General features: G+C 68.6%; 112 protein-coding genes (2 of these 112 cut by a window edge). 17 read left to right on the top strand and 95 right to left on the bottom strand.

The annotated features are described in order from the left end of the window. Both nagA and ITJ57_RS06610 read left to right on the top strand, forming a co-directional pair. Positions 1-907 carry the 3' portion of an N-acetylglucosamine-6-phosphate deacetylase gene (gene nagA, locus ITJ57_RS06615; RefSeq protein ID WP_194669363.1) on the top strand. 248 nt of this gene lie to the left of the window's left edge, so 907 of the gene's 1,155 nt are visible here — the last part of the coding sequence; its start codon lies off the left edge, out of view; the stop codon is at positions 905-907. Then, on the top strand, positions 904-2,265 hold the full coding sequence (locus tag ITJ57_RS06610) for an FAD-binding oxidoreductase (RefSeq protein WP_194669362.1): 1,362 nt from the start codon (positions 904-906) through the stop codon (positions 2,263-2,265). Before nagA ends, ITJ57_RS06610 begins: the two co-directional genes overlap by 4 nt. A gap of 169 nt (positions 2,266-2,434) precedes the next feature. Here ITJ57_RS06610 and ITJ57_RS06605 read toward each other — a convergent pair whose 3' ends face one another. The 6 genes from ITJ57_RS06605 to ITJ57_RS06580 form a co-directional block, all read right to left on the bottom strand. Then, positions 2,435-3,589: a mannitol-1-phosphate 5-dehydrogenase gene (locus ITJ57_RS06605; RefSeq protein ID WP_194669361.1), complete on the bottom strand. Its 1,155-nt coding sequence runs from the start codon at positions 3,587-3,589 to the stop codon at positions 2,435-2,437. Further along, positions 3,589-4,023, bottom strand: coding sequence for a PTS sugar transporter subunit IIA (locus ITJ57_RS06600; protein WP_056007920.1), 435 nt, complete (start codon positions 4,021-4,023; stop codon positions 3,589-3,591). The genes ITJ57_RS06605 and ITJ57_RS06600 overlap by 1 nt, the downstream gene beginning before the upstream one ends. A gap of 117 nt (positions 4,024-4,140) precedes the next feature. Beyond that, the gene (locus tag ITJ57_RS06595) at positions 4,141-5,727 is read right to left on the bottom strand and encodes a PTS mannitol transporter subunit IICB (RefSeq protein ID WP_194669360.1); all 1,587 of its coding nucleotides are present in this window, start codon (positions 5,725-5,727) and stop codon (positions 4,141-4,143) included. Further along, positions 5,724-7,403: a phosphoenolpyruvate--protein phosphotransferase gene (gene ptsP, locus ITJ57_RS06590; RefSeq protein ID WP_194670327.1), complete on the bottom strand. Its 1,680-nt coding sequence runs from the start codon at positions 7,401-7,403 to the stop codon at positions 5,724-5,726. Before ptsP ends, ITJ57_RS06595 begins: the two co-directional genes overlap by 4 nt. Before the next feature lie 4 nt (positions 7,404-7,407). Next, positions 7,408-7,683: an HPr family phosphocarrier protein gene (locus tag ITJ57_RS06585; RefSeq protein ID WP_194669359.1), complete on the bottom strand. Its 276-nt coding sequence runs from the start codon at positions 7,681-7,683 to the stop codon at positions 7,408-7,410. Between the two features lie 4 nt (positions 7,684-7,687). Continuing rightward, on the bottom strand, positions 7,688-8,011 hold the full coding sequence (locus tag ITJ57_RS06580) for a PTS sugar transporter subunit IIB (RefSeq protein WP_194669358.1): 324 nt from the start codon (positions 8,009-8,011) through the stop codon (positions 7,688-7,690). 188 nt (positions 8,012-8,199) lie between these two features. Between ITJ57_RS06580 and ITJ57_RS06575 the strand changes: the two genes are divergently transcribed. Next, entirely contained in the window at positions 8,200-10,122 is a 1,923-nt protein-coding gene (locus tag ITJ57_RS06575) for a transcription antiterminator (RefSeq protein WP_370582233.1), read from the top strand. Positions 10,123-10,181: 59 nt separating this feature from the next. Here the strand turns inward: ITJ57_RS06575 and ITJ57_RS06570 are convergent, their stop codons facing one another. Further along, a complete protein-coding gene (locus ITJ57_RS06570) occupies positions 10,182-10,754 on the bottom strand; it encodes a helix-turn-helix domain-containing protein (protein ID WP_228506524.1) in 573 nt (190 codons plus the stop codon). A 66-nt stretch (positions 10,755-10,820) separates the two neighbouring features. Here ITJ57_RS06570 and ITJ57_RS06565 point away from each other — a divergent pair, with 66 nt between their 5' ends. Both ITJ57_RS06565 and ITJ57_RS06560 read left to right on the top strand, forming a co-directional pair. After that, positions 10,821-11,510 carry an AzlC family ABC transporter permease gene (locus ITJ57_RS06565; RefSeq protein WP_194669357.1) on the top strand — a complete coding sequence of 230 codons (690 nt, stop codon included), beginning with the start codon at positions 10,821-10,823 and terminating at the stop codon, positions 11,508-11,510. Then, on the top strand, positions 11,507-11,830 hold the full coding sequence (locus ITJ57_RS06560) for an AzlD domain-containing protein (RefSeq protein ID WP_194669356.1): 324 nt from the start codon (positions 11,507-11,509) through the stop codon (positions 11,828-11,830). Before ITJ57_RS06565 ends, ITJ57_RS06560 begins: the two co-directional genes overlap by 4 nt. Positions 11,831-11,968: 138 nt before the next feature. Here ITJ57_RS06560 and ITJ57_RS06555 read toward each other — a convergent pair whose 3' ends face one another. Further along, positions 11,969-12,748 carry a glucosamine-6-phosphate deaminase gene (locus tag ITJ57_RS06555; RefSeq protein WP_194669355.1) on the bottom strand — a complete coding sequence of 260 codons (780 nt, stop codon included), beginning with the start codon at positions 12,746-12,748 and terminating at the stop codon, positions 11,969-11,971. Continuing rightward, positions 12,741-13,652, bottom strand: coding sequence for an ROK family protein (locus ITJ57_RS06550; protein ID WP_194669354.1), 912 nt, complete (start codon positions 13,650-13,652; stop codon positions 12,741-12,743). Before ITJ57_RS06550 ends, ITJ57_RS06555 begins: the two co-directional genes overlap by 8 nt. 254 nt (positions 13,653-13,906) lie before the next feature. Here ITJ57_RS06550 and ITJ57_RS06545 point away from each other — a divergent pair, with 254 nt between their 5' ends. Next, positions 13,907-14,320 (top strand): hypothetical protein, encoded by a 414-nt coding sequence (locus ITJ57_RS06545; RefSeq protein ID WP_056778657.1) that lies wholly within the window; start codon positions 13,907-13,909, stop codon positions 14,318-14,320. A gap of 56 nt (positions 14,321-14,376) precedes the next feature. Here the strand turns inward: ITJ57_RS06545 and ITJ57_RS06540 are convergent, their stop codons facing one another. The 5 genes from ITJ57_RS06540 to ITJ57_RS06520 all read right to left on the bottom strand — a co-directional run bounded on the left by ITJ57_RS06540 (position 14,377) and on the right by ITJ57_RS06520 (position 22,017). Further along, positions 14,377-17,403, bottom strand: a complete 3,027-nt coding sequence (locus tag ITJ57_RS06540) for a glycoside hydrolase family 38 C-terminal domain-containing protein (RefSeq protein WP_194669353.1) — start codon at positions 17,401-17,403, stop codon at positions 14,377-14,379. A 48-nt stretch (positions 17,404-17,451) separates the two neighbouring features. Continuing rightward, positions 17,452-18,369 (bottom strand): carbohydrate ABC transporter permease, encoded by a 918-nt coding sequence (locus ITJ57_RS06535; protein ID WP_194669352.1) that lies wholly within the window; start codon positions 18,367-18,369, stop codon positions 17,452-17,454. After that, positions 18,366-19,259, bottom strand: a complete 894-nt coding sequence (locus ITJ57_RS06530) for a carbohydrate ABC transporter permease (RefSeq protein ID WP_370582360.1) — start codon at positions 19,257-19,259, stop codon at positions 18,366-18,368. The genes ITJ57_RS06535 and ITJ57_RS06530 overlap by 4 nt, the downstream gene beginning before the upstream one ends. A 56-nt stretch (positions 19,260-19,315) precedes the next feature. Beyond that, positions 19,316-20,653, bottom strand: a complete 1,338-nt coding sequence (locus ITJ57_RS06525; RefSeq protein ID WP_194669350.1) for an ABC transporter substrate-binding protein — start codon at positions 20,651-20,653, stop codon at positions 19,316-19,318. Positions 20,654-20,802: 149 nt separating this feature from the next. Continuing rightward, positions 20,803-22,017, bottom strand: coding sequence for an NADP-dependent isocitrate dehydrogenase (locus tag ITJ57_RS06520; RefSeq protein ID WP_194669349.1), 1,215 nt, complete (start codon positions 22,015-22,017; stop codon positions 20,803-20,805). A 286-nt stretch (positions 22,018-22,303) separates the two neighbouring features. Here ITJ57_RS06520 and ITJ57_RS06515 point away from each other — a divergent pair, with 286 nt between their 5' ends. Further along, positions 22,304-22,756: a GNAT family N-acetyltransferase gene (locus ITJ57_RS06515; RefSeq protein WP_194669348.1), complete on the top strand. Its 453-nt coding sequence runs from the start codon at positions 22,304-22,306 to the stop codon at positions 22,754-22,756. 3 nt (positions 22,757-22,759) lie between these two features. Beyond that, positions 22,760-23,080 carry an MGMT family protein gene (locus ITJ57_RS06510; RefSeq protein ID WP_370582231.1) on the top strand — a complete coding sequence of 107 codons (321 nt, stop codon included), beginning with the start codon at positions 22,760-22,762 and terminating at the stop codon, positions 23,078-23,080. 16 nt (positions 23,081-23,096) lie between these two features. On the opposite strand, the gene ITJ57_RS06505 is transcribed toward ITJ57_RS06510, so the two are convergent. The 12 genes from ITJ57_RS06505 to sucC form a co-directional block, all read right to left on the bottom strand. Next, positions 23,097-24,875, bottom strand: a complete 1,779-nt coding sequence (locus tag ITJ57_RS06505; RefSeq protein WP_194669347.1) for a histidine kinase — start codon at positions 24,873-24,875, stop codon at positions 23,097-23,099. Beyond that, positions 24,868-25,545 (bottom strand): response regulator transcription factor, encoded by a 678-nt coding sequence (locus ITJ57_RS06500; RefSeq protein WP_194669346.1) that lies wholly within the window; start codon positions 25,543-25,545, stop codon positions 24,868-24,870. Before ITJ57_RS06500 ends, ITJ57_RS06505 begins: the two co-directional genes overlap by 8 nt. 93 nt (positions 25,546-25,638) lie before the next feature. Beyond that, the gene (locus ITJ57_RS06495) at positions 25,639-27,459 is read right to left on the bottom strand and encodes an ABC transporter ATP-binding protein (protein ID WP_194669345.1); all 1,821 of its coding nucleotides are present in this window, start codon (positions 27,457-27,459) and stop codon (positions 25,639-25,641) included. After that, on the bottom strand, positions 27,456-29,288 hold the full coding sequence (locus tag ITJ57_RS06490; RefSeq protein WP_194669344.1) for an ABC transporter ATP-binding protein: 1,833 nt from the start codon (positions 29,286-29,288) through the stop codon (positions 27,456-27,458). The genes ITJ57_RS06495 and ITJ57_RS06490 overlap by 4 nt, the downstream gene beginning before the upstream one ends. 153 nt (positions 29,289-29,441) lie before the next feature. Continuing rightward, entirely contained in the window at positions 29,442-29,570 is a 129-nt protein-coding gene (locus ITJ57_RS19615; RefSeq protein WP_255515309.1) for a hypothetical protein, read from the bottom strand. Positions 29,571-29,749: 179 nt separating this feature from the next. After that, positions 29,750-30,064 carry a hypothetical protein gene (locus tag ITJ57_RS06485; protein ID WP_194669343.1) on the bottom strand — a complete coding sequence of 105 codons (315 nt, stop codon included), beginning with the start codon at positions 30,062-30,064 and terminating at the stop codon, positions 29,750-29,752. 88 nt (positions 30,065-30,152) lie between these two features. Then, positions 30,153-31,364 (bottom strand): dimethylargininase, encoded by a 1,212-nt coding sequence (gene ddaH, locus ITJ57_RS19670; protein ID WP_194669342.1) that lies wholly within the window; start codon positions 31,362-31,364, stop codon positions 30,153-30,155. Positions 31,365-31,472: 108 nt separating this feature from the next. Beyond that, the gene (gene purH, locus ITJ57_RS06475) at positions 31,473-33,077 is read right to left on the bottom strand and encodes a bifunctional phosphoribosylaminoimidazolecarboxamide formyltransferase/IMP cyclohydrolase (protein WP_194669341.1); all 1,605 of its coding nucleotides are present in this window, start codon (positions 33,075-33,077) and stop codon (positions 31,473-31,475) included. Then, complete coding sequence (gene purN / locus ITJ57_RS06470; protein WP_194669340.1) at positions 33,074-33,700, bottom strand: phosphoribosylglycinamide formyltransferase; 627 nt, start codon at positions 33,698-33,700, stop codon at positions 33,074-33,076. Before purN ends, purH begins: the two co-directional genes overlap by 4 nt. A gap of 9 nt (positions 33,701-33,709) precedes the next feature. After that, the gene (locus ITJ57_RS06465; RefSeq protein WP_194669339.1) at positions 33,710-34,987 is read right to left on the bottom strand and encodes a DUF6350 family protein; all 1,278 of its coding nucleotides are present in this window, start codon (positions 34,985-34,987) and stop codon (positions 33,710-33,712) included. A 126-nt stretch (positions 34,988-35,113) separates the two neighbouring features. After that, on the bottom strand, positions 35,114-36,004 hold the full coding sequence (sucD, locus tag ITJ57_RS06460; RefSeq protein WP_056007994.1) for a succinate--CoA ligase subunit alpha: 891 nt from the start codon (positions 36,002-36,004) through the stop codon (positions 35,114-35,116). A gap of 14 nt (positions 36,005-36,018) precedes the next feature. Next, positions 36,019-37,182, bottom strand: coding sequence for an ADP-forming succinate--CoA ligase subunit beta (gene sucC / locus ITJ57_RS06455; RefSeq protein WP_194669338.1), 1,164 nt, complete (start codon positions 37,180-37,182; stop codon positions 36,019-36,021). A gap of 160 nt (positions 37,183-37,342) precedes the next feature. Here sucC and ITJ57_RS06450 point away from each other — a divergent pair, with 160 nt between their 5' ends. Both ITJ57_RS06450 and ITJ57_RS06445 read left to right on the top strand, forming a co-directional pair. Beyond that, positions 37,343-38,143, top strand: a complete 801-nt coding sequence (locus ITJ57_RS06450; protein WP_194669337.1) for an oxygenase MpaB family protein — start codon at positions 37,343-37,345, stop codon at positions 38,141-38,143. A gap of 95 nt (positions 38,144-38,238) precedes the next feature. Beyond that, positions 38,239-39,816 carry a hypothetical protein gene (locus tag ITJ57_RS06445; RefSeq protein ID WP_194669336.1) on the top strand — a complete coding sequence of 526 codons (1,578 nt, stop codon included), beginning with the start codon at positions 38,239-38,241 and terminating at the stop codon, positions 39,814-39,816. Here the strand turns inward: ITJ57_RS06445 and ITJ57_RS06440 are convergent. The 3 genes from ITJ57_RS06440 to ITJ57_RS06430 form a co-directional block, all read right to left on the bottom strand. Further along, on the bottom strand, positions 39,743-40,747 hold the full coding sequence (locus ITJ57_RS06440; protein WP_194669335.1) for an SseB family protein: 1,005 nt from the start codon (positions 40,745-40,747) through the stop codon (positions 39,743-39,745). The genes ITJ57_RS06445 and ITJ57_RS06440 overlap by 74 nt on opposite strands. A gap of 73 nt (positions 40,748-40,820) precedes the next feature. Next, entirely contained in the window at positions 40,821-43,289 is a 2,469-nt protein-coding gene (locus ITJ57_RS06435) for an ATP-dependent helicase (protein ID WP_194669334.1), read from the bottom strand. A 55-nt stretch (positions 43,290-43,344) separates the two neighbouring features. After that, on the bottom strand, positions 43,345-44,382 hold the full coding sequence (locus ITJ57_RS06430; RefSeq protein ID WP_194670324.1) for a glycerophosphodiester phosphodiesterase family protein: 1,038 nt from the start codon (positions 44,380-44,382) through the stop codon (positions 43,345-43,347). Positions 44,383-44,576: 194 nt separating this feature from the next. Here ITJ57_RS06430 and ITJ57_RS06425 point away from each other — a divergent pair, with 194 nt between their 5' ends. After that, positions 44,577-45,434 (top strand): Bax inhibitor-1/YccA family protein, encoded by an 858-nt coding sequence (locus ITJ57_RS06425; RefSeq protein ID WP_194669333.1) that lies wholly within the window; start codon positions 44,577-44,579, stop codon positions 45,432-45,434. Between the two features lie 130 nt (positions 45,435-45,564). Here ITJ57_RS06425 and guaA read toward each other — a convergent pair whose 3' ends face one another. The 8 genes from guaA to guaB form a co-directional block, all read right to left on the bottom strand. Then, positions 45,565-47,166, bottom strand: coding sequence for a glutamine-hydrolyzing GMP synthase (gene guaA, locus ITJ57_RS06420; RefSeq protein ID WP_194669332.1), 1,602 nt, complete (start codon positions 47,164-47,166; stop codon positions 45,565-45,567). Beyond that, positions 47,163-47,606 carry a DUF3817 domain-containing protein gene (locus ITJ57_RS06415; protein WP_194669331.1) on the bottom strand — a complete coding sequence of 148 codons (444 nt, stop codon included), beginning with the start codon at positions 47,604-47,606 and terminating at the stop codon, positions 47,163-47,165. The genes guaA and ITJ57_RS06415 overlap by 4 nt, the downstream gene beginning before the upstream one ends. 38 nt (positions 47,607-47,644) lie before the next feature. Continuing rightward, positions 47,645-48,421: an SURF1 family protein gene (locus ITJ57_RS06410; protein WP_194669330.1), complete on the bottom strand. Its 777-nt coding sequence runs from the start codon at positions 48,419-48,421 to the stop codon at positions 47,645-47,647. Positions 48,422-48,485: 64 nt separating this feature from the next. Beyond that, a complete protein-coding gene (locus ITJ57_RS06405; protein WP_194669329.1) occupies positions 48,486-49,871 on the bottom strand; it encodes a cation:proton antiporter in 1,386 nt (461 codons plus the stop codon). Between the two features lie 2 nt (positions 49,872-49,873). Then, complete coding sequence (locus ITJ57_RS06400) at positions 49,874-50,401, bottom strand: cation:proton antiporter regulatory subunit (protein ID WP_056008027.1); 528 nt, start codon at positions 50,399-50,401, stop codon at positions 49,874-49,876. Positions 50,402-50,510: 109 nt separating this feature from the next. Then, entirely contained in the window at positions 50,511-52,244 is a 1,734-nt protein-coding gene (locus ITJ57_RS06395) for a glycerol-3-phosphate dehydrogenase/oxidase (RefSeq protein ID WP_194669328.1), read from the bottom strand. A gap of 139 nt (positions 52,245-52,383) precedes the next feature. After that, complete coding sequence (locus ITJ57_RS06390; protein WP_194670323.1) at positions 52,384-53,502, bottom strand: GuaB3 family IMP dehydrogenase-related protein; 1,119 nt, start codon at positions 53,500-53,502, stop codon at positions 52,384-52,386. Positions 53,503-53,587: 85 nt separating this feature from the next. Then, positions 53,588-55,090: an IMP dehydrogenase gene (guaB, locus tag ITJ57_RS06385; protein WP_194669327.1), complete on the bottom strand. Its 1,503-nt coding sequence runs from the start codon at positions 55,088-55,090 to the stop codon at positions 53,588-53,590. A gap of 315 nt (positions 55,091-55,405) precedes the next feature. On the opposite strand from guaB, the gene ITJ57_RS06380 reads away from it, so the two are divergent. From ITJ57_RS06380 to ITJ57_RS06360, 5 genes are all read left to right on the top strand, one after another. Next, positions 55,406-56,623 (top strand): branched-chain amino acid ABC transporter permease, encoded by a 1,218-nt coding sequence (locus tag ITJ57_RS06380; protein WP_194670322.1) that lies wholly within the window; start codon positions 55,406-55,408, stop codon positions 56,621-56,623. Between the two features lie 10 nt (positions 56,624-56,633). Continuing rightward, positions 56,634-57,614, top strand: a complete 981-nt coding sequence (locus ITJ57_RS06375) for a branched-chain amino acid ABC transporter permease (RefSeq protein ID WP_056008035.1) — start codon at positions 56,634-56,636, stop codon at positions 57,612-57,614. After that, positions 57,604-58,575, top strand: a complete 972-nt coding sequence (locus tag ITJ57_RS06370) for an ABC transporter ATP-binding protein (RefSeq protein WP_194669326.1) — start codon at positions 57,604-57,606, stop codon at positions 58,573-58,575. The genes ITJ57_RS06375 and ITJ57_RS06370 overlap by 11 nt, the downstream gene beginning before the upstream one ends. Beyond that, on the top strand, positions 58,572-59,348 hold the full coding sequence (locus tag ITJ57_RS06365; protein ID WP_194669325.1) for an ABC transporter ATP-binding protein: 777 nt from the start codon (positions 58,572-58,574) through the stop codon (positions 59,346-59,348). Before ITJ57_RS06370 ends, ITJ57_RS06365 begins: the two co-directional genes overlap by 4 nt. 482 nt (positions 59,349-59,830) lie before the next feature. Further along, complete coding sequence (locus tag ITJ57_RS06360; RefSeq protein WP_194669324.1) at positions 59,831-60,775, top strand: hypothetical protein; 945 nt, start codon at positions 59,831-59,833, stop codon at positions 60,773-60,775. Positions 60,776-61,079: 304 nt separating this feature from the next. Here ITJ57_RS06360 and ITJ57_RS06355 read toward each other — a convergent pair whose 3' ends face one another. The 3 genes from ITJ57_RS06355 to groES form a co-directional block, all read right to left on the bottom strand. After that, positions 61,080-62,360 (bottom strand): ABC transporter substrate-binding protein, encoded by a 1,281-nt coding sequence (locus tag ITJ57_RS06355; protein ID WP_194669323.1) that lies wholly within the window; start codon positions 62,358-62,360, stop codon positions 61,080-61,082. A gap of 187 nt (positions 62,361-62,547) precedes the next feature. After that, positions 62,548-63,453: an EamA family transporter RarD gene (gene rarD, locus ITJ57_RS06350; protein WP_228506855.1), complete on the bottom strand. Its 906-nt coding sequence runs from the start codon at positions 63,451-63,453 to the stop codon at positions 62,548-62,550. Positions 63,454-63,674: 221 nt separating this feature from the next. Continuing rightward, the gene (gene groES / locus ITJ57_RS06345; protein WP_056008047.1) at positions 63,675-63,971 is read right to left on the bottom strand and encodes a co-chaperone GroES; all 297 of its coding nucleotides are present in this window, start codon (positions 63,969-63,971) and stop codon (positions 63,675-63,677) included. 158 nt (positions 63,972-64,129) lie between these two features. Between groES and ITJ57_RS06340 the strand changes: the two genes are divergently transcribed. Next, positions 64,130-65,323 carry a class I SAM-dependent methyltransferase gene (locus ITJ57_RS06340; RefSeq protein WP_194669321.1) on the top strand — a complete coding sequence of 398 codons (1,194 nt, stop codon included), beginning with the start codon at positions 64,130-64,132 and terminating at the stop codon, positions 65,321-65,323. 44 nt (positions 65,324-65,367) lie between these two features. On the opposite strand, the gene ITJ57_RS06335 is transcribed toward ITJ57_RS06340, so the two are convergent. From ITJ57_RS06335 to ITJ57_RS06065, 55 genes are all read right to left on the bottom strand, one after another. After that, entirely contained in the window at positions 65,368-66,060 is a 693-nt protein-coding gene (locus ITJ57_RS06335) for a DUF4190 domain-containing protein (protein WP_194669320.1), read from the bottom strand. A 112-nt stretch (positions 66,061-66,172) separates the two neighbouring features. Further along, entirely contained in the window at positions 66,173-67,231 is a 1,059-nt protein-coding gene (tsaD, locus tag ITJ57_RS06330; RefSeq protein ID WP_194669319.1) for a tRNA (adenosine(37)-N6)-threonylcarbamoyltransferase complex transferase subunit TsaD, read from the bottom strand. Continuing rightward, positions 67,228-67,764 (bottom strand): ribosomal protein S18-alanine N-acetyltransferase, encoded by a 537-nt coding sequence (rimI, locus tag ITJ57_RS06325; RefSeq protein ID WP_194669318.1) that lies wholly within the window; start codon positions 67,762-67,764, stop codon positions 67,228-67,230. The genes tsaD and rimI overlap by 4 nt, the downstream gene beginning before the upstream one ends. Further along, a complete protein-coding gene (tsaB, locus tag ITJ57_RS06320) occupies positions 67,761-68,390 on the bottom strand; it encodes a tRNA (adenosine(37)-N6)-threonylcarbamoyltransferase complex dimerization subunit type 1 TsaB (RefSeq protein WP_194669317.1) in 630 nt (209 codons plus the stop codon). Before tsaB ends, rimI begins: the two co-directional genes overlap by 4 nt. Before the next feature lie 10 nt (positions 68,391-68,400). Then, positions 68,401-68,901 carry a tRNA (adenosine(37)-N6)-threonylcarbamoyltransferase complex ATPase subunit type 1 TsaE gene (tsaE, locus tag ITJ57_RS06315; RefSeq protein ID WP_194669316.1) on the bottom strand — a complete coding sequence of 167 codons (501 nt, stop codon included), beginning with the start codon at positions 68,899-68,901 and terminating at the stop codon, positions 68,401-68,403. Further along, complete coding sequence (gene alr, locus ITJ57_RS06310) at positions 68,898-70,052, bottom strand: alanine racemase (RefSeq protein WP_194669315.1); 1,155 nt, start codon at positions 70,050-70,052, stop codon at positions 68,898-68,900. Before alr ends, tsaE begins: the two co-directional genes overlap by 4 nt. Beyond that, on the bottom strand, positions 70,052-70,408 hold the full coding sequence (locus tag ITJ57_RS06305) for a holo-ACP synthase (protein ID WP_194669314.1): 357 nt from the start codon (positions 70,406-70,408) through the stop codon (positions 70,052-70,054). The genes alr and ITJ57_RS06305 overlap by 1 nt, the downstream gene beginning before the upstream one ends. 75 nt (positions 70,409-70,483) lie before the next feature. After that, positions 70,484-72,331 carry a glutamine--fructose-6-phosphate transaminase (isomerizing) gene (glmS, locus tag ITJ57_RS06300; protein ID WP_194669313.1) on the bottom strand — a complete coding sequence of 616 codons (1,848 nt, stop codon included), beginning with the start codon at positions 72,329-72,331 and terminating at the stop codon, positions 70,484-70,486. An 81-nt stretch (positions 72,332-72,412) separates the two neighbouring features. After that, a complete protein-coding gene (coaA, locus tag ITJ57_RS06295) occupies positions 72,413-73,363 on the bottom strand; it encodes a type I pantothenate kinase (RefSeq protein WP_056008070.1) in 951 nt (316 codons plus the stop codon). A gap of 47 nt (positions 73,364-73,410) precedes the next feature. Next, positions 73,411-74,772, bottom strand: a complete 1,362-nt coding sequence (gene glmM, locus ITJ57_RS06290; protein ID WP_194669312.1) for a phosphoglucosamine mutase — start codon at positions 74,770-74,772, stop codon at positions 73,411-73,413. 25 nt (positions 74,773-74,797) lie between these two features. Further along, positions 74,798-75,283 (bottom strand): 30S ribosomal protein S9, encoded by a 486-nt coding sequence (rpsI, locus tag ITJ57_RS06285; protein ID WP_056008076.1) that lies wholly within the window; start codon positions 75,281-75,283, stop codon positions 74,798-74,800. A gap of 28 nt (positions 75,284-75,311) precedes the next feature. Then, complete coding sequence (rplM, locus tag ITJ57_RS06280; protein ID WP_056008079.1) at positions 75,312-75,758, bottom strand: 50S ribosomal protein L13; 447 nt, start codon at positions 75,756-75,758, stop codon at positions 75,312-75,314. Between the two features lie 174 nt (positions 75,759-75,932). Continuing rightward, positions 75,933-76,877, bottom strand: coding sequence for a tRNA pseudouridine(38-40) synthase TruA (gene truA, locus ITJ57_RS06275; protein WP_370582229.1), 945 nt, complete (start codon positions 76,875-76,877; stop codon positions 75,933-75,935). Next, the gene (locus tag ITJ57_RS06270) at positions 76,867-77,880 is read right to left on the bottom strand and encodes a GNAT family N-acetyltransferase (protein WP_194669311.1); all 1,014 of its coding nucleotides are present in this window, start codon (positions 77,878-77,880) and stop codon (positions 76,867-76,869) included. Before ITJ57_RS06270 ends, truA begins: the two co-directional genes overlap by 11 nt. A gap of 95 nt (positions 77,881-77,975) precedes the next feature. Beyond that, the gene (rplQ, locus tag ITJ57_RS06265; RefSeq protein ID WP_056778745.1) at positions 77,976-78,533 is read right to left on the bottom strand and encodes a 50S ribosomal protein L17; all 558 of its coding nucleotides are present in this window, start codon (positions 78,531-78,533) and stop codon (positions 77,976-77,978) included. Between the two features lie 44 nt (positions 78,534-78,577). Then, positions 78,578-79,570: a DNA-directed RNA polymerase subunit alpha gene (locus tag ITJ57_RS06260; protein WP_056008091.1), complete on the bottom strand. Its 993-nt coding sequence runs from the start codon at positions 79,568-79,570 to the stop codon at positions 78,578-78,580. A 157-nt stretch (positions 79,571-79,727) separates the two neighbouring features. Further along, a complete protein-coding gene (gene rpsK / locus ITJ57_RS06255; protein ID WP_056008094.1) occupies positions 79,728-80,126 on the bottom strand; it encodes a 30S ribosomal protein S11 in 399 nt (132 codons plus the stop codon). Positions 80,127-80,167: 41 nt separating this feature from the next. Further along, on the bottom strand, positions 80,168-80,542 hold the full coding sequence (gene rpsM, locus ITJ57_RS06250; protein WP_056008097.1) for a 30S ribosomal protein S13: 375 nt from the start codon (positions 80,540-80,542) through the stop codon (positions 80,168-80,170). Between the two features lie 161 nt (positions 80,543-80,703). Beyond that, a complete protein-coding gene (gene rpmJ, locus ITJ57_RS06245) occupies positions 80,704-80,817 on the bottom strand; it encodes a 50S ribosomal protein L36 (protein WP_021759549.1) in 114 nt (37 codons plus the stop codon). A gap of 81 nt (positions 80,818-80,898) precedes the next feature. Then, entirely contained in the window at positions 80,899-81,120 is a 222-nt protein-coding gene (gene infA / locus ITJ57_RS06240; RefSeq protein WP_017885304.1) for a translation initiation factor IF-1, read from the bottom strand. A 152-nt stretch (positions 81,121-81,272) separates the two neighbouring features. Beyond that, positions 81,273-82,157 (bottom strand): aminotransferase class IV, encoded by an 885-nt coding sequence (locus tag ITJ57_RS06235; protein ID WP_194669310.1) that lies wholly within the window; start codon positions 82,155-82,157, stop codon positions 81,273-81,275. A 48-nt stretch (positions 82,158-82,205) separates the two neighbouring features. After that, on the bottom strand, positions 82,206-83,045 hold the full coding sequence (gene map / locus ITJ57_RS06230) for a type I methionyl aminopeptidase (protein WP_194669309.1): 840 nt from the start codon (positions 83,043-83,045) through the stop codon (positions 82,206-82,208). A 20-nt stretch (positions 83,046-83,065) separates the two neighbouring features. Then, the gene (locus ITJ57_RS06225; protein WP_194669308.1) at positions 83,066-83,674 is read right to left on the bottom strand and encodes an adenylate kinase; all 609 of its coding nucleotides are present in this window, start codon (positions 83,672-83,674) and stop codon (positions 83,066-83,068) included. Beyond that, positions 83,671-84,999: a preprotein translocase subunit SecY gene (gene secY / locus ITJ57_RS06220; protein WP_056008105.1), complete on the bottom strand. Its 1,329-nt coding sequence runs from the start codon at positions 84,997-84,999 to the stop codon at positions 83,671-83,673. The genes ITJ57_RS06225 and secY overlap by 4 nt, the downstream gene beginning before the upstream one ends. A gap of 93 nt (positions 85,000-85,092) precedes the next feature. Continuing rightward, positions 85,093-85,689, bottom strand: a complete 597-nt coding sequence (rplO, locus tag ITJ57_RS06215; RefSeq protein ID WP_228506518.1) for a 50S ribosomal protein L15 — start codon at positions 85,687-85,689, stop codon at positions 85,093-85,095. Continuing rightward, on the bottom strand, positions 85,689-85,871 hold the full coding sequence (rpmD, locus tag ITJ57_RS06210; protein WP_079001710.1) for a 50S ribosomal protein L30: 183 nt from the start codon (positions 85,869-85,871) through the stop codon (positions 85,689-85,691). Before rpmD ends, rplO begins: the two co-directional genes overlap by 1 nt. Continuing rightward, a complete protein-coding gene (rpsE, locus tag ITJ57_RS06205; RefSeq protein WP_056008107.1) occupies positions 85,871-86,581 on the bottom strand; it encodes a 30S ribosomal protein S5 in 711 nt (236 codons plus the stop codon). Before rpsE ends, rpmD begins: the two co-directional genes overlap by 1 nt. After that, positions 86,578-86,937, bottom strand: a complete 360-nt coding sequence (rplR, locus tag ITJ57_RS06200; RefSeq protein WP_056008110.1) for a 50S ribosomal protein L18 — start codon at positions 86,935-86,937, stop codon at positions 86,578-86,580. The genes rpsE and rplR overlap by 4 nt, the downstream gene beginning before the upstream one ends. A gap of 2 nt (positions 86,938-86,939) precedes the next feature. Then, positions 86,940-87,476 carry a 50S ribosomal protein L6 gene (rplF, locus tag ITJ57_RS06195; RefSeq protein ID WP_194669307.1) on the bottom strand — a complete coding sequence of 179 codons (537 nt, stop codon included), beginning with the start codon at positions 87,474-87,476 and terminating at the stop codon, positions 86,940-86,942. Positions 87,477-87,482: 6 nt separating this feature from the next. Next, the gene (rpsH, locus tag ITJ57_RS06190) at positions 87,483-87,881 is read right to left on the bottom strand and encodes a 30S ribosomal protein S8 (RefSeq protein ID WP_056008118.1); all 399 of its coding nucleotides are present in this window, start codon (positions 87,879-87,881) and stop codon (positions 87,483-87,485) included. A 145-nt stretch (positions 87,882-88,026) separates the two neighbouring features. Continuing rightward, positions 88,027-88,611 carry a 50S ribosomal protein L5 gene (gene rplE / locus ITJ57_RS06185; RefSeq protein ID WP_056008119.1) on the bottom strand — a complete coding sequence of 195 codons (585 nt, stop codon included), beginning with the start codon at positions 88,609-88,611 and terminating at the stop codon, positions 88,027-88,029. Then, positions 88,611-88,970 (bottom strand): 50S ribosomal protein L24, encoded by a 360-nt coding sequence (rplX, locus tag ITJ57_RS06180; protein ID WP_056008121.1) that lies wholly within the window; start codon positions 88,968-88,970, stop codon positions 88,611-88,613. Before rplX ends, rplE begins: the two co-directional genes overlap by 1 nt. Positions 88,971-88,973: 3 nt before the next feature. Beyond that, the gene (rplN, locus tag ITJ57_RS06175; protein ID WP_056008123.1) at positions 88,974-89,342 is read right to left on the bottom strand and encodes a 50S ribosomal protein L14; all 369 of its coding nucleotides are present in this window, start codon (positions 89,340-89,342) and stop codon (positions 88,974-88,976) included. Positions 89,343-89,373: 31 nt separating this feature from the next. Then, positions 89,374-89,694 (bottom strand): 30S ribosomal protein S17, encoded by a 321-nt coding sequence (gene rpsQ / locus ITJ57_RS06170; protein WP_056008125.1) that lies wholly within the window; start codon positions 89,692-89,694, stop codon positions 89,374-89,376. 2 nt (positions 89,695-89,696) lie between these two features. Beyond that, positions 89,697-90,032 carry a 50S ribosomal protein L29 gene (gene rpmC, locus ITJ57_RS06165; RefSeq protein ID WP_056008128.1) on the bottom strand — a complete coding sequence of 112 codons (336 nt, stop codon included), beginning with the start codon at positions 90,030-90,032 and terminating at the stop codon, positions 89,697-89,699. Next, positions 90,032-90,451: a 50S ribosomal protein L16 gene (rplP, locus tag ITJ57_RS06160; protein WP_056008131.1), complete on the bottom strand. Its 420-nt coding sequence runs from the start codon at positions 90,449-90,451 to the stop codon at positions 90,032-90,034. Before rplP ends, rpmC begins: the two co-directional genes overlap by 1 nt. A 2-nt stretch (positions 90,452-90,453) precedes the next feature. Continuing rightward, the gene (gene rpsC / locus ITJ57_RS06155) at positions 90,454-91,242 is read right to left on the bottom strand and encodes a 30S ribosomal protein S3 (protein WP_056008134.1); all 789 of its coding nucleotides are present in this window, start codon (positions 91,240-91,242) and stop codon (positions 90,454-90,456) included. Continuing rightward, positions 91,242-91,634: a 50S ribosomal protein L22 gene (rplV, locus tag ITJ57_RS06150; RefSeq protein WP_056008137.1), complete on the bottom strand. Its 393-nt coding sequence runs from the start codon at positions 91,632-91,634 to the stop codon at positions 91,242-91,244. Before rplV ends, rpsC begins: the two co-directional genes overlap by 1 nt. A 26-nt stretch (positions 91,635-91,660) precedes the next feature. Continuing rightward, positions 91,661-91,942: a 30S ribosomal protein S19 gene (gene rpsS / locus ITJ57_RS06145; protein ID WP_064296700.1), complete on the bottom strand. Its 282-nt coding sequence runs from the start codon at positions 91,940-91,942 to the stop codon at positions 91,661-91,663. Between the two features lie 12 nt (positions 91,943-91,954). After that, a complete protein-coding gene (rplB, locus tag ITJ57_RS06140) occupies positions 91,955-92,794 on the bottom strand; it encodes a 50S ribosomal protein L2 (protein ID WP_056008143.1) in 840 nt (279 codons plus the stop codon). Between the two features lie 28 nt (positions 92,795-92,822). Beyond that, positions 92,823-93,122, bottom strand: coding sequence for a 50S ribosomal protein L23 (rplW, locus tag ITJ57_RS06135; RefSeq protein WP_056008147.1), 300 nt, complete (start codon positions 93,120-93,122; stop codon positions 92,823-92,825). Further along, entirely contained in the window at positions 93,119-93,784 is a 666-nt protein-coding gene (gene rplD / locus ITJ57_RS06130) for a 50S ribosomal protein L4 (RefSeq protein WP_194669306.1), read from the bottom strand. The genes rplW and rplD overlap by 4 nt, the downstream gene beginning before the upstream one ends. Before the next feature lie 4 nt (positions 93,785-93,788). Then, entirely contained in the window at positions 93,789-94,442 is a 654-nt protein-coding gene (gene rplC, locus ITJ57_RS06125; protein WP_056008154.1) for a 50S ribosomal protein L3, read from the bottom strand. A gap of 24 nt (positions 94,443-94,466) precedes the next feature. Next, positions 94,467-94,775, bottom strand: a complete 309-nt coding sequence (rpsJ, locus tag ITJ57_RS06120; protein ID WP_005050520.1) for a 30S ribosomal protein S10 — start codon at positions 94,773-94,775, stop codon at positions 94,467-94,469. 469 nt (positions 94,776-95,244) lie between these two features. Then, complete coding sequence (locus ITJ57_RS06115) at positions 95,245-97,011, bottom strand: DUF4012 domain-containing protein (protein ID WP_194669305.1); 1,767 nt, start codon at positions 97,009-97,011, stop codon at positions 95,245-95,247. Between the two features lie 228 nt (positions 97,012-97,239). Beyond that, complete coding sequence (tuf, locus tag ITJ57_RS06110) at positions 97,240-98,430, bottom strand: elongation factor Tu (RefSeq protein ID WP_056008160.1); 1,191 nt, start codon at positions 98,428-98,430, stop codon at positions 97,240-97,242. 141 nt (positions 98,431-98,571) lie between these two features. Beyond that, the gene (gene fusA, locus ITJ57_RS06105) at positions 98,572-100,686 is read right to left on the bottom strand and encodes an elongation factor G (protein ID WP_194669304.1); all 2,115 of its coding nucleotides are present in this window, start codon (positions 100,684-100,686) and stop codon (positions 98,572-98,574) included. A gap of 87 nt (positions 100,687-100,773) precedes the next feature. Further along, positions 100,774-101,244, bottom strand: a complete 471-nt coding sequence (gene rpsG, locus ITJ57_RS06100) for a 30S ribosomal protein S7 (protein ID WP_056008166.1) — start codon at positions 101,242-101,244, stop codon at positions 100,774-100,776. After that, the gene (gene rpsL, locus ITJ57_RS06095; RefSeq protein WP_056008169.1) at positions 101,244-101,618 is read right to left on the bottom strand and encodes a 30S ribosomal protein S12; all 375 of its coding nucleotides are present in this window, start codon (positions 101,616-101,618) and stop codon (positions 101,244-101,246) included. The genes rpsG and rpsL overlap by 1 nt, the downstream gene beginning before the upstream one ends. Before the next feature lie 346 nt (positions 101,619-101,964). Next, positions 101,965-103,443 (bottom strand): DUF4878 domain-containing protein, encoded by a 1,479-nt coding sequence (locus tag ITJ57_RS06090; protein ID WP_194669303.1) that lies wholly within the window; start codon positions 103,441-103,443, stop codon positions 101,965-101,967. A gap of 120 nt (positions 103,444-103,563) precedes the next feature. Next, positions 103,564-104,205 carry a spermidine/putrescine ABC transporter substrate-binding protein gene (locus ITJ57_RS06085; RefSeq protein ID WP_194669302.1) on the bottom strand — a complete coding sequence of 214 codons (642 nt, stop codon included), beginning with the start codon at positions 104,203-104,205 and terminating at the stop codon, positions 103,564-103,566. Between the two features lie 37 nt (positions 104,206-104,242). Continuing rightward, a complete protein-coding gene (locus ITJ57_RS19750; protein ID WP_194669301.1) occupies positions 104,243-106,684 on the bottom strand; it encodes a transglutaminase-like domain-containing protein in 2,442 nt (813 codons plus the stop codon). Beyond that, positions 106,681-108,054 (bottom strand): DUF58 domain-containing protein, encoded by a 1,374-nt coding sequence (locus ITJ57_RS06075; RefSeq protein ID WP_194669300.1) that lies wholly within the window; start codon positions 108,052-108,054, stop codon positions 106,681-106,683. Before ITJ57_RS06075 ends, ITJ57_RS19750 begins: the two co-directional genes overlap by 4 nt. Further along, positions 108,051-109,019, bottom strand: a complete 969-nt coding sequence (locus ITJ57_RS06070; RefSeq protein WP_056008184.1) for a MoxR family ATPase — start codon at positions 109,017-109,019, stop codon at positions 108,051-108,053. Before ITJ57_RS06070 ends, ITJ57_RS06075 begins: the two co-directional genes overlap by 4 nt. 51 nt (positions 109,020-109,070) lie before the next feature. Next, a protein-coding gene (locus tag ITJ57_RS06065; protein ID WP_194669299.1) for an Ig-like domain-containing protein crosses the window boundary here: on the bottom strand, positions 109,071-113,508 show its 3' portion. The gene runs 845 nt beyond the window's last position; 4,438 of the gene's 5,283 nt are visible here — the last part of the coding sequence; its start codon lies off the right edge, out of view; its stop codon occupies positions 109,071-109,073.

Here is a 113,508-nt window from a genome sequence, read left to right as displayed (position 1 = left end):
GCGTGCCCTCGCCGTCCACCGCGCGCACGGCACGACCCGGTCGCTCATCAGCCTGGTGTCCAACCCGGTCGACGCGCTCGTCGCGAGTCTCGACGGGATCGCGGACCTCGTCGCCGAGGACCCCCTCGTGCTCGGCTCCCACCTCGAGGGGCCGTTCCTGTCGCCGGCCAAGAAGGGCGCGCACGACCCCACCGCGCTCATCGACCCCAGCCCCGCGATCGTCGAACGGCTCATCGATGCGAGCCGCGGCACCCTGCGCCAGATCACGATCGCGCCGGAACTGCCGAACGCGCTCGAGGCGATCCAGGTCCTCGTCGAGGCTGGGGTCGTCGTCGCGGTCGGCCACACCGACGCCGACGAGGCGCTGACGAAGACGGCGTTCGACCTCGGTGCACGTCTCGTCACCCACGTGTTCAACGCGATGAACGGGATCCACCACCGCGCGCCTGGGCCGATCATCGCCTCCTTCGCCGACGAGCGGGTGACGGTCGAACTCATCCTCGACGGTGAACACGTGCACCCGGACGTGGCGAAGCTCGCGTTCGAGCAGGCTCCTGGGCGCGTCGCCCTCATCACCGATGCGATGGCGGCGGCCGGGTCCTCAGACGGCCGCTACCTCCTCGGCGCACTCGAGGTCCAGGTGACGGACGGCCTCGCGAGGCTCGTCGAGGGCGACTCGATCGCCGGCTCCACCCTCACCCTCGACCGCGCGCTCCGCCTGGCGATCGGCAGCGGGATCCCCGCACCGGTGGCCGTCGGAGCCCTCACCAGCACCCCCGCCCGCGTCCTCGGCCTCGGCGAGCGCTTCGGACGCCTGGCCGTGGGATACGCCGCGGACGCGGTCCTCCTCGACCACCGCTGGTCGGTCCAGGCGGTCTGGGCCGACGGAACCGCCCTGCAGCGATGACCGCGCCGAACGTCCTCGACGCCCTTCGCGACGCCCTCGGTGACGCGGTGTCGACGACGGATGTCGACCTCGCGGCGGCACGGACGGACAAGTCCGGGCACGTGTCGGACGCGGCGCCCATCGCCGTGGTGTCCGCCCGTTCCATCGAGGACGTCCAGACCGTGATGCGGATCGCGACGGCGACCGGGACACCGGTCGTGACACGGGGCGCGGGCACGGGACTCGCCGGCGGCGCACTCGGCGGAGCGGGCGAGATCGTGCTGTCGACCCTCGGGATGACGCGGATCCACGAGATCAACGAACCCGATCTGCTCGCCGTGGTCGACCCCGGCGTGATCAACGGCGACTTCAACGACCTCCTGCTCACTCGTGGGCTCTGGTTCGCCCCTGACCCCGCGAGCCGGGCGATCTCGACCGTGGGCGGCAACATCGCCACCGGTGCCGGCGGCCTCCTGTGTGCGAAGTACGGGGTGACCCGGGACGCCGTCCTGGCGCTGAAGGTCGTCTTGGCCGACGGTCGCCTCATCAGCGTCGGTCACCGGAGCATCAAGGGCGTCACCGGGCTCGACCTCACGAGCCTCATGGTCGGATCCGAGGGCGTCCTCGGCGTCATCGTCGAGGCGACCGTCCGTATCAGGCGGATCACCCCCGGCACCGTCGCGACGATCGCCGGGTACTTCCCTGACGTCGTCACCGCCGCCGGTGCCACCGCGGCCGTCACCGCGGCGGGCATCCAGCCGTCCATCATGGAACTGCTCGACCCCGTCGCACTCGTCGCCGTCCACCGGTACCTGCGGCTCCCGACACCGAGCAGCGGCGAAGCGCACGTGGTCATCCAGACCGACGGGCCGAGCGCCGAGCTCGAAGCAGCGGCCGTCCTCGAGGTGTTGCGGGCTGCCGGCGGCCGCGCCGAGATGTCGACAGACCACGCGACCGGTGAGCACCTGCTCGCGGTCCGCCGCGCCCTGCACCCCTCGCTCGAGTGGTTCGGCACCCCGCTCATCGAAGACGTCTCCGTGCCCCGCAGCCAGTTGGCGGCGATGTTCGCCGAGATCGGCCACATCGAGCGTCGCTACGGCATCACCATCCCGACGGTCGCGCACGCCGGCGACGGCAACCTCCACCCGAACTTCGTCTTCGAGGGCACCGAGGTACCGGACCACATCTGGCAAGCGGCCGAGGAACTGTTCACCGCCGCGCTCCGTCTCGGCGGGACGCTGACGGGCGAACACGGGATCGGGCTGCTCAAGAAACGGTGGCTCGGCGACGAGCTCGGCGCCGACCAGCTCGGACTCCAGCACGGGATCAAGCAGCTGTTCGACCCCCAGAACCTGCTGAACCCCGGCAAGGTGTTCTGAGGCAGGGCCCCTTCGACAGGCTCAGGAACCGCCCTTCGACAAGCTCAGGGACCGGGCGGCCTTCGGGATCGCCCTTCGACAGGCTCAGGGACCACGACAGGCTCAGGGACCATGACAGGCTCAGGGTCCGGAGATGCCCGGTCCCTGAGCCTGTCGAAGGGTTGTCCAGCTAGGAGAGCGTCGCCTGCCGAGCGGTGACCTGCGCGAGCACCGCCGGAGCGAGCGGGTGCTCGGGCGCGAGCCCCGTGATCTCCTCGACGAACGTCTCCGCCGCCAGGTCGTGCAACTTGGCCTGCAGCTCGACGCTCTGCTCGTCGTCGCTCACGTCGAACTCCAGTGCTGCTCCGATGGCGGCGACGAGGGCGTCGTGGCCCATGCCGCGCTCCGCCAGCTCGGCGGCAGGTCCGATGAACCGTTCCGTCCGGCTCAGCTTGCGCAGCGGCTGGCGACCGACGCGCTCGACGGTGTCGGGCAGGTGCACGTTGGCGAACCGACGCAGGATCGTCTCGCGGTACTCGCGCTGCGCGTCGACGTCGAGGCCGTGCTTCGCCACCAGCAGGGCGGAGGTCTCCTCGAGCACCGCACCGACAGCCGCCGCGATGGACGGTTCGGCGAGCGCCTCGGCGATCGTCCCGATACCGGCGCGAGCACCGAAGTAGGCGACGGAGGCGTGACCGGTGTTCACCGTGAACAGCTTGCGCTCGATGTACGGGGCGAGCTCGTCGACGAAGTGCGCGCCGGGGATCGACGGGAGGGAACCGTTGAAGGCGGGCGTCTCGATGGCCCACTCGTAGAAGGTCTCGACGGTGACGTCGATGCCCTGCCCGGCGGGCTGGCCCGGGACGATGCGGTCGACGGCCGTGTTCGCGAACACGGCGCGGCCCGCCAGCGACTCCCAGGCGGTGTCGCCGACGGCCTGCCGAACCTCTGCGGCGAGCAGGTCGGTCGCGTTGATGGCGTTCTCGCAGGCCATGACGGCCAGCGGTGCCGCGTCGGCCGGACGAGCGGCGATGCCGCGTGCGATGACCGGCGCGACGAACCGGAGGATGGTCGGTCCGACGGCGGTGGTCACCACGTCGGCGGCAGCGATCTCGGCGACGAGCGCCGCCTCGTCGGTCGCGCTGTTGATGGCGCGGAACCCGGTGACGACCGTGTCCTTCGCGCCGTCGCCCACCTCGTGGACCGTGTAGCTGTCGGCCGCAGCGATGGCTCCGATGAGCTCCGCGTTGACGTCCGCGAAGACCACCTCGTAGCCGCCCTCGTGGAGGAGGAGGCCGACGAACCCGCGTCCGATGTTGCCGGCGCCGAAGTGGACGGCCCGCATCACTCGTTGACCTCGCTCAGGAGTGCGTAGAGCTCCTCCGCGGTCTCAGCGGCGAGCAGCTTGGCGACCTCGTCGTCCTCGGAGAAGATGATGGCGATCTTGGAGAGGATCTCCATGTGGCCGCCGTCCTTGCCGGCGATGCCGACGACGAAGCGCACCTCCTCGCCGTCCCAGTCGATGGGGGTCTCGTAGCGGGTGAAGGACAGGGCGGAATCGCGGACCGCCTCCTTCGCGTCGTTCGTGCCGTGCGGGATCGCGAGGAGGTTGCCCATGTAGGTCGACACCGACTGCTCACGCGCGAGCATGGCCTCGAAGTACTCGTCGGTGACCGCTCCCGCCGCCTCGAGGGCGTCGGCCGCGCGTCGGATGGCCTCCTCCTGCGTCACCGTCCCGGTGACGATGGTGATGCGGTCCTGGGTCAGTACCTGCGACATGGCTTCCTCTGCATTCCTCGTGGAGGGCTCCGCCTGAGCGGCAGGGAGCCCGGTGAAGGGTGGTGGGTGTGGCCCGGGGTGCACGCCCTTCGCGCGCACCCCGGGATCGTTCCGTTGCTAGTGTGCTCCCTCTCCGCGGAGCAACTCCACCACCTCGTCGTACTTCGGGGAGTTCATGAAGTTGTCCACCGACATGTGGACGGCGCTCGGCGTCTTCTCCTTCGCGCGGTCCGTGAGCTCCCGCTGCGTGATCACGAGGTCCACGTCGTCGGCGAGGTTCGCGATCGCCTTGTTCGTGACGGTGATCTCGTCGATGCCGGCCTTCTTGATCTTGTTGCGGAGCACCGAGGCACCCATCGCGCTGGAGCCCATACCGGCGTCGCAGGCGAACACGATGTTGCGGATCGGACCACGCTCGAGGGTGGTGACGACGCCCTCGTCGACGACGTCGGCACCGGCTGCGGCGCTCCCGGCCGAGAGGTTGCCGAGCACGCTCGACTTCTTGCCCTTCGCGGCCTCGGTGGCTGCGACGGCGGCCGAGAGGTCACCGGCGTTCTCGTTCTCCAGGTCCCGCTTGCGGCTCGCCCGGAGGATGATCGCGGAGATCGCGAAGGACACGGCTGCCGCGACGATGACCGAGAGGATCACGCCGACGTAGCTGTCGGGGGCCGTCTGGATGAGCACGGCGATGATGCTGCCCGGCGAGGCCGGCGCGCGCAGACCCGTGTTGAAGGCGACGTTCGTCGCCACACCGGCCATACCGCCACCGATCGCCGCGAAGACGAGCATCGGCTTCATGAGCACGTACGGGAAGTAGATCTCGTGGATGCCGCCGAAGAACTGGATGATGACCGCACCGGGGGCCGAGGCCTTCGCCAGGCCGATGCCGAAGAAGCAGAAGGCGAGCAGGATGCCGAGGCCCGGGCCGGGGTTCGACTCGAGGAGGAACAGCACGGACTTGCCGCTGTCCTCGGCCTGCTGGACACCGAGCGGCGTCAGCACACCGTGGTTGATGGCGTTGTTGAGGAAGAGGATCTTGCCGGGCTCGATGAAGATGCTCGCGATCGGGAGGAGCGAGTTGGCGACGAGCCAGTCGACGACACCCTCGAGGAAGTTGCTCAAGGCGGTGACGACCGGGGCGATGCCGTAGAAGCCGCCGATGGCGAGCAACGCACCGAGGATGCCGGCGGAGAAGTTGTTCACGAGCATCTCGAAGCCGGCCTTGATCTTGCCGTCCCACAGGCGGTCCGCCTGCTTCATGAGCCAGGCGGCGAGCGGGCCCATGATCATCGCGCCGATGAACATCGGGATCGCGCTGCCGACGATGACACCCATCGTCGCGATGGTGGCGACGACGCCGCCGCGCTCACCGTAGATCATCCGGCCACCGGTGTTCGCGATGAGCAACGGGAGCAGGTAGGTGATCATCGGGCCGACGAGGCCGACGTACTGCGTGAAGGTGGTGCCGTCGTCCGTCTGCGCGAGCTGGGTGGCCGCACCCTGCCAGCCGATGACGTCGGCGTCGCCGAAGCCGCCGAGCACGCCGTTCGGGAGCCAGCCGGTGGCGATGAAGAACGCGGTGATGAGGCCCCAGGCGATGAAGGCCGCGATGTTCGGCATGACCATGCCGGAGAGGAAGGTGCCGAATCGCTGGACGCCGACTCGTGCACCTCCCGGCTTCTTGGGAGTAGACGTCGTTGTCATGATGATGTTGCCTCTTTCATTTCGGGAGTGGTCGCTGCGGTGGCCGCTGCCCTGGCCTCGGCGGCGCCGTCGGTGGCCAGTGCTGCTGCTGCGATGCGTCGGGCGTCGTCGAGCGTGTACTGCTGGAGGGAGTGCCGGACGTCGGCGAGGGCCGACGGCGACATGGACAGGGTGGTCGCGCCGAGTCCGACGAGGACGACGGCGAGGAGCGGGTCGGCTGCTGCTTCACCACAGATGCCGACGGGCTTGCCGTGATGCCGGCCGGCTTCGCCGACGAGCTGCACGAGGCGGAGGACCGCCGGGTGCCACGGGTCCTGGAACGCACCGACGGAGCCGAGCAGGCGGTCCGCGGCGAGGGTGTACTGCGTGAGGTCGTTCGTCCCGATCGACGCGAACCCGGCGTGCGCGAGGACGCGGTCGGCGAGGAGCGCGCTCGACGGCACCTCCACCATGACGCCCGGCGTCTTGAGGCCGTACTCGGCGGCGATCGCCATGAAGTACTTCGTCTCCTCGACGGTCGACACCATCGGCGCCATGACCCAGAGGTCGGCGTCGGTCGCCGCGTCCGCCTGGGCGAGTGCGGTGAGCTGCTCGCGGAGGATGTCCTCGCTCGCCCGGAGTGCGCGGAGTCCGCGGAGCCCGAGCGCCGGGTTGTCCTCGTGCGCGTCGTTCAGGAACGCCAGCGGCTTGTCGGCGCCTGCGTCGAGCACCCGGACGACGACCTTCTTGCCGGGGAAGGCTCGCAGCAGCTTCTCGTAGTGCGCACGCTGCTGCTCGACGGTCGGCGCGAGCGCCTGGTCGAGGAACAGGAACTCGGTCCGGAAGAGGCCGACGCCCTCGGCTCCGAGCTCTGCTGCCGCGTCGGCGTGTTCGGCCGACCCGAGGTTCGCGAGGAGCGGCACGGCAGTGCCGTCGGCGAGCGCGCCGGGGATGGCCGGGGCGTCGACCAGGGCGAGCCGGTCGGCGATGCGCTGCTCCGTCTCGGCCACCAGTTCGGGCGTGGGGTCGACGGTGACCGCGCCGGTCGCCGCGTCGACGACGAGCGTCGTGCCGTCGGTGAGGTCGGCGGCACCGACGACACCGACGATCGCGACGATCGACTTCTCGCGGGCGAGGATCGCCGTGTGCGAGGTGGGGCCTCCGTCGCTCGTGACGAGTCCGAGCACCAGGTCGAGGTCGAGCAGGGCGGTGTCGGCGGGCGCGAGGTCGCGGGCGACGAGGATGAACGGGTGACCGGGCGAGGGGACGCCGGGTGCCGGGACCCCCATGAGGTCGGCGACGACTCGCTGCGACACGTCGTCGAGGTCGGCGGCGCGTTCGCCGAGGTACCCGCCCATCGCGGCGAGCTGGTCGCGGAACGACGCGAACGCGGCGTAGACGGCCCATTCGGCGGTCTTGCCGTCGGCGAGGCGGGTGGCGATCTCCTCGGCCAACGTCGGGTCCTCGGCCATCATGGCCTGCGCTTCGAGCACGTCGCGTGCGGCACCACCGGCGGCTGCACCGCGGGCTTCGAGCTCGCGCGCGACGGCGGCGAGGGAGGTGTTCGCCCGCTCGGTCTCGGTCGCGAGGTCGAGGGTGCTGGCGACGTCCGCCGGCGCCGGGAGTGGATCGGCCATCCGTGCGATCGGGCCGACGGCGACCCCCTGGCCGATGCCGATGCCCTGGAGCGCGCCCATCGGACTACTGCTCGTCATGGTCGGTCACGAGGAGCTCGGAGAGGGTGTCGAGGGTGCCCTCGGCTGCTGCGCCTTCTCCCTCGACGGACAGGGTCACGTAGTCGCCGTGTTCGACGGCAAGGGCGATGACCCCGAGGATGCTCGCCGCGTTGACGGCCTTGCCGCTGCCCTTGGCGATGGTCACCGGGGCCCCGGCGTCCTTCGCAGCCTGCGTGAACAGCTTCGCGGGCCTCGCGTGCAGGCCGTGCGACGAGCCGATGCGGACGGTTCGAGTTGCCATGGGGTTACCTCCTGGTTGGTGACTGGATCGAGAGGACGAGTTCGAGGGCTCTGGCGCCGCCTTCGACGCCGAAGACGTCGCCGGGGAGGACGGCCACGGCGGTGCCGAGTGGCTCGGCCACAGCGCGGAGCGCGGGCTCGTGATCGGCGAGGTGGGCTCCGACGAGCAGCACGTCGACACCGTCGAGGGTGAGCGTGCCGGAGAGCACCTGGGATTCGGCGCCGGCATCGACCGAGACGTCGAGAGCCTGATCGGCTGCGGCGCGTCGGAGGCGTTGCGCCATGAACGTGCTCGACGCACCCGCGCCGCAAATCACCAGGATCTTCATCGAACCTTCTCCAGAACCGCCGATTGCCTACCGAACCATCATTCCGCCGGGCGGGTCGCCGTTCCACCAGAAGCTCTTCCGGCGGTGCGGAAAGGTCGTCGAACGCGCGGAAGCGCATCGGATGATGGTTGACTCGGTGAAGCGGTTCGCCCGGACCGCGCGAGGACCGTCCGCCGGAGAGGGGCATCGTGGCACGCGAGAAACACGACCGCATGCTCGGCTACCTCGCAGGCCGCGACGGATGGACGACGGCGACCGAGGTCGCCGAGGTCCTCGGTGTCACCCCGCGCAGCGTGCGCAGCTATGTGACGGCGGTCAACACCCGCACCGCACCGCACGACGTCGTCGAGTCGGGCCCGAACGGCTACCGGCTGAACGCGGACGGGTACGCCGTGTACCGCCGGCGAGCGGCGTCGGCGTTCGAGTCCGAGACACCGCGGGACCGGCTGTACGGTCTCGTCCGCCTCCTCATCAGCGCGCCATCCGGCATCGACGTGCACGAGACGGCACAGCGCCTGCACGTCAGCGAGTCGACCGTCGAGGGTGATCTCGGTCGCGTCCGCGCCATGTTGGCCGACACCGCACTCACGCTCGACCGTTCGGGGTCGACCGTCACCATGGCGGGCGGCGAGACCGAGCGTCGCCGACTGCTCAGCCGCATGTTCCGCGACGAGACCGACCGCGGCATCGTCGAGCTCGAAGCGCTCCAGCGGGCCTTTGCGCCGAACGAGTTCAGCCCGTTCAAGGGCGAGCTCCTCGACGCGCTGACCGCCCGCGGGTACTACGTCAACGAGTACGGGATCGCGAACGTCCTCCTGCACATCGCGATCGCGATCGACCGCGTCACGAAGGACCGCCCGGCGGAGCCGACGGACCACGCACCACGGACCCCGGAGGTCGAAGCGGTCGCCGAAGACCTGGCGCGGCTCGTCGACACCCACTTCCACGTCGTGCTCGGTGAAGCCGACCTCGTCTACCTGAGCTACCTGCTGGTCACGCGCGTGGTCACCCCCGGGAGCGGCGCGTCCGCCGAAGTCCTCGTCGACGACTACGTCGACCAGGCCGACCTCGCGGCGGTCCGTCAGGCCGTCGACCGCGCCGGACGCGAGTACCTCGTCGACCTCTCCGACGAGGACTTCATCGTGCGGCTCACCCTGCACGTGCAGAACCTCATCCGTCGGGCGCAGGACCAGTCCTACTCGCGGAACCCGCTCACGCGGTCGATCAAGACCTCGTATCCGATGATCTACGAGCTCGCGGTCTTCATCGCCAGCCAGCTGCAGCGCCACGGCTCCATCGTGATCAACGACGACGAGATCGCGTACATCGCGATGCACGTCGGCGCCCAGCTCGAACAGACGGCTCGCAAGGAGGCGCTGCTCGGCTGCACCATCGTCTCAGCCGGCTACTACGACATGCACGAGGTGCTCCGCCGACGCGTCGAGTCGCAGCTCGGGGACGTCCTCGACGTCCGATCCGTGATCACCCGCACCGACGTCGACTGGTCGGCCATCGACAGCGACCTCGTGCTCACGACCATCGAGCCGCCGGCGCCTGCCGACGGCATCGTCGTCATCCAGCCCTTCCTCACCGCAGCCGACGTGGAACGCGTCCGCGGCGCGGTCAGCCGGGTGCGCCGCTCCTCGCGGTTGTCGGAGATCAGCGACGAACTGCTGCAGTACTTCCACCCGGACCTCTTCCTCCGCAACGCGCACGCGGCCGACGAGGAGGCGATGATCCGACTCCTCGGCGAACGCATGATCGACCGCGGGATCATCGACGAGAGCTACCTCACGGCGGCGATCGAGCGGGAGCGCATGTCGTCGACCGCGTTCACCGACACCCTGGCGGTGCCGCACGCGATGACGATGACGGCCCATTCGACGGCCATCGCGATCGCCGTGAACGAGACCCCGATGGAGTGGGGTGGGGCGCGCGTGAGCGTCGTCGCGCTCGTCGCGTTCAGCGAATCGGGTCGCGCCGCGTTCCAGACCGTCTTCGATCAGTTCGTCGAGGTCTTCTCCGAACGGTCGAGCGTCGCCCGCATCATCCGGCGCTCCGACGACTTCGCGGGCTTCATCGACGAGCTCGTGCACGTCATCGACGCCTGAGCGCCCACGGAGCCGTCCCGCTCACCGAGCCGCCGCGGTCACCGAGCCTGTCGAGGCGCTCAGACGTGTTCGGTCACGACCACGGCGGTCGTGCCCGGCTCGAGCGCCTCGAAGCAGTGCGGCACGTCGCCTGCGTGGGAGAGGTAGTCCCCTGGCCCGAGTTCGACCTCCTCACCGACGGGACCGATCGACGCCCGGCCGGTGCTGATCACCCAGTGCTCGATGACACCGGGCGAGTGCGGCTCGGACAGCCGCGGCGCCCCCGGTTCGACGACGATGCGGTAGATGTCCCGCCGCGCGTTCGGCGGACAGGCCGACAGCACTGTCGCGACGTAGTTCGCTCCGGACGCGGCGAGCGTCGGCCCCTCCCCCGCGCGGATCACCTGGACGGGCCGTCGCACCGGCTCGACGAGGCGCGCGAAGGGGACGTCGAGGGTGACGCTGAGCGACCAGAGGGTCTCGAGGCTGGGATTGCCGAGTCCCGCCTCCAGCTGGGACAGGGTCGACTTCGCGATCCCTGCGCGACGGGCGACCTCGGCGAGGGAGAGACCGGCGCGCTGCCGTTCGCGGGTCAGTGCCGCTGCGACCGCGGCGTGCGGTGCTCCGTCGTCCGGTTGCTCCATCTGGATCATGCGTTCACTCCAATAGGCCGTGCGTTCGATTTGACGAACGATGGACGGACGTTCAATATAGTGTACGTGCGTTCGATATGGAGTCTGCTCGGTCGGAGGACCACCCGTGCCATCGTGCTCGTGTGCGTGGCCGACGGACTCGTCGGCATCTCCTACGGCGCGGTCGCCGTCCACTCCGGCCTGCAGCCCTGGGTGGTGCTGGCACTCGCCCTGCTCGTCCTCGCCGGCGCCTCGGAGATCCTGTTCGTCGGCGTCGTGGCGGCCGGAGGCAGTCCGCTGACGGCCGCCCTGGCCGGCCTGCTCGTCAACGCACGACACCTCCCCTTCGGTCTCGCGATCCACGAGGTCGTCGGGACGGGCTGGCGCCGGATCCTCGGGACACACCTGCTGAACGACGAGTCCGTCGTCTTCGCCCTCGACCAGGACACGCTCGACCGCAAGCGCGCCGCCTTCTGGGCCTGCGGTCTCGGCATCCTGCTCTGCTGGCCCGCCGGGGCGGCGCTCGGGGCGTTCGCCGGTTCGGTCATCGAGGACACGGACGCGTTCGGGCTCGACGCGATGTTCCCGGCGGTCCTCCTGGCGCTCATCTTCCCCGCACTCCGCGAGCGCCGCACGAGGCGAGCCGCACTCGTCGGAGCCGTCGTCGCCGTCGCGGCGACCCCGTTCCTCCCGGCGGGCGTCCCCGTCCTGCTGTCCCTGGTCGGCCTGCTCCTCGGGTTCGGCCGCCGACGACAGACGAAGCAGGTCGCCTCGTGAACGAGTCCCTCATCGTCCTGGCCGGGGTCGTCATCCTCGCCGCGGGGACCTACGCGTTCCGTCTGGCCGGACCACTCCTCCGCACCCGCGCCGAGGTCTCGGAACGCGTCGAGACCCTCCTCGCCGATGCCGCAATCGTCCTCCTCGCCGCCGTGCTGGCGACCACCGCACTCACGCAGGACCAGCAGTTCGCCGGCATCGCGAGACTCTCGGGCGTGCTCGTCGCCGGCGTCCTCGCGTGGCGGGAGGCGCCGTTCGTCGTGATCGTGTTGGCCGCGGCCGTCAGCACCGCGCTCCTGCGCCTGGCCGGCGTCGCCTGATCCGGCCCCGGACCCACGCTCCGGTCCCTCAGCCGCCGACCGGTCCCTGAGCTGCCGACCGGTCCCTGAGCTGCCGGCCGGTCCCTCAGCCGCCCAACGGTCCCTGAGCCTGTCGAAGGGCCGCCTCGGGTACCGCGGTCAGATCCCCTGCCAGGCCGGCTTGTTCGCGTAGGCGTAGCGGTAGTAGTCCGCGTGCTGGAGCTCGGACGCCGCCGCCTCGTCGACGACGACGGTGGCGCGCGGGTGCAACTGCACGGCGGAACCGGGCAGGCTCGCGGACAGCGGCCCCTCGAGCGCGGCGGCGATGGCGGCCGCCTTCCCCGCGCCGAACGCCAGGAGCACGAGATGCCTCGCGCGCAGGATGGTGCCGAGCCCCTGCGTGATGCAGTGCATCGGGACGTCGTCGATCGAGTCGAAGAACCGCGCGTTGTCGCGACGGGTCTGCTCGGTGAGCGTCTTCACCCGGGTCAGGGAGGCGAACGACGAGCCGGGCTCGTTGAACCCGATGTGGCCGTCGGTGCCGATGCCGAGGATCTGCAGGTCGACGCCACCGGCGGCTTCGATCGCCGCTTCGTAGTCGACGCCGGCATGCTGGATGGTCTCCGTCGCACCGTTCGGCACGTGGATGCGCTCCGGCACGAGTCCGAGCGGCTCCACGACCTCGCGGGTGATGACGGCGCGGTACGACTCGGGGTGCCCGGCCGGCAGCCCGACGTACTCGTCGAGGGCGAAGCCGCGCACCTGCGACAGATCGAGTCCGCGCGTCCGCTCGGCGAGCGCCGCGTAGACGGGTACCGGCGTGGATCCCGTCGCCAGCCCGAGGACGGCGTCGGGCCGCCCCGAGATCAGCGCGACGACCGCCGCCGCGACGAGGTCCCCTGCGGCTGCTGCATCCTTCACGATCACGACTTCAGCCATGCGATGACGCTCCTCTTCCCACGAGTGCCGCGCCGACCGCCGCGACGGGTGACCCCGTCGGCACGAAGCGCACTCGCTGTTCCAGGTGGAGTGATTCGACGAACCGGGACCCGACGGCGGATTCGGCCAGGGCCTCTCGGATGACGGCAAGCAGGCGCCCGCCGAGAGCGGTGAGTCCCCCACCGAGGACGATGTCGTCGGCGTCGACGGTGAGGGTCAGGATGCGGACGGCCGCCGCGGCGCCGTGGCCGAGACGCGCCCGGAGGGCGATGGCGCGCGGGTCTCCGGCGTCGGCGCGGTCGAACATCTCGAGCACGGGGAGCGCGGCGCTCCCACCCCACGCGGTGGCGACGGCGCCGCCGGCGGCCATCGTCTCGATGCAGCCGCGCTGGCCGCATCCGCAGCGATCACCGAGGGGGTCGACCGACAGGTGCCCCACTTCGCCGGCGACGCCACTCGACCCCTGCCACAGGCGACCGTCGGTGATGATCCCGGCTGCGACACCTGTTCCGAGGTTCAGGTAGGCCATGGTGCCTGAGCCGTCGAGCAGCTGCCAGGCGCCGAGCGCGGCCGCCTTGACGTCGTTCTCCACCGCGACCGGCACGGCGAGGTGCCGATGGAGGATCGCGCCGAGCTCGAGCTCCTCGACGTCGAGGTTGACGGCATGGGCGACGACACCGGTGCCGGGCACCACCAGACCGGGGATGCCGACGCCGATCGAGGTGAAGGTGTCGATCGGGCGGTCGACCGCGAGGGCGAGTGCGCGGACCGCCTCGAGAGCCGTCTCCACCACGGCCTGCGCGCCCCGCCCGGTCGGGCGTCGGAGACGGTGCAGCAGCGCGCCGTCGTCGGTGACGACGACGGCGTCGGTCTTCGTACCGCCGATGTCGAGTCCCACCCTCACGCGGGTCGTCCGCAGAGATCGTCGTGACTCGTGTGCATGGCGTGATTCCTTCGATCCCGGGTGCAAGCTGCTCCCACCGGTTTGTTTGCCAAGCTTACAAATATTCGCGGCGCAAGTCCATGCCGCAGCCCGCTGGCCGATGCGATGCCGCCCGATCCCCGACAGGTGTCGGCCTCCAGCGGTACCCTGGAGACCGACTCGCAGCGCGCGGGCGGCCCGGTGACGGGTACCGAACACGGGGGACCCACACCACCATGAAGAAGAACGCAGCAGCATTCCTCGGCGCGATCGCCGTCGCAGGCCTGCTCCTCACCGGCTGCGCCGGTGGCGCCCAGAGCAAGGCCGACGCCTGCAAGGTGATCGAATCCGAGGTGACCGACTCCGCAGCCAAGCTCCAGTCCGGCCTCAGCTCGCTCTCCTCCGACCCCGAGGGCGCCGTGACGCAGCTCGACGACTTCGCCGACACCTTCGAAGCGGCCGCCGGCAAGGTCACGAACAAGGAGGTCAAGGACTCGGCGGACGCCTCCGTCGACGCCCTCCAGGCCTTCATCGAACAGGCGAGGACCGCCGTCAGCGACCCGGCGACCGCCGACCAGGCCGCCCTGACCGACTCCCTCTCGAAGCTCCAGTCCGAGTTCACGGACCTCGGTACGACCTGCAGCCTCTGAGTCCTCGGCGTCACGGAACGGGCCCCGGATCACCTGATCCGGGGCCCGTTCCGGGCTCAGTGCGCCCGGGCGACCCGCAGCGTGAGGATCTCGAACGGGCGCAGGCGCAGCTGCACGGAACCGTCCGGGGCGAGTCGAGGCTGTTCGCCGTGCTCACGCTCGAGGAGGTCCGTCCGTCGGACCGACCGGACCGGGAACCCGAACGACACCCGACCGGTCGAGCGGCCGCCGGTGGCCTCGTAGAGTCGGACGACCAGATCGCCTGAGCGGTCCTCCGCGAGCTTGACGGCCTCGACGACGATGCCGGGTCGGTCGACGACGACGATCGGATCCACCGCCGCGCCCTGGACCGGCCGGAGCGGCAGGTTGATCCGGTACCCCTCGGCCGCGGCGTCGAGGATCCCGGTACCGACCGTGAGGGTCGACCGCAGGACGTGCTCCCCCTGGTCCGCCGTCGGGTCCGGGAACCGGGGCGCCCGCAGCAACGACTGCCGGACGAGCGTCGTCGTGCCGCCACCCTCGCGCGTCGTGCGGGTGACGTCGTGTCCGTAGGTGGAGTCGTTCGCCACCGCCAGGCCGTACCCGGGCTCCCCGACGTGCACCCACCGGTGCGCCGCCGTCTCGAAGCGGGCAGCATCCCAGGAGGTGTTCACCGCCGTCGGACGGTCGACGTGGCCGAACTGGATCTCGGAGCTCGCGACGTCGGCCCGGACGTCCAGCGGGAAGGCGAGTTTCAGCAGCTTCTGGCGTTCGTGCCAGTCGACGGCCGTCAGGATGTCGACGGTAGGACGCCCCGCATCGAGCGCGATCGTCTGGGTGACCGAGGAGGACCCGAAGCTCCGTCGGACGAGGACCGCGACGCGACCAGGCGTCTCGAGCGCGACCTCGACGGCGTCGGCCCGGTCCAGCACGGTCCAGTGCGTCCTATCCGCGAGGTCCACGTCCCAGGCGTCCCACTGGTTCGGGGTGTCGCGGAAGAGCTGCAGCTCCGCGGCAGCGGCACCGGGCGCGACGACCTCCCGGTCCGCCGCGAGGTCGAGGACCGAGGTGACGCGCCCGTCCGGGTCGACCGTGACGCGGACGAGGCCGTTGTCGAGCACGAAGCCACCGTCGGCGCGCGCGGACAGGACGGCTCGGCCGGTCGTGGTCGTGGCCGCGACACCGAGCGCCGGTACGCCGTCGACGACGAACGGTGACGCGTTCGCGAACCCCACCGGTCCGCCATCGCCCGGCGCGGTGAGCGCACGGAGTGACTCGTCGACGAGCGCGGCCAGACGCTCGGCCACGGCGCGATAGTTCGCCTCCGCGACCTGGTGGACCCAGGCGATCGACGAACCCGGCAGGATGTCGTGGAACTGCTGGAGGAGGACCGTGTGCCACGCCTCGTCGAGGGTGTCGTAGGGGTACTCGACACCGGTCCTGATCGCCGCCGTCGCCGCCCAGAGCTCCGCCTCGCGGAGCAGGTGCTCGCTCCGGCGGTTGCCCCGTTTCGTCCTGGCCTGCGAGGTGTAGGTCCCCCGGTGGAACTCCAGGTAGAGCTCCCCCGACCACACCGGCGGCGAGGGGTAGTCGGCCCGGGCCGCTGCGAAGAACGCACTCGGCGTGCCGATCTCGACCGTGGGCGACCCTTCGAGTGACCTGGTCCTCACGGCGGCAGCGAGCATCTCGCGCGTCGGTCCTCCACCACCGTCGCCGTGACCGAACGGGAGCAGCGAGACGTTCGACTCGCCCTTCTCCTGGAACTGCCGCTGCGCCCGGTGGAGGTCGCTCGCCGCGAGCGCCGAGTTGTACGTGTCCGCCGGCGGGAAGTGGGTGAAGACCCGGGTGCCATCGATCCCCTCCCAAAGAAAGGTGTGATGCGGGAAGCGGTTCGTCTCGTTCCAGGAGACCTTCTGCGTCAGGAAGTGCGTGGCGCCGGCTGCGGCGACGATCTGCGGCATCGCCGCGGAGTACCCGAAGGAGTCCGGCAGCCACACCTCCGTCAGGTCCAGCCCGAACTCCTCCAGGAAGAACCCCTTCCCGGCTACGAACTGGCGGGCCATCGCCTCCCCTCCCGGGAGGTTGGTGTCCGACTCCACCCACATGCCGCCCACGGGGACGAAGCGTCCCTCCGCGACCCGCGACCGGATGCGCTCGAAGAGCTCCGGGTAGTGGTCGCGCATCCAGGCGAACTGCTGGGCGGAGGAGCAGGCGAACACGAAGTCCGGATCGTGGTCCATGAGGTCCAGGACGTTCGAGAAGGTGCGCGCGCACTTCCGGATCGTCTCGCGCACGGGCCACAACCAGGCCGAGTCGATGTGGGCGTGACCGACGGCGATGATGCGGTGCGCGCTCGCGGAGGCGGGAGCGGCGAGCAGCGGCGCGAGCACGTCGCGGCCGAGCTGCGCGGTCCCGGCGACGTCGTCGGGGTCGACCTCCTGCACGGCCCTGCCGAGACCACGCAGGAGCTCGGCCCGCCGAGGCAGCTCCGGACCCAGTTCGCGTCGGAGGCCGTCGAGCGTCCAGAAATCCTGCAGCAGCTCCCAGACCGTGACGTCGAGCTGGACGACGTCCACACGGTTGAGGCGGTAGATCGGCTCCGTGCCGGCGGTCGCGGGATCGCCGAGCGGAGTGGGCGCGAAGTCCCACACTCCGGCGACGTCCGGGTTCGAGGCCGCCTCCACCCAGACGTCGACGACGCCGCCCGCACCGACGTGCACCGGGACGTGCGTGTTCAGGGGTTCGAGCGCCTTCACGATCCGTCCGCTCGGGTCGTACACGAGACCCTCCGCCTGGAATCCGGGTTGAGCGACGGAGAACCCGAGGTCGATCAGGAGCTCGATGCGCGTCCCCGGCTCGTCCCACCCGGTGGGCACCGTCCCCGTGACGTGGAACCAGGTGGTCCCCCACGGTCTCCCCCAGGCGTCGCCGACGGCGAACGGCCGGTGGTCCTCGGCGACGGCGGTCTCGAACGGGACGGGTTCACCCGGGACCTCCCAGGCCGTCACGCCGAGTGGCTCCGACCTCCGGAGGAGCGCCGGGGTGAGCCGCTCCCGCATGAAGCGGGCGATCCGGGCTTCGATGAGCGCGTCGTCATGGTGCATGGTGGAGCCCTTCGTTCGAGACGGTGGTACCGGTTCGGACGCCGACGACTACTTCACGGAGCCCTCCGTGAGCCCGCCCCGCCAGAACCGCTGGAGCACGATCATCGCGATCGCGAGCGGGATGATCGACAGCAGTGCACCACCGGTGGTGAGCTCGTAGAACTCCGGGAGGCGGTCGACCTGGCTCCGCCAGTTGTTGAGCCCCAGCGTGATCGGATACAGGGAGCTGTCCGACAGCATCACGAGCGGCAGGAAGTAGTTGTTCCAGATGCCGACCAGTTGGAACAGGAAGACGGTCACGAGCGCCGGTGTCAGGATCTTCAAGCCGACCGTGTGGAAGATGCGCAACTCGCTCGCGCCGTCGATCCGAGCCGCCTCGATGAGCGAGTCGTCGATCGTCGCGTCGGCGTAGATCCGACAGAGGAACAGACCGAACGGCGAGACGAGCGACGGGAGCAGTACCGCCCAGTACGTGTTCGCGAGCCCCAGCTGGCTGAAGAGCAGGAAGAGCGGCAGCGCCGTCGCGGTACCGGGGACGAGCACCCCGCCGAGGATGGTGCCGAACACGAGGTTCCGACCCCGGAACCGGTACTTCGCGAGGGCATAGCCACCGGCTGCTGCGAGGTAGGTCGCGACGAGCGCGCCGACACCCGCGTAGAGCACCGAGTTCCCGAACCACCAAACGAAGATGCCGCCGTCGTAGGTGAGCACCTCATGCAGGTTCGACCAGAGGGAGAACTCCGAACCGAGGAGGAACCCGTTGCTCCCGAAGAGGTCCTCGGTGCTCTTCGTGGCCGCGACGACGACCCAGTACACCGGCACGAGGAAGTACACGGCGACCACGACGAGGACACCCGTCACGATGACGCGCGAGGCCCGGGAGCCGCCTGGGCGTCCGTGCCGGTCGGTCAGCCGCTGCGACCGCTTCGCGGCGGTCGCGGTCGTGATGCTCCTGGTCGCGGTCATGACGCCCTCCTCGAGGTCAGTCGGAGGAAGGCGAACGAGAGCGCGAACGCGACCACGGCGATCAGCACGGCCTGCGCGGCCGCCACGTTGTAGTCGTTGTAGGCGAACGCGGTCGTGTACGCGCTGAGGTTCGGCGTGTACTCGTTGTCGATCGCCGGGGAGACGGTCTGCAGCACCTGCGGCTCGGCGAAGAGCTGCAGTGTCCCGATGATCGAGAACACCGTCGTGAGGATGAGCGCCGGTCGGATGAGCGGCAGCTGGATGCTCATCGCGACACGGAACGGTCCGGCGCCGTCGACCTTCGCCGCTTCGTACACCTCACCGGGGATGGCCTGCAGTTGGGCGACGATGATCATCATGTTGTAGCCGGTGTAGGTCCACGTCACGATGTTGGCGATGGACCAGAGCACGGTGCCGGCGCCGAGGAAGTCGAGTTCGATCCCCATCGCACCGGCGATGTCGATGATCGGGCTGAGTCCTGGGACGTAGAGGAACGACCATAGGATCGTCGCGATCACGCCGGGGATGCCGTAGGGCAGGAAGTACACGGCCCGGAAGAACCCCGGCCACTTCGCGGAGGCGGACTCGAGCAGGAGCGCCAGCAGGGTACACAGGGCGATCATGACCGTCACCTGCACCACACCGAAGAGGAGCATCCGGCCGATCGAGGCGATGAAGTTGCCGTTCTCCAAGGCTTGGACGTAATTGGAGAACCAGGCGAACTCGGTGGTGACCCCCTCCTCACCGAAGACGCCCTTCCGCGAGACTCGGAGGAAGCTGCTGCCGATCGCGACGATGATCGGCAGGATGAAGGTGAGGACGAAGAGCGCCAGGAACGGTCCGAGGAGGACCCACGGGGCCGCGACCGAGGTCCGGCGCCGGCGCTGCACTGCCGGGCGCGTCGGCTCGCCCGCCGCACCACGGTCAGGGCGTTCCGTGACGGCGGTCACGACGCCGCCTCGATGCGAAGCCCTTTGTTGCGGAACGCGGTGATGACGTCGCGCTGCCCCTGGACCACCGCGTCCACGAGGGTGCCGCCCGAGGCCTTGGCCCGGAACCCGTCGGCGAGGATGTTGAAGGTCTGCTGCGTCAGCGGCCACCACTGCCATTCGTTGTTCTGTTCCCTCGCCGCCGGCACGAAGACCTCCTCGTTGTAGTTCTGGCCGCCGAAGAACTCGCTCGGCTGCTGTCGGCCGGCACCGATGTAGGCGTCGTTCGGTGACCAGCCGATGCCGGAGTGCTCGATCATGGCGTCGATGCCGGCTTCGCTTGTCGTCATCCACACGGCGAACTCGAGCGCCTCCCGCGGGTGGGCGCTGTTCGCCAGGACGGCGGCCGTGGACCCACCCTGGAAGGTCGAGCCGTAGCCACCGCTCCCCCACCGTGGCAACGGCGCGACCCGCCACTTGCCCTCGGCCCCGGAGACACCCTGCAGGAGGGCGTCACCCCAGCTGGCGCCGGCGAGCGACGCGATCGAGTCCTTCGCCGCAGCGGCGAACCAGGCCGGTGAGAACTGGCTGTAGGAGGTGGTCATGACGCCCTCGTCGATGGCCCGGTCGAAGAATCGCGCCGTCTCCAGGGTCGCGTCGTCCGTCATGTCGACGATCCATCGGTCGCCGTCGACGCGGAACCAGGACGCGCCGGCCTGGGTCGCCATGGCCGCGAACCACGAGGCGTCGTCGAGGGCGAAGCAGTCCAGGTACATGCCGGCCTCGCGCACCGCCCCCGCCACCTGGAACCAGTCGTCCCAGGTGGTCGGCGGCTTCGCGCCCACCCGGTCGAGCAGGTCCGGGCGGTAGTACAACGCCATGGGACCGGAGTCCTGCGGGATCCCGTAGACCCCGTCGACGTAGGAGACCTGGTTCCAGAGGGTCTCGTTGTACCGCGACGCGACCTCGTCGGCGCCGTAACGCCGGAGGTCGACCAACCCGTTCACGAGGAGGAACTCGGGGAGCGTCCGCATCTCGACCTGCGCCAGGTCCGGACCGCCACCCGCGGCGAGCGCCGAATAGAGCTTCTGATACCCGCCGTCGTTGCCTCCAGGGATCCACACGGCCTCGACCTGAACGTTCGGGTGGTCGGCGTTCCAGACGTCCGCGACCTTCTGGAGGTCCTTCAACCAGGCCCAGTAGGTGAGCGTGATCCGTTCCCCAGCGGCGGCCGGGGCGATCGTCGGACCGGTGTTCGGCGACACCGTCCCCGGGGTGGAACAGCCCGCCAGGAGAGCGGTCGCACCACCCGCTGCAGCCCAGGCGAGCAACTGTCTTCTCGTCATCGGTGACATCGATGGTCCTCACTTCGTCGTCGAGGTGGTCCATCGACGCTAACACGACCGTCAGGACCGGCGTCGAGACCCGAACGACGGACGGGGCCCGGGAGCGTGTGCTCCCGGACCCCGTCCGCGTGGTGCTGGTGTCGGTCAGGCCGACGTCATCAGGCCAGGCGCGCCTTCAGGTTCGCCGAGATCGTCTCGAGGAACTCCTCGGTCGTCTGGTAGGCCTGCTCGGGCCCGACGAGGAGCGCGAGGTCCTTCGTCATGGCGCCGGACTCCACCGTCTTGATGACGACGTCCTCGAGGGTCGCCGAGAACTCGATGAGCTCCTGGTTGTCGTCGAGCACGCCGCGGTGCTGCAGGCCACGGGTCCACGCGAAGATCGACGCGATCGGGTTCGTGGACGTGGGCTTGCCCTGCTGGTGCTGACGGTAGTGACGCGTGACGGTGCCGTGCGCCGCCTCGGCCTCGACGATCTTGCCGTCCGGGGTGGCGAGCACGCTCGTCATGAGGCCGAGCGAACCGAAGCCCTGGGCGACGGTGTCGGACTGGACGTCGCCGTCGTAGTTCTTGCACGCCCAGACGTAGCCGCCCTCCCACTTCATGGCCGAAGCGACCATGTCGTCGATGAGGCGGTGCTCGTAGGTGATGCCCGCAGCTTCGAACTGCTCCTTGAACTCGGCGTCGAAGATCTCCTGGAAGATGTCCTTGAACCGGCCGTCGTAGGCCTTCAGGATCGTGTTCTTCGTCGAGAGGTACACCGGGTAGTTGCGGTTGAGGCCGTAGTTGAGGCTCGCCCGTGCGAAGTCGCGGATGGAGGCGTCGAGGTTGTACTGCACCTGGGCGATGCCGTCGCCCGGCGACTGGAAGACCTCGAACTTCTGCGGCTCCGAGCCGTCGTCGGGCGTGAACTCGACCGTGAGCTTGCCCTCACCCTTGAAGAGGAAGTCGGTCGCACGGTACTGGTCGCCGAACGCGTGACGGCCGATGATGATCGGCTTGTTCCAGCCCGGGACGAGCCGCGGGATGTTCGAGATGATGATCGGCTCGCGGAAGATGACGCCGCCGAGGATGTTGCGGATGGTCCCGTTCGGGCTCCGCCACATCTTCTTCAGGCCGAACTCCTCGACCCGCGCCTCATCAGGCGTGATCGTGGCGCACTTGACGCCGACGCCGTGCTTCTGGATGGCGTGTGCGGCGTCGATCGTGATCTGGTCGTCTGTCTCGTCACGCTTCTCGATGCCGAGGTCGTAGTACTCGAGGTTCACATCGAGGTAGGGGTGGATGAGCGAGTCCTTGATGAACTGCCAGATGATGCGAGTCATCTCATCGCCGTCGAGTTCGACGACGGTGCCTTCGACCTTGATCTTCGACACTGGTTGTCCTTTCTGATGCCGCCCTGAGCCGAGCGGCCTACGGAGGTGCGCACGCGGTGGAGTGCTCCGCATGGCATGGAGGAGACCGCATCCGAAAGGTGGGACGGCACGGCCAGCACCTAGCTTACAAGACGCGCCAGGTCTCTTGACATCGAGACAGTTCCCGATCACGGACCAGTGCGACCCACGCCGTCGACTGGGGATCCGCCGTGGGTGTGCACGCCCGGGCGCGTGTCGACACCCGGGCGGACTATCCGCGGTGGGCCGGACAGGTTAGCCTGAGTGCATGGCTGAGCTGCGTCTGGAAGAACTGTCCGCATCGACGATCGTGGCGGTCAACGCGCTCACCATGAAACCCGGGCAGGAGCAGTTCATCGCCCCGGTGTCCTACGCGGTCGCGGCCGCGGTCGTGAACCCCGCCACTTCGTGGCAGCGCGTCATCCTCGACGTCGACGAGGTCGTCGGCTTCATCTCCGCCAACTTCGACCACGAGTCGACGCAGGAGGAGTTCCGCTCCGCCCTGTGGCGTATCAACGTCGACGCCGACGACCAGGGCCGCGGCGTCGGCCGGTTCGCGGTCGCCTCACTCATCGAGGAGGCCAAGAAGCGCGACTTCGACCACGTGAACGTCATCTACGAGCCCGGCGACCTCGGCCCTGAGGCGTTCTTCCTCCGGGTGGGCTTCTCCCCCGTCGGTGAGACGCAGTACGGCGAGACCATCGGCAGCATCAGCCTCTGACCCGTGAGCGGGCAGCCGGCGATCGACACCGCTGAAGCCTTCGCCGAGGCCGTGTTGGCGGTGGTCGCCGACATCCCGGAGGGGTGTGCCCTCAGCTACGGGCAGGTCGCCGCGATCATCGGATCGAGGTCGGCCCGCGGGGTCGGGCGGGTGATGGCCCAGTACGGGCATGCCGTGCCCTGGTGGCGTGTCGTCCGCTCAGGAGGCCTGCCGCCGACCGGCCACGAGGAACGCGCTCTCGAGCACTACGAGGCCGAGGGCACGCCGATCGTCCGGATGAGTGGTGGGCGGTACCGGCTCGGCCGGGAGGCCCTCCTCCACTGACGCCTGCGGTTCGGGTTCAGACGGGCAGGTCGATCGTGACGACCGTCCCGCCGCCGCGGGGGCTCTCGATCCGCATCGTCCCGCCGACGGCGTCGACCCGGTCCGCGAGGCCGCGCAGTCCGCTCCCGCTCGCCGGGTCGGCACCGCCGACACCGTCGTCCGCCACGACCACCCGCAGCCGGCCGTCCGCGTCGCCGACGACGGTCACCTCGCAGCCTGTGGCCTCCGAGTACTTCGTGACGTTGGCGAGGCACTCCGACACGACGTAGTACACGGTGGACTCGATGAGCTGCGTCGGACGCTCGGCGAGCTCGACGTTCACGCGGGTGACGACGGTGCAACGACGACCGAGTTCGGCGATCGCCGGCCCGAGACCACCATCGGCGAGGAGCGCCGGATGGAGCCCGCGCGCGAGCTCGCGGAGCTCCTTGATCGCGCTCGCGAGCTGCTCGATGGTCGTCTCGAGTCCTTCGGCGAGCGCGAGCTGCCCGTCGGCTCGCGCCGCATCGCTCGCCATCCGGAGCCGGAGGGCGACCGAGAACAGCTGCTGCTGCGAACCGTCGTGCAGGTCGCGCTCGGCACGACGGCGCGCCTCGTCCGCCGCCTGGACGATGCGCAACCGCGAACGGTTCACCTCGCGCAAGGAGTGGCGCAGCTCTCCGGTGAGGCGTTCGTTGTCGATCATGATGCGCAACGACGCCGACACCGAACGCAGCAGCTGCGGGTTGTCGAGGAGCGCGGCATCGTGCTCGATGTACACGAGCGGGGCGTCCGCGTCACCGACGCTCGACATCGCCCGTCCGCGAGCGTCGCGACCCGTCGTCCGCTGCGACCCCGGCCACACGAGACGGGCCGAACGGTCTCCGAGGACGGTCTTCACGGAGCTGTCCCAGCGGTCGTGGCCGGTCTCGCTCAGCCCGCCGGTCTGCACGAGGTCGACGGCCCTGGCGCGGATCGCCCGCATGCGGACGAGCCCGGTCGCATAGGCCGCCGGTACGAGCACCACGGAGAAGGCGTTGAGGTCCTCGACGGCGAGCCTGAGCTCCTGCGGCCACCCGCCCAGGCGGGCGAGGGACCACCCCACGCCGATGACGAGCCACAGGACGAAGGCCACCGGCATGATGAACGCGACCTGCCGCGCCGCCCCGCTGCTGCGCGCCCAACGGAGCAGCACCACGCCGGCGACGACCACGGCGAAGAGCCCCATCACGGCGGCGTGTACCTGGCCGAGCACGGCGGAGAGCTGGCCGTTCGCCAGCACCGCGTAGGAACTGGGCTCGTGCTGTGCGTCGAGCGGGTACCGACGGGTCAGCACCAGGGTCGCGATCGCGTACGTGACGAGGTACACCGACGCCGTGATGACGAGCCGGCGGTCGAAGCCACGTCGGAGGCGCCCCGCGGGGAAGGCCAGCGCCAGCCAGACCAGGGCGACCCCGGGGAGGACGGAGATCGACATGAGGAGCGGCCAGAGCCAGCCCGCCTCGACCCCGTACGCCCACATGTAGGCCGTCTCCGCAACGGTGTACCCGACGATCACCCACCCGGGAACCGGGGTCGGAGCCAGCCACCAGATCAGGCCGGCAGCGGTCAGCGCCGCGAGGTGACCGACGAGCCAGGGCAGCCCGTTGCCGTCCGCGATGCCCGGCTGGACCACGCCGAACACCACCGAGCAGACGCAGAGCAGCGCCGCCGCGACCAGGATGACGAGGCGCAGTGGCCACGGCAGCCGGCCGCGGCCGACGGGTGCCGGGATCGGGAGCGAGGTCGCCCGTCCGCGTGGGCGACCGTCAGCCATCCGTGTGTTCCAGCCAGCGCACGACCGCGAGCACGCGGCGGTGGTCCGCCGGCGAGTCCTCGAGTCCGAGCTTGGCCAGAATGCGGCTGATATGCGCCTCGACGGTCTTCAGGCTGACGACGAGCGCCTTCGCGATACCGGAGTTCGACCGACCCTCGGCCATGAGGGTGAGGACCTCCCGTTCACGCTCGGTGAGGTGGTCGAGCCCGTCGGAACGGGTCCGTTCGGCGACGAGGAGGGAGACGACCTCCGGATCGACGACCGACTCTCCGGCCGCGACCCGTTCCACGGCGTCGACGAGGGTCCCCGAGTCGGCGACGCGGTCCTTGAGGAGGTAGCCGGTGCCGCCGCCCGAGCCGAGCGCACGGACCGCGTAGGAGGGGACGGCGTAGGTGCTGAGGAGCAGCACCCCGGCACGGAACCCCGTGGCGCGGAGTTGTTCGAGGGCAACGATCCCCTCGTCGGTGTGGGTGGGCGGCATGCGGATGTCGAGGACGACGGCGTCGAGCTGCAGCCCGTCGTCGATGCGGTCGACCAGCTCGACCGCGGAACCGAAGGACCCCACGACGTCGTGACCGCCGGCCCGCAGGATCTGGACGACGCCCTCGCGGAGCAGCACGGCGTCGTCGGCGACGGCGACGCGCAGCGAACGCGGTTCCTCACTGGTCATCCGCTCATTGTGGCAGGTCGAGCGGTCGAGGTGTAGTGCCCGGCGTCCGTCCGTCACCGGGAGGACACCGGGCACCACACCCCCGCGCAACCGTCAGCCGAGCGAGGAACGCCAGGCCGCGTGCATCGCGGCGAAGCGGCCGGTCCCGCCGATGAGGTCGGCCGGCGCACCGTCCTCGACGATCCGCCCATACTCCATCACGAGCACCCGGTCGGCGATCGCGACGGTCGAGAGGCGGTGAGCGATGATGATCGCCGTCCGGTCGGCGAGCAGCGTCTGCAGCGCCTCCTGCACGAGTCGCTCGCTCGGGATGTCGAGCGACGCCGTCGCCTCGTCGAGGATGAGCACGGCCGGATCCGCGAGGAACGCCCGCGCGAAGGACAACAGCTGCCGCTGCCCGGCCGACACGCGTCCGCCACGCTTGTTCACGTCGGTGTCGTAGCCGTCGGGCAGCGCCTCGATGAAGGTGTCGGCGCCGACGGCCCTGGCCGCTGCCCGGATCTCCTCGAAGCTCGCGTCGGGCTTGCCGAGGGCGATGTTCTCCGCCACGGAGCCGGAGAACAGGTACGCCTCCTGCGTGACCATGACGATGGCGCGGCGGAGGTCCTTCGGATGCAGCTCGCGCAGGTCCACGCCGTCGAGGCGGACGGAGCCCTCGGACGGGTCGTAGAACCGGCTCACCAGTTTCGCGAGCGTCGACTTGCCGGCACCCGTGGTCCCGACGAGGGCGATGGTCTGCCCGGCCGGGATCTCGAGGTCGAAGCTCGGCAGGATGACGCGGTCCGACGCGTACGCGAACGTCACGTCGTCGAAGGTGATCCGCCCCTTCGAGGTCCAGAGGTCGACGGGCGCGACCGGGTCGGGCACGCTCGGACGTTCCTCGAGGACGCCGGAGATCTTCTCGAGCGCCGCCGCGGCCGACTGGTAGGAGTTGTAGAACATCGCCATCTCCTCCATCGGGTCGAAGAACCGACGGGTGTACAGCAGCGCCGCGAGCAGGGCTCCGATCGCCAGCTGGCCGTCGGCGACGCGGAACCCACCCACGAGCAGGACGACCGCGACGGAGAGGTTTCCGATGAACACCAGTCCGGGGTCGAACACCCCGAACAGTTGGATGACCCGGGCGTTGACCGTGCGGTAGTGCTCCACGGTCGCGCCGAAGGTCTGCTCGTTGCGCCGTTCCTTGCGGAACGCCTTCACGGCACGGATGCCCGTCATCGCCTCCACGAAGAAGACGATGAGCTTCGCGGACGCCACCCGCGACTCACGGAACAGCTTCTGCGATCGGATCTGGAACCAGCGGGTGAGCACCGTCAGCGGGATGAGCGCGCCGAGGAGCACCAGTCCGCTGACCCAGTCGACGAGCACGAGTGCCACGGCCGTGAAGCCCATGTAGAGCACGCCGGACACCAGCTGGTTGATACCCGAGTCGAGGAGCTCACGGATGGAGTCGAGGTCGCTCGTCTGCCGCGAGATGATTCGCCCGGAGGTGTAGTTCTCGTGGAAGTCGAGACTCAACCGCTGCGTCTGCAGGAACACCCGTTTGCGGAGGTCGATGAGGATCGTCTGACTGATCCGCGCCGCGAGCACGGTGTACCAGGAGATGAGCGTCGCGCCGACGGCCCCCGTGAGCAGGTACGCGCCGACGACGAGGAAGGCCGGCATCCAGTCGGCGCGCTCGAGGATCGCGGGGAGCGCCCGGTCGATGCCGAGCGCGATCAACGCCGGGCCGGCCACCTGCGCGGCCGTCGAGACGATGACGATCGTCATAGCCGCGACCACGCGCCACCGCAGCGGTGCCAGCAGGGAGCCGAGCAGGCGCAGCGAGCGGCGTCTGATCTGTGCGGACTCGGCACGGGTCAGGTCGTCGCGTTCCTCGCCCCGCACCCCGTGCACCGTCTGTTCCTGGCTCACAGGTTCACCTCCTGTCGGATCGTCTCGCGTTCGTCTGCTTCGAGACTCGAGATCACATAGCGGTAATGGTCGTTCTCCCGGAGGAGGTCGCTGTGGCGGCCGACGGCGGTGATGCGGCCGTCCTGGAGGAGGGCGACGCGGTCGGCGAGCATGACGGTGCTCGGACGGTGAGCGACGATGAGCGCCGTCGTCGACGCGAGGACCCGCCGCAGGGCGGCCTCCACGAGCGCCTCGGTGTCGACGTCGAGCGCCGACAGCGGGTCGTCGAGCACGAGGACGGCCGGGCGGGCCGCGACCGCGCGCGCCAGCGCCAGCCGCTGACGCTGGCCGCCCGAGAGGCTGAGCCCCTCCTCCCCCACAGTCGTCTCGACGCCGTCCGGCAGCTCGTCGACGAAGCCCGCCTGCGCGATGTCGAGTGCCTCACGGAGCACCCGCTCGGCTTCGGGCGAATCGAGGTCCAGGTCGTCACGCCCGAGCAGCACGTTCTCCTTGACGCTCGCCGAGAAGAGTGTCGCGTCCTCGAACGCCATCGCGATGTGGCGACGCAGTTCCTCACGGGTGAGCGCACGAATGTCGATGCCGTCGAGCAGGATGCGACCACCGGTCACGTCGTACAGCCGCGTGGTCAGGGCGGTGATGGTCGACTTGCCCGAGCCGGTCAGCCCGACGAGGGCCATGGTCTCCCCCGGTTCCAGGCGCAACCGGACACCGTCGACGACGTCACGCTCACGCGCTGGTGCGTCCTCGTACCGGAAGTGCACGTCCTCGAACACGAGCTCGCCCACGGGGTCGGCGAGGTGCTCGGGATGCTCCGGGTCGGTGATCGTGTTGACCGAGTCCAGCACGTCGAAGTACCGGTCCGTCGCCGACCGCGTGTCGAAGGTCATGGCCAGCAGGAAGCCGACCGACTCGATCGGGAACCGCAGGATCGTCGCCGTCGCGAAGAAGGCGAACAGCTGACCGACGGTCAGTTCGCCGATGGACGCCAGCCAGACCCCCGCCAACAGGCAGAGCGCGAACGCGATGTCCGGCAGCAGTACGAGCCAGAACCAGATGCCGGCGATCGCCTTCGCCTTCTCGATCTCCGTCCCACGCAGGTCCTCCGCACGAGAGGTGAACCGCTGCAACGCGTGCTTCCCTCGCCCGAACGCCTTGAGCACGCGGATCCCGTGCACGGACTCCTCGACCGCGGTCGCGAGGTCGCCCGCCTGGTCCTGGCTGCGCCTCGCGATCACCGAGTAGCGCCCTTCGAAGGTGAACCCGAAGATCCACACTGGGATCGCCAGGGCGATGAAGATGAGGCCGAGGAGCCAATTCCAGGTGAACAGGATGACCGCTCCGACGATGATGGTCACGCCGTTCACGATGAGCAGCACGAAGCCGAACGAGATCCAACGACGGATGAGCCCGAGGTCGCTGACCGCACGCGAGAGCAGCTGCCCGCTCTGCCAGCGGTCGTGGAAGGTGACCGGCAGGTCCTGCAGCTTCGCGAAGAGTGCGTTCCGCATGCGGGCCTCGACGTGCGTGCCGGGGGTCAGGACGAACCAGCGGCGGAGGGCGATCATGACCGCCTCGAGGACACCGAGCGCGAGGACCACGATGACCGCCGGCCAGATCTGCGACGAGTCACCGCTCGAGAGCGGACCGTCGACGAGTGCCTGCAGCACGAGCGGGATGGCGAGCGCGACGAGGCCTGCCACGAGCGCGGCGACCATGCCGAGCACGATCCGCGGCATGGCGGTCTTCGCATAGGGGTAGATGCGCATGAGGGCACGGAAGGTGCTCTGACGCGGTTGGACGGGACGGCGGTCGTCGCCGGGCGGAGTCATTGCGGGAAGTCCTTGCGAGAGAGTCGGCGACGTCGGTCACCGACGGAACAGTGGTGGTGGAGCTGCCGGACGGCGAGGTCGCTCTGCGGGATCGCAGCATCCGGTGACGGGTCCGAGCGGAATCGGACGGATGGGGTGGCGGAATGCCTGGTGCTAGTGCGGTGCGACGGCGTCCGTCACGGCTGGCCCGGAGGCTGCCCGGGCGACGGCGGCTCGGCGGCTCGAGGCGGAACGGGCACGGTCGACCGTCAGCGCTGCAGCGTCCTGGTTCGAGAGCGTCATGGCATCCTCCTCATCCTGTGGGGCGAGAGCCGCGGGCCGGGTGCACAGGTCGCACTCGAACGCGGGCGGCACCGATCACGAGGAACGAAGGTCGGCGCAGCAGACCAGACTATGGGAGGACGAAGCCGGACTGCAAGGGATCCATGCGGTTGCACGCATGGGGTCGGTCGATACCGCCGTCAGGACGCCGGCTCGTCGACGATGCCGACGAAGGCCCCGATGCCGTCGATCTCGCGACGACGCGATCCCTCGGGGACCGGCGGCAGTTCGTCGGCCCCGTGCCAGGAACAGGTCACCATCGAGAACTCCGGCCACCACTTCTTCGGGCGGAGCGTTTCGCTCGTGCCGCAGATCGTGCACCGCAGCTCGACCCAGACCGGCCGCTTGCCCGTCCGGTTGGCACGGGACTGCACGTACCACGCGGGGGGATCGGCTTCGAATGCGGCGAGCTGCTCCGCAGACCAGAACGGCGGGATCCCGTGGTGCCTGGCCATCTCCAGCGGGATGTCCAGACGCTGCGCGACGGCCCTCCGACTCAGATCCCGTCCACCGCGCGCTCCAGCCTCCTGTTCCACGATCGGCTCAGCTGACCCGCACTGACAGGCAGGTGACGCAGCCCTCGAGCTTCTCGAACTCGCTGATGTCGACCTGCACCACGGTGTAGCCGCGGTCCTCGAGCAACGCGGCCGTCTTCGGCGCGGCTGCCGAGATCAGCACCGTGTCGTCGGCGAGCTCGACGACCGCGACGCCCTCGCGCTCGGGGACGACCAGGTGTCGGCCGAAGAAGGACGGGTCGTCGACGAGGTCGGGGTGGACGAGGACGGTGCCGTCTGGCAGCGCGGTGACCGTCGACTTCAGGTGCAGTGCCTTCGTGACGGGGACGGCGACGACGTCGAATCCACGCGGAGCGAGGATGTTCCGCAGCTGGCGCACACCCTCGGCGTTCGTGCGGCCGCTGCGGCCGACGTACACGGTGGTGCCCACCTGGAGGACGTCGCCGCCCTCGAGGGTGCCGTCGCCCTCGATGCGGTGGATGCGGAGACCGAGTTCACGCGCGGTGGTTTCGGCGGCGACGATCTCCGGACGACGGCTCTCGGCGCCGGGACGGGTCACGACGGCGATGTCGTCGACGACGACGACGGTGTCCTCGATGAAGACGGAATCGGCGAGCTGGTCTGCCCAGGACACCTCGGTGGTGTCCCAACCCGCGGCGTCGAGCGCGGCGACGTAGGCGTCCCACTGCTGGTCGGCGAGCTCGGTGTCGATCGCGGCGCGTTCCTGGTGCGTGACGAGCCCCTCGGCGAGGTTGGAGGCGGGCATGCGGACGAGCGCGATGCGTCGGCCTTCGTCGAGCACGGCGTCCTGCGTGCGGATGACCGTCCGGTAGACCGGGTATCCGATGAACGCCGCGGACAGGGCGATGACGACGACGAAGACGAGGTTGAGGCTGATCAGCGTGGCGACGATACTGCCGAGCACGGTGCTGTTGACCGGCTGGCCCGTCGTCGCGACCTGCACGATGAGACCGAGGAGCGCGCCGATGACGGCGAGCGCCGCACCTCCGAGGAGGGCCAGGAGCCGGAACCGGTACAGGCCGACGACGCCGACGATGAGGAGCAGCACGAAGGTGATGATCGTGCTCTCGAAGAAGTACGGACTCGCCTGGGCGAAGATCGTCCCGGCGAACTGGTAGCCGACGAAGGTGACGAACATGACCCCCAGGAAGCCGACGACGATGGTCGCGACGGCGGCGGCAGCGGATGCGATGAGTTTGCGGCTCCAGGTGGCAGTCATCCGACAACCGTAGCGGAACGACGCAGCGGCGCCTGGCCACGAGGGCCCGACGCCGCTGGGAGATCACCAGGAGCTCGCTCGGATTCCGCCGAGGAGCAGCCGCTGGACCTAGTGGAAGAAGTGCCGCTCCCCCGTGAAGTACATGGTCACACCGGCGGCCTGCGCCGCGGCGATGACCTCCTCGTCACGGACGGAACCGCCGGGCTGGACGACCGCACGCACGCCGGCGTCGAGCAGGACCTGCAGACCGTCGGCGAAGGGGAAGAAGGCGTCCGACGCGGCGACGGAACCGACTGCGCGGTCGCCCGCCCGGCTCACGGCGAGGTGGCAGGAGTCGACACGGTTGACCTGACCCATGCCGACGCCGACGCTCGCGCTGCCCTTGGCGAGCAGGATGCCGTTCGACTTCACCGAGCGACACGCCTTCCAGGCGAAGATGAGGTCGAGCAGGGTGTCGTCGTCCGCGGGTTCACCCGTGACGAGCGTCCAGCCCTTGGCGGTGTCCTGGGGGTCGTCGGCGAAGCGGTCGGCGTCCTGGTACAGCAGGCCGCCGGAGATCTGGCGGACCTCGCGCGCTTCACGCACGAACCCCTCGGGCAGCTGGAGCAGACGCAGGTTCTTCTTCGTCTTCAACACTTCGAGTGCGGCGTCCTCGAACCCGGGGGCGACGAGCACCTCGGTGAAGATCTCCTTCACCGTCTCGGCCATGCCGAGGGTGACCACGCGGTTGGCCGCGATGACCCCGCCGAATGCGGACACCGGGTCGCACTCGTGCGCGCGACGGTGCGCGGATGCGATCGGGTCGGGCGCCTTCGGGTTCGCGAAGGCGATCCCGCACGGGTTCGCGTGCTTGATGATGGCGACGGCCGGATTGGCGAAGTCGTACGCGGCACGGACCGCAGCGTCGGCGTCGACGTAGTTGTTGTACGACATCTCCTTGCCGTGCAGCTGTGTGGCCTGGGCGATGCCTGCTCCGCCGGGACGGACGTAGAGCGCCGCGGCCTGGTGCGAGTTCTCGCCGTAGCGGAGCACCGCCTCGCGACGACCGGTGACGGCCAGGGTGGCGGGGAACGCATCGCCCTCGGCCGCGGTGCTCGCGAACCAGGCGGAGACGGCAGCGTCGTAGGAGGCGGTGTGCTCGAAGGCTTCAGCGGCGAGGGAGCGTCGCTGCGCCAGCGTCGTCCCGCCGGCGCCGACCGCGTCGACGATCTGTCCGTACCGTTCGGGCGAGACCACGATGGCGACGTTGGCGTGGTTCTTCGCGGACGCGCGCACCATCGCCGGTCCGCCGATGTCGATCTGCTCGACGACGTCGTCGCCGACCGCGCCGCTCGCGACGGTCTCGACGAAGGGGTACAGATTCACGACGACGAGCTGGAACGCCTCGATACCGAGTTCGGCCAGCTGGGCCTCGTGGGATTCGAGTCGCAGGTCGGCGAGCAGGCCGGCGTGCACGGAGGGGTGAAGGGTCTTGACCCGACCGTCGAGCGACTCCGGGAACCCGGTCACCTCCGAGACGTCGGTCACCTCGTGACCCGCACCCCGGATGGTGGCGGCCGTCGACCCGGTCGAGACGATCTCGACCCCGGCGGCGGCGAGCGCACCCGCGAGCTCGAGGAGACCGGTCTTGTCGCTCACGGAGACGAGCGCACGACGCACGGGGACGACGTCGCGTTCTCGGTAGAGGCTGTGGTCGTGACTGGGACCGCTCATGACTGGGGTGCTCCTTCTGCTGGCGGGCGGGACGCCGTGGAGAGCGCCTCGAGGTCGATGGTTCCGGTGGCGAGGTCGCGGACGGCCTGGACGAGCAGTCGCCGCTCGACGGGCTTGATGCGCTCGTGCAGGCGGTGCTCGGTGTCGTCCGACAGGATCGGCACGCGCTCCTGGGAGATGATAGGCCCCGCGTCGACACCGTTGTCGACGACGATGATCGACGCACCCGTCTCCGTGGCACCGGCGGCGAGCGCGTCGCGGACGCCGTGGGCGCCGGGGAACTCCGGCAGGTACGCGGGGTGGGTGTTGATGATGCGTGGCGAGAGGGCGTCGACGACGACCGGCGGGAGCAGGCGCATGAGCCCGCTGAGCACGAGGACGTCGGGACTCCAGACGCGGATCTGCTCGAGGAGCGCTGCTCCCCACTCCGCCCGGGTGTCGAACGACGAGTACGGGACGGTGAACGAGGGGATGCCGAACTCCTCGGCGTGGGCCAGGCCGTCCGCCTCGCGATCGGCACCGACGGCGACGACCCTGGCGGGGAAGTCCGCGTCGCGTGAAGCTTCGAGGAGGGCGCGGAGATTGGATCCGCCACCGGAGATCAGCACGACGAGTGACAGCACCAGAGCATCCTATCGGTCGCGGGCGTTCCGGACGCTCGGGCGGACCTGCAGCTCCGGGAGGTGATCCTCCTCGGCCAGATGCGTCGGACCGGCGGCCATGCCGATCACCGCAGCGATCCCGACGGTCAGCGTAGTCCACAGGCCGGTGGCCCACCCGTTCGGGCCGACCTCCACGAGGCGCCCCGGGCCTGCGGCGCCCGCCGAGATCGCGGCGAGGACGCCGACGACGACCCCCGCCGTGACGCCGATGCCGAGGCCGACGACGGCCAGTCGTGCGAGACCGTCCCGCCCGTCGAGGTCGACGAGCAACCGGCGACGCAGGACGACCGCCGCCGCGAACCCGATGACGACCGGGATGACGAGCACCGCGAAGCCGAACGGGCTCTCCCCCGTCGGGATGGCGCCGAGCACCGGGACGGCCGGCATGCTGCCCACGAGCGTGCCGATCGGGGACACGGCCGTCCCGCTGCCGATGGCGAACCCGCCGCCGGTGATCCAGCTCATCGCCCAGATGACGAGGTTCGGAAGGTACAGCAGCTCGGCACCGGTCACGATCGCCCCGCCCAGGACGCCGTACTGCGCGCTCTCGTGCAGGGAGATGATGGCGCCGTAGCCTGCGGCGATGAGAACGGCCGTCAGGACGGCTGCCACCGCGAGGAGCCCGGTCGCGGCGAGCGCCCCGCCGCGGAGCGAGGTGACGATCATCGGCCACGCGCCGGCTGGCAGTCGATCACGGGTGGCGCGGAGGCCGTCGAGGATCGGATCGGCCGCGTCCTGCTCGCGGAACCGGACCCACAGGGCAGCGACGACGACGCCGAGCGCGAACCGGGAGGTCGGGGCGAGCGTGCCCTGGACGATCGACGGTCGGACAGCCGGGTGCAGGGCGGAGATGGTCACGAGGCACGCGAGCATGGCGAACACGAGCACGGACACGACGACCGCGCCCTGCCACCAGGTGCTGCGGGCGGCGCGCGTCCCCGTGCGCACCCCGAACAGGACCGTGCCGACCGTGAAGGCGAGCGGTGCGAGCGAGACGAGGAAGGGCTCCATCCCGAGTGGCAGGCCGAGCTGCGTGACGAGCTCCGTGTCGAGGGTGATGCGCATGCTCGACCCGTTGCCGAGCGTCCAGATGTCGACCGCCCCTCGCCACAGCGCGGCCGGATCGACCTCGAGCTGGAAGTACAGCGCCCACAGGGCGAGCAGGGGGACGAGTGCGACACCGATGCCGATGGCCACGGCGAGCGTGGCATCGAGGGCGGCGAGGAGGGCGACGGTCAGACGTTTCATGCGCCTCCGACCCTACCCGGCGCGGTGCACCCCGAACGTCAGGCACACGGTGGGCGACCCCCGGAACGCCACGACGCGACGCCCGGATCGGGCGCCGCGTCGTGGGTGCTGGTGGTGTGTGCGTCGCTACAGCGAGGCGATGATCTCGCGCATGAGGTCGGCGGTCTCGCTCGGCGTCTTGCCGACCTTGACCCCGGCGGCCTCGAGGGCCTCCTTCTTCGCCTGCGCGGTGCCTGCGGAGCCCGAGACGATGGCACCGGCGTGGCCCATGGTCTTGCCCTCGGGGGCGGTGAAGCCCGCGACGTAGCCGACGACCGGCTTGGTGACGTTCGCCTTGATGAAGTCGGCCGCGCGCTCCTCGGCGTCGCCGCCGATCTCACCGATCATGACGATCGCCTTGGTCTCGGGGTCGGCCTCGAACGCGGCGAGCGCGTCGATGTGCGTCGTCCCGATGATCGGGTCGCCGCCGATGCCGATCGCGGTCGAGAAGCCGATCTCGCGCAGCTCGTACATCATCTGGTAGGTCAGGGTGCCCGACTTCGACACGAGGCCGATGGGTCCCTTGCCCGCGATGTTCGCCGGCGTGATGCCGACGAGCGACTCGCCCGGCGTGATGATGCCGGGGCAGTTCGGGCCGATGATGCGGGTCTTCGAGCCCTTGGACTGGGCGTAGGCCCAGAACTCGGCGGAGTCGCCGACCGGGACGCCCTCGGTGATGATGACGAGCAGCGGGATCTCGGCGTCGATGGCCTCGATGACCGCGTCCTTGGTGAACGCCGGCGGCACGAAGGCGATCGACACGTCGGCACCGGTCTCGGCGATGGCCTCGGCCACCGTGCCGAACACGGGCAGCTCGACGCCGCCGTCGTGGGTGACGGTCGTGCCGGCCTTGCGGGCGTTGACGCCACCGACGACCTGGGTGCCGGCCTTCAGCATGAGCGCTGTGTGCTTGGTGCCCTCACCGCCGGTGATGCCCTGGACGATGACCTTGGAGTCCTTGTTGAGGAAGATTGACATGCGTGTGCGATCCCTTACTTCGAAGCCAGCTCGGCGGCCTTGTCGGCGCCTTCGTCCATGGTTGCGGCGAGCGTGATGAGCGGGTGGGCGGCTGCGCGGAGGATCTCGCGGCCTTCCTCGACCTTGTTGCCGTCGAGGCGCACCACGAGCGGCTTGGTCGCGGTGTCGCCGAGGATCTCGAGCGCCTTCACGATGCCGTTCGCGACCGCGTCGCACGCGGTGATGCCACCGAACACGTTCACGAACACGCTCTTGACTTGCGCGTCACCCAGGATGACGTCGAGGCCGGCGGCCATGACCTCGGCCGATGCTCCACCGCCGATGTCGAGGAAGTTGGCCGGCTTGACGCCGCCGTGCTGCTCGCCCGCGTACGCGACGACGTCGAGCGTGGACATCACGAGGCCTGCGCCGTTACCGATGATGCCGACCTCACCGTCGAGCTTGACGTAGTTGAGGTCGTTCTCCTTCGCCTTGAGCTCCAGGGGGTCCTCGGCGGCCGTGTCCTCGAGGGCGGCGTGGTTCGGGTGACGGAACGCGGCGTTCTCGTCGAGCGACACCTTGCCGTCGAGGGCGACGATGCGGCCCTCCTCCGTGAGGACGAGCGGGTTGACCTCGACGAGCGTCGCGTCCTCACCCTTGTAGACGTCGTACAGCTTCACGAACACGTCGGAGACCTGGTCGACGAGCTCCTCGGGGAAGTTCGCGGCCTGCGCGATCGCGACCGCGGCCGCCTTGTCGACGCCCGTCAGCGGGTCGACCTCGATGCGCGCGAGCGCCTCGGGCTTCTCGACTGCGAGCTGCTCGATCTCCATGCCGCCTTCGACGCTCGTGAGCGACAGGTAGGAGCGGTTGGCGCGGTCCAGCAGCACGGAGAAGTAGAACTCCTGCGCGATCCGCGCACCTGCTGCGACCATGACGCGCTTGACGACGTGGCCCTTGATGTCGAGACCGAGGATGGCCTTGGCCGCCTCGTACGCCTCGTCGGGGGTCTTCGCGACCTTGACGCCGCCGGCCTTGCCGCGGCCTCCGACCTTCACCTGCGCCTTGACGACGACGACGCCGCCGAGACGCTCGGCAGCCGCCCGCACCTCGTCCGGGGTGTCGGCGATGATGCCGGCGAGGACCGGAACCTCGTACTGCTCGAACAGGTCTCGTGCCTGATACTCGTAAAGATCCACGTGTCATTCCCATCCGCGCTTCGCGCGTTCTGCTGTGATTGTCGTGGCGATTTTCGGCCGCGCGTTATCTCGGCGGCGAGAGAAAAAGGGCCAGTGACGACTCTACCCCCAGCGCTCGTCCGCAGCCGGACGTTCACCGTGAACGACTAGGGTCGGTTCCATGACCGGGATGGCGGACCTGGCGCGCGAGGGCATCCTCGTCGCCGGTGCGGGCCGTGCCATCCTGTTGCAGATCGCCGATCCGGCCGTCGCAGCCGGGGTCGCGCGGCACAGCGACTTCGACGCGCGTCCCCTCGACCGGCTGCACGCGACACTCACCTTCGTCTACGCACTCGCGCTCGGGACCCCCGAGGAACAGCGCCTCGTCGCACGTCGGGTGAACCGGGCACATGCGCCGGTCCGGTCGTCGGCAGACGACCCTGCACCCGCCTACTCGGCCTTCGACGCGGACGCGCAACTCTGGGTGGCCGCCACCCTGTACGACACCGCGGTCCAGGTGTACGAGCTCGTCTTCGGCCCACTCGACGACGGATCCCGCGAGCGATTGCATCGCGAATACGCGATCGTCGGGACGAGCCTGCAACTCCCCGCCGAGCGGTGGCCGGCCACCCGCGCGGCCTTCGACGACTACTTCCAGGCACGGCTCGCGGACCTCCACGTGACCCCCGAGGCCCGTGCCGTGTCCGTCCAGCTCCTGACCGCTCGCGCGGCACCTCCCCTCGTCCGGGCGCTGCTCCCGCTCGTCCGCCTCGTCACGGCCGGGCTCCTGCCGCCCGCGCTCCGAACCGCCTACGGCTTCCGCTGGACCCCGGTCCAACAGCGCCGCTTCGGCCGGCGGCTGCAGGTCGCCAGGCTCGTCTGGCCCCGCTTGCCGAGGTGGGCCAGGGCGGCTCCCTCGACCTGGTACCTGCGGACCATGCGAGCGCGCGAACAGGCCGAACCAGCCGTCTCCTCCCGCTGACGCAGACCGCTCCACAGGGCGCCTCCGAACGCGTCGCCTCCACATCCGGCGCCCGGTCGACGCCGCTGGGCACGGCAGTTTCCCACCATGGGCACATGACAACTCCTGCCCTCCTCCTCCGCACCCGTCTGCCCCGCAGACCCCGCACCCGACTCCTGCTGGCCGTCCCGATCCTCCTCACCATGCTGCTGGCGATCGTGTTCGGCGGCGCGACCCAGGCCTCGGCCCTCGCCGCGACCGGCGCCGCCTACGGCCACCGAGCGGCCTCGGACGGCCGCTGGCTCGGATCCTGGGCGTTCGACGACGGTACGGTCGGGTTCTGCATCAACCTCGACCTCCCGATCCCCCCTGGCCACAGCTACGAATACGTCGACGGCGACTCGCTCGGCTGGTTCAAGCCCGAGGACGCCGCTCGCCTCGCCTACCTGTCCCGGCACTGGGGGGCGAGCCAGAACGCCGACGAGGCCGCTGCCGGCCAGCTCGCCACCTGGATGATCACCGGCCTGAACGGCTACACGCCGGCGCAGATCGCCTCGCGGGCCGGCGCGAGCGCTGAGTACGTGCTGGCGCTCGCGCACCGGATGCTGGCGGAGGCCGACGGCCCGGGCGGCGCGAGTCGCGGAGCGAGCGCCGAGCTGTACCTCGACCGTGGTGAAGACGGCTTCGACGTGGTCCGTTCCGAGCTGGCCGTCGACTTCGTCTCGTCCGGGACGACCACCCTGCCACCGGGGACCCACACCGGGACGATCACGCTCGACGGTGCCACCTTCGAGGACGGCACCTCGGTCAAGGCCGTCGGGAACGGTGAAGGCCACCGGATCGTTCCGAGCACCGACTCCGCGGTCGTCACCTTCTCGGCGACCGTGGCCTACGGCGAGCTGCCCTACGGCGGCGGCATGACCATCGCCCGCAGCGCCGACCACGTGCAGAGCGTCCTCGTCGCGCGTCCCATCACCGTGACCGCCGAGGCGAGCGCGGACCGCGAGCGCACCACGCCCCTGCCGTTCCAGCCGGTCGTCGTCACGACCACGTCGCACGCCACCGCCGCACCCGGAACCGAGATCGTCGACCACCTGTCGGTCGGGATCGCGACGGACGCCGGACTCTCCTCGGAGTGGGGCGTCTTCGGTCCGGAGGGCGGACCGTACGCGCCCATCCCGGTGACCGTCCGGAGCCAGCTGCTCGGCCCGTTCGGCGAGCGGCCGGTCGAAGCACCCGAGGCGCCACTCGGCGCTCCCCTCGTCTGTGAAGTGGAGACCGTCGCCGACGCGGGTCCCGGCGACTACACGACGCCATCGTGCATCGTCCCCGAGGACGGCTATTACGTCTGGGTCGAGCGCATCGAACCGACCGACACGGCCCCGGAGCAGGGTGGCGCCATGATCCGTCCCTGGAGGTCGGCGTTCGGGGTCGCCGCCGAGACCACCCGGGTCGTCTCACCGCCCGTCCCGGAGATCACCGAGCACCGTCTCGCCGAAACCGGCACCGACGACCGGTCGCTCATCCTCGCCGCGACGGTGGCCACGCTGGCCCTCGCCCTCGGCGGCGGGCTCGTCGCACTCCGGCGGCGTTCGACGCCGAGCCGGACCGCCGGCGACGTCAGCGGACGTCGAGGAGCGGTGCGAGCTGAGCGCGGTCGACGTCCAGCCACGGTGCAGCCGGGTTCACGATGATCCCGGTGATGCCCTCGTCGCTGCGGAGCGCTGCTGCGAGTTCCGCAGCCGTGACGGGGTACGCGTCGTCGCCTCGTCCGAGTGCCGCGATCTCGATCGGAGCGGTGAAGACCTCGAGGAGCCGGCGGTCGCCGAGTCGGGTCTCGGCGATGCCGATCGTCTTGCGGTTGCCGTCCTCGTCGACCTCCGCTCGTCCGGCGACGAAGCCGCCGTGCGTGGCGAGCGCCGCGACCAGTCGCTGGAGGGCGTCGGCGTCGCGGGGCTGGGCGAGTGCCTGCTTCGCCGGGTCGTTGTTGCGGCCGTCCCCGAACAGGCGCACGATGAGTGTCTTCGGGACGACGGCGCTCGCCTTGCCGTCGGCCGGGTTCAGGACGATCCCGGCGTACCCTTCGCCGGACGCCTGACGCAGCGCCCACACCGCGTCCACCGCGACCCCGGTCACGGGCCCCTCGGCCGTCCGCGTCTTCTCGAGCTCACGAGGCGAGGTGAAGGCGAGGAGGTACACGGCGCCCTCGGCGTCGCGGTGGACGCCGAGCGGGACGCGACCGGCGGCCTTGTCCTCCTCCGAGACGCCGTCGAGACTCGTCGAGAGCAGCAGCTTGCCCTGGATGCTCTGCCGCAGCACGTGCATCATGGCCCGCTCGTCGCCGCCCTCCGCCAAGGCGGTGAGCGCCTGGGCCAGGTCCACGTTCGTGTCCGGTTCGCCGGCTGGGGGCGTCGGTGCCGGGGCCGCGGCCGGCGGGGCGGGCACCGACACGGGGGCCTCCGGGGTCCGAGCGGCCGAGTTGACCGTCGTCACCGAGATCGAGACGTGCGGAACGGCTTCCGGGGCCTCGGCTTCGGGAGCCGCCTCGCCCTCAGGAGCCGAGGTCTCGGCTTCCGCAGCTGCGGATCGGGCATCGGACGCGTTGCGCTTGGAGAACAGACCCATGATGAATGAGCCTAGATGCTCCATCCGGCCCGGGGAACCCGTGAGGAGCGCTGGGCGAGCGCCAACGCCCGGCTCAGTCCACCTTCTCGATGGGGGCGATCTTGATCAGCAGCTTCTTCGCTCCGGCCGACTCGAACTGCACGTGGGCGATGCGCTTGGCGCCCTCCCCCGTGACCGCGTTCACGCGTCCCACGCCGAAGTCCGCGTGGGAGATGCGGTCGCCGGGGACGAGTTCGAGGTCGCCGTTGTCGCGGACCTTCGCCGTGATGCGGTTCGCCCAGGCCGTCTCCGGCTTGCTCGAACCGCCGGAGAACCGCGTGTCGCCGGCGGACGCCCCCTCGGGCAGAGAGCGGACCGACCAGCGGTCGCTCGACGGGGCGCGGCGCGCGTTGAGCGCCCGCGACTGCGTTCCGCCGCGGCCGTTGACGTTTCCTGGTGACTGCCGCCACTCGATGAGGTCGGCCGGGATCTCCTGCAGGTAGCGACTGGGCATCGCGACGGCGGTCTCGCCGTATTGGGCCCTGGTCATCGCGAGCGACAAGTACAGACGTTTCCTGGCGCGGGTGATGCCGACGTAGAACAGACGACGCTCCTCCGCCGGGCCGCCTGGTTCACTGGCCGACATCCGGTGCGGGAGCAGATCCTCCTCGATGCCGGTGAGGAAGACCGCGTCGTACTCCAGCCCCTTCGCCGTGTGGAGCGTCATGAGGGAGACGCTGCCGGTCGCGTCGTCGAGGTCGTCGGCAGCGGCGACGAGCGAGACCTCGGTGAGGAAGTCCACGATGCCGCCGTCCGGGTTGTTCTTCGCGAACTCCTTCGTGACCGCGACGAGCTCGTCGACGTTCTCGGCACGTGCCTCGTCCTGTGGGTCCCGGCTGTTGCGCAGGGAGTCGAGGTAACCGCTCTTCGTCATGAGCAGCGACAGGACGTCGCCGACGGCGGTCGCCGATGCGGTGGGGCGGTCGGCGGCCGCAGCCTCGTCGAGCGCGACCTGTGCCTCGTCGAGCAGCGCGGACAACTGCAGGATCGCGCTCGTGACCTTCGGGCCGAGCCCGAGTGCGTCGGCGCGCCGCATCGCCTCGCGGAAGGTGACGCCGTTGTTCTCGGCGAAGCTCGCGAGCGCCGTCTCCGTCGCCGGCCCGATGCCGCGCTTCGGGGTGTTGAGGATGCGCCGCAACGCCATGATGTCGGCGGGGTTCGCGACGGACACGAGGTACGCCAGTGCGTCCTTGATCTCCGCGCGTTCGTAGAACTTGGTGCCACCCATGATCCGGTAGGGCAATGCCGCCCGGATGAAGATCTCCTCGAGCGCACGGGTCTGCGCGTTGGTGCGGTAGAAGACCGCGATGTCGCTGTAGGCCGTGCCGCCGTTCCGCAGCTTCTCGATCTCGTCGGCGATGAACTGCGCCTCGTCGTGCCCGGAGTAGCCGGTGAACCCGACGATCTTCTCGCCGTCGCCCACGGCCGTCCACAGCTTCTTGTCCTTGCGGTCGAAGTTGTTGGAGATGACCGCGTTCGCCGCCGAGAGGATGTTCTGGGTGGAACGGTAGTTCTGCTCGAGGAGGACGACCTTCGCTCCAGGGAAGTCCCGCTCGAACTCGGTGATGTTCCGGATGTCCGCGCCACGGAACGCGTAGATCGACTGGTCGGAGTCACCGACGACCGTGAGTGAGGCGCCGTCCGCCTGCGCGATGGCCAGGTGGTCTGAGCCGGCGGCGGGTGCGCGGGTGAGCTCGCGGATGAGGGAGTACTGGGCGTGGTTCGTGTCCTGGTACTCGTCGACGAGGATGTGCCGGAACCGCTGCTGGTACTGGGCGGCGACGTGCGGGAACGCCCGGAACAGGAACACGGTCTGGCTGATGAGGTCGTCGAAGTCGAAAGCGTTCGCGTCGGCGAGCGCCCGGGTGTACTTGCGGAAGATCTGGAGGAACACGAGCTCCTGCGGATCGTTCGTGTTGATGGTGCGCGAGTACGACTCGACGTCGGAGAGCTCGTTCTTCAGCTTCGAGATCTTGGCCGAGGTGTTCGACGGCGTGAACCCGTAGGCGTCGGCCTCCAGCTCCTTGATGATGCGCTTCAGCAGGGCGCGCTGGTCGCCGCTGTCGTAGATCGTGAAGTTCTTCGTGAACCCGAAGTGCTCCGCCTCCCGACGGAGGATGCGGACGCAGGCGGAGTGGAAGGTCGAGATCCACATCCCCTGGGCAGCCTGGCCGACGAGCGCCTCGACGCGCTCACGCATCTCGGCAGCGGCCTTGTTCGTGAAGGTGATGGCGAGGATCTGGCTGGGCCAGGCCTCACGCTGTTCCAGCAGCAGCGCGATCCGCCGCGTGAGCACGCTCGTCTTCCCGGAGCCGGCACCCGCGACGATGAGCAGCGCCTGCCCCCGGTACTCGACGGCGATCCGCTGCTGCGGGTTGAGGCCGTCGAGGAGACGGCTCCCCGCGGCGTGCTCGTCGGAGGGCGTCCCGGGGATGGACGCTGTGGGCCAGTCGACGATCACCGGTTGGACGGCGTCGGCGTTCGAAGAAGGAGTGCTCGCCATATCGCCTGCAAGTCTAGGCGCTGCCTCCGACATCGGCCCGACCCGGACCGGGGCGTCAGCGCTCCCGCTGAGCGAGGAAGGCCGAGCGGGCGGCCGCACCGAGGTCGGCGTGGTCGACGAAGACCCCGTCGACGCCCGTCGAGAGCACCAGGGCGAACTCCGCCCGCCAGTCACCGAACGCGGCGGGGTCCTCCCCTGAGCGGAACGGCGGCGCGAGGAAGCGGTTCTCCGGTCGGAGCGTCCAGGTGTAGACGCTGAGGCCGGCCGCGTGCGCGCGCTGCACGAGATCGGTCGGGCCGGGGCCGTCGACCGCGTCCAGATCGATCAGCAGCGCCTTGTCGACGCTGATGGCGTCGACCTCGCCCGCAATCGTCGCGAGCCCGGCGTCGGTCATGGCGTCGGCGTACGTGGGAGCGGCCTCCCCCAGTCGCGCCACCAGATCGCTCGGCCTGCCGGACCGTTCGAGGAGGTAGACGAACTCCGCTCGCACGTCACGCCGCTGCAGGGCCGTGAGCACGGACTGCTCGAACGACTCGACGATGAGCGGCTCGGCGGCGGCGTCGGCACCGAAACCGGTCGTGGCGAGGGCGTCGGCGAGCAACCGGTCGAGCGGGAGCCCGACGGACGCGAAATGGGTCGCGTGCTTCACCTCCGCGACGATCCCGAGTGGGCGGGCGTGCTCTCGGGCGGCGTCGCGGACGATGGCGACGAGATCGCTGAACCGGAGGAGGGGCGACGTCCCGTCGTGGTCGGCACTGGTCGGGCGCAGGGCGGGGATGCGCTCCCGGGCGGTCAACGTCGACAGCTCGGCCCAGGTGAAGTCCTCGGTGAACCACCCGGTCAGCTGATCGCCGTCAATGGTCTTCGTGGTCCGCCGATCGGCGAAGTCCGGCCTCGAGGCGATGTCCGTCGTCCCCGAGATCTCGTTCTCATGACGCACCACGAGCACGCCGTCCCTCGAGGCGACCAGGTCGGGTTCGACGGCATCGGCGCCGAGGGCGAAGGCGAGTCGGTAGGACGCTTCGGTGTGCTCAGGACGGTACCCGGGTGCTCCCCGGTGTCCGATCACGAGCGGGCTGGGCGAGGAGTCGATGCGCACGCGATCAGCCTAGGACGAGGACCGGGCACCCTGGTCGGGTGTCGGCTGTCAGCTGGCGGCGAACATCCGCCGCCGTCCGGACCTTTCCAGGCGCGACCCGGCTGATTCAAAGGGAACTCGGATACTCTGGGTGCCAGCAGCGCCGCTTGGCGCGACACAGCCTCCACGACTGAGAGTAGGAATCAGCCATGGCCCTCGACAATCCCGCGTTCTCGAAGAACCCGGCATTCGCGAAGCAGGGAGGCGGGACGCTGCAGGCAGCTCAAGCAGCGAACCCCTCGCTGACCGCCGAACAGCTCCAGAAGATGTACGAACAGCCCACCGCACCGGCGGGCGTCGGCACCGCCGACCGCATGACGATCGAGAACACGCTCGTCAAGACCCTCGGTTCGTTCGCCGTGCTCGTGGTCTTCGCCGTCGTCTCCTGGATGTGGACGACCTCGCTCCTGCAGTCGGGCAGCGGCTTCGCCCTCCCGATGATCATCGGCATGATCGGCGGGCTCGGCCTCGGTCTCGTCAACTCCTTCAAGAAGGAGCCGGTGCCGGCGCTCATCCTCGGCTACGCCGTGTTCCAGGGCCTCTTCGTCGGCGGTATCTCCCGCGTCTTCGAAGCCAACCCGGCATGGTCCGGCGTCGTCGTGCAGGCGGTCCTCGCGACCCTCGCCGTCGTCGGTGTGACCCTCGCCCTGTTCGCCAGCGGCAAGGTCCGTGCTTCGAAGAAGCTCACGAAGGTGTTCCTTGTCGCCATCATCGGCTACGGAGTCTTCCAGCTCCTCAACCTGGTGCTGATGTTCACCGGCGTCCTCAACAACCCCTTCGGGCTGTACGGCGCGACGATCTTCGGCATCCCGCTCGGGATCGTCATCGGCATCTTCGCGGTGCTGATGGGTGCGTACTCGCTCGTGCTCGACTTCGACTTCATCCAGCGGGGTGTGCAGAACCGCGCCCCGGCGAAGTACGGCTGGACCGGTGCCTTCGGCATCATGGTCACGGTCATCTGGATCTACGTCGAGATCCTGCGTCTGCTCGCCATCTCGCGCAACTAGCAGCCCGGCTCCACCGAAGGCCCGTCCCATCCGTGGGGCGGGCCTTCGTCGTGCCGCCGGGTCGCCGGGGCGGACAGACGACGGAAGGCCGCCCCGAGACGGGACGGCCTTCCGGTGGATCAGGGAGTGATCACTCCCACTCGATGGTCCCCGGCGGCTTCGACGTGACGTCCAGCACGACGCGGTTCACGTCCTTCACCTCGTTCGTGATGCGGTTGCTGATGCGCGCGAGGACGTCGTACGGCAGGCGCGTCCAGTCGGCGGTCATCGCGTCCTCGGAGGACACCGGGCGCAGGACGATGGGGTGGCCGTACGTGCGACCGTCGCCTTGGACGCCCACTGACCGGACGTCTGCGAGGAGGACGACCGGGCACTGCCAGATCTCCTGGTCGAGGCCGGCCGCGGTGAGTTCCTCGCGGGCGATCGCGTCGGCGTCGCGGAGGAGGTCGAGGCGCTCGGCCGTGACCTCACCGACGATGCGGATGCCGAGCCCCGGGCCGGGGAACGGCTGGCGACCGACGATCGCCTCGGGCAGTCCCAGCTCGCGGCCGATCGCGCGCACCTCGTCCTTGAACAGGGTCCGGAGGGGCTCGACGAGCTCGAACTGCAGGTCTTCCGGCAGGCCGCCGACGTTGTGGTGGCTCTTGATGTTGGCCGTTCCCGACCCGCCGCCGGACTCGACCACGTCCGGATACAGCGTGCCCTGCACGAGGAAGCGGATGGGCTCCCCTTCGTCCTGGGCCTCCCTGACGAGGTCGATCTCCGCCTGCTCGAAGGAACGGATGAACTCGCGACCGATGATCTTGCGCTTCTGCTCCGGGTCGCTGACCCCGGCGAGCGCCGACAAGAACTGCTCGCGGGCGTCGACCGTGACCAGTCGGACGCCGGTGGAGGCGACGAAGTCCTCTTCGACCTGGCGGCGCTCGTCCTTCCGGAGGAGGCCGTGGTCGACGAAGATGCAGACGAGCTGGTCGCCGACGGCCTCGTGCACGAGCGCCGCCGCGACCGCGGAGTCGACACCGCCGGACAGCCCGCAGATGACCTTGGCGTCGCCGACCTGCGCACGGATGCGCTCGACCTGCTCGGCGATCACATTGCCGCTGTTCCAGTCGGCGGGGATGCCGGCCGCGCGGTGCAGGAAGTTCTCGAGCACCTGCTGCCCGTACGCCGAGTGCTTGACCTCCGGGTGCCACTGCACGCCGTAGAGCCCGCGCTCGGCGTTGGCGAACGCGGCGACCGGGGTCGAGGCGGTCGAAGCGAGGACCTCGAAGCCCTCCGGCGCCTTCGAGACGGAGTCGCCGTGACTCATCCACACGTTCTGCTCGGTCGGGACGCCGTGCAGCAGGGTGCCGGGGACGTCCACGACGCTCGTCGCGTCGGTGGCACCGTACTCGCGAAGACCGGTGTGAGCGACCTCGCCACCGAGCTGCTTGGCCATGACCTGGAAGCCGTAGCAGATGCCGAAGGTGGGGACACCGAGCTCGAGGATGCCCTCGTCGAGCGACGGAGCGCCCGGCTCGTAGACGCTCGACGGGCCACCGGACAGCACGATGCCGACGGGGTTCTTGGCGGCGACCTCGGCGGCGCTGACGGTGTGCGGCACGATCTCGGAGTACACACCGGCCTCGCGGACGCGGCGGGCGATCAATTGGGCGTACTGCGCGCCGAAGTCGACGACCAGGACTGGTCGGGCGGCGGTCTGCTCCGCGGCGGCGGGGGTCGGTTCACTCACTGCATGGACTCCACGGGTTCGGCGGCCGCCGCTGCTTCGCGACCGGAGAGGTAGGCCTTCACTTCCCGCGGGATGCGGCTCTCGAAGAAGAAGGACAGGAACGGGATGATGCCGCCGAGCGCGAGCCAGAGCAGACGCAGGACGTTCCACCGCATGAGGCTCCAGAGCCGGAACGCGGCGAACAGGTACACGACGTAGAACCAGCCGTGGATGATGAGGATGCCCGTGCTCAGGTTGACCGCGGTGGCGGTTCCCGACGGGACGAAGGCGAGGAACCCGTAGGCACCGCCGAGCTCGAGCTCGAGGCCGAACGCGTACTTCATGAGCATCTCGGCGCAGAGCGACAGCAGCAGTACGCCGGTGATCGGCGCGGCCACCTGGTAGAACTTCAGCGCGCCTCGGATCGCGGGAAACGTCGACGGTTTCGGCTGGAGGGGCATGCCCTCCATCTTACCCGCGGCCATCGAGGCTCCGGACATCACGCGGTGGGCTGCGACGCCTGTTCCTCCGCGTCCTCGAGCTCCTCGATCTCGCGCTCCCAGGCGTCCTTCGCGAGGCGATACCAGAGGAAGACGGCGAAGCAGGCGAACACGACCCATTCGGCCGCGTAGAAGATGTTCAGCCAGTTGAGCTGGATCTCCTGGCTGGGTGCCGGCGACGAGATGGTCTCGAGTCCGTCGGCGGCGTCGTCGTCGACCAGGAACGCGGTGAACACCCGCAGGCCGTCCGCATCGGACCACCGGTTCAGCAGGGCTGCGACCGACATGTTGTCGAGGTCCGTCGGTGCCGCGTCCGACGCGGGCTCCTCCGGCCCTTCCGGCGGGTTCAACCGTCCCTCGAGTTCGACGGTTCCGCTCGGAGCGTCGGCGTTGAGGGCGTCCGCGACCCGGTCGGCGACCTGTCGGTCCTCCGTCCAGCCGACCGCCACCGCGAGGCCCGCCGCATCCGGCCGATCCGTGGCAAGGTGCCCGGTGACCCAGTAGCCGAGCACGCCGTCGTTGACCCGGTCGCCCACGACGAGGTAGTCCCCTGGCACCCAGGTGCCCGTCACGCTGATGCGTTGTCCGGCATCGACCTCCCGGATCCCGACGCCGGGCTCGAGGACGTCCGCGAGCGGCCGGACCGACTCGGTCTCGGACGGGACGACCTGCCCGGACTCGATGGCTCGGGCCAGCTGCCACTGGCCAAGGGCCGCGAACGCGCCGGCGACGGCGAGGCAGAGGACGAGGACGCCGATCCACCGAGGACGCAGCATGACGGAGCGGAGCGTCGGACGAGCCGGACCGTGGTCGTTCTGGGCTGGTGCCGACGGGACGGGGCTAGTAATCGGGCTCTCGCTTTCGTGCTGGTGGTTCCTGGTCGTTCATCGCCTGTTCGACGAGTCGGTCGATGGCCGCCTGATCGGGGTCGGGCGCGGTGCCCTCCGAGTCGTCGGCCGTCCCGGCGACGAGGGCGATCGCCTCGTCCTCCGTGCGGTCGGGGCGGTCGGGGTGGTCGACGCGCTTCGGCTTGTGACGACGCGGCCTGAGGATGAACGCGCCGATCTGCTCGGAGCGGCCGGCCACGATGGGACCCATCACCGCCATGATCAGCACGTAGAGCCCGGCGAAGGGCTGGATGAGGGGATTCAACCCGGCGCTCAGGGACAGGGTCGCGAGGATGAGCGCGAACTCCCCTCGGTTCTGGAGGATCACCGCCGCGTTGATGCCCGCCTGTGGTCCGAGGCCGTTCAGCCAGGCGACGAACTGCCCGGCGATCACGTTGAGTACCACCGTCATCAGGACGGCGAGCAGCACCGGGACGAGGACGCTGCCGAACTTCGTCGCGTCGAGGGCGAGACCGAAGTTCAGGAAGAAGAAGGCGCCGAAGACGTCGCGGAGCGGGATCGCGATCTGCTCGATCTTGTTGCGGAAGCGGGTCGCGCCGAGCACCAGACCGATGAGGAAGGCGCCGATCGCGTCGGTGACCCCGAGGATCTCCCCGATGCCGCCGAACGCCACCGCGAGGCCGAAGAAGAGGACGGTGAAGAGCTCGTCGTCCTTGGTGCGGAACAAGCGCGAGACGAAGCGACCGCCGAACCTGGCGATCGTGAACATCACGAGGATGAACGTGAACGCGATCGCGAGCTTGCCGATGACCGGCCAGACCTCCGTCTCGCCGCTCAGGACCACGCCGACGATCGCCAGGTAGATCGCGATGAAGATGTCCTCGACGACGGTGACGCCGAGGATCATCGGCGTCTCGTCGTTCGTCAGCCGTTTGAGCTCGATGAGGAGTTTGGTGACGATGGCGCTCGAGCTGGTGGCGGTGATCCCGGCGATGATGAGCGCTTCACGGGTCCCCCACCCCACGAGGAAGCCGAAGACGAGGCCAGCGGCCATGTTGACGAGGATGTACGACCCGCCGGACACGATCAGCTTCCCCGCGTTGCCGAAGAACTCGTCCTGGTCGAACTCCAGGCCGAGGTTGAACAGCAGCAGGACCAGCCCGAACACCGCGATGAGTTCGATCTGCGCGCTCGCGAAGTCCAAGGGGAACCAGCCCGTGTACGGACTCGCCAGGAGCCCGACGAGCATGTAGACGGGGATTGACGGGAGCCCGATGAGCTTGCCGAGACGGCCGAGGATGTAGGCGATGACGAACAGGACGCCGAGGATGAGCAGATCCTGGCCGAGGTGGGGGTTGTCGGTCGCGGCGTGCAGCATCCCTACCCTCCGGGCGGGGCGTCGACGGCGACCTTCTTGACGGCGCCGGAACGGAAGTAGGCGAAGGCCTTGGCGACCTTCTCCGGGCTACCCGCCACGACGAGCGTGTCGCCCGGGAACACCCGGAAGTCGGCAGCGGGGGCCGGGTTCGCGGAATCGCCTCGGACGACGGCCACGACCGTGAGGCCGACCATGCCTTTCTCGGCGGGGTTGCCGAGCGGCTGCCCGGCGATGTGGTCTTCGTAGTCGACCGTGAACCAGTCGATGCTGAGCCCGGGGATCTGGTCGAGTGCGCTCAGCGACTCGGTGATCTGCGTGCCGCCCAGGAGCTCGGCGAGGGTGTGCGCCTCATCTTCGTTGAGCCGGAGCGACACCTTGCCGGCGTCTGCGCCGTCCTCGTGGTCGGCGAAGGTGATGAGGTCGCTGTGGCCGGAGCGGTGGGCGATGACCCCGACCTTGCCGCCGTCGTCCGTGACGAAGGTGTGCAGCACACCGACTCCGGGAAGTTTGACCCGCCGAACATCCACCATGGCTGTACTCCTCAGGCTTGTTGTGGCAGTCCTCCTAGTCTATCCGCCACGCCTGCGTCGCTCCCCCGAGGGGCCCGCAGCGGTTGCGCTGCGGGCGATCACCGGACAATCAGGCGCCTGGGACGATGTCCGGCGCCTCGAGCCGCACGCGGTCGGCGGCCTCGTCGTTCGGTTGTTCCTGGGACGCCCGCTCGGCGGTGACGCGCTCGAGATAGTAGGAGACCTCCTTGGCGATCCGCTCCTCGTCCCAACCGAGGACGCCTCCCATGAGATTGGCGGCGACCGGAGCCGCCGACACGCCTCGGTCCCAGGCCTCGATCGAGATCCGTGTCCGGCGGGCAAGGACGTCGTCGAGGTGGAGGGCGCCCTCGTGGGACGCCGCGTAGACGACCTCCGCACCGATGTAGTCGTCGGCGCCGGGGAGCGGTTCGGCGAGCGTCGGGTCCTCCTTGAGGAGGTCGAGCAGCTCGTCGGTGAGCACGCCGTAGCGGTTCAACAGGTGCTCGATCCGTGCGGTGTGGACTCCGAAGGCTCGAGCGATCTTGCCGCGCTTGTTCCACGCGGCCTGGTATCCCTCGGCACCGAGCAGCGCGATGTTCTCCGTCGCGCTGGCCGGGATCTTGCCGTCCAGCGCGTCGACGGCGGCGTCGATCGCGTCCTTCGCCATCACGCGGTACGTCGTCCACTTGCCACCGGCGATCACGACGAGACCCGGCACCGAGTGGGCGACGAGGTGTTCGCGTGACAGTTTCGAGGTCTGCTCCGACTCCCCGGCGAGCAGGGGACGGAGCCCGGCGAAGACCCCCTCGACGTCCTCGCGGGTGAGCGGGACGGCGAGGACCGTGTTCACCCGCTCCAGCAGGTAGTCGATGTCCGCGGCGGTCGCCGCCGGGTGCGCCTTGTCGAGGTGCCAGTCGGTGTCGGTCGTGCCGATGAGCCAGTGGCGGCCCCACGGGATGACGAAGAGGACGCTCTTCTCCGTGCGCAGCAGCAGACCCATGCTCGATTGGAACCGGTCGCGGGGCACGACGAGGTGGATGCCCTTCGAGGCGCGCACCTTGAACTGGCCGCGCTCCCCCACCATCGACTGGGTGTCGTCTGTCCAGACACCCGTCGCGTTCACGACCTGCTTGGCGCGGATCTCGAACCGTTCGTCCGTCTGGAGGTCGTGCGCCTTCACGCCGACGACCCGCTGGCCGACCTTGATGAACCCCTCGACCCGCACGCGGCTGGCCACGTGCGCCCCGTAGGCGGAGGCCGTCCGCGCGAGCGAGGCGACGTAGCGCGCGTCGTCGACCTGGGCGTCGTAGTAGGTCAAGCCACCGACGAACGCGTCCGACTTGAGGCTCGGGATGGAGCTGAGCACCTGGCGCTTCGACAGGTGTCGGTGGTGCGGGACGCCCGGCGGACGACCGCCTGTCCAGCTGAAGAGGTCGTACAGCAGCATGCCGGCGCCGATGTACAACCGCTCGAACACCGGCTTGTTGAGCGGGTACAGGAAGCGGACCGGCTTCACGAGGTGCGGTGCGATGCGCTGCAACAGCAGCCCGCGTTCGATGAGCGCCTCACGGACGAGCCGGAAGTCGAGCTGCTCGAGGTAGCGGATGCCGCCGTGCACGAGCTTGGAGGAACGGCTGGAGGTGCCGCTCGCCCAGTCCCGCGCTTCCAGCAGTCCGGTGCTCAGCCCACGGGTGACGGCGTCGAGCGCGGCTCCCGTGCCGACGATGCCGCCGCCGACGACGAGGATGTCGAGTTCCTTGCTCTTCAGCGCTTCGATCGCGGCGTCGCGTTCCTCCATCCCCAGCTTGGTGGATCGGGACACGTTGTTGGGCGTGGTGGCCATCGTCGAACTCCGCTCGCTGGAACCGCCCTCGCGACGGTCCTGCACTGCAGGACCTCGTCTGCGAGGCTCTGCTTCCGAGGCTAGCGCCGAGCTTCCGAGCCGACAACCGCTTGCGGGAACCCGTGGGCTCCCGCAAGCGTCAGTTGCCCTGGTACGGTGCGACGACGACCTCGACGCGCTGGAACTCCTTGAGGTCCGAGTAGCCGGTGGTGGCCATCGAGCGACGGAGTGCACCGATGAGGTTGGCGGTGCCGTCCGACTTCGGCGATGGCCCGTACAGGATCTCCTCGAGCGTGGCGACGGTTCCGACCTCGACGCGACGACCGCGCGGCAGCTGCAGGTGGTGCGCCTCGGCACCCCAGTGCCAGCCACCACCAGGAGCGTCGGTCGCGCGGGCGAGTGCGGTGCCGAGCATGACGGCGTCGGCACCCATCGCGACGGCCTTGACGATGTCGCCGGAGGTACCGAGACCGCCGTCGGCGATGACGTGGACGTACCGGCCACCCGACTCGTCGAGGTAGTCGCGGCGAGCGCCGGCCACGTCGGCCACCGCGGTCGCCATGGGGGCGTGGATGCCGAGCGAGGCTCGCGTGGTGGAGGCCGCACCCCCGCCGAAGCCGACGAGCACGCCGGCGGCGCCGGTGCGCATAAGGTGCAGCGCCGCCGTGTAGGTGGCCGCACCGCCGACGATGACCGGGACGTCGAGTTCGTAGATGAACTTCTTGAGGTTGAGCGGCTCCTGGTTCTTCGAGACGTGCTCGGCGGACACGGTCGTACCGCGGATGACGAAGAGGTCGACGCCGGCGGCCACGACGGTCTCGTAGAGCTCCTGCGTGCGCTGCGGCGACAGGGCCGCCGCGACGGTCACGCCGGCGGCGCGGATCTCGGCCAAGCGAGCGGTCACGAGTTCAGGCTTGATGGGCTCGGCGTAGATCTCCTGCATGCGAGCGGTCGCGCGACCGACGGGCAGCGTGCGGATCTCGGCGAGGAGCGGCTCCGGGTCCTCGTACCGCGTCCACAGGCCCTCGAGGTCGAGGACGCCGACTCCGCCCAGCTGGCCCATCATGATCGCGGTCGTCGGTGAGACGACGGAGTCCATGGGTGCCGCGAGCACGGGGATCTCGAACTGATAGGCGTCGATGGACCAAGACACCGAGACGTCCTGCGGGTCGCGGGTCCGCCGCGACGGGACGACGGCGATGTCGTCGAAGGCGAACGCGCGCCTGGCGCGCTTTGACCGGCCGATCTCAATATCCATGCTCACCGGACCAGCCTATCGGTCGCCTACGACGACGACGGTCCGGCAGGCGGGCGCCTGCCGGACCGTCGAGGTCACGCTGGGGTCACTTGCGGTAGTTCGGCGCCTCGACGACGATCTGCACGTCGTGCGGGTGCGACTCCTTGAGACCGGCCGAGGTGATGCGGACGAACTTGCCCTTCGCCTTCAGCTCACCGATGGTGCGTGCACCGACGTAGAACATCGACTGACGCAGCCCGCCGATGAGCTGGTACGCGACGGCCGAGACCGGTCCGCGGTAGGGGACCTGGCCCTCGATGCCCTCGGGGATCAGCTTGTCGTCGCTCGGGACGTCGGCCTGGAAGTAGCGGTCCTTGGAGTAGGACGTCTTCTCGCCACGCGTCTGCATGGCTCCGAGCGAACCCATGCCCCGGTAGTTCTTGAACTGCTTGCCGCCTACGAACACGAGGTCGCCGGGGCTCTCGTCCGTGCCCGCGAGGAGCGAACCGAGCATGACCGTGTCGGCACCGGCGACGAGGGCCTTGGCGATGTCGCCGGAGTACTGCAGGCCGCCGTCGGCGATGACCGGGACGTTCACCTCGCGGGCTGCGAGGGACGCCTCGTAGACCGCCGTCACCTGGGGCACGCCTACACCGGCGACGACCCGGGTGGTGCAGATGGAGCCCGGTCCGACGCCCACCTTGATGGCGTCGGCACCCGCCTCGATGAGGGCCTGGGCGCCCGACCGCGTCGCGACGTTGCCGCCGATGACGTCGACACCGGCGAACGCCGGATCTGCCTTGAGCTTGCGAATGATGTCGAGCACGCCGGCACTCTCACCGTTGGCGGTGTCGACCACGATGACGTCGACGCCGGCGTCGAGCAGCTGACCCGCACGGGACCAGGCGTCACCGAAGAAGCCGATGGCCGCGCCGACCCGGAGGCGGCCGGTGTCGTCCTTCGTCGCGAGCGGGTACTTCTCGCTCTTGTCGAAGTCCTTGACCGTGATGAGGCCCTTGAGCTTGCCCGCCTCGTCGATGAGCGGCAGCTTCTCGATCCGGTGCTGGGCGAGGAGCGCCATGACCGCGTTGCGGTCGGTGCCGACGGGAGCCGTGACGAGGCCCGTGCTCGTCATGACCTCGCTGACCCGCGTGGTCGCCTTCTCGAACGGCGAGACGAAGCGCATGTCGCGGTTGGTGATGATGCCGACGAGCACGCCCTCGCCATTGACGACGGGGAGCCCGGAGATGCGGAACTGGCCGCACAGTTCGTCCACCTCGGCGACGGTGGCGTCTGCCGTGGTGGTGATCGGGTTGGTGATCATGCCCGACTCGCTCCGCTTGACGCGGTCGACCTGCTCGGCCTGGTCGGTGATCGAGAGGTTGCGGTGCAGGATCCCGATGCCGCCCTCGCGAGCCATCGCGATCGCCATGCGCGCCTCGGTCACGGTGTCCATCGCGCTCGACAGCAGCGGCGTGTTCACGGTAATCCGCTTGGTCAGGCGGGACGAGGTCTCCGCCTCGCTCGGGATGACGTCGGTGTGCCCGGGGAGCAGCAGCACATCGTCATATGTGAGTCCTACGAATCCGAACGGATCAGGCTGGTCCATTTATCCCTCTCATAGCCACGAACACACCGGAGAAACGCAGACCTGCCGGTATCACCATCGTAACCGAGCAGGGCGTACCCCTATTCCACGATCCCGACAAAACCATGCGGAGAAATACGCACGGGCGAAACATGTAGGCAATAATCAGGTTCTATCGTCGAACAGCGTTGTCCGACGCAGGAGAACGGTCCACGAATGTGGGCTGGCACTGGAGGTGCAGTGAAGTTCGCTGGAACAACCCGAAACCCGAGACTGGCACGGAGATTCGTGCTCCTCATCGCCTTGCTGTTCGGGGCGATCACCCTCACGTCCGTCATGAGCGCCGTCCCGGCTCATGCCGACGAGGTGGGTGAGGAGTACGACTTCTACTTCGCTGGGAACGTCAAGTACGACGACAAACCACTCGACGGCGTGAACATCACGGTCGACGGCAACGGCTACAAGGCCGACGTCGACACCGATGCCGACGGCAAGTGGAAGATCGGCGTCCCCGAGAAAGGTACGTACAAGGTCACCCTCGACGAGGAGACCCTCCCGAAGGGCGTCATCGTCGCAGAAGGCGGCGCGACCATCGAGGCCGAGTTCGGCCTCACCCAATCCAAGTCCGTGAACTTCTTCCTCGGTGAGGGCGAACGCGTCACCGTCAGCTTCTGGGATCAGCTCGCCGAACGGCTCGTCAACGGGCTGAACTTCGGGCTCATGCTCGCCCTGGCGGCCATCGGAGCGTCGCTCGTGTTCGGCACCACCGGCCTCAGCAACTTCGCCCACGCGGAGATGGTGACGTTCGGTGCGATCATGGCGCTCGTCTTCGGGGTGTTCCTGCAGTGGCCCATCTGGCTGGCCATCATCATGGCCCTCGCGTTGAGCGCCGCCTTCGGCTTCGCGCTCGACGCCGGCATCTGGAGACCCTTGAGACGCAAGGGCGTCGGCATCGTGCAGGTGATGATCGTCTCGATCGGCCTGTCGCTGGCGCTCCGGTACGTCTTCCTCTACTTCGTCGGCGGCGGCACCTTCCAGCTGCCCGGCTCCGGAGAGGAGAACATCAAGCTGTTCGGCACCGTGTCGCTCAGCGTGACCGACATGATCAGCATGGCGGTGAGCGTCGTGGTCCTCCTCGGCGTGGCCTGGTGGCTCATCAAGACGAAGACCGGCAAGGCGACGCGGGCGATCTCGGACAACCCGAGCCTCGCGGCGGCGAGCGGTATCGACGTCGACCGCGTGGTCCGCATCGTCTGGATCCTCGCAGCCACCCTCGCCGGTCTCTCCGGCATCCTGTGGGCGTACTTCCGACCCGGCATCAAGTGGGACATGGGAGCGCAGCTGCTCCTCCTCATCTTCGCGGCCATCACCCTCGGCGGGCTCGGAACCGCCTTCGGCGCCATGGTCGGCGCCCTCATCATCGGCATCCTCGTCGAAGTCTCGACGCTCTGGATCCCGTCTGACATCAAGTACGTCGGCGCCCTCGTGGTGCTCATCGCGGTGCTCCTCGTGAGACCGCAGGGCATCCTCGGACGTCGCGAGAGAATCGGTTAGGGGCACGCGCATGGACTGGGGAAGCATTCTCTCGAACACGCTCGCTTGGGTCATCAGCCCGGAGACGATCGCGTACGCGCTCGCAGCACTCGGATTGGCCGTGCACTTCGGCTACGGCGGGTTGTTGAACTTCGGTATGGCCGGGTTCATGGCGCTCGGCGCCTACGGCTACGCCATCTCGATCCTGAGCTTCGACCTCCCGTGGTGGGCCGGCATCATCGTCGGTTGCCTGGCATCAGTGGTCTTCGCCTTCATCCTCGGCATTCCGACGCTGCGGTTGCGGGCCGACTATCTGGCCATCGTGACGATCGCCGCGGCGGAGATCGTCCGCCTGCTCTTCACCACGCAGGTCTTCGACGAGTACACCAACTCCGCTGACGGCCTCGGCAACTACCACGCCGGCTTCCGGGCCGCGAACCCGATCCCGGAGGGCATCTACGGCTTCGGCCCGTGGGAGCTCAACGCGAACCAGTGGTGGGTCCGGATCTTCGGCATCCTGCTGCTGGCCGTCGCCGCCCTCCTCGTGTTCCTCCTCATGCGCAGCCCCTGGGGCCGTGTCCTGAAGGGCATCCGCGAGGACGAGGACGCCGTGCGCGCCCTCGGCAAGAACGTGTTCGCGTACAAGATGCAGGCGCTCGTCGTCGGTGGCGTCTTCGGCGCACTCGGCGGGGTGGTGCTGGCGCTGCCCTCCGCGGTCGTGCCCAGCGTGTACGTCACGAGCCTCACGTTCTTCATCTGGACGATCCTCCTGCTCGGTGGGGCTGCCACGGTCTTCGGACCGCTGCTCGGCTCGGTGATCTTCTGGGTGATCATGGCGTTCCTCTCGAACGTCCTCCCGGCGCTCGTGAAGGCCGACGTCCTGCCGTTCATGAGCTCGACGCAGGCGTCGACGCTCCGCTACGTGCTGGTGGGTGTCGCGCTCATGTTGATCGTCATCTTCAGGCCGCAAGGCATCCTCGGAAACAAGAAGGAGCTGACCTTTGTCAAGTAACAGCTCACCCACCTCGCGGCCGGTCAAGACCACCGGTCTCCACGTCGGCGAGATCGTCCCAGGCGTCAAGAAGGTCGACCCCATCCTCGTCGCCGACCAGGTGACGCGGACCTTCGGTGGCCTGCAAGCGGTGAACGTGGAGCACCTCGAGGTGCCCCGCAACGCGATCACCGCGCTCATCGGCCCGAACGGTGCCGGCAAGACCACCCTGTTCAACCTGCTGACCGGTTTCGACAAGCCCAACACCGGGACGTGGAACTTCGACGGGAAGAGCCTCGGCGGTGTCCCGGCGTTCAAGGTCGCCCGCATGGGGCAGGTCCGCACCTTCCAGCTGACGAAGGCGCTCGGCCTCCTGACCGTGCTCGAGAACATGAAGCTCGGAGCGACCGGTCAGACCGGCGAGGGCATCTTCTCGAGCCTCGTGAAGCCGCTCTGGCGGAAGCAGGAGGCGGACCTCGAGGTCAAGGCGATGGACCTGCTGCGCCGGTTCAAGCTCGACACCAAGCGCGACGACTACGCCGCCAGCCTGTCCGGCGGGCAACGGAAGCTCCTCGAGATGGCTCGGGCGCTCATGAGCGACCCGAAGCTCGTCATGCTCGACGAGCCGATGGCCGGCGTCAACCCGGCGCTCACGCAATCGCTGCTCGACCACATCCTGGCGTTGAAGGACGAGGGCATGACCGTGCTGTTCGTCGAGCACGACATGCAGATGGTGCGCCACATCGCCGACTGGGTGGTCGTCATGGCCGAGGGTCGTGTCGTCGCCGAAGGGCCGCCGGACACCGTCATGGAGAACCCGGCCGTCATCGACGCCTACCTCGGCAGCCACCAGGACGTCGACCTCGGTGTCGTGACCGGCCGGATCGCCGGCGAGGACAGCGCCGCAGCCGAAGAGCTGCTGGCCGAGATCGAAGACGAACGGCTCGCGGCTGGCGCCGAGCCCGAGGAGGAGCGGAAATGAGCGACGTGAAGGGTGCCCCCGTGGGCGGCACCGCGGTCAAGACCGCCGAGATGGTCGTCGAGGTCAGCGATCTGACGGCCGGTTACCTGCCCGGGGTGAACATCCTCAACAGCGCGAACCTCACGGCGCGCAAGGGTGAGCTCATCGGCATCATCGGGCCGAACGGTGCCGGCAAGTCGACGCTGCTCAAGGCGATCTTCGGGCAGGTGAAGGTGCGGAGCGGTCAGGTCCTCCTGAACGGTGAGGACATCACCGGGCTCCGGGCGAACAAGCTCGTAGCCCGAGGTGTCGGTTTCGTCCCGCAGACGAACAACGTCTTCCCGAGCCTCACCATCGAGGACAACCTGAAGATGGGGCTGTTCCAGAAGCCGAAGCAGTACACCGAGCGCCTGGAGTTCGTCACCGGGATCTTCAGTGAACTCGGCAAGCGGCTGAAGCAGCGTGCCGGTTCGCTGTCCGGTGGCGAGCGGCAGATGGTCGCGATGTCGCGCGCGCTGATGATGGACCCGCACGTGCTGCTCCTCGACGAGCCGTCCGCCGGGCTGTCGCCTGTCCGGCAGGACGACGCGTTCATCCGGGTGTCGGACATCAACAAGGCCGGTGTCACGACCATCATGGTCGAGCAGAACGCGCGTCGCTGTCTCCAGATCTGCGACCGCGGGTACGTGCTCGACCAGGGTCGTGACGCCTACACCGGTACCGGCCGTGAACTGCTGTCGGACGACAAGGTGATCGGCCTCTACCTGGGCACGCTCGGCCAGGACGAGGACTGATCAGCGGTTCCCCACTCGCGGCTCGGCGGGTACTTCGGTACCCTCGAACGTGCTCGTCCCGGCCATCGGCTGTGTGACGACCCGAAGCCACCGGAACCCGACCGGTGATCGAACCACAACTCCTCCCTCCCCCGAGGGGCACCGTCGCACCAAGACGGCCTCCTGAGACGGGGACGGAGGAGTTGTGCATTCCGGCCTCTCCTCCCCTCCTTGTGCCAGCGCGGTGCGCTGACGTGAGTGCGGTCCTGGCGCGTGAGCGCGGGTCTCCGGAGCCCCGCGCTCACGCGCTCCACCCGCCCTCACGCCGAGTCACCTCCACCGCGGCACAGGACCAGCGCTGACGCCCATGACCCGCGGTGACGCCAGCGCGCCGCGCTGAGCACCACCGCGAGGCTCGCTCCACCGCGAGCCGGTCGAGTGGCCGTTTCCACACCTCCCCGCTCATCCGTGTTGGAACACCACGGAACGGGCACGGTGAGTCGATGGAATCCTTCGATCTGAACCTGCTCATCCGCCCGAACGGCCTCCTGCTCGTCCGAGACGCACGTCGGGTCGGTGCCGAGCGTCTGGTGAGTGCCGCTCATCGCGACGGAGACCTGGTGCGTCTGCGGAAAGGCATCTACGTCCCAGAACCGACCTGGCGGTCCCTGTCCCCCGATGACCGCTACCGCCTCCGGATCGACGCGGCGGCCGTCGCCCTCCGCAAAGACGCCCTGTTCAGTCACTACTCGGCGGCACGGCTCTGGGGACTGCCGATCGTCGGCCCATGGCCGGCTGAGGTGCACACGTTGACGAGCGGCGACCGCGGAGGACGCTCAGCACCGGGAATCATCCGTCATACGACGCAAGGCGCGGTCGCGCACCGGATGCGACATGGGCTCCCGGTGACCGACCCGGCTCGAACGGTGGTCGATCTCGCCCGGATCGCCCGCCTCGACGACGCCGTCGCCGTCGCCGACGCCGCGCTCCGACTGAGGCTCACGGACGAGAGCGCACTCCGCTCGCTCGCACGAGATCTGCCGGGGCGTCGTGGAGGACGGCAAGTGCGGTTCGCGATCGGCTTCGCGGACCCTCTGGCGGCGAACGGTGGCGAGTCCAAGATGCGCGTCGTGATCGCCCAGCTCGGATTCGCCGTCCCGTCCCTGCAACAGTCGTTCGCCGACGCCGACGGACCGATCGGCATCGTCGATGCCGTCTGGCCAGACGAACAGGTCATCCTCGAACTCGACGGCCGCCAGAAGTACGTGCGAGAGGAGTTCACACAGGGACGCGATGTGGCCGACATCGTCCTGGCGGAGAAGCACCGGGAAGACCGACTTCGTGCGCTCGGCTACACCGTCGTCCGCGCCACTTGGGAGGACCTCGTCCATCCGGGCCGGCTCGCTGCGAAGCTCGAGCGTGCAGGGCTGCAGCGGGCGTTCCGCTGACCCGTGGCTCTTCTTTCGCTGCCAGCGCGGTGCGCTGACGTGAATGCACCGTACCGACCGTCAGAGCGGTGCACGGGCGTGAGCGCGCCCCGCTGTGCAGCACCGACGGTTAACGGGCGTGAGCGCGCCCCCGGCGCGTGAGCGAGGGTCTCCGGAGGCCCGCGCTCACGCGCTGGATCCGCGCTCACGTCAGCGCACCGCGCTGGCACCAGCACCACACCAGCGCGAGGTCCGGCGGGAGCGCATTGGCCGGACACGACGAAGGCCCCGGATCGCTCCGGGGCCTCGTCAGTCGCTCAGGCGACTAGTTGGTGCGGGTGTACTTGTTGTCGTCACCGTACTGGTAGATACCGATCGTCGCCTCGGTCGGGTCACCGTTCTCATCGAAGGTGATCGGACCGGAGTTGCCGTCGTAGTCGATCTTCTTGCCGTCGGCGATGGCCTTCGCACCCTCTTCGAAGGTGGACACCTTCTCGCCCTTGTCCTTGCCACCGGACACGGACTGGAGCTCGCCGGCCATGTCGGCACCCTCGGTCGAGCCTGCCTGCAGCGCCGCGAGAGCGAGCAGGATGACCGCGTCGTAGGATTCGGCCGCGTAGCTGTAGTCCTTCAGCGGCTCGCCGCCCTCGTCCTTCACGAACGCCTGGAGGCGGTCGGTGAAGTCACCGAGCTTGGCGGTGTCGAGACCGGGCAGCGTTCCCTTGGCGCCCGTGAGGGTACCGGGCGCGAAGTCGGCGCTGTAGTCGGCGAGGTTGCCGTCCACGAAGTAGAGCTTGTCCGACGGGAACCCGGCGAGTCCGGGGACGATCGTCTTGGTCTCCTCGAACGCGATGATCGCGATCGCGTCGGGGTTCTCCGCCTTGACCGCGCTGATCTGCGCGTCGAAGGAGGTGTCACCCGTGTTGTACGACTGCTCGGCGACCACTTCGCCGCCGGCGCTCTCGAACGCCTCCTTGGTGAACTTCGCCAGGCCGGTGCCGTACGAGTCGTTCAAGTAGATGATGCCGAGGGTGGCGTTGCCGTCCTCCGCGATCAGGTTCCCGAGGACCTCGCCCTGCAGCACGTCGGACGGCGCCGTCCGCCAGTAGAGACCGTTGTCGTCCCACGTCGTGAAGTCGGCGGAGGTGTTCGCCGGGGAGAACTGGATGACGCCTGCGCCGGTGACTTCGTCGATGAAGAGCTTCGACACACCCGACGACGCCGCACCGATGATGGCGGTGACGCCCTCGGAGAGCAGACGGGGGACCTCGGTCGCGTACGCCTTGTTGTCGGAGTCACCCGAGTCGCCGAGCGTCAGGTCGATCTTGATGCCCAGGTTGGCGTCGTTGACCTCCTTGACCGCGAGACCGACACCGGCTTCCTCGGGCGGGCCGAGGAACGCCAGGTTGCCCGTCTGGGGCAACGCGGTGCCGAGCTTCAGGGTGAGGTCGCCAGCAGGCTTGCTGCTGCCGCTGCCACTGTCGTCACTGCCACCTGAGGCGCATCCGCTCAGGACCAGCGCGCTGGCTCCGATCAGTGCGATGCCACCGAGAACGATGGCACGAGGGCGGGAGCGAGCGGCCGTGGCCTTCGAAAAGACGCTCATGGTACTCCTTGCTTGTCAGAAGAGTGGCAGCTCCAGGGGCTGCCGTTGTGTCAAGTTATCCGCTGAGAGTGCGCTGGACAATGTCGTTGACGTTACAAGCGTGTAACACGACCAAATCGTTACCTCAGAGGTACCGGTTTCGCGTCTTTCCTGCAGTGGTCGCGCGATCAGCGCCGGAATCCGCTGTTCAGACCATTGCGGCACGGCGTCGATCGGCGGCCGCTGACCGTCGGCTGCGCGCGGACGCCACGAGCATGTCGACCGTGAGGATGGCGAGTGCCAACCAGACGAGTCCGAAGCCCAGCCACCGCTCGGGCGGCATCGCCTCGTGGAGGACCGCCACGCCGACGACGAACTGGATGATGGGCGCGAAGTACTGGATGAACCCCATCCAGGTGAGCGGCAACCGCCGAGCCGCCGCAGCGAACAGGAGGAGCGGGACGGCGGTGATGACACCGGCTCCGATCAGGAGGAGTGTGTGCCCAACGCCGGCGGTGCCGATCGTGAGCCCGCCGGAGACCCCGACGGCGATGAGCTGCGCGATCGCCACGGGCGTCAGCCATGCCGTCTCGAGCGTCAGACCCGACACCGCGTCGACCACACCACCGACCTGCTTCTTGATGTAGCCGTACAGGCCGAAGGAGAAGGCGAGGATGAGGGCGATCCACGGGACGCTGCCGTGCCCGATCGCGAGGACGAGTACCGCGATCACGCTGACGACCACCGCGGCCCACTGCGCGGGACGAAGCCGCTCGCGGAGGAAGAAGACGCCGAGGAAGACGGTGACGATCGGGTTGATGAAGTACCCGAGCGATGCCTCGACCACCTGCCCGTTGAGCGCTCCGTAGACGTAGGTCTGCCAGTTGACGTAGATGAGCGCACCGGCCAGCCCCATCGTGAGCACGATGCGCCGCTGCCGCAGGATCCCGAGCAGGCGACGCCAGGAGCGCGTCACGAGGATGAGCACGGCGCAGAACACGAGGGAGAACACGATCCGCCAGGCGACCACCTCGAAGGCCCCGGCCGGCGCGAGCGCGATGAAGTAGAGCGGCAGTGCTCCCCAGAGGCAGTACGCGGCGACCGCCGAGATCAGGCCCGACCGGCTGCCCTGCTGCGGGACCTCGACCCCTGAACGCCCGCGCGCCGCTTCGGCGGCGAACTCGACTTCTACTTCCGCTGGATCGCTCGGGTTCTGCACTGGTCCAGGCTAGACCCGCGGCGGGCGGACCGACCTCGTGAAACGGACACAGCCCGAACGGCTGATGCCATTCGGGCTGTGGAGCGGCCTGAGCCGCTGGGTTCGTTCGTCGGTGTCTAGCGGACGACGACGGCGAGGACGTCGCGCGCGGACAGGACCAGGTAGTCCTCACCGGCGTACTTGACCTCGGTGCCGCCGTACTTGGAGTAGATCACCTTGTCGCCGACGGCGACGTCGAGAGGGACGCGGTTGCCGTTGTCGTCGATGCGACCGGGTCCGACCGCCACGACCTCGCCCTCCTGGGGCTTCTCCTTGGCGGTGTCGGGGATGACCAGACCGGAAGCGGTGGTCTGCTCTGCCTCGACCTGCTTGATGACGATGCGATCCTCGAGCGGCTTGATGGAGACCGACACGGTTGACCTCTTTCTTGAAACGAAGACGTTGTTAGCACTCACACTGCGAGAGTGCTGATTCCAGTCTAGGCATCTTCTGGCACTCACGCAATGCGAGTGCCAATGACCGGCTGCTAGCGTTGCCGGATGCACCCAGCTCCGCGCGAAGTCCGCTGACCATGGAACGATCGGAACTCGTGGAGCTCCTGACGGCCGACGGGCTCAGACTCCTCGACTCGCTCCCGCCCTACCCGTCCAAGGATGAGGCCGTCCGACTCGTCGGTCGGCTCCGGAACGAGGGGCACTCCCCCGCGCTCGTCGCGGCCGTGCTCACGCAGTCGCGTCTCCGCCACAAGGCGGTCGGCAAGTTCGGCCCGTTCGCCGACCGCATGCTGTTCACCGAGGCGGGTCTCGAACAGGCCACCCGGCTGCCCGTGGCAGCCCTACACGCCGGGCGCTTCGCCCGAGCTGGCCTCACGCGCGTCGCCGATCTCGGCAGCGGCATCGGAGCCGATTCGATGGCGATGGCCTCCCTCGATCTGGCGGTGACGGCGGTCGACATCGACGAGGTCACGGCCGCCATCGCGAGCTACAACCTGGCGCCGTTCCCGTCGGCGACGGTCCGGAACGAAGCGGCCGAGGACGTCGCGCTCGAGGAGTTCGACGCCGTCTGGTTCGACCCGGCCAGGAGGACGGCAGGGCACGTCGACACGTCCCGACTCGCGAGCGCCGCCGACTACACCCCCTCCCTCGACACCGTCTTCGCCACGGCGGGCCGTCTCCCGGTCGGCGTCAAACTCGGGCCCGGCTTCGACCGCTCCCTCATCCCTGATGAAGCCGAGGCGCAATGGGTCTCGGTCGACGGCCAGCTCGTCGAGATGACCCTCTGGTTCGGCCCGCTCGCCCGACCGGGTGTCCGGCGCGCCGCGCTCCTGCTCGCAGACGGCGTCCACCACGAACTCACGGCGGACGGTGACGCGGACGACGCACCGGTCCGCGACCTCGGTGCGTACGTCCACGAACCCGACGGCTCTGTCATCCGCGCCCGTCTCATCGGCGACCTCGCCGTCCGCTTGGAGGCGGGCATGCTCGGTCAGGGCATCGCGTATCTCACCTCTGACAGCGCGACGACCTCGCCGTTCGCGTCGACGTTCCGCGTGCTCGAGCGGCTCCCCATGGATGAGAAGACCCTCAAGCGGACGATGCGCGAGCGCGGGATCGGCGTCCTCGAGATCAAGAAGCGCGGCGTCGACATCGATCCGGCAGCGTTCCGCAAACGGCTCGCATTGCGCGGCGACCGTTCGGCCACGATCATCCTCACGAGGATCGCGGGGAAGCACAGCGCCCTCCTGGTCGAGCGCGTCGGTCACTGAGGCGGTGTACCGCGCAGCGCGGTCGTCTTCCCGTCCGTCTCTGACTAGGTCGAGACGTAGCCGACGATCACGACGACGCTGTAGACCAGCCATCCGATCGAACAGGCGAGGCCGACGAAGCCGGTCACGAGACCCGTCAGTGCACGACCGCGAGCCCCCGGTTCGCGGCGGCGTGCCCCGAACCCGAGGACGATCGCGACGATCGACAGCGGGAAGCCCCAACCGACGAAGACCGATACGACGAGCCCGACGATGCCGCTGATGAGCGACCAGGTGCTGCGGGCGGTGGACGTGGAGGCGGCCGCCGCGCCCACCGATGAGGGCTGCTGCTGGTACGCGGCGTATCCGCCCTGGCTCGGAGCCTGGTACACGGCCGTCGGCACGGTCTGGAGGTACGTCGACTGCTCACCCTGCCAGGTGGACGGGGCCGTCTGCTGACCCGGTCGACCTGATGGAGCGGCGGGCGCGCCGGCGCGCCAGTCGGTGGCAGGCGGCACGCCGTACCCCTGTTGGCCGGCCTGAGACCACTGCTGCTGCGAGGGGTCCTGGTACGGCTGCTGCTGCGGGGCCTGCTGGTCGGGCTGCTGCGACGGCTGCTGCTGCGCCGTCGGGTACTGCTGCCCCTGCGACGGTCGACCGCCGTGCTCCGGCTGACCGGACTGCTGCTGCGGCGGCTGCTGTCCCGGCGCGCCGTTCTGCTGCGCGGGCCGTCCCTCGGGGTGCTGTTGCTCGTCCATCGCCGCTCCTTCGCTCCGTGACCGGGTACCGGCCCATCCTATGCGTCGAGCGGTGGACGGGCTCGTCGACGACCGCCTCGAGGAGGGATCCCCGCTCGCGCCGGGGAGCCGTCTAGTGGACCTGGATCTCCGTGACCGGCAGGGTCGAGTCGGCGCCGAAGTCGAGCGAGGAGGGCTCGCGTCCGGCGGAGATGAGCTGCGACGCGAGCGCCGCGATCATCGCACCGTTGTCGGTGCACAGCTGCAGCGGCGGGATGCGGAGTTCGATGCCCGCTGCCGCAGTGCGCTCGGCGGCGACCTCGCGGAGGCGCGCGTTCGCGATCACGCCACCGCCGAGCAGGAGGCGTGGCACGCCGAGCTCGGTGCACGCCTTGACCGCCTTCGAGACGAGCACGTCGACGACGGCCTCGCGGAAGCTCGCCGCGACGTCGGCGACCGGTACCGGCTCTCCGGCGTCCTGCTTGGCCTCGACCCACCTGGCGACCGCGGTCTTCAGCCCGGAGAAGGAGAAGTCGTATCGGTGACGATCCATGTCCTTCGGCAGGCTGAGCCCTCGGGGGAAGCGGATCGCCTTCGGGTCGCCACCGACCGCGGCCCGGTCGATCTGCGGACCGCCCGGGTAGGGCAGACCGAGGATGCGTGCGACCTTGTCGAACGCCTCGCCCGCTGCGTCGTCGATGGTCTCGCCGAGGAGTTCGACGTCCGAGACGAGATCCCGCACCAGGAGGAGCGAGGTGTGTCCGCCCGACACGAGCAGCGCGATGGTCGGGTACTCGATGAGGCCGTCCTCGGAATCGAGCACGTCGGCCCCGACGTGTCCGACGAGATGGTTGACCGCGTACAGCGGCTTGCCGAGGGAGACGGCGAGCGCCTTCGCCGCTCCGACACCGACCATCAGTGCGCCGGACAGTCCCGGACCGCTCGTCACGGCGACGGCGTCGAGATCCGCCAGGCTGACACCGGCTTCGGCGAGCGCCGTCGTGAGAGTGGGCTGGAGCGCCTCGAGGTGGGCTCGCGCAGCCACCTCGGGGACGACGCCGCCGTACCTGGCGTGCTCGTCCATGCTGGAGGCGATGGTGTTGGCGAGGAGTCGGTGTCCGCGGACGATGCCGATGCCGGTCTCGTCGCAACTCGTCTCGATGCCGAGGACGAGTGGTTCGTCGCGGTTCATGCCATGCTCCCCGGGTGGTGGTCGGCCTGCTCAAGCGGAGGCCGCCCGTGCGCGGGCATCGGCGGCCTCGCTTGGACGGTGAGGCGCATGACGATGGCGTCGACGTCGTCCGGTTGGTAGTACCCGGGTCGCAGCCCGAGCTCCTCGAAGCCGAGGCTCCGGTACAGCGCGATCGCGACGGGATTGTCCGCCCTGACCTCGAGGAACACCTGCGACACGTCCTGCTGTCTCGCCTGTTCGATGAGCGCCTGCATGAGCAGACGCCCCAGCCCGCCACCTCTGGCGTGGCCGGCGACGGCGATGGTCTGGATGTCGGCGTCATCGGAGCGGGAAGGCGCGAAGAGCCCGGCGTAGCCGGCCAGCGGGGCGTCCTCGGCGTCGACCTCGGTCGCGACGAGGTAGTGCCCGTGCGGCGAGGCGAGTTCGGCACGCATCATCTCGGTCGACCACGCGTCGTTGAGGAACACGGTGCTCTCGAGTTCCATGATCGCGTCGAGGTCCGCGACGCCGGCCCGGCGCAGGAACCAGGTCATGCCGTCACCCGCTTGGCACCGGTGGACATCGTGACGTCGGGTGAGCGCAGGTAGAGGGGTTCCTCCCCCGCGAACACCCCGTCGGAAGCGAGGAGCAGTGCCGCGATCCGGCCCAGCGCACCGGCTGGGACGACGACCGCGTCGAACCGCACGGCCTCGGAGCTCGGCAGGTCCTCCGGCTTCGCCAGGGCGGGACCCCGGGTGCGGACGGGGAGGCCGGTCGCGTCGAGGCCCGCGTAGGCCGTCCAGTAGCGCTCGCGGCGACGGGCGTCGGTGACGACCAGGAGCCGGTCGTCCGGCGCGGCCCGGCCGGTGGCGTACGCGTCGAGTGCGATGCCGTCGTGGCTCACCACGGGGTGGACCGGGAGGCCGGCTCCGACACCGAAGCTGCGGGCAGCCGCGATGCCGATCCGGAGCCCGGTGAACGGTCCGGGGCCCATGCCGGCGACGACCCCGGTGAGGTCGGCGATGGCGACCCTCGCCTCGTCGAGCGAGCCGGCGATGAGCGAGCCGATGACCTCGGCGTGACGCATCGGGTCGTCGGATGACCGTTCGGCGAGGATCACGCCGTCCAGGGAGACGACGGCGACGCTCGAACCCGCGGATGTATCGATCGCCAACAGCACGTCGTCCAGCCTACCCGGGGTCGGTGGCGGCATGCCGCGAGAGCGTGAGCGTCCGCTGCTCGATCGGTTCCTCACCGGCGTCGCTGGTGGTCGGCGCGTCGCCGGCACCGGTCGGCCGCTCGATCACGAGTTCGAACCATTCGGGGACGACGCCGTCGAGGAGTCCGGCGCCCCACTCGACCACGACGACGGATCGGGCGAAGTCGATGTCGAGGTCGTCGAGTTCGAGCGCGGAGCCGAGCCGATAGGCGTCCACGTGCACGAGGGGCGGACCGCCGACGAGACTCGGGTGGGTGCGCGCCAGCACGAAGGTCGGGCTGGTGACCGGACCACGCACCCCGAGCCCCTCCCCGATCCCGCGCGTGAGGGTCGTCTTGCCCGCCCCGAGCGGCCCGGTCAGCACGAGCAACTGCCCGGCGCGCAGTTCCGCGCCGAGCCGGACGCCGTACGCGTGCATCTCCTCCGGGGTCGCCACCTCGACCGTGCCCGGGGTGAGGACCTGATCCGTCATGACCGCTCCCTCGGCGTCCGCACCACCCGTGGCCCGATCCGGGTGACGAGTTCGTAGTTAATCGTCCCGGCGGCCTCGGCCCACTCCTCGACGCGGGGCGCGCCGGTGGCAGGGTCGCCGAACAGGACGGCGTCGTCACCCACCTCGACCGGATCGTCTCCCACGTCGACGACGAACTGGTCCATGGCGATCCGACCGGAGACCCGGTAGCGGCGGCCGTTGATCACGACGGGGCCGGCGTTCGAGGCGCTACGGGGCACCCCGTCGGCGTAGCCGAGCGGGACGAGGGCGAGCGTCGTCGAAGAGTCCGCCCGGTAGCTGTAGTCGTAGGACACGCCGGTGCCCGGTTCGACCCGACGCACGGCGGCGACGGATGCCCGGAGCGTCATGACCGGGCGGAGATCGAAGGCGGCAGCCGAGCGCGCGGCGTCCTCGGTGGGTTCGAAGGGCGACAGCCCGTAGGCGGCGATCCCGAGGCGCACGGCGTCGTACCGGAGTGTCGGTTCGCCGAGGGCGGCCGCGGAGGCGGCGAGGTGGAGACTCCGTGGCGTGAGCCCGGCGGCGGTGGCGAGGTCGGCACCGCGCTCGAACCGCACGGCGGCGGCGGCGTCGTCCGCACTCGAGGTGTTGGACACATGCGAGAACAAGCCGTCGACCCGGACGAGACCAGCGCTCTCGGCTGCTGCGGCGGCCTGGAACAGCTCCGGCCAGTCGGCCTCGGCCGCCCCGTTCCGGCTGAGGCCGGTCTCGAGCTTGAACTGGACGACGGGCACCCCGGATCCGTGCTCCCTGGCCGCGTCGATCACGCGGTCGAGCTGCGCCACCGACGACAGACCGAGCTCGATCCCGGCGTCGAGTGCCGCACCGAAATCGGCGTCCGGTCCATGCAACCAGGCCAGGACGGGCGCGGTGACCCCTGCCGCACGGAGCGCGACCCCCTCGCGGATGTCGGCGACGCCGAGCCGGTCGGCCCCGGCCTCGACGGCCGCCAGGGCGATCGCCGCGGCACCGTGCCCGTAGGCGTCCGCCTTGACGACGACGATGAGTTCGGAGACACCGGTGATCTCGCGCAGACGACGGACGTTGTGCCGCAGCGCCCCGAGGTCGATGATCGCCTCGCGCGTCGGACGCGCGTCGGAACCGCTCGGCATCAGCCCTCCCGCTCGGCGACGACGAAGGCGACGGCCACCCCGGCATCGTGGGTCATGCTGAGGTGCATGCTGGTGATGCCGCGCTCAGCGACGACCCCGGCCGTGACCCCGGACAGCTCGAAGTCGGGCTTCCCCTCCGGACCGTTCACGATCGCCATCTCCTGCCAACGGATGCCGTCGGAGGACCCCAGCGCCTTGATGAGCGCCTCCTTCGCGGCGAAGCGGCCAGCGAGCGACCGCAACGGCAACTCCCGTTCAGCAGGCACGAAGAGCCGGGCGAGGAGGTTCGGGGTCCGGGTCACGGCCCGCCCGAACCTCGCGAGGTCCACGAGGTCCACCCCGATACCGATGATCATCCTTCTACTCTACGGCCGACGCATCGTGCGGGGCGGACCGGCCGACGGGCCACCTCGGACCCCGCGGACCGACGCCTACTCGACGGTGACGGACTTCGCGAGGTTGCGGGGCTGGTCGACGTCCAGGCCCTTCGCCGTCGCGAGCTCCATCGCGAAGATGTGGAGCGGGATGACCGCGAGGAGCGGCTCGAAGAGCGGACCGGCGAGCGGGATCGGGATGACCTCGTCCGCCGAGGGCAGGACCGCTGCGTCACCCTGCTCGGCGATCGCGATCACCCGTGCACCGCGAGCGCGGATCTCCTCGATGGTCGAGACGACCTTGGGGTGCAGGATCGCGGAACCCCGCGGGCTCGGCACGACCACGAAGACGGGCTGGCCCGGCTCGATGAGGGCGATCGGTCCGTGCTTGAGCTCACCACCGGCGAACCCTTCGGCGTGGATGTAGGCGAGTTCCTTGAGCTTCAACGCACCCTCGAGGGCGATCGGGTATCCGACGTGCCGGCCGAGGAAGAGCACCGCACGGGAATCCGCCATCCAGTGCGCGAGCTGCGCGATCTTCTCGGAGGCACCGAGGATGCTGGCGATCTTGTCCGGGACGGCCTGCAGTTCCTCGACCTGCGCGGACAGGTACTCCGGCGTCTGCGTGCCACGGACGCGGGACAGGTGCAGCCCGAACAGGTAGAGCGCGGTGATCTGCGCGGTGAACGCCTTCGTCGACGCGACCGCGACCTCCGGCCCGGCATGGGTGTACACCACGGCATCGGACTCGCGGGCGATCGTCGCACCCTGAGTGTTGCAGATCGACAGGGTCTTCGCGCCGGACTCGCTCGCGAAACGGACCGCCATGAGCGTGTCCATCGTCTCGCCCGACTGGCTCACCGAGATGACGAGGGTGCGGGCGTCGATCACCGGGTCGCGGTAGCGGAACTCGTGACTGAGCTCCACCGTGACCGGGATGCCCGCCCACCGCTCGATCGCGTAGCTGCCGACGGTGCCGGCGTACGCGGCCGTGCCACAGGCGATGATCACGATGCGGTTGATGTCGAGGAAGAGCTCGTCGAGGCCGGCGAGCTCCGGGATGACGACCTGTCCGCCCTCGACCCGTCCGCGGATCGTGTTGGCGACGGCGTCGGGCTCCTCGCTGATCTCCTTCGCCATGAAGCTCGACCAGCCACCCTTGTCGGCCGCGGACGCATCCCACTGGATCTCGAACGGCTCGGTCACGACGTGGTTGCCGGAGAAGTCGGTGACCGTGACGTCGTCCGGGGTGATGACGACCATCTGGTCCTGGCCGATCGCGACCGCGCGCTGCGTGTACTGCACGAAGGCGGCCACGTCGGATCCGAGGAAGTTCTCGCCATCGCCGAGGCCGATGACGAGCGGCGAGTTCCGGCGTGCCCCGATCACGACGCCGGGCAGCTCCTGGTGCATCGCGAGCAGGGTGAAGGCGCCGTCGAGGCGGGCGACCACACGGCGGAAGGCCTCGGTCAGGTCACCCGTCGACCGGTACTCACGGCCGATGAGGACCGCGGCGATCTCCGTGTCGGTGTCGCTCTCGAAGGTGAACCCGTCGGCGAGGAGTTCGGCACGCAGCTCGGCGAAGTTCTCGATGATGCCGTTGTGGATGAGTGCGAGGCGCCCCTCGTCGCCGAGGTGCGGGTGCGCGTTGCGGTCGGTCGGCCCGCCGTGCGTGGCCCAACGGGTGTGGCCGATGCCGGTCGCCCCGGGGGCGATCGGGTTCGCCGCGAGGTCCTCGGTGAGGACGGCGAGCTTCCCGGCACGCTTACGCGTGTTCAACGAACCCGTCGCGTCGAGCACGGCGATGCCGGCGGAGTCGTACCCCCGGTACTCGAGCCGCTTCAATCCGCCCATCAGGACGTCGACCGTCTTGTCGTTCCCGACGTACCCCACGATTCCACACATGTAGAGCAGCATAATCGGGCGATTTTGCGAGGATGCTGCACCAACTCGGGCAGCTGGGCCGTCAGCCGTCGGACAGCGCGCTCAGAGCTTGCGGAGCAGCACCGAGGACACGGTGTGGTCCGAGTCCTTCCGCAGGACGAGCTTCGCCCGGGAGCGGGTCGGGCGGATGTTGTCGACGAGGTTCGGCTCGTTGATCGACCGCCAGAACCCCCGCGCCTGGTCGGCGGCCTCCTCGTCGGAGAGCTCGGCGAACACGTTGAAGAACGAGTTCGGGTTGGAGAACGCGCCGCGCTTCAACGCCATGAACCGGTCGACGTACCAGGACTCGATGTCGCGCGTCCTGGCGTCGACGTAGATGCTGAAGTCGAAGAGGTCGCTGATCGCGAGGCCACTCGCCGTCGCGGCCGGTTGGAGGACGTTCAGCCCCTCGACGATCAGGACGTCGGGACGCCGCACGACCACTTGGGCCGTCGGGATGATGTCGTAGCGGAGGTGCGAGTAGAACGGCGCGCGCACCTCGGCGGCCCCACTCTTCACGGCCGTGATGAACCGCAGGAGGGCCCGGCGGTCATAGGACTCCGGGAAGCCCTTGCGATCCATGATGCCGCGCCGCTGGAGCTCCTCGTTCGGGTACAGGAACCCGTCGGTCGTTACGAGTTCGACGTGCGGGGTGTCCGGCCAGCGCGACAGCAACTCGCGCAGCAGCCTGGCGATCGTCGACTTGCCGACGGCCACCGAGCCGGCGACCCCGATGACGAACGGGGTGCGGAGCGCCTGATCACCGAGGAACCGACTCGTCGCCCGCCCGAGGTCCTGGGTCCCCTTCGCGTACAGGCTGAGCAGCCGGCTGAGCGGAACGTAGACCTCCTCGACCTCCCGCATGTCGAGACGGTCGCCGAGGCCGCGGATCTGCACGACCTCGGTCTCACTCAGCGGCGTCGACGTCTCGGGAGCGAGTCGCGCCCACTCGGCGCGGTCGATCTCCACGTAGGGCGTCGGCTGCCCGGAGGCGCCACTCGTCGTCGAAGTCATGCGATCACTCTTCCACAGCTCGACCCACCGGCCCGCCGCCGGACGATTCAGATGGCGAGTCGTTCGCGGACGACGTCGGCGAGACGATGGGCCAAGCGGTCCGCCGTCGGCTGGTCGGCCGCCTCGACCATGACCCGGACGAGGGGTTCCGTGCCCGACGGACGCAAAAGCACACGGCCCTCGTCACCGAGCTCGGCCTCCGCGTCGCGGACCGCGGCGTCGACGACCTCGTCGCCGACGAGTCGGTTGCGGTCGACGCCCGTGACGTTGACGAGGATCTGCGGGTACACCTGCATGACCTCGGCGAGCTGGGCGAGGGTCTTGCCGGTGCGCGCCATCTCGGCCACGATGTGCAGGCCCGTGAGGATCCCGTCGCCCGTGGTCGCGTAGTCGGCCATGATGACGTGGCCCGACTGCTCACCACCCAACGAGTAGGCGTGCTCGTTCATCGCCTCGAGGACGTAGCGGTCGCCCACACCGGTCTGCACGACCGTGATGCCGTGCTCCCGCATCGCCACGTGCAACCCGAGGTTGCTCATGACGGTCGCGACGAGCGTGTCGTCCTTGAGCTTGCCGCGCTCCTGCATCGAGACCGCGAGGATCGCCATGATCTGATCGCCGTCGACGATCTTGCCGGCAGCGTCGACCGCGAGGCACCGGTCGGCGTCGCCGTCGTGCGCGATGCCCAGATCGGCACCGTGCTCGAGGACCGCCTGCGACAGGAGGTCGAGATGCGTCGAGCCGACCCCGTCGTTGATGTTCATGCCGTCAGGGTCGTTGCCGATGATGGTGACCCGCGCCCCGGCGTCGCGGAAGGTCTCCGGTGATACGCCGGCGGCAGCGCCGTGCGCGCAGTCCAGGACGACGTGGATGCCGTCCAGACGGTTGGGCAGGCTGCCGAGCAGGTGGACGACGTAGCGGTCCTCGGCGTCGGCGAACCGGACGATGCGACCGACGTCGGCACCGGTCGGGCTGAGCTTGGGGCGGTCGAGGTATTCCTCGATCCGGCGCTCCACGGCGTCAGGGAGCTTGGTGCCGCCACGGGCGAAGATCTTGATGCCGTTGTCGGGCGCGGGGTTGTGCGAGGCGGAGATCATCACGCCGAAGTCGGCGTCGATGTCGGCGATGAGGAACGCCGTCGCTGGCGTCGGCAGGACGCCTGCCTCGAGCACGTCGACGCCCGAGGACGCCAGGCCCGCCGCGACGGCGGCGGACAGGAACTCGCCGGAGATGCGGGGGTCGCGTGCGAGCACGGCGACCGGACGCTTCCCGGCGGCACGGCGGGCCTCAGCACTACGGCCTTGCCCAAGCACCACTGCGGTGGCTTGGGCAAGGCCGAGAGCGAGGTCTGCCGTCAGGTCGGCGTTCGCGAGACCGCGAACACCGTCGGTACCAAACAGCTGAGGCATTGAGCTTCGCTTGTCCTGAGCGCGATTAGCGCTTCGAGAACTGCGGAGCCTTACGGGCCTTCTTGAGTCCGGCCTTCTTGCGCTCCTTGACGCGAGCGTCACGGGAGAGGAAGCCGGCCTTCTTCAGCGTGGCGCGGTTGTTCTCCTCGTCGATCTGGTTGAGCGAGCGCGCGATGCCGAGACGCAGCGCACCGGCCTGGCCCGAGGGGCCACCACCGGAGATGCGTGCGATGACGTCGTAGCCGCCGACCAGGTCGAGGACGGTGAACGGGTCGTTGATGAGCTGCTGGTGCAGCTTGTTCGGGAAGTAGTCCTCGAGCGTGCGGCCGTTGACCGTGATGGTGCCGCTGCCGGGGACGAGGCGCACGCGGGCGATGGCCTGCTTGCGACGACCGACGGCTGCGCCGGGGACGCTCAGCACGGCGCGAGGCGCGGTGACAGCTGCTTCAGGAGCCGACTCGGTGGAGTAGCTCTGCGGGGTCTCTTCGATGGAATCTGCGATGTTCGCCACTGTGGAATCCTTTTTTCTTGTCCGGTGCTTACTGGGCGACCTGGTCGAGCGTGAACGGCTTGGGCTGCTGAGCGGCGTGAGGGTGCTCGCTGCCGGTGTAGACCTTGAGCTTCTTCAGCTGGTCGCGGCCGAGGGAGTTCTTCGGCAGCATGCCGCGGATCGCCTTCTCGACGGCGCGGATCGGGTTCTTCTCGAGGAGCTCGGCGTAGGTGACGGCCGAGAGCCCGCCCGGGTAACCGGAGTGGCGGTACGCCTTCTTCTGCAGGAGCTTGGCGCCGGTGAGGGCCACCTTGTCTGCGTTGACGATGATGACGAAGTCGCCACCGTCCATGTGCGGGGAGAAGGTCGCCTTGTGCTTGCCGCGCAGGAGCGCTGCGGCGTGGCTGGCCAGGCGGCCGAGGACCACGTCGGTGGCGTCGATGACGACCCAGTCGTGCGTGATCTCACTGGCCTTCGGGGAATACGTGCGCGTCACAATAGTGCTGCTTTCTGGTCGGAGTTGGTCGTTCGTGAATCCCGCTCCTGTTGGGAGTTCCGATCGGAACGCCCGAGGTGGAGGGCTCAACTTCGGGTACCGCACCGCAGAAGGCGCAGGCACCAACGGGAGAGTCTACGTGATCACCCCTCGTCGGTCAATTCAGACCCGCGATCAGTCGGCGCCCGCCGCGACGTGCTCGTGGCTCCGCCGCTGCCGGGTCGTCGCTGCGCGGGACTGCAGCAGCCCGGGCTCCGGATACCCGACCTCGACGAGGGTGAGTCCCCGCGCCGGCATGACCCGGAAGTCGATCTCCCGGTGGCCGCCGTCCCGGAGCCGGACGACCTCCTCGAGTGACAGGCGCCTCTCTCCCACGGCGACGCACGCACCGACGAGCGAGCGGACCATGCTGTGGCAGAACGCGTCGGCGGTGAGTCGGGCGACGAGCACACCCGCGTCGTCGCGCTCCCAGCTGAAGGCCTGCAAGGTCCGAATGGTCGTGGCCCGAGGTCGCGGTTTGCAGTACGCCTGGAAGTCGTGGAGTCCGACGAGGGATGCCGCCGCCTGCTGGAGTAGCTCGAGGTCGAGTGAGGAGGTCGTCCAGCTCGTGGTGCGGCGGACAATCGGATCCTTGCGCACGTCAGCATCGGCGAGCCGGTACCGGTAGTGACGCCAGACGGCGGAGAACCGCGCGTCGAAGCCTTCCGGAGCCGGCTCGGCGGCATGGATGACCACGTCGCGGTCCATCCCGAGGACGCCGTTCAGGCGCCGGGCCAGCAGCGTGCTCGCACTCTCGAAGCGGGGAGAGCCGTCGGGGAACTCGGCGTGGCGGCCCTGCAGGCGGGTGATCTTGGCCAACTGGGGCTCGGTCAGGTCGAGGTGCGCCACCTGGCCCGACGCGTGGACACCGGCGTCGGTGCGTCCGGCCACCACGAACCGTGGCACGGGTGGAACGGTCTTCCCGAGCACCCGGTAGAGGGCCTCCTCCAGGACACCCTCGACCGTCCGGAGGCCGGGTTGCTTCGCCCACCCGGCGAAGTCCGTCCCGTCGTAGGCGATCGCGAGCTTGAACCGCTGCGCCGGCAGCACGCGCTCCGCCTCGGACGCGTCACCGCTCACGGACGTACGCCAGATCACGCGTCGTCGCGACGAACCCCTGCCGTTCGTAGAGCCCGAGCGCTCCCGTCGGGCTGGCCGTGTCGACCTCGAGCGTCGCCCGCTCCAGACCGGCGGCCTGGATCCGTCGGAGTGCCGCGGCGAGGATGGCCGGAGCCAAGCGCCGACCGCGCCAGTCGCGGACGGTACCCACCAGGGCGATGTAGGCGCTCGTGAAGCCCTGAGCAGACCAGCTGTCCTCGTCGACCTCCGCCAGGGTGAACCCGACGACCCGTCCGTCGTCGGCGACCGCCACCACCGAGAGGTCGTCCCGGAAGTGTGCGCCGCCCACGAACTGCGCCCACATCGCCGGAACCGTCTCGAGGCTCCCCCAGTGGTCGCGGAAGGAGTCGTTCCGTGCGTCGCGCGTGCGATCGGCGAACTCGGGCCGGTACTCCTCGAGCGTGACGCCGGCTGGGACGTCGATCTCGTCGACCGGCCGGGAGAGGTCGCGCTCCATGATCGTGAAGTAGCGAGCCACGCCGAACCCGAACCGCTCCAACAACCGCGCTGCCGCGGTGTTCCGTTCGTCGACGTAGGCCCGCGAGGAGGCCGGAGCCCCCGTCTCCACCGAGGCCAACTGCTGATCGGACCGCTCGAGGGACCAGGCGAGCAGGGCCCGACCGATCCCGCGCTCGCGCCACTCGGGGTGCACGCCGCCGAACACGTAGGAGTACACGGAGACGTCCCTCGAGGGAGACAGGATCACCATCGCGTAGGCGACGAGCGTCCCATCCGCGGAGAACGCGAGCAGACTGTCGGTCGCCATGTCGATCCACTCGTGATCGAACTCGTCGGCGATCTCGTCACGGCTCGTCACCCGGTGGGGGTTGTCGAAGGGGTCCATCGCGCGGCACAGGGCGACGATGTCGTCGATGTCCGCGCGCTCCGCCGGACGCCACTGCGTGATCTCGGGGTGCTGCGGACCGGCTGGCCGGCCGGCCGGAACGGGAGGAGTGGTACTCATACCTCCAGCCTAGGACACCGTTGAAACGCGCCCCGGGAACGACGGAACCCCGCCCTCCGTGCGGAGAGCGGGGTTCCGTTGGTGTGGTGCCGAACCTACTTGGCGTCCTTCGCGGGAGCCTCGTCGGTGGTCTCGCCGGCGTCGACCGACTCGCCGTCGGTCTCCGTGGCCTCGACTGCCTCAGCAGCCTCGACCTCGGCCTCGGCGGCAGCGGGCGTCTCCTCGGCCGGAGCCTCGTCGACCGGCGCTGCAGCGTGCTTCGCCGACTGCTTGGCCGGCTTCGCCTTCGGCGTGACGGGCTCGAGGACGAGCTCGATCACGGCCATCGGAGCGTTGTCGCCCTTGCGGTAGCCGGTCTTGATGATGCGCGTGTAGCCGCCCTGACGGTCGGCGACGAGCGGAGCGATCTCCGTGAAGAGCTCGTGGACGACGCTCTTGTCGGTGATGGTCGCGAGCACCCGACGGCGGGCGTGCAGGTCGCCACGCTTCGCGAAGGTGATCAGGCGCTCAGCGAGCGGACGAAGACGCTTCGCCTTGGTCTCGGTGGTCTGGATGCGCTTGTGGGTGAACAGCGCAGCAGCGAGGTTGGCGAGCAGCAGACGCTCGTGAGCGGGGCCGCCTCCGAGGCGGGGTCCCTTGGTGGGAGTAGGCATTCTTGTCTCTCTTCAGGTTGGAAAGTCGTCAGGTGGATCGCGAGCTAGGAGACGGTCTCGTCGTCGTAGCCGCTGTAGAAGTGGGCGCCGTCGAACCCGGGGACCGAGTCCTTCAGCGAGAGGCCCATTTCGGTGAGCTTGTCGCGAACCTCATCCACCGACTTCTGACCGAAGTTGCGGATGTTCATGAGCTGCGTCTCCGACAGCGCGACGAGCTCGCTGACGTTGTTGATGCCCTCACGCTTGAGGCAGTTGTACGAGCGCACGGAGAGGTCGAGGTCCTCGATCGGGATCGAGAGCTCGCCGGGCAGCACGGCGTCGACCGGCGCGGGGCCGATCTCGATGCCCTCTGCGGCGGTGTTGAGCTCGCGGGCCAGACCGAACAGCTCGGTCAGCGTGCGACCGGCCGACGCGATGGCGTCGCGCGGCGTGATAGCCGGCTTCGACTCCACGTCGACGACCAGGCGGTCGAAGTCGGTGCGCTCACCGGCACGAGTCGCCTCGACGCGGTAGGTAACCTTGAGCACGGGCGAGTAGATCGAGTCGACGGGGATCTGACCGGCTTCGCTGAACTCGTTGCGGTTCTGCGTCGCCGAGACGTAGCCACGGCCACGCTCGATCGTGAGCTCGAGCTCGAACTTCGCCTTGTCGTTGAGCGTCGCGATGACCAGGTCCGGGTTGTGGACCTCGACACCGGCCGGAGCCGAGATGTCGGCCGCGGTGACCTGGCCTGCGCCGGTCTTGCGGAGGTACGCCGTGATCGGCTCGTCGTGCTCGCTGGAGACGACGAGACCCTTGATGTTCAGGATGATCTCGGTGACGTCTTCCTTGACACCGGGGATGGTGCTGAACTCGTGCAGCACACCGTCGATGCGGATGCTCGTGACTGCGGCACCCGGGATGGACGACAGCAGGGTGCGACGGAGCGAGTTCCCGAGGGTGTACCCGAAGCCTGGCTCGAGCGGCTCGATGATGAACCGGCTGCGGAACTCCGAGATGGATTCTTCGGTGAGCGTAGGGCGCTGTGCGATGAGCACTATGGATTCCTTTCGGCTAAGTGTCCGCTATATGACACTTGCGTTGGCGAGGTATTGAATTGTGTTCGCTGGCCCTGGTCACCAGGACCATGCCGTGATCCGTCCGCGGCGATCAGATGATCGCTACGGACGGATCACGGCCGGTGAACCGAAGGAATTAGACGCGGCGACGCTTCGGGGGGCGGCAACCGTTGTGTGCCTGAGGCGTGACGTCGTTGATCGAACCGACCTCGAGGCCTGCGGCCTGGAGCGAACGGATCGCGGTCTCGCGGCCGGAGCCCGGTCCCTTGACGAACACGTCGACCTTCTTCATGCCGTGCTCCTGCGCCTGACGCGCAGCCGACTCGGCGGCGAGCTGTGCGGCGAACGGGGTCGACTTGCGCGAACCCTTGAAGCCGACGCCACCGGACGACGCCCAGCTGATGACCGCGCCCGAGGGGTCGGTGATCGAGACGATCGTGTTGTTGAACGTCGACTTGATGTGGGCCTGGCCCACGGCGATGTTCTTCTTTTCCTTCTTACGCGGCTTCCGAACGGCCGACTTTGGTGCTGCCATGAATATCTCCTGAGTCCTATGACGAGGCGACTAGGCGGGGCCTAGCGGGCCTTCTTCTTGCCGGCGACGGTGCGCTTCGGGCCCTTGCGGGTGCGCGCGTTGGTCTTGGTGCGCTGGCCGTGGACCGGAAGGCCACGACGGTGACGGATGCCCTGGTAGGACCCGATCTCCACCTTGCGGCGGATGTCGGCGGCGACCTCACGGCGGAGGTCACCCTCGACCTTGAAGGTGCCCTCGATGTAATCGCGCAGGGCGATCAGCTGGTCATCGGTGAGATCCTTCACGCGGATGTCTCCGCTGATGCCGGTGTCGGCGAGGGTCTTGAGTGACCGCGTGCGGCCAACACCGTAGATGTACGTCAGTGCAACTTCCACGCGCTTGTCGCGTGGGATGTCTACGCCGGCGAGACGTGCCATGGTGGCTTCTCCTAGGAGTTGTGGAGGTGTGGAGCAGTTCCGGTGCTCGGGCCTCCGACCCGAGGTGTCCCCCGCCGCGCTTGCGCGTTGCAGGATGTGGAACTGCCGTTAGAGGGGTGTTGCTGTGGTGCTCAGGGCTGCGTGCTGCAGGTCCTCTGAGATCAACCCTGGCGCTGCTTGTGGCGCGGGTTCTCGCAGATGACCATGACGCGGCCGTTGCGACGGATGACCTTGCACTTGTCGCAGATCTTCTTGACGCTGGGCTTGACCTTCATAGTTCTCTCTTTTCGCTGTCGTCGTGCCGGGGCCCGACACCGGTTGGTGGCGGCGCGTCCGGCCGTTACTTACAGCGCGACCTACTTGTAGCGGTAGACGATCCGACCACGGGTCAGGTCGTAGGGGGTCAGTTCCACGATCACGCGGTCCTCTGGGAGGATGCGGATGTAGTGCTGACGCATTTTGCCCGAAATGTGGGCAAGTACCTTGTGTCCGTTGGTCAGCTCAACGCGGAACATCGCGTTGGGCAGAGCCTCGACCACTTGGCCCTCGATCTCGATGACGCCGTCTTTTTTGGCCATAGCCTCACTGTCGCTCAGGTTGAGTCGCACTGGTCGTGCGGATGGATTGCGGTGCGGATGTCGGCTCGCCGAAGGCATGCAGAAAGCACCAAAGATCGATTCTATGCTATGTTTCGGCGTTTCACCAACTCAACGTCGAGAGGTGCTCGTCGTCACTCGGTCCGCGCGAGGAGGGCGGCGTTCAGCTCCGCCGTGAGTCCTCGGTCGATGCCGACCGGCCGTCCGTCGACGACTGCGACGGGGGCGGCCAGCCGCACGCTCGACAGCAACCACACCGCATCGGCCTGCATCACGTCGTCGGGGGTCAGCATGCGGTGTTCGTACGGGTGTCCCTCGGCTTCGAGGTACTCCCAGAGCGCGAGTTGCGTGGTGCCGGGGAGGATGCCGCTCGACGCGGGCGGCGTGACGAAGGTGCCCCCGATCCGGACGACCACGGTCGAGGTCGGCCCCTCGAGCACGAACCCGTCGCTGCTCACGAAGAGCACGTCGTCCGCCCCGCGACGGTGCGCCTCGCGGAGGGCCGCCATGTTGACCGCGTACGAAAGCGTCTTCGCCCCGGCGAGCAGCCAGGGTGACCGTTCCTGGACGTCACTCGACAGGCCACGATCCAGGAGCACGACCTCTATCCCGGTCTCGCGTTCAGGGAATCCACTGGCCGGCGTCGCCGAGACCCAGGCCGTGGGGCGCTCACCGCTCCCCCGCGTCAGGACCAGACGCACGGCGCTCTGTTCTGCTTCCGGAAGTGCTGCGACCGCGCGATCGACGGCGGACCGCCACTGCGCGTGGTTCGGCGCGGGCAGGTCCAGGATGGCTGCCGATTCGGTCAGCCGGGCGAGGTGCGCCTCGACCGACTGCGCGTGGCGCCCGACCACACCGATCGTCTCGAAGATGCCGTCACCGCGTGCGGGTCCCAGATCGAAGACGCTCAAGACGTGCGAGCCGTCCCCGCCGGAGGTGATCGACGCCTCGAGCGTCGCCTCGTCGACGATGGCGTCTGCGGGCAGGACGTCGAGCAGGAACACGATCGGAACACTCATGACGAGCAACTCTACCGGTGGTGGAGCCGGCGCACGGCGGCGCGGTGGTCAGGCGGGGCGGACCGGCGTGACACCGAACGCGGCCAGTGCCGCGGCGCCGCCGTCAGTCGCCGTCAGCACCCAGATCCCGTCGCGGTGCACGGCCACACTGTGCTCCCAGTGCGCGGCGACAGCACCGTCGAGCGTCGCGACGGTCCATTCGTCGTCGCGGACGAAGGTGTCTGGGCTTCCCGCCACCACCATCGGCTCGATGGCCACGACGAGTCCGGGCTTCACCTCGGGACCTCGCTGGCGGACACGGTAGTTGAAGACAGGCGGCGCCTCGTGCATCGTGCGACCGATGCCATGACCCACGTAGTCGGTGAGGATGCCGTACGGACGTCCTTCAGGGGCGTGGTCCTCGACGTACTCCTCGATGGCCGCGCCGACCTGGTTGAGGTGCCGCGCGGTCGCGAGCTCGGCGACGCCCGCCCACAGCGACCCTTCGGTCACGGCCGACAGCCGCTCTCGCTCGGCGACGAGGTCCGGCCGAGTCGGGTCGGGCAGGACGACGGTCATCGCCGAGTCGCCGTTCCAGCCATCGATCTCCGCACCGCTGTCGACCGAGACGATGTCGCCGGGGCCGAGGACCCTGACGCCGGGGATCCCGTGCACGACGTCATCGTTCACCGAAGTGCAGACCGTGTGCCGGTATCCCGGGACGAGCTTGAAATTGGAGTGGCCACCGGCTGCGATGATCGCCGCTTCGGCAACCGCGTCGAGCTGCAGGGTCGTGACTCCAGGGGCGATCCGTTCGCGGACCGCATCGAGCGACGCCGCCGTGGCGAGCCCCGGCGCGATCATCGCGCGGATCTGCTCAGGCGTCTTGTAGATCGACTTCCGGAACACCGTGGTGGAGGTGTTCCGCGTCAGACGGCGGGCACGATGATGCCGCGAGCTGCCAGCGCGGCATCGATCCGCGCAGTCACCTCGGACACCTCGCCGAGTCCGTCCACGGCGACGACGAGACCGCGCGCCGTGAAGACCTCGATCAGCGGAGCGGTCTCCTTCGCGTACAGCTCGAGCCGGTGGCGGATGACCTCTTCGGTGTCGTCCGGGCGGCCCTCCGCTTCGGCACGCTTCAGCAGCCGGACGACGACTTCCTCGGTCTCCGCCTGCAACTGCACGACCGCGTCGAGGCTCGTGCCGTTCTCAGCGAGGAGCGCGTCGAGCGCGACGACCTGGTCGGTCGTGCGGGGATAGCCGTCGAGCAGGAACCCGTCGAGGGCGTCCGGCTGGTGCAGACGGTCGCGGACGATCTCGTTGGTCAGCGAGTCCGGGACGTACCCGCCCCCACGGACGAGCTCCTGGACCTGCTTGCCGAGCGGTGTACCGCCCTTGATGTTCGCGCGGAAGATGTCTCCGGTCGAGATCGCGGGGATGCCGAAACGCTCCGAGAGGAAGGCCGCCTGCGTGCCCTTGCCGGACCCGGGAGGACCGACGATGAGCAGGCGGGGCTTTCCGGACGCCGCGCTCAACGCAGGAGTCCTTCGTAGTGGCGCTGCTGGAGTTGCGAGTCGATCTGCTTCACCGTCTCGAGACCGACGCCCACGATGATGAGGATCGATGCGCCACCGAAGGGGAAGTTCGCGTTCGCGCCGACGAGCGCCAGGGCGATGAGCGGGAGGAGCGCGATCAACCCCAGATAGATGGATCCGGGAAGGGTCACGCGCGTCAGGACGTAGTCGAGGTACTCGGCCGTCGGACGCCCGGCACGGATCCCGGGGATGAATCCGCCGTACTTCTTCATGTTGTCGGCGACCTCTTCCGGGTTGAAGGTGATCGCGACGTAGAAGTAGGTGAACCCGACGATGAGCAGGAAGTACATGAGCATGTACAACGGGTGGTCACCCTTGGTGAGGTACTGCTGGATCCAGAGGACCCACGGCGCCGGCGTACCGGTCGTCGGCTGATTGAACTGCGCGATGAGGGCCGGCAGGTACAGGATCGACGACGCGAAGATGACGGGCACCACACCGGCCATGTTGACCTTGATGGGGATGTAGGTGTTGTTGCCACCGTAGGTGCGGCGTCCGACCATGCGCTTCGCGTACTGCACCGGGATTCGACGCTGCGACTGTTCGACGAACACGACGAGCCCGACGATCACCAGCCCGACGGCGAGGACGAGGAGGAAGACCTCCGGTCCCTTCGCGGTCCAGATGGCGGCGAGCGAACCGGGGAAGGTCGCGGCGATGGAGGTGAAGATGAGGAGGGACATGCCGTTGCCGACACCACGCTCGGTGACGAGCTCGGCCATCCACATGACGAGGCCGGTGCCGGCGGTCATGGTGACGACCATGAGGAGCATGCCGTACCAGGTGCCGCCCTGGGCGGTGATGAGGTCGGCGCAGACGCCGCCCTGGTTGCCGAACAGTGCACCGCTCTTCGCGACCGTGATCAGCGTCGTCGACTGGAGGATGCCGAGGAAGATGGTCAGGTAGCGGGTGTACTGCGTCAGCTTGCCCTGGCCGGACTGGCCTTCCTTGTGCAGCGTCTCGAAGTGCGGGATGACCACGCGGAGCAGCTGGACGATGATCGACGCGGTGATGTAGGGCATGATGCCCAACGCGAAGATGGAGAGTTGGAGGAGCGCGCCACCGCTGAAGAGGTTGACGAGCTCGTAGAGGCCCGAAGCTCCGGCTGCCTGCTGGTTCGCGAGGCACTGCTGCACGTTCGGGAAGTTCACGAACGGAGCTGGGATGAAGGACCCGAGCCGGTAGATGGCGATGATTCCGAGTGTGAACCCGATCTTCCGACGAAGATCCGGGGTCCGGAAGATCCGGCCGATGGCGGTGAACAAAAGGGGCCTCCTGTGGGATGGTGCGGGGTCGGCCCGGGTGACCGGCATGATGCCGGCCACCCGAGTGAGCTCCTGTGCGGAGCCGGCCGAGGGCTACTTGACGCTGCCCCCGGCTGCCACGATCTTCTGCTCAGCTGAGCCGGAGACCTTGTCGACCGCGACATTCAGCTTAACCGAGATGTCACCGTTTCCGAGAACCTTGACCTTCTCGTTCTTCCGGACGGCACCCTTGGCGACGAGGTCGACCGTGGTGACGTCGCCACCCTTGGGGTACAGCTCGGCGAGCTTCTCCAGGTTCACGACCTGGTACTCGACGCGGAAGGGGTTCTTGAAGCCACGGAGCTTCGGGGTGCGCATGTGCAGCGGCATCTGCCCACCCTCGAAGCCGACCTTGACGTTGTACCGGGCCTTCGTACCCTTGGTACCGCGACCAGCGGTCTTACCCTTGGACGCCTCACCGCGACCGACGCGCATCCGGGCCTTCTTGGCACCAGCGGCGGGACGGAGGTGGTGGACCTTCAGGACCTGCTCGCGCTTCTCGGCGGGCTCGTCCGTCGCGGGCTTCTTGGCAGCAGCAGCCTTGGGGGCCGCCTTCGCCTTCGGCTCGGACTTCGGAGCGGCCGTCTTCGGAGCTGCCTTCGCAGCGGCCTTGGGGGCCTTCTCCTCAGTGGTTTCGTTCTTGTCAGCCATTAGTCGATCTCCTCAACCTGTACGAGGTGAGCAACAGTGTTCACGTAGCCGCGGTTCTGTGCGTTGTCCGGACGGACGACGACAGCTCCGATGCGACGGAGACCCAGGCTGCGAAGCGTGTCGCGCTGGTTCTGCTTCTCACTAATTCTGCCCTTGATCTGGGTGATCCTCAGCTGGGCCATCAGGCACCTACCTTCGCAGCAGCGGCCGCCTGAACGGCCTCTGCCTCTGCGCGGAGCAGACGGGCCGGAGCGACCTGGTCGAACTCGAGACCGCGACGGGCTGCGACGGCACGAGGTTCCTCGAGCTGCTTCAGCGCCGTGACGGTCGCGTGGACGATGTTGATCGTGTTGGACGAACCGAGCGACTTGCTCAGGACGTCGTGGATACCGGCGCACTCGAGGACGGCGCGGACCGGACCACCGGCGATGACACCGGTACCGGCGGCGGCGGGGCGCAGGAGCACCACACCGGCTGCCGCCTCACCCTGGGTGGGGTGCGGGATGGTCGAACCGACGCGCGGGACGCGGAAGAAGTTCTTCTTCGCCTCCTCGACGCCCTTCGCGATCGCGAGGGGCACTTCGCGGGCCTTGCCGTAGCCGACGCCGACCATGCCGTTGCCGTCTCCGACGACCACGAGGGCGGTGAAGCTGAAGCGACGGCCACCCTTCACGACCTTCGAGACACGGTTGATGGTCACGACGCGCTCCAGGAACTGGCTCTTGTCGCTGTCCCGGCTTCCGCGGTCGCGGTTCGGGTTGCGCTCACGGCCTCCGCGACGCGCCTCGCGCGGCTCGCGGTCACCGGTCGGTGCCGTCGACGCCGCGGTCTCGACCGGGGCCTCGGCCACGGTTGCGACAGGCTCTTGCAGCTGCTTGTTGTCTTCGCTCACAGGTTCAATCCGCCCTCTCGAGCACCATCGGCAATTGCTGCCACGCGACCTGCGTAGCGGTTGCCTCCACGGTCAAATACGACATCTTCGATGCCGGCTGCCTTTGCACGCTCGGCGATGAGTTCGCCGACCTTGCGCGACTTGGCGGTCTTGTCGCCGTCGAACGTCCGGAGGGTGTCCTCCATGGTCGAGGCGGAGACGAGGGTGTGACCCTTCGTGTCATCGACAACCTGCACGAACACGTGACGGGCTGAACGGTTGACGACGAGGCGCGGACGGACCGCGGTGCCCTCGACCTTCTTGCGCAGACGCGCGTGGCGACGGCCACGTGCGGCAGTCTTCGTTGGACGAGCCATGGTTACTTACCAGCCTTTCCGGCCTTGCGACGCACGATCTCGCCGGCGTAGCGCACACCCTTGCCCTTGTACGGCTCGGGCTTGCGGATCTTACGGATGTTGGCGGCGACCTCGCCGACGGCCTGCTTGTCGATACCGGCGACCGTGAGCTTGTTGTTGCCCTCGACGGTCAGCGTGATGCCGACCGGCGGCTCGACGGTGACGGGGTGCGAGAAGCCGAGCGCGAACTCGACCGAGCTGCCCTTCTGTGCGACGCGGTAACCGGTACCGACGACCTCGAGGCCCTTGGAGTAGCCCTGGGTGACGCCGATGATCTGGTTCGCGATGAGCGTGCGGGTCAGGCCGTGGAGCGAACGCGAGTTGCGCTCGTCGTCGGGACGCGTGACCAGCAGCTGTGCGTCTTCGAGCTTGACCTCGATGGGGCTGGCGACGACGAGCGAGAGCTCACCCTTCGGGCCCTTGACGGTGACGTTCTGGCCGGCGACGTCGATGGTGACGCCTGCCGGGATGTCGATGGGGAGTCTTCCAATACGAGACATGACTGGCTACCACACGTAGGCGAGGATTTCCCCACCCACGCCCTTCTTCTCGGCCTGGCGGTCCGTGAGGAGTCCGCTGGAGGTGGACAGGATGACGACGCCGAGGCCGCCGAGGACCTTGGGGATCTCGTTCGACTTCGCGTAGACGCGGAGGCCGGGCTTCGAGACGCGCTTGATGCCGGCGATGGAGCGCTCGCGGTTCGGGCCGAACTTGAGGCTCAGCGAGAGCGTCTGTCCGACGGCCGCGTCAGCGACCTCCCAGCCGGAGATGTAGCCCTCGGACTTGAGGATCTCGGCGATGTTCACCTTGAGCTTGGAGTGCGGCATCGACACGGTGTCGTGGTGCGCCGAGTTCGCATTGCGCAGTCTGGTCAGCATGTCTGCGACCGGATCTGTCATGGTCATATCGAGTGTTTCCTTTGTTCACCAGGTTTCGACATCCTGTGCAAGGGTGCCGACCTGTGGTGGTTGAACCGTTCTGGGCAGGAGTGCCCCGAACGGGCGGAAGCCCGGTCCTCGACATACACCGAGGACCGGGCAGAAGCTCAGCCTACTTGGACTCAGCTGCCTTGAACGGGAAGCCGAGCGCCTTGAGCAGCGCGCGACCCTCGTCGTCGTTCTTGGCCGTGGTCACGACGGTGATGTCGAAGCCGCGGACGCGATCGATCTTGTCCTGGTCGATCTCGTGGAACATGGACTGCTCCTGGAGACCGAAGGTGTAGTTGCCGTTGCCGTCGAACTGCTTGTCCGAGAGGCCGCGGAAGTCGCGGATACGCGGAAGAGCGAGGCTCAGCAAGCGGTCCAGGAACTCCCAGGCGCGGTCGCCACGAAGCGTGACGTGGGCGCCGATGGGCTGACCCTCGCGCAGCTTGAACTGTGCGATGGACTTGCGTGCCTTGGTGACCTGCGGCTTCTGACCGGTGATCTTGGTGAGGTCCGAAACAGCGCCGTCGATGACCTTGCTGTCGCGGGCTGCCTCGCCGACACCGGTGTTGACGACGACCTTCACGAGACCGGGCACCTGGTGCACGTTCGTGAAGCCGAAGTCCTTCTGCAGCTGCGGAAGGATCTCAGCGCGGTACTTCTGCTTGAGACGGGGCTGGATTTTGCCAGTCGCCACTTCTGTGTCGGTCATTACAGGTCCTTACCTGACTTCTTGGCGTAACGAACGCGGACCGTCTTGGTGACGCCGTCCTTCGTGACTTCCTCGTTGCGGTGGCCGACCTTGGTCGGGCCCTTGGTCTCCGGGTCGACGAGTGCGACGTTGGAGATGTGGATCGAAGCCTCGACGGTCTCGATGCCGCCGGTCTTCGTCCCACGCTGGGTCTGGCCGACACGGGAGTGCTTCGTGACGTAGTTGACGCCCTCCACGATCACCCGGTTCTTGTCCGCCAGGACCTCGATGACGCGCCCCTGCTTGCCGCGGTAACCACCGCGGTCCTGCTTCGGGCCGGAGACGACCTGAACCAGGTCGCCCTTCTTGATCTTTGCCATGACTTAGATAACCTCCGGCGCCAACGAGACGATCTTCATGAACTTCTTGTCACGAAGCTCGCGACCGACCGGTCCGAAGATGCGGGTACCACGGGGGTCCCCGTCAGCCTTCAGGATGACAGCGGCGTTCTCGTCGAACTTGATGTAGGAACCGTCGGGACGACGGGTCTGCTTGCGGGTGCGGACGATGACCGCCTTGACGACGTCGCCCTTCTTGACGTTGCCACCGGGGATCGCGTCCTTGACGGTCGCGACGATGGTGTCACCGAGACCCGCGTAGCGACGGCCGGAGCCGCCGAGCACACGAATGGTCAGGAGCTCCTTGGCACCGGTGTTGTCGGCGACCTTGACTCGTGATTCTTGCTGAAGCATTGTTCGCTTTCCTCTCAGTAAGCCGCGAGGCCTACTTGGCCTTCTCGAGAATCTCGACCAGGCGCCAGCGCTTGGTGGCGCTGGTCGGGCGGGTCTCGCTGATCAGGACGAGGTCGCCGATGCCGGCGGAGTTCGCCTCGTCGTGAGCCTTGACCTTGGAGGTGCGGCGGATGACCTTGCCGTAGAGCGGGTGCTTCACGCGGTCCTCGACCTCGACGACGATGGTCTTCTCCATCTTGTCGCTGGTCACCAGACCACGACGGGTCTTGCGGTAGCCACGAGCAGCGGCGTCCTTGACGTCGTGCTCGGCCGACTCGTGACCCTCGGGGGCCTTGTCAGTAGCGGTAGCCATGTCTAGGCCTCCTTCGTGGTCTCGGCGTCAGCTGCAGCGGTGTCCTCGGACTTCGGTGCGGCCTTGGCCTTCTTGGTCTTCTTCTCGGCCTTGGCCTCGACGACCTCGACGGTCGGCGTGGCCCGGATGCCGAGCTCGCGCTCACGGATGACCGTGTAGATGCGAGCGATGTCGCGCTTCACGGCACGCAGGCGGCCGTGGTTCTCGAGCTGCCCCGTGGCCGACTGGAAGCGCAGGTTGAACAGCTCTTCCTTGGCCTTGCGGAGCTCCTCGACGAGGCGCTGGTCTTCAAAGGTGTCGAGCTCGACGGGGGTGAGCTCCTTGGATCCGATCGCCATTATGCGTCGCCCTCCTCGCGCTTGATGATGCGTGCCTTGAGGGGCAGCTTGTGGATTGCACGGGTGAGCGCCTCGCGGGCCAGGGTCTCATCGACTCCGGCGACCTCGAACAGCACACGACCCGGCTTGACGTTCGCGACCCACCACTCGGGCGAGCCCTTACCGGAACCCATGCGGGTTTCGGCGGGCTTCTTGGTCAGCGGACGGTCGGGGTAGATGTTGATCCACACCTTGCCGCCGCGCTTGATGTGACGCGTCATGGCGATACGAGCGGACTCGATCTGACGGTTGGTCACGTAAGCGGGCGTCAGGGCCTGGATGCCGTACTCACCGAACGACACCTTGGTGCCACCGGTGGCCTGGCCGGAACGGCCGGGGTGGTGCTGCTTCCGGTGCTTGACTTTGCGTGGGATCAACATGGTTATGCCTCAACTCCTGCGGCGGCGGGCGCCTCGACAGCTGCCTTGGGGGCGCTGCTCGGACCGGCGTTGCGACGGGGGCGGTCGCCACCGTCACGGCGCTCGGGACGCGTCGACTTCTGGTTGGCCTGCTCGCGAGCAAGCTCCTTGTTGGTGATGTCGCCCTTGTAGATCCAGACCTTCACGCCGATGCGGCCGAACGTGGTCTTCGCCTCGTAGAAGCCGTAGTCAATGTTCGCGCGGAGCGTGTGCAGCGGCACACGGCCTTCGCGGTAGAACTCGGAACGGCTCATCTCAGCGCCGCCGAGACGGCCGGACACCTGGATACGGACACCCTTGACGGTGGACGTGCGCTGGGCGCCCTGCAGGCCCTTACGCATCGCGCGGCGGAAGGCCACACGTGCGGAGAGCTGCTCGGCGATGCCCTGCGCGACGAGCTGAGCGTCGGCCTCGGGGTTCTTGACCTCGAGGATGTTCAGCTGGATCTGCTTCTTCGTGAGCTTCTCGAGGTCGGCACGGATGCGCTCGGCCTCGGCGCCACGACGACCGATCACGATGCCCGGACGGGCGGTGTGAATGTCGACGCGGACGCGGTCACGGGTTCGCTCGATCTCGATGCGGCTGACTCCAGCGCGGTCGAGCGAGGTCGCCAGCAAACGGCGGATCTTGACGTCTTCCGCGACGAAGTCGCTGTAACGCTGACCCTTCTTCGTGCTGTCGGAGAACCAACGCGACACGTGGTCGGTCGTGATTCCCAGACGGAAGCCGTATGGATTGACTTTCTGACCCATTACTTGCTCACCTTCTTGGCCTTGGCAGCGCCGGCAGTCTCATCAGGCGTCGAGAGCTCGACGGTGATGTGGCTGGTGCGCTTGAGGATGCGGAACGCGCGGCCCTGTGCACGGGGACGGAAACGCTTGAGGGTTGCACCCTCATCGACGTACGCCTTCGCGATGTACAGGTCCTGCTCGTCCAGGAACACGTTGTCCTTGTCGGCCGTGACGCGAGCGTTCGCGATGGCCGAGGCAACGAGCTTGTAGATGGGCTCGCTGGCACTCTGCGGTGCGAACTTCAGGATGGCCAAGGCCTCCTGAGCCTGCTTGCCACGGATGAGCGCGACGACACGACGGGCCTTCTGGGGGGTGACGCGGATGTGTCGCACGCGGGCGATCGACTCCACCATTTCTCTTCCTCCTTCACGTCACCGCGTTAGCGGCGACGGCCCTTCTTGTCGTCCTTCACGTGTCCACGGAAGGTGCGGGTGGGCGCGAACTCGCCGAGCTTGTGCCCGACCATCGTCTCGGTGACGAACACCGGGATGTGCTTGCGACCGTCGTGGACGGCGATGGTGTGACCCAGCATGGCCGGGATGATCATCGATCGACGCGACCAGGTCTTGATCACGTTCTTGTTGTTGGCCTCGTTCGCCGTGACGACCTTGCGGAGCAGGTGGTCGTCGACGAAGGGGCCCTTCTTGAGACTGCGTGGCATCTTCTCTTACTCCTACTTACGCTTCTTGCCGGCGGTACGACGACGAACGATGAGCTTGTCGCTTTCCTTGTTGGGGTGGCGCGTGCGGCCTTCCTTCTGGCCCCACGGGCTGACCGGGTGACGTCCACCGGAGGTCTTGCCCTCACCACCACCGTGCGGGTGGTCGATCGGGTTCATCGCGACACCACGGACGGTCGGGCGGACGCCCAGCCAGCGCTTACGGCCGGCCTTACCCCAGTTGATGTTCGACTGCTCGGCGTTGCCGACCTCACCGATGGTGGCGCGGCAGCGCAGGTCGACGTTGCGGATCTCGCCGGACGGCAGACGGAGCTGCGCGTACGGGCCGTCCTTCGCGACGAGACGCACCGATGCACCCGCGGAGCGGGCCATCTTCGCGCCGCCACCGGGACGGAGCTCGATCGCGTGGATGACGGTACCGGTCGGGATGTTCTTCAAGGGCAGGTTGTTACCCGGCTTGATGTCCGCGCCGGCGCCCGACTCGACGATGTCGCCCTGGCTCAGCTTGTTCGGAGCGAGGATGTAGCGCTTGGTGCCGTCCACGAAGTGGAGCAGCGCGATACGTGCCGTGCGGTTGGGGTCGTACTCGATGTGAGCGACCTTGGCGTTGACGCCGTCCTTGTCGTTGCGACGGAAGTCGATCAGACGGTACTGGCGCTTGTGTCCACCACCGATGTGACGCGTCGTGATGCGGCCCTGGTTGTTGCGACCACCGGTCTTCGACAACGGACGAAGCAGCGACTTCTCCGGCGTCGTACGGGTGATCTCCGCGAAGTCCGCGACAGACGAACCGCGACGACCAGGAGTCGTGGGCTTGTACTTACGAATAGCCATTTCTTATTCCTCTTCGTTCCCGGCCGTCTTAGCCAACAGCCGTGAAGATGTCGATGGAACCCGACTTGAGCGACACGATGGCGCGCTTGGTGTCCTTGCGCTTGCCGGTACCGAACTTGGTGCGACGGGTCTTGCCCTGACGGGTGAGGGTGTTGATCGAAGCGACCTCGACACCGAAGATCTTCTCGATGGCGAGCTTGATCTCGGTCTTGTTCGAGCGCGGGTCGACGAGGAAGGTGTACTTGCCCTCGTCGATCAGGCTGTAGCTCTTCTCGGAGACGACCGGCGCGAAGATGACGTCGCGGGGGTCCTTGTTGATCGCGGTCATGCCGAGACCTCCTCGGTTGCGGCCTTGGCGCCGGTCTTGCTGGCGACGAATGCCTCGAAGGCGGCCTTGGTGAAGACGATGTCGTCGGAGACGAGCACGTCGTATGCGTTCAGCTGGTCGTACGACAGCACGTGCACGTTCTGCAGGTTGCGGACGCTGCGGTGGCTGAGCTCGTCGTCGCGCTGGAGGACGATCAGGACGTGCTTCGAGGAAGCGACGTTCGTCAGGTACTCGGAGACGACCTTCGTCGACGGCTTCTCGCCGAACGAGAGGGAGTCGACGACGTGGAGGCGGCTGCCACGAGCGCGGTCGGAGATGGCACCGAGCAGGGCTGCGGCGATCATCTTCTTGGGGGTGCGCTGCGAGTAGTTGCGGGGCACTGGACCGTGGACGATGCCACCGCCGGTCATCTGAGGTGCGCGGATGGAGCCCTGACGAGCGTTACCCGTGCCCTTCTGCTTGAACGGCTTGCGGCCTGCACCGGACACTTCGCCGCGGCGCTTGGTCTTGTGCGTGCCCTGGCGTGCGGCAGCGAGCTGCGCGACGACCACCTGGTGGATGAGCGGGATGTTGGTCTGAACGTCGAACACCTCGGCAGGAAGGTCGACGGTGCCGGCCTTCTTGAGCTTGGTGTCGAGCACGTCGAGAGTAGCGATAGCCATGGAACTACGCTCCCTTCACTGCGGTGCGGACGAATACGATGCGGCCACGAGCGCCGGGAACGGCACCCTTGACGAGCAGCAGGCCCTTCTCGGCGTCGATCGCGTGAACCCGGAGGTTCAGCACGGTGACGCGCTCGCCACCCATACGACCGGCCATGCGCATGCCCTTGAAGACACGGCTCGGGGTCGAGGAGGCGCCGATGGAGCCCGGCTTGCGGTGGTTGCGGTGTGCACCGTGAGAGGCGCCCGTTCCCTTGAAGTTGTGACGCTTCATGACACCGGCGAAACCCTTACCCTTCGAAGTGCCGACGACGTCGACCTTCTGGCCGGCCTCGAAGACACCGTCGACGGTGAGCTCCTGGCCGAGCGAGTACTCGGATGCGTCGGCGGTGCGGACCTCGGTGAGGTGACGACGCGGCGTCACGCCGGCCTTGTCGAAGTGACCCGCGTCAGGCTTGCTGACCTTGCGGGGATCGATCTGGCCGTACGCGATCTGCACGGCGTCGTAGCCGTCGACCTCGGGGGTGCGAACCTGCGTGACCACGTTGGGCGTGATCTCGATGACGGTGACGGGAACGAGCTTGTTGTTCTCGTCCCATACCTGGGTCATGCCGAGCTTGGTGCCGAGCAGACCCTTGCTGGTCTTGGTGTTAGACATGTCTTCCTTCCGTCTCTACCGAGCTCAGAGCTTGATCTCGATGTTGACGTCCGCCGGCAGGTCGAGACGCATGAGCGAGTCGACGGCCTTCGGGGTCGGGTCGATGATGTCGATCAGACGCTTGTGGGTGCGCATTTCGAAGTGCTCCCGGCTGTCCTTGTACTTGTGCGGCGAACGGATCACGCAGACCACGTTCTTCTCCGTCGGAAGCGGCACGGGGCCGACGACGGTTGCGCCTGCACGGGTGACCGTGTCGACGATCTTGCGCGCCGAAGTATCGATGACCTCATGGTCATACGACTTCAGTCGGATGCGGATCTTCTGTCCCGCCATGTGTGACTCACTCTCTGTCTCGCGTCGTGCGGATCTCTCCGTATTGGACGCATATCGTGCGCTTTGCAACGTTCGGTTGCTCCACGCCATTGGCACTACTGGTGTCGCACCACTGTTCTGCTGTCAACGACCACTCGTGTCTTGCGACCCTCGTGGTCATCCACCGGCTTCCACCCCGACTCGTGGTCTGGGCCGGGCGCAGCACTGCTACGACCTGGATTGCGATGAAGTGATTGGTGTTCTGCTACCCGCGGCCTAGGCTCGATCCCTGTCGCGTTGCCGCGTCTGGGAGCTCCTATGCACTACCTGGCAGTGATCCGCCGGAGCGCGCACAGGCACGCTCGTCCGAAATACTGAACTGGACTAGTTTGCCACGGATCCACCATGCGTGCAACCCGGGCGTGTCGCGATCTCAGGATGGTCAGGATCCGCCCAGTCTCGGGAGTTCCAGCGGCCTCCCGACCGCTCCTCAGCAGGGGTCGACAGCGTTCTCGACCTCGACCGGATGCACCCCCGGGGTCCCGTCGAAGACCACTTCGTCCGCGACCGAACCTTCGACCGACGCCTCCACCTCGACCGTGACCGTCGCGCCGGGCGGGATGCTCACGATCGCGTACGCGACCGGCCGTCCGTCGTCGGTCCCCGAGACGTACGGGGCCTCCACGCCGTCCACTCGGACCGCGCGGATCGCGGAGTCGTCAGGGGCGTAGGCCATGATGCGGAGGCGGATCGTGCCGCGCTCGAGCCCCTCCCGTCCGTAGAACCCCGCGATGTAGTCGAACTCCTCCGAGCCGAGCGCCGCCTCGGTGTCGATCGTGTTGGTGAACGCGGAGGAGACGGTCACCGGACGCGTGCCGTCTGCAGCACAGGAGCCCGCAGCGACGCGCACCCGCTGTTGCAGGTAGTACTCGAGTTTGGAACCGACCGCGTCGGCGAGGTACAGGCCGAATGGGACCCCACCGTCAGAGCGCTCCGGCAGGGCTCCCCCGACCCCGGCGAGCACCAGCGCCCGCTCCTCGACCCGGTCGGGGCTCCAGGCGAGCAGCCGATGCTCCTCGACCGCCTGGGCCCACGCCTCGACCGCCTGCGGGACGTCCACAGCACCACTCTGCAGCTGGGTGACGAGCGCCTGCACTACGGAGGTGAAGGTCGCGTCCTGAGCGCGGTTCGCCTCGTCCGTGAGGCCCGGGTGTTCGCGATAGACGCCGTTCAGGAGCCGACCGACCAGGGTGTCGCTCGTGATCTCCGAACCATCGGCGATGGCGACCGGGCCGGTCGCCCGGAGGAGGTAGGAGAGCGCGGCCGGGTCGACCGCGAGGATGAGGTCGGGCTCGACCCCCTGGCTCTCCTGCCACAGCTGGGACGCCACCCGCGCTCCGTAGGGGAAGTCCGGGCGGGAGGTCACCTCGTGGATGGACGTGCCGGCGAGTGCGTAGCCGTCACTCCGATAGAGCTGATCGGTGTCGGCCGGGAGCGGCAGGACCGGATCGGCATGGGCCACGAAGTCCGCGGCCGAGAGCGTCCGGGTCACGTCGAGCACCCCGTCCTCGATGTGGACGAGGACCGAAGCGCCGGCGATCCCGCCGAGTGCACGGCTCTCCGCCGAGTTCTGGAAGAGCACCGCCACATCACGCGGACCGTCCTCTCCCAGCAGCCCGGGCAGCGCGCGGAGCACCGGCGCCAGGCTGGAGCTGAGCGACGAGGCCTCCTGCAGTGGTCCGTCGACGCCGTCGAGCGCCGTGGACACCTGCGGGAGCAGCGCCGAGCGGTCGAGGCGGTCGAGCCGCGCGACCTGCTCCTCCAGTCGCTCGAGCGCCCGGGCGGACGTGCGGGCGATGTCGCCCAGCCGCACGGTGTCGAGCCGACCGTCGACCGCGAGGCCGTCGAGCGGCAGGGCGAGGACCGGTTCCAGCACGTCGTCGACGACCACGTGCGCCGCCTCGACGGCTGTTCGGACCGCTTCGAAGTTGGCCCCGGCGACGGGAACGCGTTCCGCGATCCACCAGTCGGCGCCCCGGGTGGCTTCGAGGGCCCGTTCCACCGCGCGCCCGGCGCGATCCAGAGCCTCGGTGTCGACGCCCTCGGCACCGCCTCCTCCGACGCCGGCGCGCACCGCTTCGAGGCCGGGCAGCGCGGCGACGAGTTCATCACGGACGCCCAGTGCGTGCGTCGCTGCGGAGATCGTCGCGACTCCAGCGCCCAGCAGGACGGACGCCCCGAGCAGACAGGGGACCAAAACGCGGGGTCGGAAACGGCGGCGCGGAGCGGAGGAGGAGCGGGACACGTGGACCTCGGGTGAGTGATGCCCACCCGGATTGGCGGACGTCTCATATATTACACGTCACTGCTGAACATATGCTGCGAGCGTCGGGGAACGACGAAGGGCCCGGAGCATACGCTCCGGGCCCTTCGTGGAACCGACTCGACCGCGGACGGCCGATCAGGTACTTGCGTCAGCTGATGCTTACGCGAGGACCTTCGTGACGGTGCCGGCGCCGACCGTGCGGCCACCCTCGCGGATGGCGTAGCCGAGGCCGACCTCCATGGCGATGGGCTGGATCAGCTCAACGGTCATGTCGGTGGTGTCGCCGGGCATGACCATCTCGGTGCCCTCGGGCAGCGTGATGACGCCGGTGACGTCGGTGGTGCGGAAGTAGAACTGCGGACGGTAGTTCGCGTAGAACGGGTTGTGACGCCCACCCTCATCCTTGGACAGGATGTACGCGGTGCCCTCGAAGTTCGTGTGCGGCGTGACCGAACCCGGCTTGACGACGACCTGGCCGCGCTCGACGTCTTCACGCTTCGTGCCACGGAGCAGGAGACCACAGTTCTCGCCGGCCCATGCCTCGTCGAGCTGCTTGTGGAACATCTCGATACCCGTGACGATCGTCTTCTGCGTCGGACGGATGCCGACGATCTCGACCTCGGAGTTGATCGCGAGCGTGCCACGCTCGGCGCGGCCCGTGACGACGGTTCCACGACCGGTGATCGTGAAGACGTCCTCGATCGGCATGAGGAAGGGCTTGTCCTTGTCGCGCACGGGGTCCGGGACGTTCTCGTCCACGGCGTCCATGAGGTCGAGGATGCTCTGGACCCACTTCTCGTCGCCCTCGAGCGCCTTGAGGCCCGAAACGCGGACGACAGGAGCGTCCTCAGCGAAGCCCTGCGAGGCGAGGAGCTCGGAGACCTCGAGCTCGACGAGCTCCAGGATCTCCTCGTCGTCGACCATGTCGGACTTGTTCAGCGCGACGAGCAGGTAGGGGACGCCGACCTGCTTGGCGAGCAGCACGTGCTCACGCGTCTGTGCCATCGGGCCATCGGTGGCGGCGACGACCAGGATCGCGCCGTCCATCTGCGCAGCACCGGTGATCATGTTCTTGATGTAGTCGGCGTGACCCGGGGCGTCGACGTGCGCGTAGTGGCGCTTCGGCGTCTCGTACTCGACGTGCGAGATGTTGATCGTGATACCACGCTGACGCTCTTCGGGCGCGGAGTCGATCGACGCGAAGTCGCGCTGCACGTTGGTCGCGGACGGGAACTTGTCCGCCAGGACCTTCGAGATCGCCGCGGTGAGCGTGGTCTTGCCGTGGTCGACGTGACCGATCGTTCCGATGTTGACGTGCGGCTTGGTCCGCTCGAACTTGGCCTTTGCCACTGTGAGTCCTCCTCAGGACGTTGTGCGGGGCGGCGGGCACCATTCGATGCCCGACACACTGCAGGGATGTGTATTCATGTTACGCGATCCGGCTGGGTGTTCGCACACCCGGCCGGACCGCGGTGAAGAGAGAGTGAGTGACTACTCGCCCTTGTTCTTCTGGATGATCTCGTCGGCGACAGCCTTCGGGACCTCCGCGTAGCTCTCGAAGGTCATCGAGTACACGGCACGACCAGAGGTCTTCGACCGGAGGTCGCCGATGTAGCCGAACATCTCGGAGAGCGGGACGTTGGCACGGATCACCTTGACGCCGGTGGCGTCGTCCATGGACTGGATCTGTCCACGACGGGAGTTCAGGTCACCGATGACGTCGCCCATGTACTCCTCGGGAGTACGGACCTCGACCGCCATGAGCGGTTCGAGGAGGACGGGGTTGGCCCGAGAGTAGGCCTCCTTGAGACCCATCGAGCCGGCGATCTTGAACGCCATCTCCGAAGAGTCGACGTCGTGCGCCGCACCGTCGGTGACGATCGCCTTGACGCCGACGACCGGGTAGCCGGCGAGGCCACCGACCTGCAGGGCGTCCTGGAAACCGGCGTCGATCGAGGGGATGTACTCGCGCGGGATGCGACCACCGGTCACGGCGTTCACGAACTCGTAGGTCGTCTCCGGAGTGACGTCCATCGGCTCCAGATCGAACTGGATCTTCGCGAACTGACCCGAACCACCGGTCTGCTTCTTGTGCGTGTAGCCGTACTTCTCGACCTTGCGCTTGATGGTCTCGCGGTACGCGACCTGGGGCTTGCCCACGTTGGCCTCGACGTTGAACTCGCGCTTCATGCGGTCGACCAGGATGTCGAGGTGGAGCTCGCCCATGCCCTTGATGACGGTCTGGCCGGTCTCGGTGTTCTGCTCGGTGCGGAACGTCGGGTCCTCTTCGGCCAGCTTCTGGATCGCGGTGCCCAGCTTCTCCTGGTCGGCCTTGGTCTTCGGCTCGATCGCGACCTCGATGACGGGCTCCGGGAAGCTCATCGACTCGAGGACGACCTGGTTCTGCGGGTCGGACAGGGTGTCACCGGTGGTGGTGTCCTTCAGGCCGATGACCGCGTAGATGTGACCGGCGGTGACGAAGTCGACCGGGTTCTCCTTGTTGGCGTGCATCTGGAAGATCTTCCCGATGCGCTCCTTCTTGCCCTTGGTGGAGTTGATGATCTGCGCACCCGAGTCGAGACGACCCGAGTAGACGCGGACGTACGTCAGGCGACCGAAGAACGGGTGCACGGCGACCTTGAACGCGAGCGCGGTGAAGGGCTCGGTCGAGTCGGGGTGACGCTCCACGACCTTCTCCTCGTCCCGAGCGTCGTGCGCCTCGATGGCGGGGACGTCGAGCGGGGAGGGCAGGTAGTCGATGACCGCGTCGAGCATCGGCTGGACGCCGCGGTTCTTGAAGGCCGAGCCACAGAGGACCGGGTACATGGTGCTCGTGATGGTGAGCTGACGGATCGCGGCCTTGATCTCCGCGACGGTCAGCTCTTCGCCACCGAAGTACTTCTCCATGAGTGCGTCGTCGGTCTCGGCGACGGCCTCGAGGAGCGCGGTGCGGTACTCGGCCGCCTTCTCCTTGAGGTCTTCCGGGATCTCCTCGATGGCGTACTTGGCGCCCATCTCGACGTCACCCTTGGCGTCTCCACGCCAGGTGAGTGCGCGCATCTCGACCAGGTCGACGACGCCCTCGAAGTTGGACTCGGCACCGATCGGCAGCTGGATGACCAGCGGCTTGGCGCCGAGGCGGCTGATGATGGTGTCGACCGTGAAGTAGAAGTCGGCGCCCAGCTTGTCCATCTTGTTGACGAAGCAGATGCGCGGGACGTCGTACTTGTCGGCCTGACGCCAGACGGTCTCGGACTGGGGCTCAACGCCCTCCTTGCCGTCGAACACGGCGACGGCGCCGTCGAGGACGCGGAGCGAACGCTCGACCTCGACCGTGAAGTCGACGTGGCCGGGGGTGTCGATGATGTTGATCTGGTTCTTGTTCCAGAAACAGGTCGTCGCGGCGGACGTGATCGTGATGCCGCGCTCCTGCTCCTGCGCCATCCAGTCCATCGTCGACGCACCGTCGTGGGTCTCGCCGATCTTGTGGTTGACGCCCGTGTAGAACAGGATGCGCTCGGTGGTGGTGGTCTTGCCGGCATCGATGTGGGCCATGATGCCGATGTTGCGGACCTTGTTCAGGTCGGTGAGCACGTCTTGTGCCACGGGGTCCTCCGGGGATAGGTAGGGGTGAGCTGATTCACTCGATGATGCGAGGGCGGACGGATCGTCCGCCCTCGCATCGGGCGGCGACTACCAGCGGTAGTGCGCGAACGCCTTGTTCGACTCGGCCATCTTGTGCGTGTCTTCACGACGCTTGACGGCTGCACCGAGACCGTTCGATGCGTCGAGGATCTCGTTCTGGAGACGCTCGGTCATCGTCTTCTCGCGGCGGCCCTTCGCGTAGCTCACGAGCCAGCGGAGAGCGAGGGTGTTGGCGCGGTGAGGCTTGACCTCGACCGGCACCTGGTAGGTGGAACCACCGACGCGGCGCGAACGCACCTCGAGGGTCGGACGGACGTTGTCGAGCGCCTTCTTGAGCGTGACGACGGCATCCTGCTGGTTCTTGGCGGTGACGCCTTCGAGTGCGTCGTAGACGATGCGCTCAGCGAGGCCCTTCTTGCCGTCCAGCAGGATCTTGTTGACGAGCTGGCTGACGATGGGGGCGCCGTAAACGGGATCGGCGACGACGGGGCGCTTCGGAGCTGGACCCTTGCGAGGCATTACTTCTTCTCCATCTTCGCGCCGTAGCGGCTGCGAGCCTGCTTGCGGTTCTTGACGGCCTGCGTGTCCAGGGCGCCACGGACGATCTTGTAACGGACACCCGGGAGGTCCTTCACACGACCGCCACGGACCAGGACCAGCGAGTGCTCCTGGAGGTTGTGACCCTCACCGGGGATGTACGCGGTGACCTCGGTACCGTTGCGCAGCTTCACGCGGGCGACCTTGCGCATCGCCGAGTTCGGCTTCTTCGGGGTGGTGGTGTACACGCGGGTGCACACACCCGCCTGCTGCGGGTTGCTCTTCAGGGCGGGCGCCTTGGTCTTGACGACCTTGGGGCTGCGGCCCTTCCGAACCAACTGCTGAATGGTTGGCACTACTAGCTCCTTGATGATGACTGCACGGTGACAGTGGTACTGCAGCATTCGTGGGCCGGTCTCCCGGATCACGAGGTCGTATGGACCCACCGGCGCCGCGCGAATGCGCGTCGCTTGGGTGGTGGGTATGCCGTGGGGGCGATCGACTGCCAGGACCAGCCCGGCCGGGATCCACCCGATGGTGCGAGGCGGGCGTCCGCTCCGCGAGCCACCCTCCGGAGACGGTGGACAGCACGAGAGCGCACGACAGTGCGCACACCCAACCAAGACTAGCCCGAGGTGGCCCTGCGGTCAAACGACGACGACCCCTGGAAGCCGTGCTCCCAGGGGTCGTCCAGCTGTCGGTCTACGGCAGGGGGACGAACGTCGCGCCCTCGTCCGTGAAGCCCTCGACCGTGCCGCCGACGTTGAAGTCGACGGGGCCGCCGCCGCCCGGGCCGGTCTGGCCGGTGGCCGGGTCGGTCAGGGTGCACGTCATCGACATGCGCCCGACGGTCTCCGATTCGACGCTCCACCCGGTGCCGTTGAACTCGCCGACTGTGAAGGTCGGGCGGGTGTCGAACGTCCAGGTCACGCCGGAGGGGGTGTATCCGGTGGCGTTGCGGATCTCGTAGGGGCAACCGGTCGGGGCGATCTCGGTCGACGCCCCGCAGCCGTCGATGTAGGCGTTGACGGCTTCCTCGATCGCGGTCGTCCCGGCGTCGGTGAGTGCGACCGAGAGGGTCGCCGGCTCGGCCGTCTGCCCGTAGCCGAGCGCCGTCGCGGTCGTGGCCTCAGCCGAGTACCAGTCGCTCTCGCTGAGGGCGACGTCGTAGGTGCCGGGGAGCGCCCGCAGCTGGTAGGAGCCCTCGGCGATCGGCTCGACATCCGTCAGGTCGACCCCGCCGACCGTTGCGACGGCATCCTCGGGTGCGACCACGTCGACCTGGACGGTGCTGAGCTCCGGCGCCTCGAGCTTCCACTTGTCGAAGAGCACGGCGTCCTTCCCGACCTTCGTGAGCGTGAACTCCTGGTCGACGCTCTCTCCACCCTGGGTGAGTCGTGCCTGCACCGTGGCGGTGTCGCCGCTCGTGGTCGTCTTGCCGATCGTGTAGCCCGTGACCTTGCCGGAGGCCTCCTTGTACGCCTCGTCGGTCAGCAGCACGTCGGCCGCGGACACCTCGGTGCCGGAGAGCTTCAGCGCCTCCTCGGCGTCGCCCGCCTTCAGCGCGTCGAGGTAGCTCTTGACCGTGACCTCGGGGGCGTGGAGCGAGTTGCCGATGCTCACGCCGACGATGCCGCCCACGATGATGAGGAGGAGCGCGCTGCCACCGGCGATGATGCCGGTCAGGCCCTTCTTCGACAGCTTCTTCTTGGGCGGCTGACCAGCCCCACCGTCGTAGGAACCGGCACCCTGGCCGTACGGAGCCTGGCCGTAGCCGCCCGGCGCCTGGGCGTACTGCTCGGTGGGCTGCTGGCCGTACTGGCCGGTGTCCTGCTGGCCGTACTGACCGGTCTGCCCGGTCTGGCCGTACTGACCCGTCTGGCCGTACTGGCCGGTCTGGTCGTACTGGCCCGACTGCTGACCGTACTGGTTCGACTGCTGACCGTACTGCCCGGTCTGCTGGCTGTACTGGCCCTGCTGCTGGCCGTACTGGCCTGAGGAGCCCGAGGGCTGGGTCGGCGACTGCCCGTAGGGCGACTGCTGGCCGGACTGCCCGGTCGGGTGCTGGCCCGAGGCGGAGGACTGCGGGCCGTTGCCCTGCCATCCCTGCTGTGGCTCGGGCTGAGCGGGCGGCTGCTGCCACTGGGGCTGCTGCGGGTTCTGATCTCCTGGACCGGTCATGGTGTTGCGCCCCCAATGAGCATGGATCGTGCTACTGACAAGTGCTCGAAAGTATAGTGACGCCTGTTGGACAGCACGATGGGGAGATCTCCCCTCCCGCGTCCGGGAAGACCCCGACGCCTACCAGGGCGACGTCGGTGAATCGAGTTCGAGGGCGAGGTCGTCGAGGAGCGCCGCGACCTGCGGCTCCACGTACCGCTCGATCGCGTCGTGGATGGCCCTGCGGTGCCCGATGAGGAGTTCGCACACCCGGCGACCGGTCTCGTTCGCGCACTGGTCGGCCAGGGCGATCTCGGTGCGCAACGCCTCCTTCGCGTCGTCCGACAGCGGTGGCGGGGGCGGCACGGCTCGCGCCTGGGACGCCCCGAGCTCGGTGAGCGTGAACAGGTACGGCTGGCCGGGGTCCGGATCGGGGTCGAGCTGGAGTCCGTCGAACTCCGGGTCGAGCCCCTCCCCCGGCCGGTACGCCCGCTGCGCCTCGCGGAGGTCGGCCGCGCGCAGCTCCGCACGCAGGATCGGCAGGTTGCGCTCCGTGTACTCCGCGACCGCGTGGTCGACGATCGTCTTCATGCGGGTCGCCAGGCCGTGCTGCACCTGATGCGGGACGTCCTCCACGAGGCCCGCGGCGCGGAGCACCGGCGAGCCGATGCAGCGTCGGCAGATCCTCGTGCGCCCGCGGTGCGCGGCGGGATGCCAGCGCGGCAACCACCGCAACCAGGCGTCGACGGCCTGGCTCACCGTGGTCTCGAGCGAGCGCTCCATACTCACCGAGGGTAGCGCCTCGACGGCCGATCGGACCTCAGCGACGACCGTCGGCGCGCTGCCCGCCCGCGGACCGTCCCCGGAGGGACGACGGCGGCTGCAGACGGCTCACGATGCTGCGCTTCGCGCGATACCGGAACCGGCTCCGCTGGCGGGCGAACCACCCGAGCGCACCCTGGGCACGTGTCGACTCCGCCTCGGACCGACGCCACAGCTCCTCGGCGGTCGCGTCGTCGACGTCCCGGCCGGAGAACACCGCATCGTCCGTCGTCCCGGCGAGGGACGTCAGGGTCGTGGCTCCGCCCGGTTCCTGCGTGCCGAGGGCGGTGGCCGTACTCGACCGGGTGGCCGCCGCCGGCACGCTGTACCCGAGTTCGGCGTAGCGGTCGACGAGTTCGTCCCAGGCGCCCGCTGCACGGCGGTCGCCGCTCCCGGATCGCCGTCGCTTCGTGCGGCGACGCTTCGCGCCGGCGATGGCGAGGAGTGGGATGACGTACAGCGACACCGGCACACCCACGACGAGGGCGACCCACCACACCCACTCCGGGATCACGAGTCCATCGTCCTTGTCGTCGTCGTCGCCGTCGTCGATCGACGCTTCGGTCAGGAGGCTGTCGTCGAGGTTGTCGCTCCGCGGCGGCTGACGCACCTGCGGCTGCGGTTCGGTCTTGGGCTTCGGGTCCTGGTCCTGCGGGATCTCGGTCTCGTCCGGCGTCGGCGAGAAGGCGACCCAGCCGTAGCCCTCGAACGGCACCTCGACCCACGCGGTGACGTCGTCACCCACGACCTGCACCGACGCCTGACCCTCGGTCACCTCGGGCGCGAAGCCCATGACGACCCGCGCGGGGTACCCGAGCGAGCGGGCCATGAGCGCGAACGCCGAGGCGTACTGCTCCTCGTCGCCCACCATCGGCGTCCGGGTGAAGAGCTCCGACATGCGGTCGGCGCCGTGGCCGGCCCGCGACGGCGAGCTGTCGGAGGCGAGGCCGTGGCTGAGGAACCCCGTGGTGCGGAGCGTCTGCTCGATCCTCCGCAGCTGTCCCATGGGCGTCGTCTCGGTCCCGACGAACTCCGAAGCCTTCGCGACGACGATGTCGGGGATGTTGGTGACCGGGGGCAGGTCCACCGGGGCGGTCGGCGTCGTCGCGAGGAACGTGTCGCTCGGCACCGCCTGCGTCGTGGTCCGCTCCTCGTAGTCGTCGCCCTGCCCGAGGCCCGAGGTGATGACGGCGGCCCCGCTCTCGGCGTTGTAGCGGACGTCCTCGGATCGCTCCGACGCCTTGCCGTCGAGGGTGAACGCACTGGGGTAGCCGACGCTCGGCACCCAGATGTCGTCGTACCCGGTGACGTCGATGGACACGCGTCGGTCGCCGCCCTTCGTGATGAGCTGCGGCCCGGGGAGCTGATCACCGACGAGCTCGAAGGCACCGGACCCGTCGGTGGCCGTCGAGGGCCCGGACACGGTCCAGAGGCGCCCGTCGTAACTGTCCATCGCTGCGAGCCGGATGCGGTCGCCCGGCTCGAGCCCGGTGGCGGTGAACAACTTCGTCTCGGCGAGGTCCTTCGTGTATTCGCGGAACCCGGCGAGCGGACTCGGGTACTCCAGGGGGTCGAACGGCGGCGTGACGACCTCGCGGAGGACGAAACGTGAGTCCGCGGGCGGCGAGGCGACCACGGCGGCACCTCCGCCGACGACCACGGCGACGGCGGCGAGGACCACCGTGCCGACAATCTTCTTCCGCCGGAGCACGGCGGTGGTCGACGCGGCGGCGTTCTCCCCGCGTCCGGCTCCCGGCCGCCAGCCCAACCAGAGGAGGGCGATCAGCGCGAAGGCGATCCCCCGGACCGCGGCGAGGAACGGCGTCTGGGTGCCGAGGAGGACGCCGACCGCGTACAGGACGGTCGGGCCGACGAGCACGACGGCGCAGCGGACGGCGATCTGCGGACGGCGCGGCAACCACCGGACTGCGAGCACGGCGGAGACGACGCCGACGAGGAGCCCCGCCACGTACGGCAGGGTCATGATGTAGGCAGGCGCGCTCAGTGGCGTCTGGAGGGTGACGAAGTCCTTCCACCCGAAGACCGCACCGATGCTGATCCCGCCGAGCGTCCGCAGGTTCGGCAGGACGGCGAACGTCGCCGCGGACGGCATGGCGAGGGCGCTGCCGAACAGGTAGAAGACGAGAACGGTCGAGAGCCCCGTGAGGATGGCGTTCAACCGCAACGCGTGCGAGGCGACCCCCACCGCGAGACCGAGCACCAGACCGCCGAGGCCGGCGAGGAGGAACCCGGTGCCGCTGAGGGCGGCACCGAAGCCGAGCAGGCCGATGGCGGCGAGGACGAACACCACCGCGAGGTCGATCCAGGATCGACCGGGCAGCGGCCACGGGGCGACGAACGTCGGGACGATGCCCTGCACGTCGACGTCGGCGGCGACTGACGGCGGACGCACGGTCGTGCGCTCGTCGACGCCGCTCACAGCGCCCTCGACATGACCTTGGCGAGATCGCCGAGCGCGCCCACCGTCATCACGTTCATGCCGGCGACGTCCTTGATACTCGCTCGCGCGCCCCGTTCGACGCGGATGCCGAAGACGTTGACGTCGGGGCCGAACAGCCGTTGGATGCCCCGGTACTCCTGGGCCTCGAGCCGTGAACCGGCCACGATGATGACGACGCTCGGAGCCGGCAGCCGTTTCGTGGTCTCGCGGGCGAAGGTCCGCGGCGTCTCGAACGTCCCCTCGGCCAACTGCAGGCGGCAGCTGTCGTCGAGGAAGGAGGTCACCGTGTGGGTCCGGAGGGCGAGCCGGTCGGTCACGACGCTGATCGGCACCTGGTCGAGGATCACCTGGGTCGCGATCGACGCGGTGAGGGACACCGCCAACTCGAACTCGTCCTCGTCGTCGGCGTAGTAGCGGGAGTCGGTCGTCATCACGATGGTGAGCTGCGACCGCCGCGTCTCCTCGAACTGCCGCACCATGAGCTGGCCCGTCTTCGCGGAGGACTTCCAGTGGATGTAGCGCCGGTCGTCGCCGGCGACATAGCCGCGGAGGGCGTGGAACGAGATGTCGTTGTTCGTGATCGTCTTCGTGACGAGGCCCTCGAGGTCACGGATGAGACCGGCGGCGGTCGGGTGCAGCCGCGTGGTCTCCGGGTGCACGAAGAGCTCGACCGGCTCCGTCCAGCGGACCTCTCGGCGGAGGAGCCCGAGTTGGTCACCGCGGACGGAGACTGCGGGGCCGGCCGGGATCACCGCGCGCCGGTTCGTGGGCACGGCGAAGAGCTCCTCGTGCTCGCCGTCCTTCGGGATCGCGGGAATCGCGAACTCGGCGAGCCCGTAACCGACCGGGACCTCGAGGCGGGTCGGAGTGGTCGCACGGCCGCCGGGGTTGGCGATGAGGACCTGCCCGATGGCGCGTTCGCCGACGGTGACCCGGCTGGGGTTCAGGTGGATGGAGATGCGGAAGGTCGACCGGCCGAACAGGTAGGCGACGGAGGCGAGGATCGCGGCGAGGGGCACGAAGCCGAGGAACACGAGCTCCGCCCACCCGAGGATGAAGCCGGCGACGGTCGCGACGACCCCGATGGCGAGGACCACCCAGCCCAGACCACTGACGACGTCGAGCACGGGTTTCGCGGCGTCCCAGGCGACCTTCGCCCAGGGGCCGACGACGGCACCCACGCCGTCGACGATGCGACGGAACGGCTTCGGCGCGGCAGCGGGCGCCGCGTCCGCCGACTGCCCGGCGCCGTCCGGTGAGCCCTCGACCGGCGCGCCGACCGCCGCCGCCCGGGCCGCGTCCGGTCCGTCCGGCGCCGGGGTGGCGCGCTGCTCGAGGGTCTCGCTCATGCTGCGCGGTAGGCCGGCGGAGCGATGCTGACGAGGACCCGGGAGACGATGTCCTGGGCCGTCACGCCGGCGAAGTCGGACTCGGGGTCGACGATGATGCGGTGTGCGAGGACGGCCTGGGCGAGGTCGTTGACGTCGTCCGGGGTCACGTACGTGCGTCCCTGCGAGATGGCCCAGGTCTTCACCGCACGCACGAGCGCCAATGCGCCGCGCATGCTGACGCCGAGCGCGACGTCCTGGTCGTCGCGCGTGGCGGCGACGACGTCGGCGACGTACTCGAGGATGCTCCCGTCGACGTGTACCTCCGTCGCGAGCTGCGCCATGGTGATGACCGCGCTGGAGGCGATGATCGGCTGGACCTTCGTCGCCCGAGCCCGGTTGGACGCGTCGAGGAGGAGGTTCACCGAGGTCTGGCGGTCGGGGTAGCCGAGCGTCGTCTTGATGAGGAAGCGGTCGAGCTGCGCCTCGGGGAGCTTGTAGGTACCGGCCTGCTCGATCGGGTTCTGCGTCGCGATCACCATGAACGGTTTGCCGGCGTCGTAGCTCGTGCCGTCGATCGTGACGATGCCCTCCTCCATGACCTCGAGGAGCGCCGACTGCGTCTTCGGCGAGGCGCGGTTGATCTCGTCGGCGAGCACGATCGACGCGAAGATCGGTCCCTTGTGGAACTCGAAGATCCCCTTGCCCTGGTCGTAGATCGTCACCCCGGTGACGTCGGACGGCAGGAGGTCCGGCGTGAACTGGATGCGGGAGCTCGTGCCGTCGAGGGTGTTCGCGAGCGCCTTCGCGAGCACCGTCTTGCCTGTGCCCGGGTAGTCCTCGAGGAGCACGTGGCCCTCGGACAGCATCGCCGTGACGACCAGCTTGATGACGTGCTCCTTGCCGAGGATGGCCTGCTCGACGTTGCCGACGAGCTTGCCGAACGCGTCGGCGAACCAGGTGGCCTGTTCCTGCGTGACAGTCATAGGGGTGCGTGCTTTCCGTGGGGGGTGGAGGAGGAAGGTCGGTCGCGGCGACTACATCGCGTTCCAGGCGGCACCGGAGGTGGCACCGATACTGAAGGTGGCTCCGGTCGCCGTGTTCGTGAAATGCGCGGTGATCGTCTCGCCCGCCGGCATGACGCCGAGGTGGTTGTTATGCGTGAAGCTGCCCGATCCGCTGGCATTGACATTCGACGTCGAGCCGACGGCCGTACCGTTGCGTCGGATCTGCACGTTGTAGTTGCCGTTCGGGACGTCGACGTAGCGAACCCCGACGTCATAGCAGCCACCGCCACCGCTCTGGCAGGCGTGCGGGCCTGTCGACTTGAACAAGGATCCGGACGGCGTCGGCGGCGGCGGGTCGTTGACCGTCGCTTCGGCGGGACCGCCATCTGGGCCGCGGCCACCCGGCCCCTCCGCGGAAACATACAGCTGGTAGGTACCGGCAGGCACGGACCCCTGGGTCGCACTCGTCCCGGATGCCTGGCCGGAGTACACGGTGTTCGAACCGCTCATGATCCGCCAGTAATAGCGGTCCACCTGGCCGCCGGTTTCGGCCGGCTGGTCCCAGCGCATCGTGAGCGTGGCCGGAGCGTCACCGGATGCCCGCAGTGACAGGTTCTGCGGGGCGCTCGGCACGCCGTAGGCGGTGGCGGAGACCTCGCCGGAGCTCGCGCTCGGACCCACCGCGTTCGTGGCGTAAGCGCTGAAGGAGTAGCTCTGTCCGTTCGTCACGTCGAAGGAGCAGTCGTTCCCGGGCACGCACTGCCGGTCCTGGCCGCCGGTCCACTTGACGGAATGCGACTCGATGGGCGCACCGTTGCTCGCGGGTGAACCGCCGACCACGACCACGATCTTGCCGCTCTTTGCACTCTTCACGGCGATGGTCGGCGGATCGGGCACGTCCTTCACGATCACGGTGATGCGCCCCTGGACCCGACGGTTCGGGTCGTTCGTCGCATCCTGGACCGTGTAGATCACGCTCACCGTGCCGCTCTTGGACGAACCGGGGGTGACCGTCACCGTGCCGCCGGAGATGGTGGCCGTCGCCCCGCCTGCGGGAGCACTCTCCACGGTGGCGTCGAGGACCTTGAGCGGGGTGTCGGGGAACGGGTTGTAGTCGTTCGCGATCACGTTGACCGGCTCGGCCTTGTTCTTGCGGCCCTCCTCGACGCGGTCGTCGATGGCCCTCGGCAGCGGCCGCGTCGAGGACACGACGCGGACGTTGATCGACCCGGGGACGGAGTACTCCTTGTAGTTCACGGTGAACGTCAGCGTCGCCGCCGTGCCGGGCTGCGTCCCCTGCGGCGCGGAGATGGACACCTGCGAGCCGGAGAGACTTCCCTGGACGCCGGCGGTGGTGCCGGCGAAGCCCTGGTAGGTGAGGGCCGCGAGGATCTTCGGGTTCGGGTGGTCGCTTGAGGCACGCAGGTCGACGGTGATCGGCGCCTCACCGGCCTCGATCGTGACGGTCGGCGGGGTGAACGTCGGCGGCACGTCCTCGAGGTCGGGATCGCCGACGGTGATCGGCAGGGTGAGCAGCTTGCTCTCGCGACCGTCGGTCGCCTCGAAGCTCACCGACGCCGGACCGCGGTAGTCCTTGGCCGGGGTGAACGTGATCGTCGCGTCGTCGACGTAGCTCGAGGTGCCGTTGCCGCGGAAGTTCACGACACTGCCCTCGGAGGCGATCGTCACCGGCTTGCCGGAGGGCGCCTCGGCGATGTCCGACAGCTTCCAGGTGCGCGTCTCGTTGACCTTCACGATCTGCTCCGGCAGCGGGCTCTTCATCCGCGGTGGCTCGCCGTCGGTGGCCGCCGGCACGATGATGAAGGCGGCACCGCTCAGCTGGGTCACCGGATCCGTCAGCCGGTAGGCGATCGCCTGCCGACGGTCGGTGAGCGTGACGCGGATCGTGTCGCCGTCGCGGACCTCACCGGAGGCGGCGTTCGCGCCCTCGAGGCTCGGCTGCAGGTCGCCGACGACACCGCCGGGGTTCTGCGCGCCGTCGAGCACGTCGACGTCGATGGTCGACTTGCCCACGATGTCGGCGTCTTCGAGCACGTGGTCGTCGGCCTCGGGGTACTGCGGCTTCGCGTCCTTCGTGACCTTGACCTGGATGTAGGCGCTGTCGATCCCGCCCTTGCCGTTGGTGATCTGGTAGCGGACGGTGAAGAACGCCTCCTCCTCCGGCACCTCGATGACGACACGGCTCTTGCTGACCTCGGCGGTCAGGCCGTCGTCGACCGACAGCAGCTTCGGCGCGAGCTTCAGGGAATAGCCGTTCGGGTCTGAATCGTTCCCGAGCACCGGGACCGAGGCGACCTTGCCCGGCAACACCTCGACGTAGTCGTCGACGGCGTTCGGCTGCCCGTCGACCTCCGGCCGGCCGATGACGCCGATCTTGATCGTGCCGACGGCGACCGCGCCGTAGGTGTCCTTCACGCGGTACTGGAAGGTGTCCGTGCCGGAGGAGTCGGGCGCCGCCTCGTAGACGAACCAGGTGCTCCCCTGCTCGATGACCCGGCCGAGGAGCGGCGCGGACGCGATGTCGTCGACGACGACCGAGTCGCCGTTCGGGTCGAGGCCGTCGAGTGGGACGTCGACACGGACCGTCGCGCCGGCGAACACGCGCGAGGTGAGCAGCTGCGGGACGGGCGGCTGGTTGTTCTTCTTGTCCTCGCCGACCACGTTGAACGTGACCGTCGCCGTGTCGGCCTCACCGAAGGTGTCGTAGACGCGGTAGGTGGTCGTGTACGTGCCGGGCTCGCTCGGTGCCTGGAAGCGGACCTCGTCGTCGTCGACGAAGGCGAGTCCAGCGGTCGGCTCGTCGACGAGTGCGCGGTCGACGAGCATGACGGCGGCGTCCGGGTGATAGTCGTTCTCGAGGACTGCGACGTTCGCGATGTCGCCGGCGCGGACGACGATCGCGTCGTCGGTGGCGACCGGCGCCTGGTGTTTCGGCAACGGTGGCACCGGCACGACGGTCACGGCCGCCGTCGCCGTCGAGGTGCCGTCGGAGACGACGTAGGTGAACTGGAGCTGCCGCTCGATCGGCGCCGAGGACGAGACCCGGATGACCGCGCTGTCGAGGACCTCGACGGACAGCGACGCCGACTCGTCGGGAACGGAGACGGACTGCACGGCGAGCACCTGCCCACCCGGCGACTCGTCGTTGGCGAGCACCGGGATCGTGATCGTCTCGTTCGGGCGGAGGTAGCCCTCGTCCTTCACCGCGACGGGCGGCCTCACATCGGTGGGCTTCTCCAGGACGTCGACGCGGATGAGCCCGATGCTCGACGCGATGCCGGCACCGAGCGTGTACTTGAGGTAGTAGGTGCCGGGCTCGTTGGAGGAGACGGTGACCGACTGCTTCTCGAGGCTCGGCGACGACACGAGCCCACCCTGCAGGGCGTCGACGCCGATGAGGCCGAGCGGCGCACCGCTCGGGGACTGGTCGTTCGCGAGCGGGAGGACCTGGGCGGACTCTCCGACGAACGTCGACACGAAGTCCGGGGTACCGATCGGGCTCAGGGCACCGGCCGGCTGCACGTCGACCTTGAACGTGCCCTCCGCCGAGGTCACGCCGTCGGACACCACGAACTTGACGTCGCGCGGGCCCATCTCGGGCGAGGCATGGGTGAACGTGACGAAGCCGTCCGGTGTGAACCGCACGAGGTCGCTGGATGCGGGCGACGCCGATTGGAGGAAGATGTCGTCGCCGTCGGGGTCGCGCCAGTCGGCGAGCACGTTGTAGGTGACCGTCTGCCCGGCCTCGACCGAGACCGCTGCCTCTCGATGGGACGTCGGGGGCTCGTTGACCTCCGGGGGCTTGATCGCGAGGCTCACGATCGCTTCAGCAACCCCGCCCGGGCGACCGTCGTTGACGGAATAGCGGAACGAGGTCGTGCCCGCGACGAAGCCCTCCGCCGGGGTGAACTGGAGGGCCCGACCACCGTCGATGGATTCGAGCTTGCCGGTCTCGGCGGCGACATCGCTCGTGTTCTGGATGGTGAGGACGTCGCCGTCGGCGTCGGAGTCGTTGTCGAGGAGCGGCAGGACCGTCGCGCGACCCGGACGGACCCCGAAGGCGTCGTCGCGGGCGATCGGCGGACGGTTCTCCTCGGTGCGCTCGGCGAGGGTGTCCTCGAAGGACTGCTCGGAGGCCTTCTCGTCGCCGTCCTCGCCGTCCTCCTCCTGCGGAGGCGTCACCTCGTCCCAGTTGTCGACGAGACGCATGTTCGCCTGCACGAGCCAGGAGTTGCCGGTTTGGACGTTGTTGAGGGCGATCACCGAGCGGTTGACGCGGAAGACGAGCTGCTGCCCGATGGTCTCCGGGTTGATGTCCTCGATGACCGGCTTCTTGTCGGCGCACTCGGCGGCGTAGCGGCTGGACGATGCCCAGGCGCCGTGCATGCAGCCGTCGAGGTTGACGGGTGCGGTGACCTCGTCCGCGCTCGTCGCCGCGGTGAGGACG

Origin of the sequence: Plantibacter sp. VKM Ac-2880, assembly GCF_015351235.1 — a bacterium.
Lineage (GTDB): Bacteria > Actinomycetota > Actinomycetes > Actinomycetales > Microbacteriaceae > Plantibacter.
This window is presented reverse-complemented; position numbering and strand designations above follow the sequence as displayed.

Bases quoted from the DNA above. Each gene is read 5' to 3' on its own strand.
- ITJ57_RS06610 (WP_194669362.1), top strand. From the start codon at position 904: ATGACCGCGCCGAACGTCCTCGACGCCCTTCGCGACGCCCTCGGTGAC.
- ITJ57_RS06605 (WP_194669361.1), bottom strand. From the start codon at position 3,589: ATGCGGGCCGTCCACTTCGGCGCCGGCAACATCGGACGCGGGTTCGTC.
- ITJ57_RS06600 (WP_056007920.1), bottom strand. From the start codon at position 4,023: ATGTCGCAGGTACTGACCCAGGACCGCATCACCATCGTCACCGGGACG.
- ITJ57_RS06595 (WP_194669360.1), bottom strand. From the start codon at position 5,727: ATGACAACGACGTCTACTCCCAAGAAGCCGGGAGGTGCACGAGTCGGC.
- ptsP (WP_194670327.1), bottom strand. From the start codon at position 7,403: ATGGGCGCGCTCCAGGGCATCGGCATCGGCCAGGGGGTCGCCGTCGGC.
- ITJ57_RS06585 (WP_194669359.1), bottom strand. From the start codon at position 7,683: ATGGCAACTCGAACCGTCCGCATCGGCTCGTCGCACGGCCTGCACGCG.
- ITJ57_RS06580 (WP_194669358.1), bottom strand. From the start codon at position 8,011: ATGAAGATCCTGGTGATTTGCGGCGCGGGTGCGTCGAGCACGTTCATG.
- ITJ57_RS06570 (WP_228506524.1), bottom strand. From the start codon at position 10,754: ATGATCCAGATGGAGCAACCGGACGACGGAGCACCGCACGCCGCGGTC.
- ITJ57_RS06555 (WP_194669355.1), bottom strand. From the start codon at position 12,748: ATGGCTGAAGTCGTGATCGTGAAGGATGCAGCAGCCGCAGGGGACCTC.
- ITJ57_RS06545 (WP_056778657.1), top strand. From the start codon at position 13,907: ATGAAGAAGAACGCAGCAGCATTCCTCGGCGCGATCGCCGTCGCAGGC.
- ITJ57_RS06540 (WP_194669353.1), bottom strand. From the start codon at position 17,403: ATGCACCATGACGACGCGCTCATCGAAGCCCGGATCGCCCGCTTCATG.
- ITJ57_RS06535 (WP_194669352.1), bottom strand. From the start codon at position 18,369: ATGACCGCGACCAGGAGCATCACGACCGCGACCGCCGCGAAGCGGTCG.
- ITJ57_RS06525 (WP_194669350.1), bottom strand. From the start codon at position 20,653: ATGTCACCGATGACGAGAAGACAGTTGCTCGCCTGGGCTGCAGCGGGT.
- ITJ57_RS06515 (WP_194669348.1), top strand. From the start codon at position 22,304: ATGGCTGAGCTGCGTCTGGAAGAACTGTCCGCATCGACGATCGTGGCG.
- ITJ57_RS06505 (WP_194669347.1), bottom strand. From the start codon at position 24,875: ATGGCTGACGGTCGCCCACGCGGACGGGCGACCTCGCTCCCGATCCCG.
- ITJ57_RS06500 (WP_194669346.1), bottom strand. From the start codon at position 25,545: ATGACCAGTGAGGAACCGCGTTCGCTGCGCGTCGCCGTCGCCGACGAC.
- ITJ57_RS06490 (WP_194669344.1), bottom strand. From the start codon at position 29,288: ATGACTCCGCCCGGCGACGACCGCCGTCCCGTCCAACCGCGTCAGAGC.
- ITJ57_RS19615 (WP_255515309.1), bottom strand. From the start codon at position 29,570: ATGACGCTCTCGAACCAGGACGCTGCAGCGCTGACGGTCGACCGTGCC.
- ITJ57_RS06485 (WP_194669343.1), bottom strand. From the start codon at position 30,064: ATGGCCAGGCACCACGGGATCCCGCCGTTCTGGTCTGCGGAGCAGCTC.
- ddaH (WP_194669342.1), bottom strand. From the start codon at position 31,364: ATGACTGCCACCTGGAGCCGCAAACTCATCGCATCCGCTGCCGCCGCC.
- purH (WP_194669341.1), bottom strand. From the start codon at position 33,077: ATGAGCGGTCCCAGTCACGACCACAGCCTCTACCGAGAACGCGACGTC.
- ITJ57_RS06465 (WP_194669339.1), bottom strand. From the start codon at position 34,987: ATGAAACGTCTGACCGTCGCCCTCCTCGCCGCCCTCGATGCCACGCTC.
- sucD (WP_056007994.1), bottom strand. From the start codon at position 36,004: ATGTCAATCTTCCTCAACAAGGACTCCAAGGTCATCGTCCAGGGCATC.
- ITJ57_RS06450 (WP_194669337.1), top strand. From the start codon at position 37,343: ATGACCGGGATGGCGGACCTGGCGCGCGAGGGCATCCTCGTCGCCGGT.
- ITJ57_RS06445 (WP_194669336.1), top strand. From the start codon at position 38,239: ATGACAACTCCTGCCCTCCTCCTCCGCACCCGTCTGCCCCGCAGACCC.
- ITJ57_RS06440 (WP_194669335.1), bottom strand. From the start codon at position 40,747: ATGGGTCTGTTCTCCAAGCGCAACGCGTCCGATGCCCGATCCGCAGCT.
- ITJ57_RS06435 (WP_194669334.1), bottom strand. From the start codon at position 43,289: ATGGCGAGCACTCCTTCTTCGAACGCCGACGCCGTCCAACCGGTGATC.
- ITJ57_RS06425 (WP_194669333.1), top strand. From the start codon at position 44,577: ATGGCCCTCGACAATCCCGCGTTCTCGAAGAACCCGGCATTCGCGAAG.
- ITJ57_RS06415 (WP_194669331.1), bottom strand. From the start codon at position 47,606: ATGCCCCTCCAGCCGAAACCGTCGACGTTTCCCGCGATCCGAGGCGCG.
- ITJ57_RS06410 (WP_194669330.1), bottom strand. From the start codon at position 48,421: ATGCTGCGTCCTCGGTGGATCGGCGTCCTCGTCCTCTGCCTCGCCGTC.
- ITJ57_RS06405 (WP_194669329.1), bottom strand. From the start codon at position 49,871: ATGCTGCACGCCGCGACCGACAACCCCCACCTCGGCCAGGATCTGCTC.
- ITJ57_RS06400 (WP_056008027.1), bottom strand. From the start codon at position 50,401: ATGGTGGATGTTCGGCGGGTCAAACTTCCCGGAGTCGGTGTGCTGCAC.
- ITJ57_RS06395 (WP_194669328.1), bottom strand. From the start codon at position 52,244: ATGGCCACCACGCCCAACAACGTGTCCCGATCCACCAAGCTGGGGATG.
- ITJ57_RS06390 (WP_194670323.1), bottom strand. From the start codon at position 53,502: ATGGATATTGAGATCGGCCGGTCAAAGCGCGCCAGGCGCGCGTTCGCC.
- guaB (WP_194669327.1), bottom strand. From the start codon at position 55,090: ATGGACCAGCCTGATCCGTTCGGATTCGTAGGACTCACATATGACGAT.
- ITJ57_RS06380 (WP_194670322.1), top strand. From the start codon at position 55,406: ATGAGCGCCGTCCCGGCTCATGCCGACGAGGTGGGTGAGGAGTACGAC.
- ITJ57_RS06375 (WP_056008035.1), top strand. From the start codon at position 56,634: ATGGACTGGGGAAGCATTCTCTCGAACACGCTCGCTTGGGTCATCAGC.
- ITJ57_RS06365 (WP_194669325.1), top strand. From the start codon at position 58,572: ATGAGCGACGTGAAGGGTGCCCCCGTGGGCGGCACCGCGGTCAAGACC.
- ITJ57_RS06360 (WP_194669324.1), top strand. From the start codon at position 59,831: ATGGAATCCTTCGATCTGAACCTGCTCATCCGCCCGAACGGCCTCCTG.
- ITJ57_RS06355 (WP_194669323.1), bottom strand. From the start codon at position 62,360: ATGAGCGTCTTTTCGAAGGCCACGGCCGCTCGCTCCCGCCCTCGTGCC.
- ITJ57_RS06340 (WP_194669321.1), top strand. From the start codon at position 64,130: ATGGAACGATCGGAACTCGTGGAGCTCCTGACGGCCGACGGGCTCAGA.
- ITJ57_RS06335 (WP_194669320.1), bottom strand. From the start codon at position 66,060: ATGGACGAGCAACAGCACCCCGAGGGACGGCCCGCGCAGCAGAACGGC.
- tsaD (WP_194669319.1), bottom strand. From the start codon at position 67,231: ATGAACCGCGACGAACCACTCGTCCTCGGCATCGAGACGAGTTGCGAC.
- rimI (WP_194669318.1), bottom strand. From the start codon at position 67,764: ATGACCTGGTTCCTGCGCCGGGCCGGCGTCGCGGACCTCGACGCGATC.
- tsaE (WP_194669316.1), bottom strand. From the start codon at position 68,901: ATGACGGATCAGGTCCTCACCCCGGGCACGGTCGAGGTGGCGACCCCG.
- alr (WP_194669315.1), bottom strand. From the start codon at position 70,052: ATGCCGAGCGGTTCCGACGCGCGTCCGACGCGCGAGGCGATCATCGAC.
- ITJ57_RS06305 (WP_194669314.1), bottom strand. From the start codon at position 70,408: ATGATCATCGGTATCGGGGTGGACCTCGTGGACCTCGCGAGGTTCGGG.
- glmS (WP_194669313.1), bottom strand. From the start codon at position 72,331: ATGTGTGGAATCGTGGGGTACGTCGGGAACGACAAGACGGTCGACGTC.
- coaA (WP_056008070.1), bottom strand. From the start codon at position 73,363: ATGACTTCGACGACGAGTGGCGCCTCCGGGCAGCCGACGCCCTACGTG.
- glmM (WP_194669312.1), bottom strand. From the start codon at position 74,772: ATGCCTCAGCTGTTTGGTACCGACGGTGTTCGCGGTCTCGCGAACGCC.
- ITJ57_RS06270 (WP_194669311.1), bottom strand. From the start codon at position 77,880: ATGAGTACCACTCCTCCCGTTCCGGCCGGCCGGCCAGCCGGTCCGCAG.
- rplQ (WP_056778745.1), bottom strand. From the start codon at position 78,533: ATGCCTACTCCCACCAAGGGACCCCGCCTCGGAGGCGGCCCCGCTCAC.
- rpsK (WP_056008094.1), bottom strand. From the start codon at position 80,126: ATGGCAGCACCAAAGTCGGCCGTTCGGAAGCCGCGTAAGAAGGAAAAG.
- rpsM (WP_056008097.1), bottom strand. From the start codon at position 80,542: ATGGCACGTCTCGCCGGCGTAGACATCCCACGCGACAAGCGCGTGGAA.
- rpmJ (WP_021759549.1), bottom strand. From the start codon at position 80,817: ATGAAGGTCAAGCCCAGCGTCAAGAAGATCTGCGACAAGTGCAAGGTC.
- infA (WP_017885304.1), bottom strand. From the start codon at position 81,120: ATGGCCAAAAAAGACGGCGTCATCGAGATCGAGGGCCAAGTGGTCGAG.
- ITJ57_RS06235 (WP_194669310.1), bottom strand. From the start codon at position 82,157: ATGAGTGTTCCGATCGTGTTCCTGCTCGACGTCCTGCCCGCAGACGCC.
- rplO (WP_228506518.1), bottom strand. From the start codon at position 85,689: ATGGCTGACAAGAACGAAACCACTGAGGAGAAGGCCCCCAAGGCCGCT.
- rpmD (WP_079001710.1), bottom strand. From the start codon at position 85,871: ATGGCCCAGCTGAGGATCACCCAGATCAAGGGCAGAATTAGTGAGAAG.
- rplR (WP_056008110.1), bottom strand. From the start codon at position 86,937: ATGGCTCGTCCAACGAAGACTGCCGCACGTGGCCGTCGCCACGCGCGT.
- rplF (WP_194669307.1), bottom strand. From the start codon at position 87,476: ATGTCTCGTATTGGAAGACTCCCCATCGACATCCCGGCAGGCGTCACC.
- rpsH (WP_056008118.1), bottom strand. From the start codon at position 87,881: ATGACCATGACAGATCCGGTCGCAGACATGCTGACCAGACTGCGCAAT.
- rplE (WP_056008119.1), bottom strand. From the start codon at position 88,611: ATGACCGACACAGAAGTGGCGACTGGCAAAATCCAGCCCCGTCTCAAG.
- rplX (WP_056008121.1), bottom strand. From the start codon at position 88,970: ATGGCAAAGATCAAGAAGGGCGACCTGGTTCAGGTCGTCTCCGGCCCG.
- rplN (WP_056008123.1), bottom strand. From the start codon at position 89,342: ATGCTTCAGCAAGAATCACGAGTCAAGGTCGCCGACAACACCGGTGCC.
- rpsQ (WP_056008125.1), bottom strand. From the start codon at position 89,694: ATGGCTACCGCTACTGACAAGGCCCCCGAGGGTCACGAGTCGGCCGAG.
- rpmC (WP_056008128.1), bottom strand. From the start codon at position 90,032: ATGGCGATCGGATCCAAGGAGCTCACCCCCGTCGAGCTCGACACCTTT.
- rplP (WP_056008131.1), bottom strand. From the start codon at position 90,451: ATGTTGATCCCACGCAAAGTCAAGCACCGGAAGCAGCACCACCCCGGC.
- rpsC (WP_056008134.1), bottom strand. From the start codon at position 91,242: ATGGGTCAGAAAGTCAATCCATACGGCTTCCGTCTGGGAATCACGACC.
- rplV (WP_056008137.1), bottom strand. From the start codon at position 91,634: ATGGTGGAGTCGATCGCCCGCGTGCGACACATCCGCGTCACCCCCCAG.
- rpsS (WP_064296700.1), bottom strand. From the start codon at position 91,942: ATGCCACGCAGTCTCAAGAAGGGCCCCTTCGTCGACGACCACCTGCTC.
- rplB (WP_056008143.1), bottom strand. From the start codon at position 92,794: ATGGCTATTCGTAAGTACAAGCCCACGACTCCTGGTCGTCGCGGTTCG.
- rplW (WP_056008147.1), bottom strand. From the start codon at position 93,122: ATGACCGCGATCAACAAGGACCCCCGCGACGTCATCTTCGCGCCGGTC.
- rplD (WP_194669306.1), bottom strand. From the start codon at position 93,784: ATGGCTATCGCTACTCTCGACGTGCTCGACACCAAGCTCAAGAAGGCC.
- rplC (WP_056008154.1), bottom strand. From the start codon at position 94,442: ATGTCTAACACCAAGACCAGCAAGGGTCTGCTCGGCACCAAGCTCGGC.
- rpsJ (WP_005050520.1), bottom strand. From the start codon at position 94,775: ATGGCGGGACAGAAGATCCGCATCCGACTGAAGTCGTATGACCATGAG.
- rpsG (WP_056008166.1), bottom strand. From the start codon at position 101,244: ATGCCTCGCAAGGGTCCAGCTCCGAAGCGCCCCGTCGTCGCCGATCCC.
- ITJ57_RS06090 (WP_194669303.1), bottom strand. From the start codon at position 103,443: ATGACCGGTCCAGGAGATCAGAACCCGCAGCAGCCCCAGTGGCAGCAG.
- ITJ57_RS06085 (WP_194669302.1), bottom strand. From the start codon at position 104,205: ATGGAGCGCTCGCTCGAGACCACGGTGAGCCAGGCCGTCGACGCCTGG.
- ITJ57_RS06075 (WP_194669300.1), bottom strand. From the start codon at position 108,054: ATGAGCGAGACCCTCGAGCAGCGCGCCACCCCGGCGCCGGACGGACCG.
- ITJ57_RS06070 (WP_056008184.1), bottom strand. From the start codon at position 109,019: ATGACTGTCACGCAGGAACAGGCCACCTGGTTCGCCGACGCGTTCGGC.